The sequence below is a fragment of the Brucella sp. NBRC 14130 genome (assembly GCF_040371715.1).
Classification (GTDB): Bacteria; Pseudomonadota; Alphaproteobacteria; order Rhizobiales; family Rhizobiaceae; genus Brucella; species Brucella intermedia.
The window spans coordinates 392,410-506,516 of sequence record NZ_BAABTE010000001.1; the positions used below are offsets into that span (position 1 = coordinate 392,410).

Genomic DNA, 114,107 nt, shown 5'->3' on the forward strand with positions numbered 1-114,107 from the left:
CCAAGCCCATTGCGCCCTGCGCGGCCTTCGCCGCCTGATGGAACTTAACGAGAGCCGCCGTCGTGGATCCAAGCGTCCGGATCATGCCGCCCAAAGACCGACCAACCAGCACACCGGCCAGAACCGCGGCCAACTGCATGCCTGCGTCTGCCACCTGGTCGAAATTCTGCGAAATCAGAATCAGGGCGCGCGATACGGTGGCCGAGATACCAGTGACATCACCGGCAGTGCCGATGTATTGCAACATGGCGTTGTTGATGGCGGTCATGCCGTCACCAATGGTCGCATTTGTCGCCGCGAACTGCGCTTCGATCGTTTTTTGCGCGTTTATGATCGCTCTAAACACTCGATCTGAAGTCAGCTTGCCTTCTGCGCCTAAATCCTTGAGCTTGGCGACCGTCACGCCGAATTCGTCAGCGATAGCTTTGGCAACAATGGGCGCATTCTCGCGCAGCGATCGCAGTTCATCACCTTGCAAAACGCCACTGCCGAGCGCCTGACCAAGCTGGAGAATACCAGCCGCCTGTTCCTGCGCAGACGCGCCGCCGGCCTTGAACGCCTTGGAAACGAGATTGGTAGCCAGAGCGATTTCGTTCTCGGACTTGGCAACACCTGACGCAGACCGCACCATGCGCGCGTAAAGATCAACGTAATCCTCGACGGACACGCGAGCGTCGTCCGCCCCAGAACGCAACTCCTTTAACGAGCGTGTCTGCATACCGGTGGCAGCGGTCGCTGCCTTCAACATGTTTTCGGCAGTCGTCCATTGGTCTGCGTACTTGCGGACCTCGTTTGTACCCAAGACGGAGCCGACCGCAGCCAGTCCTTTATTTAAGCTGCCGCCGAACGATTTCTGGAATGTCGCGTCGAGCTGGCGGCGAAGCTTGATTGCGCCCTCCTCAATGCGGCGCATATCGGCATTGGCCCGGTCTGCTATTTTATTAAAGGCGCTGTCGGAACTCCTGCCCATAGAGTTCAGCATTTCTTCCATTCGCTTCTGCGCACGTCGCATCGATGCGACATCTGAGGAAATGGATAGAATAATATCAGTGTTTTCTTCGGCCACGCGGCTCTCCTTAAAAAGAAAAAGCCCGCGCTAGGCGGGCTTCTTGGGTTTTCCGTATTTCGTGAGCAGATCATCCATCTGCGCGTCGGTCGGTGGCTCGACTGTCTTTTTGCCGCCTCGTGCTTCAGTGAAGCCATCAAGAGCGGCAAGGAACTCTGTTAGTGACGAGTTCCAGAATGTTTTCGGCGTCCATCGCAGAATTCCGAAAGCTGCCTGCTGCCACGCTAGCCAAGGGAAATCGGCAGCTACGCTTTTCCCTTGGCCTTTCCGTTTCCCGCTTGATCACCTTTGAAATGATGCGCTAGCGCAGCCTGAAATGCAGTGGAGAGCGAAGCGAAATGGCTTAAATTCAATCGCTCGATAGCCGCAGCTGCGTCGCCCTGCACCGTTAGGTGTCGAAGGCCGACAATTGCAGCGTTGATCTCGGCGTCCGACAGTCGTGCGAAGAGATCGTTCATTGACTTGCAGCCGAGCTCTTCAGAAACCGCTGCCAAGCCTTTCATTGTTGCCGCGAGGACGATTTCGACGCCACCGATAGTGACGCCGACTTCGCCGCGAGCTCCGTTAACCGGAAGCTCCATTCTTAGACCTCAGCTTCGAAAGTCAGCGGGCCTGCCGCTTCGAAGGTGGCGCTGAAGTCCATATTGCCTTCCTGCTCGCCGGAGAATTCAAAGTCCGTCACAAACCAAGGACCTTCATATGAGCCAAGGCCAGGAACAATTACGATCGCGTTGAAAATCGCGGCGTCGTTCACCTTGCCGATAAAGTACGCGGAGTTCGCCCCCGCCACGAACTTACCAGAGCCGGTAAAGGTGCGCTGCTTGATACCAGGCACGCCAGTCTTCTGCGGCGTTGCGCCGGGATTCTGACAATCTGGGATCGTGGTGTCGACGGAGTTGGCCGACATATTGAACGAACGCGTCTGCAAGCCGCAGAGGTTCGTGAAAACTTCGGGAGTTGCGCCATCGCCAATTTGAATGAGGAGAAGGCGACCAATCTGCTGACCATCGGCCATTTTGATATCCTTAAATGCAAAAAGCCCGCCGAAGTGGCGGGCTGTGGTTGAACTGTCTTGTTTTGGGAGGTGGGCTAGGGCAGCTGTTCTGTCCTGGCGGTAAACTCGACGACGCCGTGAAGATGGGCGTCATCCAGGTCTTTGAAGACTTGCGTTCGGGTGTGGTCCAAAGAAACGAGCCGATATGACGGCATCGTCAGGCTAGCTTCAGTGAGCGCACCTTCTACGGCCCTTGCGATCCGGCTGGCCTCCACACGGCTGCTACCAGCCGGTGCTTTTGTCCAGACGTGAATGGTCACGTAAATAAGCCGACCGGAAACGCAGGTTTTGTCGTCTCGATGATCGTCAAAGTCACCGATCTCGACGTAAGGCGCAGTAGTGTCTGACGGCACGATGTCGTAAATCTTGGTGCCGACGAGAGCTTGCAGGTCTGGCCATGCTTTCAAACGAGAAACAACAGCACCCTGTAATTCCAAGCTTTCGCTATCGATCATTTTTGCATGGCCTCTCTGATCGCCTTATTCATCGCCGCACGAATGCGACGAACGGCTTTCTTCCGCATGCCGCGCCAGACTGGGAAGATATGCGGCTGCGCAGGAGTGGCGGCATGAGCGCCCTTGGCCTGCGTCATAACGGTGCCGGACTTGTATCGACGATCAACGCGGGCCGCAGTGCCAGCACTGGCTTTGGTGCCGTATTCCAAGAACCGCCATATGTATGCGCCGTAGATGCCGACCGCGTTAGGATCTGTCGATTTACGGGCACCGAAGACCTTCTTGTCTGGATTGTCGCTCTGCTTGGCGGCGTGGATGCTATCTCTGTATTCGCCGCCCCCATTGGCGCGAACTGGAGCGCGCGCCTTGATTGCTTCGGCAACTTCTTCCGCAACCTGCATCTGGGCTTCGGCCATTTTCTCAATGGCCTTCGGCGCGATCTGCTGAATCTTCTTCAGCAAATCTGTGCGTTTGAGTTTTGCACGAACCACCATCAGGCGACCTCATTTTCGATAACCAGCATTTCGAGAAACCGGTTCGTCTCGTCGGGATTAACGATGGTTTTGATGCCGAAGACGCGATTGGGGTTTTCGCCGGTCTTGCCCGCCCGAGCGTCATAGGCACGCCATGAGGCCGTTACCTGTCTCGCCGCTCTGCTGCTGTAGATCGTCAAGTTATAGGGCTGCTTTGAAACCAGCCTTGATGCCACGAAGCTTTCAGCATTGCCGCCAAACTTCGGTTTCAAACGGGCTGGCACTGTGAATTGGTCTTGCCACTCGCCGCGGGTGCCGCCGAAACCATCATCAATCTCGACCCGTTTGGCAAAGGTGATGCGGGCGTTCATCTGGCCGATTGCATCGGCTCGGTACTTCGTCTCGGCCATTATCGACCTCGTCGGTAATTGCAAAGCAGACTGTCAAAAGCCGACCATTCGACTGTCGCTCTGTTAGCCCGAACGAGGTAAGCATCGGCAATCCACAACAGCATGGCGTGACGAATAGATGCCGGAAGTGCGTTGAAGCCTGCATTCAGGGTAACCGCTATACGAGAGCCTGGCTGAACAATCGGCCAATGGCTTCCATATGCCGACGCGATCGATGGCTCGACACCATCGCTGTTCAAAACATATGCATCAACGCTTACGGTGTTCTTCGATCCGTCGAGAGCGATATATTCGATCCTATCGACTTCTGTTACCGGACCAACCGACAGACGAGACATGTCGGAAAACGCATCGCATGACGCTTCGATCTTTTGCCCCGCGACGACGATCCCGCAATACTTCTCAACAAAGTCAGATGCGGCCGTAATGAGCGATCGGATGTAAACGTCATCATCGTCGTGCATCACATTCAAATGGCGCTTTACATCCTCAAGCGCGATGACATCGCCCGTCGGACCTTGCGCGACCTTATACGGATGCCACATTCGATCGGCCTCGCTTCTCGCGCCTCTCCCCATTGGGAACGGATTTCACAGCACGTTCGACGTCGCCATCATTTGTAGCGGGAATAGCAAAACCAGCGTTGATGAGGCGGATCGCTTCGGCCTCGGCAAAGTCGGCGACGGCGCCAGGTTCGAGCGTGTAGGTCGGCCCTGACAGACTGGTCGTAATCGTAATTTTCATGATCGTCCCCAAAAAGGAACGGGGCGGATAAACCGCCCCGAAGATTGATTAGCCGCCAGATGCAGCGTTTACGAGATGCTTGACCGCAGCGGTATCGCCGAGCTCACCGTCAAAGCGGATGATGCCGGCAATGCCCAGATCCGGCCAGAAGCGCTCGCGAAGAACGCCAATCACCGGAGAACCGACCTTTCGGACAAAGTACTTGCCGAAGTCACCGAACACGATTGGCTTGTTGCCCGCGCCGATGCCAGCCATTGCCTGGTTGATGCTGTATCGATAGCCAAGCAGGGTGCCTGGCTCGCCCTTCGTGATGTCGCCCATCGACCAGATGTAACGGCCTTCGTTATCCTTTATCTTACGGACCGAACCCAGGGTAAGGTCGTTGAACATCCAGCGCGTTTTCGGGCTCTGGCGATAAGCTGGGTCGACCGAATGCAGCAGGTCGATCAGTTCATCAGAAGTGATCGCCGCCGAGGCAGCCGTTTCTTTGCCAAGCGAAGACGCGGTGACGAGACCGTTCGGGCTGTCAGTGCCGGTGCCGATGGTCAGCTGCTTGTTTGCAATACGACCAAGGCGCTCGCCCAGAAGCTGGCCAAGCAGGGCTTCAACGCTGAAAATTGAATCCTGTGCAAGTTCCATGGAGAACTTGACGAACTCAGTGTCGTAAACGAACGCGTCAAGGTTCTTCTGACCGAACGTCACGTCCTTGCCGCCATCGTCGGTCAATGGCGTTCCTTCGGTGTGCTTTTCGGCTTCAACTCCGGTGTCATCAACCGTCGGGATGTTGATACGATTACCAGCGGAAGTAACGATCTCGGTCGCGATGTCCTCATCGTACATTGGGCCCCAAGCCTTCATAGACTTGACGATCTCGTTGGCGAGCTCGACTGGTACGGTGTAGCCGCCGGCGGCATTGGTCGCCGTCACCTGGGTACGGGTCTCAGCGGCGGGCTGAACGCCACGCTTTAGAACGGCGCGCTCTTCTCCCGACAACTCGCCGATATCGGCATTGTTGGCGAGGAATTTATAGAACACGGAGCGATATTCGATTTCCTCGCCGACCTCGCTACCGCGACCTTCGGAATCAGAAATCGGGCGCTGTCGTGCTCGCTCATCTGCTGCGCGCGCTTCAATTTCCGCGAGCGTCTTCTCGCGCTTGATAAGGTTTTCGATCTTATCAAATTCCGTCATGATGCGGTCATGGCGTTCGGTCAGTTCATTGGATCGCGCTTCGTCGGTGTTCGACTTGATTTCGTCGAGGGCTTCGCGAGCCTGCGTGACCAGACGGCCGCGCTGCTCGTGCAGTTCGGTAAGAGACATTAAATTTTCCTTGAAGATAACGGTTTTGCTCTGGCCTGCTATGCAGACCCTCCGGCATGCCGGGTAATGGTCACGACATCAGGCGATGCCGCGAATTCGCTGCTCAAAAGAGGCGCGTTTCTCAGCGATACGGCGGGCGGCTGCCGTTCGATTTTCACCTCGGCGCCGCGCTATTATCGCATCAGCCTCGGCTCGCCACGCATCTAACGAGCGTTTCGCCAGATGAGTGTCTTCGTAAGCGGGGGTGGGAGTGGCAGTGACTTCGAAAAGCTCCGCCTCAAGAATGGTGCGATGAGGTATCGCGCCTGTATCGTCCCATTCCTGCTTAGTTACCCGCATTCCGAAGGACATGCCCGTGATGTCGCCACGTTCAACTAGTTCCCATAGATCGTTGCCATCGGTAGTATTGGGCACATCGATTTCTACGTGAAGCCCGCGAGTATCTTCCTTCAGCCTCAGCGTGTTGCTTTTGGTCCGACCCAGCACACGACCTGAATCGTGGTGTAGAAGAGCCAGGATGTCGCCGCCGATCGACCCGGAAAATGCGCTGGGTGCAATCCGCTCGACGAAATAGTCGCCGATGGTCGTATTGCTATTCCAGATAATCGCGTATCCAGTCAGCACACGTTTACTGTCGTCTGCTCGGGTCTCTACGCCGAGAGACCCGCTACGTTTTTCAATTTCGGTCATGCTGCAGCATTTTCCTCAACAGAATTGTCGTTGGCAGGGGGTTGAGCTATCGCCGGTTGCGTCCCCAACGGGACGGTGGCGCCCTGAATATGAAGCTGATCCGCCGCCCCGCCCTTTGCTGGCAAGTTTTCCAGAGAACGCACCTCATCGGGTGTCCGGATACCGTTTTGAATTGCCACCCCATAACCGTCCATGCGGCTCTTGAAGTCACCACGGAGAAGCCCGTCCAGATTGTGGCGGATGTAGCGAGTGCCGCCAGCCACCTCGAAGATTTTCAAATTCATTTCGTCTTCGAGAGCCTTTGCCCACTGCATGATCAGGTGCTTGACGAGATGCAAATCCTGCTGTTCTGCATTCGAAAAGCTCGCATGCGTGAGATCCTGTAGGAATACAGGTGGAAGTTGCCATGTGCGGGCGATTTCTTCGACCTGAAAGCGGCGGGCGTCGATCATCTGACCCTTGGCGGGGTCATAGCCAACCTGGGTCAACTTGTGGCCAGGCGGCATTGGAAAGATCGGCTTTTCGCTCTTTCGGGCTTCGTCAATTGCGCGATGAATATCACCCATCGCCCGTTGCATTGCCGCCCCACCTTGAGGCAGCGGGCCTTCTAGAGCTAAAGGCGGAACGCCACCGCCGGCAAAGAAGTTCGACCCGTAGTCATTCATGGCGATGGCTAGCTGAATCGCCTTGGCTGCTTGAGCGATAGGGCCGAAATGCCGAATGCCATCAGCTCGCAACATGAATGGTACGTCTATGACATCGGCGGCTGGATATTCTTTGTTGTCAAATCGATAGACAACAGCCAGGCCTTTGCGCTTCACGGTGGTTTTGGTCGGGTCCATCGGCCACAAAGCCAAAACTTCTTTTCCCGATCGCTCGATCCAAGCCAGACCACGGCCGCCAGTAAAAACCTGCTGCCAAAAGTACTGCCAGAACTTGAAAGCGCCCATATCCGAGTTGGGGGCTGTGTTCACAATGGTCTCAAGCTTACCACCCAGACGCTTGGAACCGCCTTTGCCATCACGATATGCGTGACGAGGCAACGCGGCCATTGTACGGGATAGAAACGAAACCGCAGCAAGAACCGCAGGAACGGTCAAGGCGCTTTCGATCGTGACAGATGGAAGGTTGACTGGTTGGACGCCAAAGTAAGCCAGAAAATTTTCGGCGCTAACCGGTACACCCGCGTTTTCAGGGCTGGCGCGCTGCTCGATATCGGCTTCTCGTCGCGAACGCGAGAACCGCTGAAGTATCCTCATGAGGCTGCTTTCGTTAGAGTAAATTCCGGGTCGTCCCACGGCGACAGCGAGGGCCTGACCACGACAGGTGTATCGGCTGCAAAACCTGTAACCATGGCCAGAGCCACGGCAGCATCGATGCGCACCGATGCTTTGGTTTTCACGAACCATCGATTGTCGAGCGGATCGCGATCGAAGGTGGCGCCCATCAGGGCAGTCATGAGCACTGGATTACGCCGAAGCCTGACGCGACCATCGATAATGGCGTTCTCAAGCTCCGTGACAGATCCTGGCATCCACATGCCTCTAGGCTCGGGTAAGCCGGCTGCTTTCGCCGCTTCGATCTTCTTTTCGCTGGCTTTCGCGCGAACCTTGCCGCCCTGTGGATGTGGGATATGCTCGACTTCAACGCCGATTGCGTCCAGTTCCTCGCGGAACTTGTCATAAGCGTATCGGTCGTATGCGATGCCCTCGATGTCGAATTCCTGCGACAATTGCGCGACCCGCTGCGCGACGAAGTCGAACCTTATTCGCTTGCCAGGCGAGGCATTCAGAAACCCCTGCTCTACCCAAACATCGTAAGGTGCTTTATCAGCCAGAGCGCGGGCCTTCAGCGTTTCCGCTGGTGTCCATGCTTCAATCCATGCGTCGAAAGTCGGCAGTTCGATGGTCGATCCGTCTTCCCGTTCCATGGTCTTGGTGCCGGTTTTGACGGCACAAGCCAAGGCCGTCATATCGCGCGCGGCAGACAAATCGACGGAAAGGAACAGTTGCTTGCCGCGATGATCTTCGATCGGGTCGAAGTCATCCATAACGGCTTCAACGGTATCGCGTGGCATCCAAGCTTTGTCGGCAGAGGTCCAGACGCAAAAATGCAGCCGAAGAATGCCGTTCAGTTTGCCCGGTATCTGCTTAGCCTGATCAACTACGCCAGCCAGATACTTCTCGGTCAAAATCACGCCAAGAAGCGGATTGGCCTTCTTCCAGCAAGACTGATCCTCGAGCGGGTCGTCGTCCTTATCCAGAGCGCAGACATAGGCGAATGTCGTGTCGTCGATCACCTCACCGACATAACTGAAGTCGTCGTCAGGCGTTTTCGTGCCGGCCGCTACCCGAACCGCGTGCTCATGTTCCTCCCAGCAAACGCTGTTTCGGTCACTGCCCGAATTCGTGATCATGAAAAGCAGCGGCTGCTGTCGAAATTTGAAACCGCGCTCAAGCATCTCCATGACCGATCGATCTGGATGTTCGTGCACCTCATCGCACAAAGCGTAGTGCGGTCTGGGGCCACTGCCGGTTTTGCCTGCATCCTTGGAAATCGGGCGAAAAAATGCCTTTTTCTCAAGGAAGGCGATATTAAACTCGCGTCCAATGCCGCCGCTGAAGGTGATGCGTTTTGACAGTTTCGGAGCCGCCCTTGCCATTTTAACGGCATCCTGAAAGAGGATCTGGGCTTGCTCCTTTTTCGCACCAGCTGCATAAATTTGCGCTCCCGCCTCGCCGTCGGACATCAGCCCATAGAGACCGAGGCCACCTGCAAATGGCGACTTTCCGTTCCCCTTGCCTTCCTCGATATAGACCCGACGAAAACGACGATTACCGTCTGAATCCACCCAGCCGAAGATCGAGCCCAGCTTGAAAGCCTGAGAGGCATGCAGCTTGAACGGCTTACCGTCGAATTGACCGTCGTTTAGCTTCAGCCGCTCTTCGAAGAACCGCATTGCACGATTGGCTTTAGCGTCGTCCCAGAAATAGCCGCGTTCATGCGCTTGCGCCAGATCGTCGAAATGGCGTTGGCAGGCGTTCCGAACATGCGGCCCCGCAACTTCAACACCATCGAGCACGGCTCGCGCGTAAGCATTCACGCGATCAAGCGCCGGCGTCTTAGTCATCTACCAAGTCGTCCTTTTCCTCGCCGCTATCAGGCATGGAGACCTTTGTTGCATCGGATGGCGTTGCGCCCATTTGACCGAGACACTGCCGCAGGAGGTTCAACGCCTGCACGCCGACTTCCTCATTCGCGATAACGCGCGTTCGGATCGTAGTGGCGATTTCGAGCAGCGATCTATGCGAGCCATTCAGCCAAGGCAGTTCCTTCGCAAACAAGTTCCAGACTCTGGTCTGCTCGGCATTCATCCACTTTGGTGCCTTGCCGATATCGGCAGCCGCTTTCGGTTCTTTCCGTCCCTTGAAGCGGGTCGGGTGCGTAACGTTTCTCCCCTCCGCCTCCGCCTTGGCGAGGGGATTTCTCGGTCTAGCCATGAAATCCTCATCTCAACATCTGAATTGGTTTCGCGTGCGCGTTCGCCCATCGCCGGTTCCCGCCGGTCGATGGCCGGAGAGACCGAGATAGCCCCCGGGGTGTGTCTTTTTAGGCCACATCACCCGATGGGCCACCCTTCGGCGTCGAATCTGATGACCCTCTGACCGAGGTCTTCGCGCTGGCCATCACGGTCATGGCAGGGCTTGCAAAGCGACACGAAAGGCCCGGTCCAGAACTTATGTTCATCGCCCTTGTGGCCACCATCGTCGTGGTGAACGACAGTGGCAGGTTCAACGATTTCCGATTGCAGGCAATATTCGCACAGTGGCTGCATTCGAAGTTGTGCTTCACGAATGCGTCGCCACTTGGCTGACTTATAGCGCGCGCGGTATTTCTTCGCCTCAACGCTGCGTGGGTCGGTCATGATAACCAATCAGCCCGAAAGGACCTGCGCTCAAACTCATCGACGATGCATCTGGCAAGCAGTTCGACATTGCGACGTTCTCTTGCAACACTTGCAGCTGCACCCGCTCGTGCGCGCATCAAGAATGCCTGTGCTTCTTCCGATAACCGTCTATTCGTTTCAATCTTGTCCCTTACGCCGATCCTAACTGCCATCGCATCTATACGTCGTTGCAGGTCATCCGAACGCGGATCAGTCATGCATCACCTCATGAAACTGGACAGCCGACTCGGTTCATCAATCCCGTTCGGCTGTCATACGGGCTCACACCCTTGAAGATTGGTTGCAGGGGTCGGACTTGCACCGACGATCTCAAGGGTATGAACCTTGCGAGATGCTGCTTCTCTACCCTGCCGTAACTGTGTGGGCTTGTTTTGCCACGCTATCCCACTGGCGTGCGGTCCAGTGGCGCGACCATGTAAGAAGAAACCAAAACACCGGGGAGCGCCGGGGACAGCGCTCAACCGGCGCCGCTGCTAAGACGGGAGGAGAAACCGTCTTCACAGCATTTCAGTATGGGGAAAGGAGCAAACCCACACTGAAATGAAAAAGCCCGGCTTGCGACCGGGCTTCTGAATTACATTCTCGTCTCCCTGTTACCCCTTGGGAACCGGTTTGACTTATAAGTCACGCGGCTTGGCGCACCTTCTGCCGTTCCAGACGTGCGCGGGCCCGGTCGACATTCATGATGGCCCGTCTTGCCTCTTTCCGCTGGCGGCGTTTTATTTTATCCCATGTCTCGCGCAATCCGTTGATGGCTGCATTAATCAAGGCTTTCCCGGCAGCGGATGCCTGCACACCTTTAAAGCCACGTGCCTCTCCGATTTCCGTCAACGTCTTGCCACCGAGAACAGCATCTTCGAACGGTGCCAATCCTACGCCCAATGCGGTTCGCAACTCTTCTAGCACGGGTCGCATATCGATTTTCGCGATCATGACATTCTCATTGAACTTCACGGCGAATGGGCGTGCCTTGACCTTCGTATTGTCATCGGCAACCGCATACTTTTTCGGCGGGTGTGTCCATCCAAGATCCGAGTTGCTGCGCTTCCGCACTTCCTTGTATTCAATCTCGCCGCCAGGCACCGTGTTATCTTGCCACCCTTTGGAAGCAGCCTCGTCTACTTCATTTTCGCCTTCAAGCTTCAAAGACCGGTATTCCTTCTCCATACTTTTGTCATAGCCGTAGTCAAAACCACGCAATGGCTGGCTGGCAATCAGACTGCAAAGGCCGCGATAGAGTTCAACGGCTTCAACATCGTCATGACGCTTCTCGCGGCGAAGCTGGCGAAGAAGCTCCCAGCCCTGCAAATTGTCATTGGCAGCGGATTCGACAAGTTCAGTATGGCGCTGGTTGATACGCTCGACTGCCGCAATAATCTGACCGTCTGACGCAACCCGTGCATGCTCTGCCATCGCGTGCATCAATGCCCGCTCTGCCGGTGTATTTTCTTGCTTCATTTTCCCCTCCGTCCACGTCTTGGCGACCTTGTAGGTATTGTCCGTCCCTTCGATCCGTTTCATCCAGTCAGCCCGTCGCGAGTCCGTCACTGATGACCGGCGCGTCACCTTGCGCGGCTCAGGCATTGGCAAACCGTGTTCGTCCCTAACCAGGGCGCCAGACTGATCGCGCAGCCAGCGCGTCTTGGTTCTATAGGGATTCTGAACCGGTCCGGCTGGAGCCGCGAAAATGTTGATCGGCGTTGCGGCCCGGTCGAAGATCGCACCCTCTCGGCTTTCAGCAAGTTTTGTTTCCCGGACGTCCGAAGATGTGCGTTCTGTTCCAATTTCTCGCCTCTGGTATTGTCGCTTGGATGATAGATCGTTCCTCACGATAAGACCGTTCTGCATCGCGCTCAGCCAATTGACGTACTGATGAGAATCTACTTCGATCATCATGTCGGTTGTCGGCTGCCGGAGAACAGTGGAGCTCATGCCAAACCACCGGCGCGAAGGCCAGGACGTTCGAAGTCGGAAACTCCCAGAAGGGCAGCCTGAATGTTTTTCTGAATATTGGACATAATGCTCCTCGTGTTGTGGTGGTGGCTGGTGAGGCCAGTAGTGATGGTGTGGTCGTTTAATAAATGCGGTGTTAATGGCTTTGCAGAAACCTGTCGGCCTCTTCGTCCGCATCGACGCAGGGAAGTCCGATAGATTGTGCCAGCGCCTGGGCATCATCTCTCGATAGCCATGCCGGAGGGATATAAGTTCTACGCTCTTTGCAAAGGGCTACCATCCTCCTGATATCTTTTTCATATCCGGGCATGCGCTGCATTTTTACGCCCCATGATGAGGTTGCTACCCACGCCTCATGGACGAGCGCGACGTCGACTGGAGTTTCAGATACCCACCAGTCTTCTGGGTTGTCGCCGTACTCAATCGCATATTCATTCAGGTCACGCCCTTCAGCGGTGCAGTATCCGTAATGATCCGTCCAACGGATGACGCCAATATCTTCAACACGAAAACCTAGCGCCATGCGGCGGAGCGATATCGCAGAAGCCTCGCGATCTGAAAGTACGATATTCGTAACCTCTCCCGTCTCTTGATTTTCGCCACAGAAGGTAATTTTTCGAAGGCAGTGAGGAACATCAATTCTCGACGTAAACCACGCCAGCGGAGGGAATTCCCTACAGGGACGTCGCGCTTCAACGCTCTGTGAAATGTGCTTCCCCATATGAGGGTGAAAAGCCGGCTTACCCTGTCCTTCCAACTCAATCTTTCCGGACATCCAGATAAGGTTCGTTCGTAAAATGCTGGTGTGATGAAACACAATCTGCGGACCAGATTTTTTCGTTTGGCTTCGCCCATAAATGTTCCTCCGTTTGTGCCGCGCTCTGTCAAATTCCTCGCGCGCGCGTGAATACACGCAAAAATGACGTCTATTTTTGCCTTTTTGGGTGACACCCTATGTTTTCTCCACCCCACCCTTATATAACTATATGATATATATATATTTTTTAATATATAGATGTATCTAAAGGTGTGGTGGAAGGGTGGGGGTAAGGGTGCCGGAAGGTGTGGGGAATATTGCACGCCGATCATGGCCCGCTATGGATTTTCCCCACCCCTTACACCAGTCTTTCGCAATGCTATCCACCAGCCAAATCCATACCATTTGGCACCGTTGCATCTTCTGGGAAAAAGTCTCTTGCCCACCATCTGGTCTGCTTCTGACCGCTTTTTGCCGGTGCGATCAAAAGCTTTGCATCGCCGGAAGTTATCAGGTCTCCGATGATTTCATCTAGGCGTTGCGTTCGTATGCCGCTCTTTAGGTTTTTTCTAATGTCACTGTGACGAATGCCTTTTTTTCCGCTCCGAATGATCATATTTCGAACGCGGATATATTCGGCCGACAGATGATTGTCGGCTATGTTCTCGTCCGCACCTTTTAAAAGCAGCTTGAACGAGTGCTCGGCAACGGCATTCGCCCACTGTTGGATTTCCATCGTGATAATCGGCTCGCGCGGATTGGCACCAACCGCCACGATCAGGGCGAGCCGGGCGGCATTCTCACCGACTCGGTTGCATATCGGTGCATATTCGACCTTCACCTTCTTTTTCATCGCACGCATACTGTCGTCGAATTCCTCAAAGAAATCATCGACATCAGATGACGCGTATTCAACCGTCACAATTGGATGAGGTTTAGTTTCACTGTCGGCATTCAATGCAAAAAACGGTCCTTGGTAAAGTGACTGCCCTCGACCGACGCCGCCTAACAACTCCCATACGGCATCAGAGATGTGTTGCGGTACGTTCTCATGGCTATTTTCTGGCCTGCGAACCTTTTTGGGATCTCTATCGCCAGCGTCGATCAGGACAAATCGACCAAGCAGACCTTCATCAATACTGGCACCCGTAAGCGCTCCCCAAAAGGTGGACGGAGTCGACACACCATGGATCGAAAAGCACGGATTCTGGATGCTAGGAACATTGCCGTCAGCCTTTTCCTGTCCTCCCCAAAGCCCGGATGCAGCGCCTGTTAGCTCAAGCAAAGCTGTTGCAACTTCCTCACGGTGAGCCGGGGCTTTTTCACCCATATACTGCCGAATGAACTTCCCGAACTCATCCTGCTGTGCCACGCATGCCGGGTGACGACGTAGTTTATTAGCCAGTCCGGGTAGGCTTGCGATTCTGTCGGAAAAAACAAACTTGGTGACCTTATCGCCAGCCACAGTACTAGACGCGATGCTTTGCACGGCTCGGATGGTAATGTCCTTGCCGAAGCCTGATTCCGCCAAGCCGATAACGTATATGTTTGAGCGCAACCCGGTCGGCCCTTTGTATCGGCGACCGATCAGCGCCGATACAAAAGCCAGGGAAGAAGCCAGCGAGAGGTGCGGCGATGGAAACCGCGAGCATGACACGATAAATTTGGCGATTTCTCCCACAGCGCCCGGTGGATAACAAAGGCTGAGAGGCAGGCCGCCTGGGTCTGGCTGGGGAGTTTCGCGGCCAATGTCACCTTCATCATCATCGTTCGCGGCTTCGACCTGCGCTGCTATGTTTGAGAAAGAGAGTTTAACCGGCTCCGTAACTTCCCACCCCAAGTCAGAAGGCGAACGGCCTAACTGTTCACACAGCCAGAAAGCAGCGTCCTTCGCAGATGCTGCACCGCCATACTCGCGCACAAGATCGATAGGCGTCAGGCCGCGTTCCTCGCCAAAATCCTGAATTCCGTCGGCGTGTATGGAAATATCTTCCTGTAGCCCACGGCCCAGTTCTTTGGACGTGACACGCCAAGCGCCAGTGCCGGACTCCTTGTGCGCCGTTGAGAAAAGCAACCGAACCCAAGCGTCTGTGTTATCAAGCGCGGCCGCATTCACACGGGTCCAGAAAGTCGAACCGCTCGACGCGCGAGCCGATACCGGTGCGGCTTTGCGCTCGGGCTCACCAAGTTCAGCAAGGATGGCTTCGGCGGCCAACAGGTAGGCGTCAACCTGTTCTGGCGTGACCTCCGTCAAATCTTGGAATGGCACAGTTGTCGGATCGCCGCTTGTCCAAGTATAAGGCTGCTGTGTATCCGGATGAATGCCATACGCCACGAACTGCTGACCTTCGCCGAGTACTTCAACCTGGCACTTTTCGCCGTTCACGAGATAAACCTGCGTAGTCGCCTTCTTTCGCGGCTCCGACGCGCGGAACACAAAAAGGCATTTCGGCGCGCGCCCTGTCCTGCACGGCGCCTGCATGGCACCGGGGATTTTCAGCAGTTCGGCAATTAGGCGCTCAGATGCATCGGGATTTGCGGCGTCGATGTCGATAGCAACGACTTCGCCGGTCAAAATGCCGGTGTTCGCATGGTCGGCGTACCCACGTTCCCACGCATCTATCGATGCGGGGGTCGGCGAAAGCTGCTGCCAGCCTTTGAGCTGAGGACGCTTACCGTGAACCGGAATGGGCTTATACCCGTTAGCAAGAACCGCGTGGCGGATTGCAGTGGGAGAAAGGTCAGGCTGCTGTGCGACGGTGTTCTGCATTGCTTACGACTGCTTTCCAATAAGGGAGGACAAGTTCTGCGATTTCATCGGCAAGCGGGATCGGCATAGATATCAGTTGCCCCAAATGATCGCGCGGCCCGTAGATGCGATAGCCGTTTCTGGTTTGGACGAGTTTCAATCGTTGGACCTTCAGCCCATTCGAAAACTCGGCGTCGAACCAAGCGAGGGTGTTCCCCGCGCCGGATCGCGCGGGGGTGAAATTGTGAATACGGATGGTCATGCTCAGGAGGCCGTAAAGATCAAATTGTGTGGAGTGAAGAACAGTTCGCCATCATCCGCCCGACGCAACACTGCCTCCTTGCCGTGCAGCTCCGGAGAATCTTCAATCGTGCGCAAACCGACACTTTCGCATAGGCGGCCGAGCTCTTTCTGCCCACGTTCTTGTCGACGGTAAATTGGGCTTTCCAAAACGATATCTATTTGGAATTCACTTTCGTCGTATCGGCCGTCGCAGAAAAGTGTGAGAACTGTTTCCTGTCCGATCTTATCAACCAATGTGTCGTCAACAATGAACGCAACAGGCGCGCGGTTCTGGACGGCATTCTGAAAGCGTGCCTTGGCGGCCAAGTGCGATCGGGTGGCGGAATTATCAGCAGCTGATTTCATCAGTTTTCCTCGTGTTTTGGCGCGCAACTACCCGTGGCGCGGGCGGGTGCGCATGCGGTTGGCGTGGTGGTAGTGGGTTAGTGGATGGCGGTGCTTAGGCCGGTTGGGGACGCAGCTATATCCTCTGCGAATTCATCTTCGATTTCATACCGGGAAACCTTGGCTAGCCGCGCCAGGGCGCCGCGTATGTCTAGGGTTTCGCCCCGCATCGCAGCTTCTTGCTGGAACAGAGCTACTCCAGCGCGAAGACCTCGATGGAATTCGTCGTTACCCTCGTAATCTGGGAATTCTGCGTTGAACAGGTCGAGCATGGCTTCACGGGTCATGCGGGACGCTTCGTGGGTCAAGAAATAAGAAATGGATGCTGCGCTGGTCATGCTGCCTCCTGCTTTTCAATGAACGCAAGAAGCTTGGATTTCCGAGCGCACACCAAGTCGCCGACTTTAAATGTCGGCAGTACTCCGGTTTTTGCCAAGTGATAAACAGTCCTCTCTCCGAAGCCTGAGAATGACGCAATTGCTTTCGCTCCGACGAGCATGTCATCGGCCAGATTATCGTTTCCCGCCTTCATGCGGAATCTCCTCGTATTACCAGCGCGCGCAGAAAGACGCACGTATGGCTTGTTGTGGTTCGGTGGTGTGGAAGCTTGCCGCGGGGTTCGGTGGCGGCTTTTAATCGTTGGCCCCGCCTCATTTACGGCAGTCGGCCCAGCCCCGTAGGGCAGATGAGTTTCACCCATCGCGAAAATGATGCGTGTCTCACCGCGATATGTCAACCTGCTTTTTTGACCCCGCGCTGTTTTCCATGTTACGCGTATTCCGTTAGTCACAAAACGGAGACATAGATGTCCATCAGGGAAAGAACTTGGACGACAAAAGGCGTAGTAAAAACAGCGTGGGTCTGTGACTACGTCGACCAGAAAGGCAAGCGCCATCTGAAAACGTTCAGGACTAAAAAAGAGGCCGAAGCGTTCGACTCTCAATCGCACATAGAAGTCATGGGGCGCGTTCACGTAGCCGATGCGGACACCGTGACTATTAAGAAGGCCGCCGAGTTCTGGCTGTCCGAATGCGACGGCGCTCTGGAGCGGTCGACAGTCGATCAATACAAGCAGCACGTCGAGCTCCACATCATTCCATTCATCGGCAAAAAGCGCTTGAATGAGATATCCGTGCCGGAAATTCGCAACTTCCTCGATGCGCTCAAGACTGAAGGCAGATCTGCAGCGATGGTACGCGCTGTCCGTGTCAGTCTGGGTTCGCTCCTCTCCGACGCGCAGGAGCGCGGTCTGGTCGTCCGGAATGCCGTGAAGGACATGGGCCGAGCGAAAGGACGAAAAAGAGCAGAAGCGCGTCACCAGCGCCCCGTCGAAGTTGGAACCGATATTCCGACGCCCGCCGAGATAAAGGCGATCCTTGCGGCAGTTACGGGCAAACCGCGTGTATTCATTCTGACTGCGTGCATGACCGGGATGCGGGCTTCCGAATTGCGAGGACTGCGTTGGCAAGATGTCAATCTGGATCGAGCGGAAATCACGATTCGGCAACGCGCCGATGCCTATCAAGAAATAGGCTCCCCGAAGTCGAAAAAAGGAAGACGAACGATCCCTCTCCCGGGCCCGCTGGTTGATGCTTTGAAAGCTTGGAAAGACGAATGCCCAAAAGGAACACTCGGGCTTGTATTCCCGACGGGAACGGGAGCTATTGAATATCATAGCAACATAGTTCACCGATGGTATCAGCCTGCACAGGTAGCGGCCGGCGTCACCGTCAAGACTGGCAAGGTGGATAAGGAAGGGAACGCCGAGCTTGCGGCTAAATACACTGGCCTTCACGCCCTTCGGCATTTCTATGCGTCGTGGTGCATCAACCGGCCAATCGATGGCGGCTTGGGTCTGCCCGCAAAAGTTGTTCAGGAGCGTCTTGGACATTCTTCGATTACCGTAACGTTGGATACGTATTCGCATCTGTTCGAACGGGGCGATGACGGATCACTGATGGATAAAGCGGCGGCTGCGTTTATGTGAACGCGACATGGGTGCAACAAATTCGAAATTAGATAATGTTTTCAATGTCCATTTGAAGACTCTGACTCCGTTAGTCTTGGTTCGAATCCAGGTCCCCCAGCCATTTGCTTTCGAGAAAAAGCTTGGATACTTTTTAGCTTTTTGGCGGCAAGTTCATGTCGCCATTGCCAAAAAAATGCTCCCTCAGTGCTCGGCGTTCGGTGCCTGACCCCAACTATCAGTATCCATTGCACACACTCAGGAATAGGGCCCCTTCGGGCCCGCGATCTCCTTGGCTATTTCGAATTCGAGCAACATTACAAAAAATTCAGTTTCCACTCTTGAACTTGGCCAAACCATACACATTTGAAGAAATGCAGCGCCGGGCCCCTCTGGTCATGGCTACCGCTATGGCGATGTCGGGGCTGCTCCACTTGTTCAAATGGAGATGGTCCGGCGATGGATTCGCTTATTGTAGCCCTATCGGGCGATTTTCTTGGTACACCTGTATATTTTTGGGCGGCATTCATTGTTGTCGTCGTGGGCTTGCTTGTCTTCGACCTCGGCATTCTCCATCGTGACGAACACGAGATCGAAGCCAAGGAAAGCCTCCTGCTTTATGGCTTCTATGTTCTGATCGCATTGGCCTTCGGTGGCTGGGTGTGGTGGCAGCGCGGAGCGGAAGCCGGCCTGGAGTTTTATACCGGTTACTTGATCGAGCAGAGCCTCGCGATGGACAATATGTTTGTCATCGCCACGATCTTCGGCTTTCTCGGCATTCCGCGCCTTTATCAGCACCGCGTGTTGTTCTGGGGTATTCTCGGTGTCATCGCCTTCAGAGCAATCCTGATCGGGCTGGGCGCGGCACTTGTGCACGAGTTCAACTGGATTCTTTTCCTCTTCGGCGCGTTCCTTGTTTTCACCGGCTTCAAGATGTTCGGTCACAAGGACGAGACGCCTGACATCGAACAGAACGCCGTTTTCAAATTTCTGCGCCGTCGGTTCAACATCACCAGCGAGTTGCATGGCCGCAATTTTACGGTCAAGCAACCGCATCCGAAGACCGGCAAGATGGTCACCTGGCTGACACCACTGGCAGTTGCTCTGATCATGGTGGAAACAGTCGACCTCATCTTCGCGGTCGACTCTGTCCCGGCCGTCTTCGCCGTTACCCAGGACACGTTCATTGTCTACACCTCGAACATCTTTGCCGTTCTGGGTTTGCGTGCGCTTTACTTCGCACTCGCCGCTGCGATGAACCGGTTCCGCTATCTGCAGGTCTCGCTTGCAATCATTCTGGTGCTTATCGGCATCAAGATTTTCCTCGTGCCGCTCGGCGTTCACATCAACACGCTGCTGTCGCTTGTCGCGACGCTGGCCATCCTCGCAAGCGGAGTACTGTATTCGCTTTATAAAACCCGCAATGAACCGGACGTGAGCGTTGAGGACCTCGCCAAGCAGCACCATACCGAAAACTGAGCGAAAGCAGTTTTGACCACGGAGAGGCCGGCGCTAATCGCCGGCCTTTCTGTCGATAAAGTCCGGCCCCATACTATCTGAGCATATGAGAATTTATGGGTAGCACCTGCGGGATTGTCCCGATATGAGTGCGCCATGACACGCAAAGGCCAAGGCTATCTATTCACACTTCTCGCGGTTACCATTTTCGCGACGCAGGATGGTATCTCGAAGTACCTTGGTACGCATTATTCGCCCATCCTGATAACGATGATCCGCTATTGGGTTTTTGCAGCTTTCGTTCTTCTGCTTGCCATTCGCTCCGGCGGCATCGCCAAAGCTGCCGCGACGAACCGCCCATTTCTGCAGCTTTTTCGCGGTATTCTGCTTGCCGCCGAAATCGTGACCTTCATCTTCGCGCTCAGCCGTGCAGGCATGGCAACGGCGCAATCGATCTTTCAGGGTGCACCGCTGCTGGTGACCATGCTTTCCGTACCGTTTTTGGGTGAAAAGGTGGGATGGAGGCGCTGGACGGCGATCATCGTTGGACTGATCGGTGTCCTGCTGATCATTAATCCCGTCAATGCCAAGTTCGACGCGTCCCTGCTTCTGCCTGTTGCAGCGATGGTCATGTTCGCCGTCTATGCTGTTGCGACGCGCGCCGTCAGCAAAAGCGACGACGCCATGACCAGCTTCTTCTATACCGGGATGGCTGGTGCTGCGGCCCTTACATTCGTAGGCAGCTTCTATCTGATGCCGATTGCACGGAGCGACTGGTTCTGGATGGCGGCTCTTTGCGCCTGCGGCATCGCGAGTCACTACTTCCTGATCCGTGCCTATGACATTCTGGAGGCTGGAGAAGTGCAGCCCATCACCTATCTTCAACTTGTTATAGGCGCATGTATCGCAGTTACGGTATTCCATGAACAGCTGACATGGAACATTGTCGCCGGTGCGCTTATCGTCGTAGGCGCCGGACTGTTTTCTGTCTTCCGGGAACGTCAGCTCGGTAAAAGCAAGCCGCCCGCTCTCGGCTAGCCCCCCAAAAAACGTGCTGTTTTGAGTTTATAACATTATAGCATTCATTTTCTGCGGCTTCCGGTCGTTGGCTGATAACTTGACAAATAAAACATGATAATTTAATTCATGTTTTGACCTCTTCTGGTCGCGTAGACTTCCAGCCGGCGCTTGACCTACGAGAGCGCCGGTCTTTTTATGTCTTTTGGACCGCACCAGCATGGTTGAGTGGATAAGTCATGACGCAGCCAGTCACATCGCATAGCAACTCCATAAAGACGGACTGCGTGATAGCGGGCGGCGGGCCAGCAGGCTTGATGTTAGGTCTTCTGCTTGCCCGTTCAGGCGTGAGCGTGACGGTTCTCGAGAAGCACCCGGATTTTCTGCGGGATTTCCGTGGCGACACAATTCATCCATCCACTCTTCAGATCATGCATGAGCTTGGCTTGCTGGACGGCCTGCTTGCGTTACCCCATACCAAGGCGTACCGCTTACATGCGGAGATCGGCGGCCAGGACATAACGATAGCGGATTTTTCCAGGATTCCAGCGCGGTGCAGATTCATCGCTTTCATGCCACAATGGGAATTTCTGGATTACATTGCACGCGAAGCTGCGAAGTATCCTAATTTCAAACTCATAATGCCGGCCAACGTAGTGGAACTGATTGAACGGGACGGAAACGTCACCGGTCTAGTTGCGGCAACGCCCGCTGAAACGATCGATATCAGCGCTAAACTCGTAGTGGGTGCCGACGGCAGAAACTCCGTGGTGCGCACAAAAGCCGGTATGGAGATCGAGAGCTTTGGTTCGCCAAGCGAGATACTCTGGATGAAACTGTCTCACCTTCCCGATGACCCGCCCTATACGATGGGTCATGGCGGCCCCAGGCAGGGGTTCGTCATGATCGATCGCGGCGACTCCTGGCAATGCGGTTATGTGCTGCGCAAGCAGACTTTCGCCGAGGTAAAACAGAAAGGGCTCGATGCATTCAGGGAAGCGGTAGCGAAAGTATCCCCATTGCCCCCTGACCGGATGGACGAAATACATACATGGGACGACGTCCATCTGTTGAGTGTGCGCATCGATCGACTGAAGAAGTGGTGGAAACCGGGACTTTTATGCATCGGCGATGCCGCCCATGCCATGTCGCCTATCGGTGGTTTCGGAGTCAATCTTGCCATTCAGGATGCTGTAGCGGCCGCAAATAATCTGGCTGCGCCGCTCAAGAGTAACGACGTCTTGTCCCGCCATCTTGCAGCCGTCGAGGCGCGACGCCGCTTTCCCACAAAGGCGACGCAAAAGCTGCAACTCATGATGCGCAGCGATCGCCGCAAACGCGAGACGAAAAACGGGAGGCCGGATGGACCGCCCGCTTTCATGCGGTATCTCGCCCGCTGGCCAATCCTCGCGCACCTCGCGGGCAGACTGATCGGCGTCGGCTTCCGCCCGGAGCACGTGCGCAGCAACTAAGGGGAGACTTCAGTCTATATCGTCAAGTTCGTCGTGTATCCCGGCAACGATCTCCAGTCGCTGTTGCGCCGATTTCCCTGCAAGCGAAGCATAGGTCAAAGCGAGAAGCCGAATGGCACTGCTGACAGCCGTATAGGATGCCCCCAATGCGAAACTGTCGACATGGCATGGAAGGACGACGCGGGCATATCGCTGCGCCTCTGAAACCGATCCACGGTCCGTAATGGTCACGATATTCAGCCGGCTCGTAGCGGCATATCCCAGAATTTGCTTTAACAGAGCCCGATGCGGTGGCAGCGTGATCAGCAACAGCACGTCTTTCGGGCCGGTCATGGCCAGATCTTCAGCCCATGAACCCTGATTGATGCCAAGGATCATCACGCTGTGCCGCAGCCTGGAAAACAGGAGCCGCGCATAGCGTGCGAACCCTTCCTCATCCCCCATTCCTATCACCCAGACACGCGGCGCGGCCGCGATCAGTTCCGCAGCCTCGCGCATCTTGTCGGAACGCAGCGCCTCGAAGGTTCGCGTGATATTGGCGATCTCCAGATCAAGATGCGCGCTGATGGTACGCACCAGCGGCACTTCTTCATCAATTGTGGCCGAATATTCGTAGGGCTCGGTGCGATTGCGCTCCTCGCGCGCCTGAAGTTTTACTTCGTTGAAATCGGCATAGCCCAGATGTTGAAAGAAACGGGCCGTCGTTGCCTTGGATACACCGGCCATCTCCGCGATTTCAGTGGCGGAGTGAATCAGAATATCGTCCTCGCGCTCAAGTACTAGCTGCGCGATTTTCTGCTCTCCTGCCGTGAGCTTTGCGTAGCGCTCCTGTATGCGCAGTACCAGACGTGAAGCCATGTGCGTTTATTCCGAATCTCTAATGCACCAAAAAAGCTTATCATTGCCTCTTGCAATACTGAAACATTTGTTTCATTGATAGTGAAACGTTGAAATTCATGGAATCTCCATGGCGTATTCCCGCAATACCCGGCAGCGCATCTGGGAGCGACTGAAAGATGTCGCACGTCCTGATGCACGCTTCCACCTCAAGTTTTCGGAATTCATTCCGGACTTTGAGGGTGTCGAGGCAGCTACCGATCGTTTGCTGGCGCTTGAAGGGTTTGCAAAGGCCAATCTGGTTTTTGTCACTCCGGATAATTCCATGATCGAGTTGCGCCGTCGCCTGATCAAGTCGGGTACACCATTCATCATGCCGACTTACGGCATGCAGCGCGGCTTTCTCCTACTGCAACCGGGATCCGTTCCCCCGGGGTTGGAGAAAGCCGCAGCCTGGCTTGACGGGATGGAACATTTCGGTCGAGCGGTCAGCCTCGAAGACCTGACCCATATCGGCCGTTTTGATGTCGTGGCGACTGGCGCATCCGCTGTTTCCATTGATGGAGTCCGCTTTGGCAAAGGCCATGCGTTCTTCGATCTGGAATGGGGCATGTTCACCGACCTGGGGCTTGCAGACGAGCAATCCCTGATTGTCGCAGCAGTCCACGACGTGCAGATCGTGGAAGAGCGCCTCAACGTCTCCGAAAGCGATATTGCTCTCGATTTCATTGCCACACCAAGCCGTCTGATTGAAATAACGCGCAATCGTCGCCGACCGCGCGGCGTCCGCTGGAACGAGGTTTCGGCAGAGGAAATACAATCGATTCCACCATTGCGTGAACTCGCCCGCATACGCGGCATAGCCTGAAAATTCAGCACCAAAAGGAAGTTTCGATGAATATTGCCTTGGATCGTCGCCGTTTTCTCGGACTTATGGGAGCTGCTGCCACCTTTCCTGCGATGAGCCGCTTTGCCGATGCCGATACGCCGTTCAACTTTCAAGCGTCCTGGATCAATGACGCGGAATTCTGCGGCTATTTTGTTGCGGCCGACAAGGGTTTTTATCGAGAAGAAGGCCTTGATCTCAATTACATTTCCGGCGGTCCGGATGTCATCCCCGAAAGCGCGATCATTGCGGGCAAGGCTGACCTGACACTCACCACTCCGGACACGACGATCAAGGCTATCGTCGAACAGGGCGCACCTTTCAAGATCATCGGCGCCCAATATCAGAAGAATCCCATCGGCATTGTTTCGCTCGCCAAGAATCCGATCAGGGAACCAAAGGATCTCATCGGCAAGACCCTTGCGGTACCGCCGGTCAATGTCATCTCGGTCGAGGCAATGCTGAAGATTTCGGGGATCGATCCGTCCCAGGTTAACATCGTCCCTTACGCGTATGACCCAACGCCGCTTATCAAGGGTGAAATCGACGCGTCGCTTGATTTTACGACCAACGTTCCCTTCACCATCAAGCAGGCCGGTGAAGAGGCCATATTCTTCCTGCTTTATGACTTCGGCTTCACCATCTTCAACGATACGGTGGTCGTTACGGAAGAAACGCTCAAGACGAAGCGCAAGGATATTGTTGCTTTCCTTCGCGCAAGCCGCAAGGGCTGGGATGAAAACCTCAAGGACCCGGCAGCCTACCCGCCCAAATTTATCGACAGCTGGTTTAAGGGTACGGGCCGGTCAGTGGAAAATGAAGTCTATTTCAACACTGCCCAGAAGCCGCTGATCGAGTCCCCCCATGGCATATTCTCCATGAGCGAGGAAGCCATCGAAAAAACGATCGCGGCTCTCGGTACGATCGGCATCGCCGCCAAGCGCGATCATTTCGACACCACGCTTCTTGAAGAGATTTGATGCCAGAAATGTCCGGGATCAAACTTGAAAACGTGACACGCTCCTTTTCAGGGCGTGGCACGAATGTAATTGCATTATCCGATGTCTCCCTTGAATGCCCGGCCGGGTCGTTCACAGCACTTATCGGGCCATCGGGCTGCGGCAAGTCGACCATGTTGCGGCTGGCACTCGGTCTTGACCGACCCGACAGCGGCGCGATTTCGGTTATGGATAAAAGCCCCGTCAAGGCGGCAAAAGCCGGGCTGACGGGCGTGGCCTTTCAGGACGCGGCGCTCATGCCCTGGCGCAGCGTCGAAGACAATATCGCTTTGCCGCTTGATGTCCTCGGTCTTTCGCGTTCTGCGAAGTCTCACAGAATTGCCGAGCTTATCGCTCTTGTCGGTCTCAAAGGCTTCGAAAAGGCGCTTCCGGGCGAGCTTTCCGGTGGCATGCGCCAGCGCGTCGCAATTGCCCGCTCACTGGTTACCGATCCGCGCGTTCTGTTTCTCGACGAGCCTTTCGGCGCACTCGACCAGATATTGCGCCGCCAGATGAATATTGAGCTTCAACGCATATGGCTGGAAAGCAAGGCGACCACCCTGCTTGTTACCCACGGCATAGACGAGGCGGTTTTCCTCGCCGACCGGATCGTGGTGATGCACAGTCGCCCCGGACGCATCGCGCAGATCATCGATATTCCATTGGAGCGCCCGCGCAGCCCCGAGATTTTCAGCACATCGCAGTTCCACGCGCTGGAGGATGCCGTCGCGGAGGCCCTGCATGGCTGACGTGAAGCCGTCCACCCATCTCTCGACCTTGCGCAACTGGATTATCCTTCTTGCGATATGGGAGATATGCGGTCGCTTCTCACTGATCGCAGATGGCGCCCTTCCGGCACCGTCGGCTATACTGGCTCGTCTCTGGATAGATCGGGCCGACTATCCCGCCCATATACTGGCAACACTTGAAGGCGCAGGCGCTGGATTTATCATCGGCAATCTCATCGCCGTGGCAGCAGGCATCCTGTTCGCGCTATTTCCTGCTGCTGCAAAGCTCGGACGTGGCGTCAACATCGCGATTTTCGCACTGCCTCCAATCGCCATATCGCCCATTCTGGTGCTGACCTTTTCGGGCATGACGCCGCGTATTACGCTGGCAGCGCTTGGTTGTTATTTCATCACCATGGCCGCCACCGTAACAGGCATCAGCCAGACGGACCGCCGCATGATCGATATCGTTCGTGCATATGGCGGCAACCGCTGGAAAGTGCTGCGCCTGGCGCAATTGCGATCTGCACTTCCGTCGATTCTCGCGGGTCTACGCATTGCTGCTCCGAATGCGGTTCTGGGTTCCATCCTGGCCGAATTCGGCGGAGGAGGTCGCTTCGGTCTTGGTGCCTATCTGATCGGTTCTCTCGGGAGAGCCGAACCGACCCGGTTATGGGGCATCGGCCTGTGCGCTACCCTGCTCGCGGGGCTGGCCTATGCGCTATTCTCTGTTGTTGCGAAGGTACTGACGGGCAGCACCAAGGCAATCACCGTCCCGGCCAGCGCTCCAGATGTTGTCCAACACCGCTCTCGCGGGCTGAACTATGTTCTCACTGTCTGTTCAGTCGCGCTTCCGTTCCTTTTGTGGTGGCTGTTGCTTGTCGTCATGGGAACGCCAGCCATGATAGCGAAAACACCTGCCGGACTGTTCGATTATCTGTTCCTCGCTCCGTCCGCGACCGCCGCCCAGACCAAACTGCTGACAGCGCTTTTGCAGACTTTGCCGCTCACATTTCTCGGCATGGCCGCCGGCATCCTGTTTGCCTTTGCACTCGCCATTGCGTCCGTCGCCAAACCAGCCATCGTGCGCGGCTTCATGCCTGTCGCCCTCGTCACTCAGACGATGCCTCTGGTTGCACTGACGCCTCTGCTCGTTCTGTTGCTGGGGCGCGGGCCGTCCGTCATCCTCTGGATCACCATTTCGGTCACATTCTTTCCCGCCTTCGTCACCATGGCGCAGGGTATGGCATTGGTTCCCCGGGCTGCGCTGGATGTACCCCGCGCATACGGCGCGAATGTCTGGAAACAGATACGCCTGGTGTCGGTGCCAGCGTCCCTGCCCTATCTCTTCGCGGCCATCCGCCTCGCCGTGCCGCGCGCTCTGCTCGGGGTCATGATCGCCGAATGGCTGGCCACCGGAACAGGCCTTGGAAACCTGCTCAACCAATCGCGCGGATATCTCGACTACGGCATGATCTGGGCCGTCGCCGTGGTCTCCGTCATGCTGTCTGTCTTTTTCTACCAGATCGTAGCCCTCTGCGAGCGCCGTGTGCTCGCCCGCCGGGGTATGAGCCCGGCAGACTAAAATGCAAGGAGTCCCCATGGAAATCACCGATCACAAAGCTTCCGTTCGCGAACGTGTGTGGAGCGAGTTGCGCAAGGTCGCTGTTCCGGATAGCCGTTTCCATTTCGACTTTGGCGAATTCATCGCGGATTTTGAAGGCGGCGAGGAGGCGGTCGCCCGCCTGACCAGCCATCGCTATTATCAGAATGCCGATTTCATCTTCATCACGCCCGACAATTGTCTCGACCGCCTTCGCCTTCAGGCCCTCAAGGACGGCAAGACCGTTCTGATAACCACTTACTCCATCAGGCGCGGCTTCTGGGTTCTCGATCCGAAACTGATTTCGCCGGATCACTACCTCTATGCGTCAACGCTTGACGGCATGGAGCGTGTCGGGCAGCCGGTAACGCTGAAAGACATCTCGGCCCTGCCGGTCATCGACTACATGGTCACGGGCACCGGGGCCATCAATCTGGAAGGGGTCCGTTTCGGCAAGGGGCATGGTTTCTTCGATGCCGAATGGGGCATGCTCTACCGTCTGGGTCGCATCACCGCCGCTACGCCGGCAGCCGCTGTCGTGCATGATTGTCAGGTTCTGTCCGAAAAGCTGACGCCCGATATCTACGACACGGTTGCGGACGTGATTTTCACGCCCACCCGCACCATAGAGGTTAAAGACCCGCATAAGCCGACCTGCGGGATCATCTGGGACCGCCTCGATCCTGTCATGTTCGAGACGATCCCTCCGCTTCAGGAACTCAAGGCAATGGGACTATAGACAACGTCCCACTGAAAACTCAAAAAAGCCGGATGCGTTTATCGCTTCCGGCTTTTTCCTTACATGCCGATCACGAGCTTCAGCGCAATTGACCACATCGTAAGTGCAATCACGCCTTCCAGAATACGCCAGGAAGATGGACGGGCGAAAATCGGGCGCAACCAGCGGGCACCGAAACCGAGCGAAAAGAAGAACACGAAAGACGCAGTGATCGCACCTGCGGCAAACGATGTTTCCAAACCGGGAAACTGCGTGGAGATCGTTCCGAGAAGAACGACCGTGTCCAGATAAACATGCGGATTGAGCCATGTCAGCGCCAGACAGGTTGCCAGCGTCCTCGTCAGGCTTACGGACGCCCCGTTCGCCGTCGCCAGTACGGCAGAGGATGTGAAGGCCGAATGGAGGCTTCGGGCACCATACCAGATCAGAAAAGCCGCTCCGCCGTATCGCATGATGGGATCGAGCGCCGGCATGATGGCAGCGATCTTCTGGAAGCTCGTCACGCCAATAAGGATCAATATGGCATCCGATATGGCGCAAACGAGACTGACAGCAAACACATGCTCATCCCGCAATCCCTGCCGCAACACGAAGGCGTTTTGCGCGCCAATAGCAACAATCAGGCTGAGGCCCATGGTGAGGCCGGTGACGTAGACGGAAGGATTCATGAGTGGTCGCCATCTGGGAGTAAGTTGGCCCTTGGATAGCGGACGGAAGCCCATTAGAATAGTTAAATCTGATAAACTCAGTTTAGGAAACCTAATGATCGACTATTCTGCTCTGAGAGCAGTGGCAATGGTAGTGCAGACAGGCAGCTTTGAAAAAGCCGCACGTGCTTTGAGTGTTACGCCGTCTGCGATCTCCCAGCGCGTCAAACATCTGGAAGAGCGGCTGGGCGCGGTCCTGATTGAGCGGGGAACGCCCTGCACGGCAACTGAAAAGGGTGATTGGCTATGCCGTCACATCGAGCAGGTCGGCATGCTCGAACGAGAGCTTCTGGCGGAATTGCCAGGACTGTCCGGCAGCGAGAATAGTGCTCAGCGCGTTACGCTTCATATAGCCACCACCGCCGATAGCCTTGGCACCTGGTTTCTGAATGCGATTTCGCATTTCAGCACCGCATCGGATTATCTCTTCAACATTGCCGTCGATGACCAGGATCACACCGCCGAATGGCTGCAACGGGGACGCGTCGTCGCCGCTGTCACTTCCCTGCCCAAACCCGTGCAAGGCTGCCGTCTCACCCCGCTTGGTACTCTTCGCTATCGCGCCACAGCATCGCCGGATTTCATCACCCGGTATTTTCCCGACGGAGTAACCCGCGATGCGATTGCCAAGGCCCCCGCGCTGACATTTAACCAAAAGGACAGATTGCAGGATCGCTGGGTCCGTTCTGTTCTCGGAACCGATATGACTTGCCCGACGCATTGGCTTCCCTCGACGCAGGCCTTCGTCGATGCAAGCCTGTCAGGCATGGGATGGGGGATGAACCCGGTGCAATTGGTCGGCGAGCATCTGAAAGCCGGGCGGCTGGTTGAGCTAATCCCCGATACGGCTCTGGATATTCCCTTGTTCTGGCAAGTGAACCGCCTGGCGGCCGACCGACTTGCAGGATTGACGCAGACCGTCCTCACGACAGCGCGCCGGGAACTTGCGCCCCTTCCTCAAAAATGACTGCCATCCAACCGGGCGCGCTGTCGCAAGGCGAGAAACCAGACAAGGCTTTTCCTTACCCTTCGGTCAATCACCATCTGTTTTCTTGAACGTGAACAGCGATTGAGCGATGCATGAAGAATGAAGCTCCTGTTCCTCATCGCGGCGCTGATCGCCCTTGTTTTCCTCGGCTGCTATTTGCAGATGTTCTTTGCCGTGCCGTGAAGGCGCGAATATCCGGCGCGCTCTTCCGGCTGGCTTTCCGAAGAGCTGTCTATCGCCCAAGCGAACAACAAGAAAAAGGCAGGATCAATGATCCTGCCCCGTTTGCGCGACACCTGCTGCCTCTTCACAGACCCTGACGTGCTCTGCCAGTGCCTCGAGCTGCAAGAAAGCGCTTATGCTACAGATATCCCGCTTCTGAAACTTTGGAAGCTCCTGAAGCTCCTTCAATCTGGTGAGAAGTGCACCGCGGTTCATGGTTTTCCCTCCATCTTTCTGGCTATCCGCAAGTTCGGTGTTCGTCAGGCTGCCCGCACCTTCGCTTTCGTCTTCAGTGGAAGCTCGATATCGACTTCCAGCGTCGACATCTGGTCGCCCCGATCCATTTTCACGCTGACCTTGTCACGATCGATCTGGATATGCTTGGCGATGACGGCAAGGATTTCCTCCCGCAATACCGCGACAAGATCGGAATGTTCGTGCGATGCCCTTTCATGGGCGAGCAGAACCTGCAACCGTTCGCGCGCTTGTGGCGCGGAAGCAGGTTTGCTGAAGAAACGAAACAGGCTCATGCCGCTCTCCTTCCGAAAAGTTTACCCAGAAGGCCGCGCTTTTCGGATGGAACAGTCATCGGCACTTCTTCACCGGCAAGGCGGCGGGCTGCGTCGAGGTAAGCCAATGCAGGCGCACTGCGCTGATCGGCAAGCGTCACGGGGGAACCAATATTGGAGGCCCGCAGAACGTCCTGGCTTTCGGGAATGATGCCCAGAAGCGGGATGGACAGGATTTCCAGAACGTCTTCAACCTTCAGCATATCGCCGCGTTCAGCGCGAACCGGGTCGTAACGGGTCAGGAGAAGATGTTTTTCCACACGTTCGCCACGCTCGGCCTTGAGCGTCTTGGCGTCCAGCAGGCCGATAATGCGATCGGAATCACGCACCGACGATACTTCGGGATTTGTGACGACCACCGCCATGTCTGCATGGCGCATTGCCAGCGTGGCACCGCGTTCAATTCCGGCAGGGCTGTCGCAAATGATCCAGTCGAACTCCTTCTTGAGGTCTTCCATGACGCGGTCGACGCCCTCGATGGTCAGATTATCCTTGTCGCGTGTCTGCGAAGCCGGCAGCAGATAGAGCGTCTCAAGACGCTTGTCGCGGATCAAGGCCTGCGGAAGCTTTGCATCGCCCTGAATGACATTGACCAGATCGAACACGACGCGGCGTTCCGCTCCCATGACGAGGTCGAGGTTGCGCAGGCCGACATCGAAATCGATAACGACGGTCTTCTCGCCGCGTTGCGCCAGCGCGGCGCCGATTGCGGCGGTAGATGTCGTTTTGCCAACGCCACCTTTACCGGAAGTTACAACAATCACTTTTGCCATATTTGTCTCCTGTATCTCCCGCGCGCCTCCAGAGCATCCGTTACCCGGGATATGAGATGCTCTGCTTTTCTTTTGCGGCACTCAAACGTGCCTGAAATCAGTTCGGGACCTGCGCTCCCAAAAGGCGTTTCGCCTGTTGGAAACGTGCTAGCCCAGCGTTTCGGCCATCATATAGTCGCCGTCGAGCCACAGCTGGACAGCCTGTCCGCGCAATCTGCTTTCCATGTCTTCCGCCGTCTTGTAGAGGCCGTCGATAGCGACAAGCTCGGCTTCCATCTTGCGGCAGAAAATGCGCGCATCGGCGTTTCCGGCTGTTCCCGCCATCGCGCGGCCGCGCAATGCGCCATAGACGTGGATCGATCCGCCAGCCACCACTTCCGCTCCGGATGCAACAGAACCGACAATCGTCACATCGCCATCTGGAAAATAGATCGACTGCCCCGACCGGACCGGCTCGGTGACGACCATGGATGGTACAGCCTTGACCAGTTGCACCGATGCTGGCGCAGCCGGCGCGCGTTCTTTCGGTTTCGATTCCGCGATCTCCGGATCGAAATCGGCTGCAGGCTGTCCGCCCCGCATCGCCGGCGGCATGCCGGGACCGAGGAGCGAAGGCCGTGCATTTTCGAAACCAGTGATCCAGACGCCGCGGCTAACCAGATCCTCAAGCAATTGCACCAGTTGCGGGCGCTCGATCGTTACATTTTCAAGATCGAGAACGATCGGACGATTGAGAAAGAACCCAACCGAACGCGCTGCAAGATCGTCCAGCTTGTCGAGCCAGCCATCGAGCGGCAATTCAGGCGAAAGGACCAGCGCCAGAAAGGACCTTCCTTTCAGGCGGATTGGACGAGACTGTGTTAGCACTTGATTCATCTTGGTTAAAAAACGGTTTATCCGGTCTATATGCGCAATGGTTAACAGATGGTTAATTTCCGGGGCTTGAACGGTTCCTTGAGTTGGAGAATCCGTTCCTTTCCGACGATCAGAGAATAACTATCCGCAGGGAATCCGCATCAGGCACAGAACGCAACATCATGCCCGCTCGAACAGCCAGAGGCGCCTCAAGAACGAAAGCGACTCAGCCTTCTCCTGATTGTAAACGGATAATTGGGGCGATAATTGACGTTTCTTCGACCGTCCACAGAAGACAATGCAGAAAAATATAAACTTAAATTTCAATCAAAAGTGACGCTACGTAATGTATTATAAATTTATAATATATTTTATTTAGCCAAATGAACAGAAAAACTTGCACACCGACTGAATTGTTGAAACTTCATCCGTCAGTTTTCGAAGTGTATTTTAGTTATTTCACACCACACAAAAGTAAAGAGGTGTTCCTCTCTCAGCAGACCAACTTCAGAATTTCGGAAGCAATACGCAACATAAAGCACGTGCCTCCGTTTTTCCGAGCGATGGAATGCGTGCAGAAATGGGCATGAGCCGCCGGAAAAACGCAGACTTTCGGACGCGGTTTGTCTCAGCCTACTTCAGCTGGAAATAACTTCTTCCAGATGCGCTGGAATATAAAGCTATGAGAAGGTTCCCGCTCAAAGGAACCGCCTCGCGTTTGGGCGGGGGGCTTAGGGGCGCGAGGCGGGCGAGCTCTCAGGAGTGCACGCACCATGAAAATGGAACGTTAGCTGCGATTCTGGAACTAACAATACATTCCAGCCTGAAAAATTACGTGACTAAGATACAGAAAAGCCCGCAAGGCTCGGGAGGAGGTGAGCGTTGCGGGCTTGATCAGTAAGCGCGATTGGGAAGAGGAGTATCGCGCTCGGCCCCGGCTTTTGGGAGGAGGAGCAAGCCAGGACGGATATTCAATAATCCCTTCGCCCCGCCCACTCAATCAACAAGCTTGCATTGCTGATATGCACTTTCCACCCCCCAAACAAAAACCGCCCCGCGGCGACTGAACGCGCTGAGGCGGCGTATCTCCCTCGAAAGCCCCCAATCGAAGAAGATGGTGGAACTTAATCACAGCTTTGAAAAAAATAAATAGGCAATTTGCACCATTGTTAGAAAACCCGTGAACAATATCGCCCGGAGGTTGAGGCCACTTGTCTTTCCGAACAATTCCCTGCGATCGGCCATCCAAGCACATCAACAAGATTCGCATAAAACGCACTGCAATGTCGTTGTGACTGCTTTCCCACCGCTCATTTTGAGTCCCGACCGATTTACTAACCGTACATAATTTTCAGTATTTTCTGAAAATCGTGTAGTTATATTAAGGGGTTGCTTTCTCCATAAGCGGAGTTATTGTTCCTCTCACTTGGAGGAGGGAGTACCGCCCCAGCGCGCTAGACCGCTGCGGGGCGGTTTCTTTTTAGCTACCCAAAAATGCATATCTGCATTGCAAGCTTGCCCCTTGTAACCGGCACGCCGTATTCCTATTTTGGGCTTGTTCGGTTTTACTCCTCCTCCCAAAAACCGGACCCAAAGCGCGATACTCCTCCTCCCAATCGCGCTTTATAGATTCGCCCACTGCACACTCCTCCTCCCAGTGCAGTGGGCGTTCTCATTTCTGGAAGTCTTCTCCCTTTTGAAATCGAGTTGAATCCAACGGCCTCCGGCTGTTTCTGTAGTTTTAAGGGTTTGCGGCTAGTTTTTGCGCATGACGCATGGGGGTGGGGTTTCATGTTCTTCGGCAAGAGCTTCAAAATTGCACGAGCGCCATTGCTGAGCGCGCCGATGTTCTGGCTGGCTTTCACGCTCATACTGCTGGTCGTTCTCTTGTCATTCCGGCTCAATGTCCCTATCGGCCCGATGTACTGGGACAGCTACATCTATTTCGATGCGGCCCAGCGCATAAGGACGGGCCAGGTTCCCAATGTGGACTTCTCCACACCGGTCGGACCGCTTGGCTATTATCTTTTTGCATGGGGACAATCCCTGTTTCCGAAAGCGCAACCGCTGTTGCTCGTTCAGTGGTCCATATTGATCGTCGCAGCGCCGCTAATGTTCGGAGTGCTGGCTGAGCTTCACCCTCGGAATCGAACAACCGGATTTCTTATCCTTGTCCCATTTCTGGTATTCGCCATCTTTCCCGCCAATACACAGAGCTTTTATCCATATCCCGGCCTGGATGGTTTCGGTATTTATAACCGCCACACGTCGCTTCTGCTTTACGTGCTCATGTGCGGGCTGATGTTCATGCGGGATAGTGCGAAGCTTGCGCTCTTTTGCGCAGCGACGATGTCCGCCCTGCTCCTGATGAAAATAACCGGTTTTCTAGCAGGCGGGCTGTTCGGACTCACAGCACTTCTGGCTGGCAGAATTTCGATTCGCCATGTCCTTCTCGCAGCGGCCGTTGCTTCTGCGGCGCTGTCTGTTCTTGAGTTGCATAACGGAATCATCGGCGCATATGTTCGCGATATCGCTACATTGGTGGCGCTGAATGAAGGGGCTCTGCTTTCGCGGTTCCTGACCGTCATATCGTTGAAGCTCGACGTCATTCTACCAGCTTCAATCCTTGTTCTGTTGCTTTTCTGGAACGAGCAGCGCCAGTCCGGTGCTCAGGCCTCCAGCGAACAACCCCACTTCTTCGACCGGAGCTCCGTGTGGCTCGCTGTCGGGCTGATCGGCAGCGTCTTCCTTGAAACCCAGAACACCGGGAGCCAGGAGTTTATTTTTCTTTGGCCTGTTCTGATCATGATCTTTCGGCGAGTGCAGCTTCGCAGTCAGAACTTCAAGATCGCTTTCCTGACACTGGCCGCTTTCTGTTCCATTCCGACTTTCGCCAAGGTTGCGCACACGACCTTGCGGGCCGTCGCTGTAGCGCCAACTTATGTCCAGCCCTCTTTGCCGGAGTTGAAGAATCTGGGTCAGGTGCTGACACGGCCCGATTTCCTGCAGCGGGCAGAGCTTTTCCAATCCCATTATCCGCAGAACAACGCGGCGTATGAAGCACTGGCCAAACAGGGACAACTACCCAGTTGGCAGCTTTACTCGGAAATCGATTTCCAGGTTTTCTGGCTCCTGTCTGCAAACCAGATGGTGACGGACCTGAAATCCTTCGAAACCCGCACCAACATTCGCCTGCAAAGCATCATGACGCTTGATTTCGTCAACCCGTTCGCCTGGATTTTGGACCGTGATGCTACGCGACATATCCAGATCGGCGCCGATCCGTTCCGCACGGTCCCGGTTCTGTCCGAAGAAACGAAAGCCGCCGTGGAAGCAACGGACGGCGTATTGCGCCCGAAATGCCCGACAACGACCAATCGCCTTGCCTTGCAGAAGATATACCTCGAGGCGCTACAGGATCGCACAGTTATCGCTTTGAACCCCTGTTGGGATTTGCTGCTTCGCCCCGGTCTTCTTCCGTAATCGGCCCTTACTTGATCTGAGCCTTGATGAAATCCCGCACAATCCGGATGATCCCGCGTGAAAGCACCTCATCCAGCGCCTGGATGAACGCATCCACATGCTCGCGCCCGCAAATCAGTGGCGGCTCAAGACGAATGACATTTCGATTGTATTCGGTAAAGGCAACCAGAACCCCATGATCGCGCAGCAGATGGCTGCCGATGAAGCCGGGGAGCGAGCCTTTGAGCTTCTCATCCAGCATCCCCAGAACCGGCCGCAACACAGCCGGCATGGTCTGGGAAAAATCATGGAACTCCAGTCCCACCATCATCCCCTGCCCGCGCACATCTTTCAGAAGAGCTGGATAACGGCTCTGCAACTCACGCAGCCTTTCCAGAAGATAATCCCCGACATCGGCAGCGTTATCGATCAGATGTTCATCGTAGAGAACATTCAAGGCTTCGATTGACGTGATGCAGGCTTCGCCAATCCCGCCGAAGGTCGCCATTGCATGGATCATCGCAGTCTTCGGCGTGCCATAGGCTTTCATATAGATGCCACGGCGGGCGATCATCGCGGCCATAGCCGTCTTTCCCCCGCCCAGCGATTTCGCCAGCGCAGTGACGTCCGGTATGACGCCATAATGCTCGAAAGCATAGAATTTCCCGGTCCTGCCCAATCCGCACTGCACTTCATCGGCAACCCAGATCACACCATGCTGGTCACAAAGGCGACGCAGCTTCTGCCAGAACTCTGCGTCCGCCTGAATGATACCGCCGCCGCCCTGCACCGTCTCCAGCACGATCACCCCGATTTCCGGGTCCGAACGAAACGCGTTTTCAACGGCAGCAATGTCACCGAAGGGAACCCGTACAGTGTTGTCGACAAGCTTGAATTCGCCGCGATAAAGCCCGCCATCCGTGACGGACAGAACGCCCTTGGTCTTCCCGTGAAATGAGTTTTCCGCATAGACGATTTTCGGCTTTTCCGGACCGGCGGCGCGCTCGGCAACCTTGATCGCCGCTTCCATCGCCTCGGAACCGGAGGACCCCAGAAACACCATGTCCAGATCGCCTGGCGAGCAGGCCGCAATGTCATAAGCAAGAGCAGTCGCATATTGCGACATGAAGGCGATCGCGATCTCGTGGCGCATCTCTTCCTCAAATTGGCGACGTGCTTCGAGAATACGCGGATGGTTGTGACCAAAAGCAAGCGACCCGAAGCCGCCGAAGAAATCGAGAATCGGGCGCCCGTCCTGATCGTAATAATACATGCCTTCTGCTCGTTCGATCTTCACCTTGTGAAAGCCGAGCAGCTTCATGAAATGAAGCTGGCCCGGATTAAGGTGGGTCGTGAACAGCTCGGTCATGCGTGGCAGATCGAGCGCTTTCGCCTCGCTTACGGTCAGCAGATTCGGCTTTGGCGTTGCGTTGGTCCTGGTCATTTTTGCCCCTATGCCGTTTCAGAAGCCTGTACACCCGAGGATGCCGCGCCGATTTTCCTGCGATATTCGCTATAGGCTGCGATCAACATGTTCTCGTCCCGATATTGCGGCACCCAGCCAAGCTCGCGCTCGCCCTTTGAAACATCCAGAACACACATTTCATCGGCGATGAGATATTGCTCCGGGTCCATGATCGGCATGTTCATCCAGTCGAGCAGATCCAGTGTCCGCTTTACTGCCCAGGCGGGCGTCGGCAACAGAATGGATTTCGATCCTGCATGACGGATGAGATCACCGAGTAGTTTGCGGACGGGAGGCGGGTTGAGTGATCCGAGATTGTAGGCCTCGTTGGGGATACCCGCTTTGAAAGCGGCGCGTGCCGCCTCCGCACAATCGAACACCGAAACGAACTGGTACGGGTTTCTGCCCGAGCCGATCATCGGCACCGGCAGATTTTTATCTATCAGCTTGAACAGCTTTTCCAGAATGCCGAGACGGCCGGGACCGATGATAAGGCGAGGACGGAACAGGGATATATGCATTCCACGTTCGCGCCATTCAGCGGCGAGTTCTTCGGTTCTCAACTTGGAAAGCCCATACTCGCCGAGCGGCTTGCATGGATGGTCTTCCTTCTGCGGCCAGACATAAGTGTGGCCATACACCATGTCGGTGGTGAAGTGGATCAGCTTGCTCGCACCGGCAACATCCATTGCCTTGATGATGTTCTCCGTCCCGTAATAATTGACGGGAAAGAAGAAATCATGCCGCTTCGCGCGGACCTGTATCGGCGAGAGCATCTTGGCAGAGAGATTGTAGACCACGTCGTCAGCGCGGATACCCAGTCTGCGGATTGCTGCCGGGTCGGTTACATCGGTCGCGAAAAAAACGGCGTCAGCATAATGCGGCAGATCGCTTTTCACGATATCTGCGACAATGACCTCTTGACCGTCGGCGAGCAGTTTGGGCGCGAGATACCGACCGACAAATCCATCTCCACCGAAAATTACGTGTCTCATCATACCGCCCCGTTCAACCTTGCGTCTGCCGGCTCACACCCGTATCCGCCTGCGGTTCGGGCGATTTGCCGCTTTGCGCGATCAACACCGTCCCGATGCAGATGAATGCAATGCCCGCGATCTTGTATGCGCCCAGTTCCTCCTTGAACAAAAGCCAGGCGAACAACGCGACCGCCACATATGCAAGACTGAGGAATGGATAGGCGAAGGAAAGGTCCACCTTCGACAGCACGTAAAGATGCGATGCCATCGAGATCACAAAGGTCAGCAGACCCGCAAAAACCCAGGGGTTGAACACGATCTGGAATATGCGTTGGATCATTGTTTCAGCGGAAAAACTGATCGGGCCGAGCGACAGCATGCCATATTTCAGCATCAACTGCGCGGCAGCGTTGGTCATGACTGTGAACAGGATGAAGGGAATATATTTCATCACGTTTCCTAAACTGCCGCACCGGACGTCAATGCCGTGCGGCGCCAGAAATTGGAATTGAATGCCTTGTCGCGAAAAACCTCGAAGTCGCGCCAGCCTGGAAAGCTTGCAGCGAAAACCTCCGCGCTCATCCGCTGGTCCTTGTACGGATTGACCCGGCCCCCGACGCCCACGACCATCTGGTCCAGACTATCCAACAATTCCAGCGTCTTGCCGCCCCGATTGGGAAAATCCATTGTCAGCGTATATCCAGGCATCGGAAAGGACATGAGACCGGGAGACTTCACCGACCCGAAACGCTTGAGTACCGTCAGGAACGAGACCTGCCCGGCCGCGCGGCTTGCTTCCAGCATTGCGGGAATGACCTTTCGCGCCGCATCGAACGGAACGACGCTTTGATGCTGATAAAGCCCCCTTGGGCCATAAAGCCGGTTCCAGTTTCTGATGCTGTCGAGCGGATAGAAAAAATTTCGATATGGCACCCTGTGTGCCGTTCTGAGCCGTCCCTTGCGCCGAAAATAGGCCGCGTTGAACAATGACAGGCTTGTCCTGTTCAGTACGGAGAACGGCAGTTCAAAAGGCACGCCAAACCGCCCCATTCTCGATGGCTGCGGGCCGCTGGCCTTCCTCACATGATTGCCGACCATCAGCAGGCCCCGCCCATCGGAAAGCTGATCGACCCAGGCAACGGCATATTCATTCTCCCGGTCCGCAACCTCTGCCATATCGAAATATGCATCGAGGCTACCGAATGGCAGGATCTTTTCCTCAATATCGAGGCCGCCCACCCGCATGAGCCGGATCGTTGCACGCAGAATCAATCCGGTCAGCCCCATTCCACCGATCGTGGCCCGGAACAGGTCGATGTTTTCGGCGTCGGAACATTTGTAACGAACACCGTCCGAGCGAAGCAGATCCAGCCCGTCGACGTGACACCCGAACGTTCCCCGCAGATGGTGGTTCTTGCCATGCACGTCATTGGCGATGGCCCCGCCCAATGTGACGAACTGGGTGCCGGGCGTGACGGGCAGGAAATAACCATGCGGCGCGACATGCGCGATGATATCGCTCAGAAGCGTACCGCTTTCAGCCGACAGCAATCCCGTATCGGGATCGAATTGGAGTATCCTCCTTCGGGCCTGCATGGGCGCGAGGAAGCCTGCATCGTTGTGACAGCTGTCACCATAGGAACGACCATTTCCAAACGGCAGCAGGCTCGCACCTTCGTGCAAGGCACCGGCGAAATCGGCCTCCAGCAGATCCAGCGGTAGAAAGCGCCGCTGCCGCCGGTCAACACGCCCGAAACTGTCGAAAGACTGTTCCATCAGCGCAGTCCAGCCACAAGTAGCAGTGCAGCGCCAAACGCGATCACGACCTGACTGCGCCAGTCCTTGGCCATGAAGAGAACCGGATCGTCATCCATGTCCCCCCGGTGCGCCAATATCCATATGCGGACGTTCATGTAGAGGACCATCGGGCCGAGCGGCCATATCAGCCAGGGATAGGTGTAGAGGGTCTTGACCGCATCGCTGTTGATATAAAGGGCCAGAACCAGTGCCGCGGTAAATGCGGCGGCAACCCCGCACTGACCGACGATATCGCGGTCTTCAGGGCGGTAGCCTCGCCCGGCAATCTTGTCCTTTTCCGTCGCCATCGCGCCTTGCAATTCCACATAGCGCTTCGCCAATGCCAGCGAAAGGAAGAAAAACATGGCAAAGGCCATCAGCCAAAAAGACGGCGGAACATGGGAGGCAGCCGACCCACCCAAAAGACGCAAGCTGTAAAGCCCCGCGAGACAAATCACGTCGCCCAGCAACATGCGCTTCAGGGCAAATGTATAGGCGGTAGTGAAAACCAGATAAGTGACGATCGCAAGTGTGAAAGCGGGCGGCAGGAAGAAACAGACGGCGGCCGTCAACAGCAGCAGCAGAGCCGCGACACCGAGGCCGAAAGGAATGGATATCTGGCCGCTCGCGAAGGGCCGCTGATTTTTTCGCACGTGTCTCCGGTCGACCGGAAGGTCGATAATATCGTTGACGATATAGATTGCAGACGCCGTCGCAGAGAAAGCGACGAATGCCAGACAAACCGCAATGAACACGTCGGGCTTCACTATATCATGAGCCAGAGCAGCAGGAACAAAGACCAGCAGGTTCTTCAGCCATTGATGGACACGCAGCATCCGGGCGTAGGTTCGGATGGTCGGCTTTTCAGCAAGGAAAACCTGGCAGTCCGTTCGTTTCTGGAACTGCGCCGCCGCACGATCAGGCGCGACCAGGATCACCTGTCGGGCCGCATCGAAAACCGGTAGATCGTCGCGATCACTTCCGGCATAATCGAACCTGTGTCGCCCATAGCGCTCCACCAGCAGATCGGCCTTGCTTGCTGCTGAGAGATTCTTCGCTGCAGTTGTCGAATAGACAGCGCTGAAAATACCCAGCTCCGTCGCCACAGCCCGGGCTATCGGTTCAATGGCTGTGGTGATCAGGACCAATATTCGGCCCGATGCATGTTCTCGACGCAGAAAATCCAGAAATTCGGTTCGATAAGGAAGCCGCGAGACATCGAGGGCTACGCGGTCCGCCACCTGTTGCTTGAGATATGCCTTTCCCGAGAACAGCCAGACCGGCAACATGAAGACGAACAGAATGTTCTTCTTCAGAAGAAGAAAAATCCCCTCCCACAGCAGATCGGTCGAAACCAGAGTTCCGTCCAGATCGACTGCAAGCGGCACATCCTTGTTGTTCTGCCCCCGCGTGTCCATTTTTAGCCCTTTACCGCCCGAGCCTCTCTTGTAACGGGACCGCGACAGAAGCCAAATAAAAAATGAACTTTTTCGATGTAGATTGCGCTAAACTCGCCTTTTGAGCGTGGAGCGCCGCGCACCCGCAAGGGCGCACCGCGCTCCCGCTGCAAAACTCGCCCAAGGCCTCGTCAGAAACTCCAGTCCTCATCCTCGGTCGCCACCGCCTTGCCAATGACATAGGACGAGCCGGAACCGGAGAAAAAGTCGTGGTTCTCGTCCGCATTGGGCGAAAGCGCGGACAGGATCGCCGGATTGACCTTGCACGCATCAGCCGGGAACAGTGCCTCATAGCCGAGGTTCATCAGGGCCTTGTTGGCGTTGTAATGCAGGAATTTCTTGACATCTTCCGTCAGTCCCACGCCGTCATAGAGCGCTTCCGTGTAGCGAACTTCGTTGTCGTAGAGCTCCAGAAGAAGTTCGAAGGCAAAATCCTTGATTTCCTGCTTCTGTTCTCCGTTCAAACGTTCCAGCCCGCGTTGGAACTTATAACCGATATAATAGCCATGCACTGCCTCATCGCGGATGATAAGCCGGATGAGATCGGCCGTGTTGGTGAGCTTTGCGCGGCTCGACCAGTACATCGGCAGATAGAAGCCCGAATAGAACAAAAAACTTTCCAGAAAGACGCTGGCAATCTTCTTTTTCAGTGGATCGCCAGCATGATATTGATCGAGAATGAGAACGGACTTGCGCTGTAGAAACTCGTTTTCCTCAGACCAGCGATAGGCATCATCGACATCCGGTGTCAGGCATAGTGTGGAGAAAATCGACGAATAGGACCGCGCATGAACCGCTTCCATGAAGGAGATGTTGGATAGCACCGCTTCTTCATGCGGTGTCACAGCGTCATCCATCAGCTTCACTGCACCAACTGCATTCTGGATCGTGTCGAGAAGCGTCAGCCCGGTGAAGACGCGGATCGTCAGCTGCTTTTCCTCCCGTTTCAGCGTTTCCCATGACTGAATGTCATTGGAAAGCGGCACTTTTTCCGGCAGCCAGAAATTTCCGGTCAGACGGTTCCAGACCTCAAGGTCTTTTTCATCCTCAATCCGGTTCCAGTTGATCGCGCGCACTGCGGCGGGCTTCGGGGTCTTGGTTTTCACTTGGATATTCATTCGTCGTCACCAGGGTCAAAGGGCGCAGGAAACACAGCCCTGCACTTCCGTGCCGGAAAGCGCCATCTGGCGCAGGCGGATGTAGTAGATGGTCTTGATGCCCTTCTTCCATGCGTAGATCTGCGCACGGTTGATGTCGCGGGTGGTTGCGGTATCACGGAAGAACAATGTCAAAGACAGGCCCTGATCGACGTGCTGCGTCGCCGCCGCATAGGTATCGATGATCTTTTCCGGCCCGATCTCATAGGCATCCTGATAATAATCGAGATTGTCATTGGTCATGAAGGCTGCCGGATAATAGACGCGACCGATCTTGCCTTCTTTTCGGATTTCAATCTTCGACACGATCGGATGGATCGATGAGGTCGAATGGTTGATATAGGAGATCGAGCCTGTCGGCGGCACGGCCTGAAGATTCTGGTTATAAAGTCCGCCCTCCATCACCGCTTTCTTCAGGTCACGCCAGTCATCCTGTGTAGGAATGGCAATGCCCGCCTTGTCGAAGATTTCGCGCACCCTTTCGGTCGCCGGTTCCCAAAGCTGCTCGGTATATTTGTCGAAATATTCGCCCGATGCATATTTGGACTTCTCGAACCCTTTGAACGACTTGCCCGCCTCAACCGCAATCAGGTTCGATGCGCGGATCGCGTGATATGTCACGGTATAGAAATAGATATTGGTGAAATCGACGCCCTCCTCCGAGCCATAGTAAATCCGCTCGCGGGCGAGATAACCGTGCAGGTTCATCTGACCGAGGCCGATGGCATGGCTTTCATCATTGCCGCGGGCGACCGACGGCACGGAGCCGATATGGCTCATATCGGAAACGGCAGTCAGGGACCGGATGGAGGTCTCGATGGTCTTGCCGAAATCGGACGAGTCCATTGCTGCTGCAATGTTGAGCGAACCGAGATTGCACGAAATATCCTTGCCGAGATAATCATAGGACAGGTCTTCGCGGAAAACGCTCGCCTCGCTCACCTGAAGGATTTCCGAGCATAGATTGCTCATGGTGATGCGCCCGTCGATCGGGTTGGCGCGGTTCACCGTGTCCTCGAACATGATATAGGGATAACCGGATTCAAACTGGATTTCCGCCAGCACCTGAAAGAACTCGCGGGCATTGATCTTCTTCTTGGCAATGCGTGCATCATCGACCATTTCACGGTATTTTTCGCTGACCGAAATCTCGGTCAGCGGCATGCCGTAAACCCGCTCCACATCATAGGGCGAGAAGAGGTACATATCCTCGTTATTCTTCGCCAGTTCGAAGGTGATGTCCGGAATGACGACGCCGAGCGACAGTGTTTTGATGCGGATTTTCTCGTCGGCATTTTCGCGCTTCGTATCGAGAAACCGCATGATGTCCGGGTGATGCGCATGCAGATAAACCGCGCCCGCGCCCTGCCGTGCGCCAAGCTGGTTGGCGTAGGAAAAGGAATCTTCAAGAAGCTTCATCACCGGAATGATGCCGGATGACTGGTTCTGGATCTGCTTGATGGGTGCCCCCGCCTCGCGAATATTGGTAAGGCTCAGGGCCACTCCCCCGCCCCGCTTCGACAATTGCAAAGCCGAATTGATGGAGCGCCCGATGGACTCCATATTGTCCTCGACCCGCAGCAGAAAACAGGAAACGAGCTCACCGCGCTGCTTCTTGCCTGCATTGAGGAAAGTCGGCGTCGCAGGCTGGTAGCGTCCCGAGATAATCTCCTCCATCAGATCGCGTGCGAGTTGCTCATTGCCACGCGCCAGCGCCAGCGCCACCATGCAGACGCGGTCTTCATAGCGCTCCAGATATCGCTTCCCGTCGAATGTTTTCAGCGTGTAGCTGGTGTAATATTTGAACGCGCCGAGAAATGTCGGGAAGCGAAATTTCTTCGCATAGGCTTCGTCGAAAAGATCGCGCACGAAGTTGAAGGAATACTGATCCAGCACTTCCTGCTCATAATAGCCTTCGCTCACCAGATAATCTAGCTTTTCCCGAAGGTTATGGAAAAAGACCGTGTTCTGGTTCACGTGCTGGAGGAAATATTGGCGCGCCGCCTGCCGGTCGCGGTCAAGCTGGATTTTTCCCTCGTCGTCATAAAGATTCAGCATTGCGTTGAGCGCATGATAATCCAGCCCGTCGGTGGATTTTGACGGTTTGCTGCTGGAGCCCGCCGTTTGCAGTCCATCCTGCACCAAGGGCCGAGCTTCTCGCTCCCGTATCAGGGTTGTGTCTGCCGTGTCCAAAATCGTTCCATCCCGTTTTTGACATTGCCAATGTCCTCGTCGGTTCCCAGAAGCTCGAAGCGGTAGAGGTAGGGAACCCGACATTTGGCGGAGATAATGTTGCCGGCGATACAGAAAGCCTCGCCGAAATTGCTGTTTCCCGCGGCGATCACGCCGCGGATGAAAGAGCGATTGCTCTCGTCGTTGAGAAAGCGGATCACAGGCTTGGGGACAGCGCCCTTGGAACCGCCGCCGCCATATGTGGGCGTGACGAGCACAAAGGGCTCGCGCACCTGCAATCCGCCTGAACCGTCCATCGGGATACGGTTTGACCGCATTCCAAGCCGTTCAACGAACCGGTGCGTATTTTCCGACCGGCTGGAGAAATAGACGATCAGGCTCATGTGACCACAGGCCTCAGGCTAGAGAGCTGATCATATCGGGCCGGAAGCCCGCCCAATGGGATTCGCCTGCCACAACCACCGGCACCTGGCGGTAGCCCATGCCCTTCACGAGATCGAAGGCGTCCGCATCGGCAGAAATATCGATGACTTCATATTCGATGCCCTGACGATCGAGGGCGCGCGTGGTGGCGGTGCACTGGACGCAGGCGGGCTTGCTGTAAACGGTGACGTTCATTTTTTTCTCGCTGGTTAGAGCGCATCCCGAAAAGTGGGAACCCGTTTCGGATGAGATGCGCGACAAGACAAACAGACAGAGCATTTCCAACGGTTCATGAAAAAACAGGGAATGCCCTGGAAGGACGCAAAAAGCCGTTCGCGCATCGCGAAATGCGCGTTGAAAGGCACATGACAGGGGAAAGGCCAGCCGCACCAACAAGCAGCCTGACCGCACAAACTATCCCTGGAAGGGAGGACCGGAACTGAAACTGAATAGACTGAACATGGACTTCACCCCGAAGCTAAATCCCAGCAAAAGTGCAAAGCGGTTTTGCCGGGGAATGCGTAAAAACAAAGCGGGAAGTTCGAGGCAGCAACCGGCAAGGCAAAGCTTGCCATACAAGATTGCGCGCCAACCGGACACCCCGCCCGTGGACGTACTCGTTCAAGGCAGGTCTCCTGGCTCACGGATCAACATTCTGCCCGCCTTCCCAGCCTGAGCCAGTGACGTGATGGACAGAACTCTCCGCTTACAGTTGCGGGGGCAGCTCCGGCATTGTCGCATCCATCATGGATGAAACGCACCGGATTCCCGTCTTAGCTTTCGATCCGACGAATCGAAAGAACCTAGAACACTATATATAGTAGTCGAAGTTAAAAACTCGTCAACGGATAGTTGGTGACAAGGCATGAAAATTAGCGGGGTCGTTCGAGCGCGCCCCTCAATAGCGGGCATTGTCGCTGCCTATTTAGCGGGCGTGATCGGTTTCGGCCTGAATTCCGGCTTGATAGCCTTGAGCGCCATGCGGTCCACCAGAGCGGGAGCTATAAGCTTCAACCACCGCCCCAGCCGCATCTGCCTGGTCATCAACACTTCGCGTTTGCGCGCCTGGACACCCGCCAGCATCAGCCGCACGGCTTCCTCGACCGGCATCATGTCATCCTCGCGCACGCCGCTCGTTCCAAGAGCGGCACCGCTTGCGCCATAGCCTACTTTGCGAATGTCGGTTTTGACGACACCCGGATAGACGATTGTCACGGAAATGCCGCTGGGGGTCAGTTCGGCGCGAAGCGCCTCGCAGAAGCCTGAGAGGGCGAACTTCGTTCCGCTATAGGCCGTACGCCCCGGCACGCCGATCAATCCGGCCACGGATGAGACAGCGACGATCCGCCCCCTGCTGGCAGCGAGATATGGAAGTGCGGCATGGATAGGCCAGACGCTGCCCCAATAGTTCAACTCCATCAGGTCATGCATCCAATCGAGATCATCCGGCTTGATTTCGGCGAAATTGGCATGGGCCGACATGCCCGCATTCACGATCAGCGTATCGATGCGGCCATAGGCGGAAACCGCCTTGTCGATCAGGGCGATGCAGGCAGCGCGATCCTTAACGTCGGTGGGTATCACAAGGGCCGAGCTGCCCAGTTGCCGCAATTCGGCGGCAAGCCTCTCCAGCTTGTCCACATTGCGCGCAGCGAGCACCAGAGCAGCACTGGCACGGTCGCGCTGGGCGATCTGCCGCGCGGTTTCAGCGCCGATACCATCCGATGCTCCCGTTATGATCGTCACGTCCATGCCAGGCCCTCCCCTGCCTATCGATCCGACGACAGGCAAGGTACAGGCAGGGCAATCAGTGCGTCCAGTGGTTTAGACCTTGCGCGATAGAATTGCAGCGAGAGCGAGACCGCCGATCAGCGATATGTGCTCCAGCGCCACCGTCTTATCCCGGAAAGCTTCTTCTCCTTCCTTCGCCCAGAACGGGTGGGCAACGGGAATGGTCAGGATCGTAAAGACGGCAAGCGCGCCACAAGCCAGCCAGGTTCCGCGATTGAAGATGATCATCAGCGATCCGCCAATCTGCAAAAGCAGAGTTGCGCTGTTGAACAGCCAGCCCGGATGAAGACCAAAGCTTTCCATTTCCGCAGCATTGGCGCCGAAGTCGAAGAGCTTGGCCAGCCCACTCGACCAGAAAACGAAGGTAAGGACCACCCGCGCCAGCAAAAGGCTGGCACGGGAATCGAGGATGTTGGCGATGAAACGCGGCATCGGTCAGCCCTTTCCGCCCGTGATACGGATAACCTTGAATGCGACTGCCACGGCAATTGCTGGCGCGAGCGCGAATATCACCGACAGCCAGAGCGAGGCATTTGCCGCGCCCTCCACACCTCCCGGCACGGCAATACCGGCAAAATTGGCAACCATCCCCGCGCACGCCGTTCCGAAGGCTATGGCGAAGAGCTGTACGGTCGTCATTCCACCCGCTGCGAGATCCTGCTCGGTCAGGGGAGCGCTCTGATAGACGCGGGTAACGAGGCTGGGCCAGGCAAGGCCAATCCCGAAACCGATCAGGATGAGCCCAAGGCAGACGGGCGCGAGCAGCGACCAGTTGCCGTTGCCATGGATCGGGAGAAATATGGCGAGCAGGACAAGACCGGCAAGCGCGAGAACGGGTCCGGCAACGACAAGCCTGTCGCCCCCCTTCTCCTGCCATCTGGAACTGAGGAAGGATGCCACCGTCCAGCCGATTGCCATAAGTGCCGCCAGATATCCTGCCCAGAGCGGAGACTGGCCATGCAGGTGCTGCAGCAGATAAGGCACGTATATTTCGGGCTGCATGCTGAGCATCAGAAGCGCGATCGTAAGGTAAAGAGCGCCGAGCGGTGTCGACAGGCTGAACGAGCGGCGCGGCAGGAGACGTGCCTTGGCGTCGCGGTCCACGACTGCGATGATGGCGATCATGAATATCGCAGCACCCAGACCGACGATCTTCCATAGCGTTTCCTCTGACAGGCTCCCCGCTGAAACCGCAAGGACAGCGCCGGTGAGGAGGATGAGTTGAAGAACCGGAATGGAAACGCGCTCGTTTCTATCCCAGCTCGAGCGTGGCAAAGTCGCGAATGCCACCACAGCGAAAAGACCCGATACCGGCAGCAAGGACCAGAAAGCAGCGCGCCATGCGCCATATTCGGCAAAGATGCCGCCAATCGCCGGACCGATGAGCGTCGCCACGCCGAACATAGCGGAAATAAGACCGATGGCCCGGCCCCACAGGCGCTCCGGCAACACGACACGGGTGAGACCATAGGCGAGCGCGTAAAGAAATCCGCCGCCGAGGCCTTGCACGCTCCGCCCCGCCAGCATGACCGGCATGTTGATGGCCAGAGATGAGATCAGTGTGCCGGCTGCGAACAGCAGGGTCGCCACGACATAGGCGCCTCTTGGACCGGCACTTTTCAGCAGCCGCGCGGTGAGTGCAGCCCCCAGAATGGAGGCAACGACGAACAAGGTCGTCGCCCAGGCATAGAAATCCATGCCGCCAATGTCCTGCACCACGCTCGGCATGACTGTAGTCGCGATATACATATTGACCGCATGGAGAGTGACACCTCCGGCCAAAGCCAGGGCATAGAGGCCATTTTTACCGCTTAGAAGCTCCCCCCAGCCAGCAGGCGCATGTCCCGCAATTCCCGCTGGTGTTGTTTCTTCGATCGAACTTTGCACTGTCGGCCTCCGTGAACTGAATTGTTGCCGACAGGTTTATAGGACCTCAACTTTGGTTGAGGTCAATAGGCTATTTCCACTGGAAACGAAGGCTTTTGACTGTTGCAAAATGTGGCATGGAACGCCGCAAGATCGCCGCCGCGAATGAGCCGCAGCAGCGTCGGAAAGGTTCGTCCCAGATGCAGGGAAGTCAGATGAGATTGCCGGGCTTGACCATCAATCTTCGGGGACCGGCGCCTTGCTGACCGAGGATGTCGTCGGGATTTCGCAACGGGCATTCGGACAGCGAGAGACAACCGCAGCCGATGCAACTCGTTATCTGGTCACGAAGCTGCATCAGACTGTCGATGCGTTCCTGAAGCATGTCTTTCCAGGCTTCCGAAAAACGTCTCCAGTCCTCCGCCGTCGGCACGTGGTCGTGGGGAAGGTCTTCCAGCGCTTCATGAATGATCGCAAGCGGAATGCCCGCGCGTTGCGCGATCTTGATAATGGCAATGCGGCGCAGCACGGCGCGGTGATAGCGGCGCTGGTTGCCCTCTGTGCGCCAGCCCTCGATGAGCCCCTTGGTTTCATAGAAATGGACCGTAGAGACCGCCACACCGGCGCGCCGGGAAACGTCACCAACCGTCAGGCTTTTCTTGAGACCTGAATGTTCCATATCGTCAAACTCGATCATGCCGAATGTGTAGGCCGCAGCCCCGCATAATTGCAAGACGCGTCATAAATCCGCGTCATGTCTCAACGCGCGATAATTGCGGCGTGCCCATAGCAACGGGCGCGAATGCAGCGGCAGATCGGTATTTGTTACCAGCCCGGCAAAAAGCGTGTGATCCGCCATTGGAACGCTGCCCGCCAGTTCGCAGTCAATGGCGGCCGAAGCCCCGAAAAGACGCGGCCTGCCAGACGGCCATTCGCTCCACACACCAATGAGAAATCTCTGCGCGTGGGGAACCTTTCCCGCGAAGGCATCGCCGATCATCTCCTGCCCTTCCGCGAGCATGGCGAGCGAGAAGCCGCCATCAGAGAGGATCGCCGTTGCCAGCGCGCTGTCGCTTTTCACCGAAACCAAAACCATGGGCGGCTCGGCGGAAAGCGACAACACCGCTGTCACCGTGCGACCGTGGGCTTCACCGGCATCGCATGCGGTCACCACGGACACTGTTGCGGCCATCCGCGACATCGCATCCGCGAACTCTCGCTTCGAAACGGCGCCGATTGCGTCGCGGTCTATATGCAGCACGTTTCTGTTCATCATGTCAGGCAACCTTCGGCTTCTGTCCCTGATAGCGCCGGTCGGAAAACGCCCCGCAGCGCTTCCGACCGGCCATGGCCTCACGTCGGGATGTCCGTTCGGCCATATCGGTTCCAAACAGCTATTCGGAATGCTGTTTCAGATAGGCGATCATGTTTTCGAGGTCTTTTTCCCTGGTCAGTCCGGCAAAAGCCATCCAGGTGCCCTTCACCACGGCCTGCGGCTTCCTGAGAAAAGCCTTCAACTCCTCGTCGTTCCAGACCAACCCCTCGGCAGCCGCCTTGCGCATCGCATCCGAATAGGGATAGCCCGGATAGGAGGCGGCCTTGCGGCCCACCACGCTTTTCAGTGATGGGCCGCGTTTGCTTTCGTCGGCATCCGCCGTGTGGCAGACGGAGCATCGCTTGAAGAGTTTTTCCCCGGCCGCAGCATCTGCCCCTTCACCAGAGGCGGCTGTCGAAACAAGAAGGACAGTGGAAAAAGCAAGGGGAACAAGAAGAAGCGACAAGCGCATGGACGATACTCCAGATGATCGGCCATGCTTCTCTAGTTCCTCAACCTTGGTTGAGGTCAAGAGCAAATCTCGTCTGCTTCCTCATTTTTTAGACATCGCTCGTGGAAAAATTCGCGGCAGCGCTCAACACAGCCCGTATCGACGCGGTTGCGATATCGTCGTCGATCCCGACGCCGAAAACTTTCCGTCCATCATGCGTACGGCATTCGATATAAGCCGCAGCCTTCGCGTAAGTGCCCTTTTTCAATGAATGTTCGTGATAGTCGACGATTTCCAGATCGATATCGCAACCGGCCTGCAATGCCGAGACCGCACTTGATATCAAACCATTGCCGCGCCCGGTTATGGCGATTTCCTGCCCGCGATGCCGAATGCGCCCGGCGAAGACACGCGCCTCTCCGCTCCGTGCGGGCCTGCTTTCCCTGTAGTTCAGCAGCTCGAAATCAGCATTCTCTTCCAGATGATAGACATCGCGGAACAGCGACCAGATCATTTCGGCGGTCGTTTCCTTGCCGGTATCGTCGGCGAATGCCTGCACGCGACGGCTGAAATCGATTTGCAGCGGGCGCGGCAGTTTCAGCCCCCGGTCCTGCTCCAGCACCCATGCCACGCCGCCCTTGCCTGACTGGCTGTTGACGCGGATGACGGCTTCATAGCTTTCACCGATATCTTTCGGATCAATGGGCAGATAGGGCATTTCCCATATGCCGTCATTGCGGCTTTGATGCGCGGCAAAACCCTTGCGGATCGCATCCTGATGCGAGCCGGAAAAAGCAGTATGGACCAGTTCGCCCGCATAGGGGTGGCGCGGATGAACCGGCAAGTCATTGCAATGTTCGACCGTTCGCACCACGGAGCGCATCTCCGGGAAATAAAGCTTCGGGTCGATGCCCTGCGTATAGAAATTGAGCGCCAGCGTAACGAGATCGACATTGCCGGTGCGCTCGCCATTGCCGAACAGGCAACCCTCGACGCGATCAGCGCCTGCCAGCAAGGCCTGTTCCGTGGCGGCCACCGCCGTCCCCCGGTCATTGTGCGGATGCACGCTTATAATGACGCTGTCGCGGCGCGACAGGTTGCGGCAGAACCATTCGATCTGGTCCGCATAGACATTCGGCATTGCCACCTCGACCGTAGCCGGCAGGTTGAGGATCGCCTTGTTTTCGGGCGTTGGCTGCCAGACATCCAGAACACGTTCGCAGATTTCCAGCGCGAAATCAGGCTCGGTAAAACAGAAGGTTTCCGGCGAATATTCGAAAGTCCAGCGTGTCTCTGGTTGTTTCCGGCTTTCTTCCAGCATGGCGGTTATCCCACTGACCGCCAGATCGACGATCTCGTCCTTTTCCATGTTGAACACCACACGACGAAACAGCGGCGCGGTTGCATTATAAAGATGAACGATGGCCTGACGTGCACCGCGCAGGGATTCGAAAGTGCGTGCGATGAGGTCAGCGCGCGACTGGGTGAGCACCTGAATGGTCACATCGTCAGGTATCAGTTCCTCTTCGATCAGCCGACGAACAAAGTTGAACTCCGTTTGCGAAGCGGAAGGAAACGCAACCTCGATTTCCTTGAAACCGATTTCCAGAAGCATGCGATAGAAACGCATCTTCTTTTCGCCGTCCATCGGGTCGGCGAGCGCCTGATTGCCATCGCGCAGGTCCGTCGAGACCCAGCGCGGCGGCTGCGCCAGCCGCCGGTTCGGCCACTCGCGATCCGGCAATTCGATCGGAGATATGAAAGGACGATATTTGCTATCCGGGTTTGGCATCATGACAATAGTTCCTTCGGCTGCGAGAGCAGCGGCTTCGACAATTGGGAAATGGGATTGACGGCAGGTTACGACCGCCGGGATGCCATCAGGCCCAACGGTCGCCGGTAAGTCGAAGGAGAAGAAGCGAAAAAGCGAAGCGTGCGCAGCCAGCCGGAGCGTTCAACTCCGTTGAAACAAGTGTCTTGTGGCTGGCGCAAGCGGACACTGCGGGGCTTTCTTAAAAATGGCTTCTCCACTCCATCATATGTCAATGGATATTGGCATTCCTGCGCTTTAAGGCCATTATTGAGCGCAAAAGGGTCAATCCATGTCACTGAATTATCCAGCGCCCCTTGCACTCGCCATATCCACCATCGCGCAGGACGATGCATCCTTTGCAGGGCCGCCGCACCGTCACCGCGATGCGCAATTGATCTATGCGCGGTCCGGCGTGGTAACCGTTGCAACCGAAAACGGTAGCTGGGTCGTTCCTCCCAATCGCGCCGTGTGGGTGCCGCCGATGGTGGAGCACGCAACCCGCAGCCACGGACCTGTTCAGTTTCGTACGATCTTTATCCATCCGGATGCCGCGCGATCCCTCCCCTCATCCTGCGGCGTGGTGGAAGTTTCTTCCTTGCTGCGCGAACTGATCCTGCGTCTTGTGGAATTGCAGGACCGGCCAGCTACACCCTTCGCTCACCGCGTCTGCGAATTGCTGTTGGAGGAACTCACTTTTCTGCCCGCCGAACCCCTCAGTCTGTCCATGCCATCGGATCACCGGCTACGCACCCTTTGCCAGACGCTGCAAGCGGAGCCCGATACGGAGTTATCGCTCGATGCTGCCGCCTCGCGGACTGGCATGAGCAGGCGCAGTTTCATGCGTCATTTCGAGCGTGAAACCGGCATGACCTACGGTCGCTGGCGGCAGCAGGCCCGCTTGCTTGCTGCCTTGCCTGCGCTTGCCGCAGGCGTGCCTGTCGTGACCGTGGCGCTTGATTGCGGATACCAAAGCGCAAGCGCTTTCGCCGCAACGTTCAAGCGCAGCCTCGGACGAAGCCCCGCAAGTTATTTCGAGTGAAATATTCACCGAACGGCCTGATGGCACTCGCCAAGAACGAGAACATTTTCAATCGTTTATTGCTCTGGGGGCATGCACCGATGAACTTTCCAGCAGGGATTTCAGCGTCTTGGGCGAAGGGAGAAATTGACAGTCCGGCTTCTTATCCTGTATCGATCATTCAGTTTTGAACATTGTTCAATATATTGAACAAGCGAAGAGTTTCTCCCAAGGCTTTTCTTTCAGAACTGCCGGTGCATCGGCTGCATCGGAGAATTACCGGACGCCTCCTTCCCAAGACAGGAGCGTTTCCGGGATAGCCCAGCGTTGTGCGCCGGTGAGGAAATGAGAGACCTCGGCGCTGGTGAAAGTGAAAAGGGTGGAATGATGACAACAGAGATCAAGCCATTTTCGTTCGACACCGTCGGCTCGATGCTCGTCGAATGGAGCGCTGCGAAGCGCCTCGGCGAAATCCTCGGCGAACGGTTTTCGGAACGCAGGATTCTGATCGTGACGGACAAGGGCCTGCACAAGGCCGGCGTCCTCAACCATGCGCTGGCCTCGCTCGAAAAGGCGGGATTCGGTATCAGCGTGTTCGACGACGTGGTAGCCGATCCGCCGGAATCCGTATTGTTTGCCTGCGTCGAGCAGGCAAAGGCTGCCGGTTGCGATATCGTGCTTGGTCTGGGCGGCGGCTCCTCCATGGATATCGCCAAGCTCGCCGCCGTGCTGATTGTTTCCGAACAGGAGCTTTCCGAGCTCTACGGTATCGGCAAGGTACAGGGCGGACGTCTGCCGCTGATCCAGATTCCGACCACCGCCGGAACGGGTTCGGAAGTCACGAACATCACCATTCTGACGACGGGCGAAACCACGAAGATGGGCGTCGTCGCTCGCCAGCTTTACGCTGATTTCGTAATCCTCGATGCAGAACTGACCTGCGGTCTTCCCGCGCTTCATACGGCTGCGACCGGCATTGATGCCATGGTTCATGCGATCGAAGCCTATACGAGCCGGATCAAGAAGAACCCGCTCTCCGATGCGTTCGCCCGCGAGGCGCTGAAGCTTCTTTCAGCGAACCTGATTGCGGCCTGCGAAAATGGCAATGATCGTCATGCCCGCGAGGCCATGCTGCTCGGCGCCAATTATGCCGGTCAGGCCTTTTCCAACTCGCCTGTCGGCGCTGTTCACGCGCTGGCTTACCCGCTTGGCGGCCACTACCATGTGCCGCACGGCCTTTCCAATGCGCTGATGCTGGGGCCGGTGCTTCGCTACAATATGGCAGGCGCAGCCGCGCTTTACGCCGAACTTGCCGATCTGCTGCTGGAGAAATCCGAAGGCACGACGGAAGAGCGTTCAGCGGCTTTCGTAACCTATATGGAAGAGCTGATGAACAAGTCGGGCGCGCCGCGCCGCCTGCGTGATGTCGGCGTGACGGAAGACAGCCTCGAAACGCTGGCACGCGATGCGATGCTGCAGACACGGCTTCTGGGCAACAACCCGGTCGACGTGACCGAGGCCGACGCCCTGGCGCTTTACCGCGAAGCTTTTTGAGCGCGAGCATCTCCAGCAAAAATGCGACGCGCTTTTTTCTGGAAATGCGACACAGCAAATCTTTAGTGCGGTTCCGACAGCTCTGCGTTAACCGGAACCGCTCTGCCACAACGACCTGAAGGTTGAGGACCGCAGAAGCGTGCTGATAGCCGCTTCCGCGCAACCTTTCCTATGTCCCGGAGAATAAATTGAGCACTGAACGTATCGACGGTCAGGAGCAGCCCTATTGGCCTGCCGGACCGTTCAAAATTCGCTTGCCTTTTGTCCATTACAAATTCGAGTGGCCTGACTATTGCCAGGGGCTTCTCATGTGCGCCGTCGACCTGTCGGCGATCCCGCTCATGGCGGAGCTTCTTGGAATGCCCTTCGAAGTGGCGCTTGCCGTGGTGGTGCTGAACGGGCTTTTCTATCTAACCCACCATCTGCTCGGCGACCCGGTCGTTCCCGGCTGGATCACGCCTGCCGTCCCCCTCATCATGGCCTATTGCTCGACCTTCCCTGAAGGCCCGGAACGCATACACGCGCTTGTGTCCTTCCAGATGATGCTGGGGCTCTTGTCCATCTTCATCGGCGCGACCGGCATCGCAAACAGAGTGATCGCCGCGATCCCGCAAGCGATTAAATCCGGCATCATCATCGGCGCCGGTTTTTCGGCTGTCATTTCGGTATTCAAGATCGGCGGAAATTTCGACACGTTTCCGTTCACGATCTCGATTGCCATCGGCCTTTGCTTTTACCTGATGTTCTCGCCGCAGTTTAACCGCCTGTCGCGCAATGGCGGCTTTTTCGGCCTTATCGGAAAGCTCGGCGTACTGCCATGCATCCTGCTTGCCGTGGTGATTGCCCCGCTATTCGGGGAGGCCAAATGGCCGGAATTCCAGTGGACGATCTCGTCTCCGGATTTCGCGACACTGTGGCGCGAATATACGATCTTCGGCCTCGGCATGCCGCCGCTTTCCATGTTCCTCACGGCTCTGCCAACGGTGCTTGCAACTTATATTGTCCTGTTCGGCGATGTTCTGAAAACCAAGTCGATTATCGGGGAAGCCCAGCAGCACCGCCCCGACGAGAAGATCGACTACAATCCCAACCGCGCGCACCTCGTTTTCGGCATGCGCAATACGGGAATGTCGATCCTAGGTCCCGATGTGACGATGTGCGGCCCGGTATGGGCGGCAATGCAGGTGGTTATCTGCGAGCGCTTTTCCAAGGGCAAGAAGTCGATGCACTCGATCTTCGGCGGCGCGGGTTCGTTCCGCTGGGGCACCAATACCGGCCTGTTCCTGATGCCGATCGTGACACTTGTCCAGCCGATCCTCGGCGTGGCGCTGACGCTCACTCTGCTGATCCAGGGCTATGTCTCGGTGCGTATCGGTGTCATGGAAGCCCGCTCGCAGCGCGACCTCGGCATCGCAGGCATTACAGGCGCGGTACTGGCAACGCGCGGTGCCGGATGGGCTTTCGCCACCGGCGTCATCCTCTGCCTGCTGATCTATGGCCGCGAATTCTTCCGCGGCGAAGTGGACCAAACCTTCGTGAAGGACCAGCAGTCCTGATGCATAAACCCTCCCGCATCTTGCGGGAGGGTTTCATTTCCTGGAGATGTTAACCGGCAACAACCTCCGGCAACGGCCTGTCCACGATCATCGCATGATCGAGCACACGTTGCAGATTGGCCGCATGGCGGAAACCCGGTTCCAGTTGCGCCCCGTCGGCCACCGCGCGGGCAAACCGCTGGTAATTCGTCTCCACCGTTCCCGCATCAATGTCCCGCCATACCGGGGTTTCGATATCCTCGCCGATGGAACCACGCAGGCTCGAGCCGGTCGGTGTGTGAAGAATTTCCAGCGCGCCCTTGTCGCCGTGGATACGCAGCCGCAGCTCGTTGAGATGACCTGTCGCCCAGCGGCTGGCGTGAATGACACCCAGCGCGCCATTGGCATATTCGGCCATCATGACAAAGCTGTCATTGGCATCCAACACATATTCGCCGATATGGTTGTTGTCCGCCTTCTCGAAAGTCTTGAGACGCGCCGAAGCCCGCTCCACATCGCTGCCGATCGCATAGGTCGCGAAGTCGAGAATATGAATGCCGACATCGCCCAGAACGCCGTTGGAACCGTGCCGGGTTGAAAGCCGCCAGAGCCACTTGCTCTCGGTTTTCCAGTCGCCCCACGCCTTGGAGACCAGCCAGCTTTGCAGGTAGGACGCCTCGAAGTGGCGCACCTGTCCGATCTCGCCCGCCAGCACCATTTCGCGCGCCTTCTGCAGCGGCGCTACATTGCGATAGGTGAGGTTGACCATGTTGACGACGCCCGCCTGCTCGGCGGCGTCGGCCATTTCGGCGGCTTTCTCGTAGCTTTCAGCCAGCGGCTTTTCGCAGAAGACATGCTTGCCTGCCCCGACCAGCGCAAGCGTGGTCGGGTGGTGAATGGCGTCCGGCGTCACATTGGCAACCGCGTCGAAGCGGTTCCATTCCAGCGCATCCTCAAGCCGCGTGAAGCGGTTGTGAATGCCATGGTTTTCCGAAAACGCATCGACACGCACCGCCGAAACATCGCAAGCCGCGACAACCTCCACACCGTTGATGGCCTTGAAGGCTTCGACATGGTTCTTCGCCATGCCGCCTGTTCCAAGAATAAGAAGACGCATGATGCACCTCAGCGATAGCCGGCTTCGCCCGGCTTGTGCAATTTCGGACCACGCTCCACGATCGGCTCCGGCGCCTGGTCCACCGGGACATTCGGCGCGGTATGGATGCCCGCCCATGCCGGTTGCGGATTATAGGCCCATTTCACCGAATTGCGCAGGACTGTCCGCACATTCGCATCGTGATAGGTAGGATAGGTCTCGTGACCGGGACGGAAATAGAACACATTGCCTGCACCGCGCCGCCAGGTCATCCCCGACCGGAAGACTTCACCGCCGGCGAACCACGAGATTAAAACCGTTTCGAGCGGTTCCGGCACGGAGAACTGCTCCCCGTACATTTCCTCGTTCTCCAGCACGAAATTCTCATCCAGCCCCTGTGTGATCGGATGGCCGCGATTGACTACCCAGAGCCGCTCGCGCTCACCCGCCTCGCGCCATTTCAGCGCGCAGGGCGTTCCCATCAGCCGCTTGAATATCTTGGAGAAATGCCCTGAATGGAGCACGATCAGGCCCATGCCTTCAAAGACGCGCCTTGCCACGCGCTCCACAACCTCGTCGCTGACGCCGCCATGGTCCTTGTGCCCCCACCAGACCAGCACGTCCGTTTCGGCAAGACGCTCTTCGGTCAGGCCGTGCTCAGGCTCCTGCAAGGTGGCGGTCGTCGCTTCGATGGCACTGTCCTCATTCAGCGCGCCTGCGATGGTGTTGTGCATACCGTCCGGATAAACCGAACGCACGGTTTCATTGATCTGCTCGTGAATGTTTTCACCCCAGACGATTGTACGAATAGGCACGAATATTCTCCTTGCTGCGGGCGTCACCGCCCATTTGTCTCATGTGTCGTTGAGCTTGGGAGGTCGGCGTCAGACGGCGCGGCCCTTTTCATCGAAGCGATGAATGTCGTCCCCCAAGGGGGAAACCGAGAGCGTCTCGCCTGATTTACGCGCTGCCACGCCGCTTTCGCGGACCACCAGCGGCTCCTCCAGGCCGAGATCGATATAGACATAGGTATCGGAACCGAGGATTTCGCTATGAATCACCCGACCGGTCCAGTGGCCTCCCTCGGCAACGATGGCGAGGTGTTCGGGGCGCAGACCCACCGTATGCGCCCCGAAAGGCTCACTATAGCTGCCGGTCAGGAAGTTCATTTTCGGCGACCCGATGAACCCGGCGACGAAAAGCGAATTCGGCTTTTCGTAAAGCTCAAGCGGCGTTCCGATCTGCTCCACGCGTCCATCGCGCAGCACGCAGATGCGGTCAGCCAGGGTCATCGCCTCCACCTGATCGTGCGTCACATAGATCATGGTGGTGTCTTCCATGCTCTCGTGGAGCTTGGCGATCTCAAGCCTTGTAGCCACACGTAGTGCCGCATCGAGGTTGGACAAGGGTTCGTCGAAGAGGAAAACCTTCGGATCGCGCACAATGGCGCGGCCAATCGCGACACGCTGGCGCTGGCCGCCCGAAAGCTGACGCGGCAGGCGCTCCAGATAAGGTGTGAGTTGCAGCATCTCCGCGGCGGCCTGAATCCGGGCCTTGCATTCCTGCTTGTCCTTGCCCGCAAGCTGCATGCCGAAGGCCATGTTTTCATAGACCGTCATATGCGGATAAAGCGCATAGGACTGGAACACCATGGCGATACCGCGCTTCGACGGCGCAAAGCTGTTGACCACCGTTCCGTCAATGGAAAGACTGCCCGAGGAGATTTCCTCCAGCCCGGCAATGAGGCGCAGCAGCGTGGACTTGCCGCAGCCGGAAGGGCCGACGAAAACCATGAACTCGCCGGGCCGGATATCCATGTCCACGCCCCGGATGACCTCGAAATTGCCGAAAGATTTGCGCACATCGCGCAATTGAAGCTCTGCCATGGTTGTACCTAACCCTTTACGCCGCCTGCCGTCAGACCGGACACGATCCGCCGCTGGAAGATGAGCACGAGGATGACGAGGGGAACCGTCACGATGACGGAAGCCGCCATGATGTTGCCCCATGGGATTTCAAATTGACTGCCGCCGGACAGAAGCGCGATGGCCACCGGCACGGTGCGCTGGCTGCCCGAGGAGGTGAAGGTGAGCGCAAACAGGAACTCGTTCCACGCCGAGATGAAGGCGAGCAGCCCGGTCGTCACCAGCGCGGGCCACATGAGCGGCATGAAAACCCGCGTGATGATGACCCATGGTGATGCGCCGTCCACGATGGCGGCTTCTTCGATCTCGACCGGCAGGTCGCGCATGAAGGTGGTGAGAACCCAGACCGTGAACGGCAGTGTGAAGATCATATAGGAGAAGATCAGCGCCAGCGGCGTGTTGAAGATGCCGAGGAAGCGGATCAACTCGAACAGCCCTGCCAGAACGGCGATCTGCGGGAACATGGACACCGAAAGGATGGTAAGAAGCAGCAGCCCTCGCCCGCGAAAACTTACACGGGCCAGTGCATAGGCCGCTGTCACCGCCAGCAACAGCGAGATTGCCACCACCACGGTCGCCACCATGAGCGAGTTGCCGAGGCTGCGCAGGAAGCTGCCCTGGGTCAGCACGCTGGCATAGTTTTCAATCGAGAAACTGGTCGGCCAGTAATCGACCTGAAACAGCGCCGTTCCGGATTTCACACTGGTGATGATCGCATAGTAGAACGGGAACACTGCGATCAGGATGATGAGTGCCACCAGCAGATAAAAGCCCAGGGTTTTTACATAATGCATCATGCTAGTCCCCCCTGCCGACGTTGACGCGCCCGAAGAACATGTAGAGCACGGTGATGGCCGCGATGATGAGGAACAACATCGTCGATGCCGCCGCACCATAGGCGAACTTGTCGAAATCGAAGAGATTTTCGCGCGCGAAGACCGACATGGTTTTCGTCTGCGCATTGTTGGGCGTCAGCACATAGATGAGATCGAATATGCGCAGGGCATCCAGCATCCGGAAGATGATGGCCACCATCAGCGCCGGACGGATCAGCGGCAGCGTCACCCGCCAGAACACCTTCAGCGGGTGCACGCCATCTATCCTGGCTGCCTCGTAAATATCCGTTGGCACCATCTGTAAACCGGCCAGAATGAGCAGCGCCATGAAGGGCGTCGTCTTCCAGACATCGACGATCAGAACCGCAATCATTGCGGTGTCCGGATTGGCGGTCCATGCGATCTTCTGGCTTATGAGCCCCAGATTGAGCAGAATATGATTGAGAATGCCGAACTGATCGTTGAGCATCCAGTGCCAGATCTTGGCCGAAACGATGGTCGGGATGGCCCAGGGGATCAGGATTGCGGCGCGCACAAGCCCGCGCCCCCGGAAGTTCGCGTTGAGCACCAGTGCGACGATCAATCCGAAGACAGTTTCCAGACTGACCGACAGAACGGTGAACCGGATCGTATTCCAGACCGCGCCCCACCAGGCGGGGTCAGCCAGCAGACCACGATAGACGGTGCGCCCGCTTTTCAGCGTCACCCATGACAGATAATTGTTGAAGCCGACGAATTCCGCCGTGCCAAGGCTCGTCAGGGATGCATTGGTGAAACTGAAATAGACAGTCCGAAGCAGCGGCCAGCCTGCCACCAGCGCCAGTACCGCCAGCGTGGGCGCAAGAAACAGCCAGGCTGACCTGATACGCTGCGCGCGCAGATCGGAATGAACCCGGCTGTTCGTGGCCGAATTCCCCGAAATATCGAGAGAAGTCTCCGTCATGATCCCACTCTTGGTCGTGCTCAGGGAGATTGGAGCGTTCGGACTGCCCTAAAGGGGCTTGGGAGGCCGCCCGAACGCGGCTTGACGGGGCTACCAGCCGGAGCCTTCCAGCTCGGTCAGCTCGACCTCAAGCATTTCGAGATTCTCCGCAGCCGTGCCGTTGCCCGAAAGCGTCTTGTGCACCGCCGTCCAGAATTTCGATGAGACTTCATTGTATTTTACTTTTGTCGCAGCAGACGGGCGCGGCACGGCATTCTGGAAAATCGGCTTCCAGTTGGCCATGAAAGGCTGGGCTGCAATGACATCCTTGTCATCATAAAGCGCTTCGATGGTCGGCAGGCGCGAAATCTCTATCGCCTGCACCTTCTGCACTTCCGGCGAGGCCAGATATTTGACCAGCGCGATGGCTGCATCCTGCTTGGTGGAATATTTTGAAACGGCAAGGTTCCAGCCGCCCAGCGTCGAGGAAGGTGCATCGCCCTCCGCCCCGGCAGGCAATGGCGCCACGTCGAACTTGCCTTTCACGCCGCTATCGGCACTGTTGCCGAGCGCATAGGCATAAGGCCAGTTGCGCATGAACACGGCATTGCCGGTCTGCCAGACACCGCGCGATTCCTCTTCCTGATAGGCAAGCGCGCCCTGCGGCGAAATTGAGCCGATCCAGCCCTTGGCGCGGTCGATGGCCGCCGCCGCCTTTTCATTGTTGATGGAAATGGTGCCATCGGCTTCGACAATCTGGCCGCCGCCCGACGACTTGACCCACTCGAGCGCGTTGCAGGTCAGGCCTTCATAGGCATTACCCTGAAATACAAAGCCCCAGAGGTCGGACTTTCCTTCCGCTCGCTCCTTGTCCATGATTTCCTTGGCGGTTGCCGTCATTTCGTCCCAGGTCTTTGGAACCTGCTTATTGTATTTTTCGAGCAGATCCTTGCGATAGAAAAGCGCTGGCGCGTCGGTATAGAATGGCAGCGCAACCAGCTTGCCGTTCACCGTCTGCGAGGCGATGATGGAAGGAAAGTGAGCGCCGGTCACGTCCTTGGTCGCCTCTGTCAGATCGACAAACTGGTCCGACAGTTGCGGCGCCCAGACCACGTCGGTCTGGTAAACGTCGATATCAGCGTTACCGGCTGCCAGCCAAAGGCGATACTGGCTGAACTGCTCGCTGCTCGACGGCGGCATCGAGACGATATTGACCTTGTTGCCGGTATCTTTCTCGAACTTGACGATCTGCTCCTGCAGAAACTTGATGTTGTTGCCCGTCGAATTGGCGGCGATGGAAATCTCCACCGCATGGGCGCTCACCGTCGCCAGACCAAGCGCCACGCCCGCTGCGAGCACACCTTGAAAAACCTTCATAGTTCCCTCCTCCCATCCATTCTGTAAGCGGTTTGATAAAATCGAAAACGGTTTGGATGACGAAAAGGTTGCAGAGGACCGCATTTCTGTCAAGCAGCAGAATCCGGAGCGGACCCTATTTACGCATTTCCGAACGTCTGAGCACGATAATTCAAAGGGTTATGGATTCATTTCGTTGTTGATCAGCATTTCGGGCTCGGTTTCGTTGCAGCATGCAGGAGTAAGAATTCAAACAAACTTGAAATCGGTTTGGTTTTCGTGCACCCTATATCTTGCAGCGTATCAAAGAACTCAGCCGACCAATTGTTAATCGCAGGGAAGCGGCTATAATCCGCCGCCTTGCCTGCCTGTATAATTCGAAAGCCAAATGAAGCTCCGTGAATTCGCCAAACATCTGGGCCTTTCGGCCACGACCGTCAGCCGGGCGTTGAGCGGCTATCCCGAAGTGGCGGAAAGCACGCGCAAGCGGGTGATGGACGAGGCTGTGCGCCTTGGTTACCGCCCCAACGTCAACGCGGTCAGGCTGGTGACCGGTCGCGCCGGTGCAATCGGTGTCGTGATGGGACGCAACAGCGAGTTTCATTTCGCCGAGTTCATGCGGGGCATGGCGGAACGGCTTTGCCAGGATGAAGTCGATATTCTTGTCAGCCCGATTGCCAACAACGGAACCGATGACGAAGTGCAACTGTGCAGACGGCTCGCCACCAGCCATCGCGTCGATGCTATCATCGTGACCTCTCCCAAGCCAAACGACGAGCGCATCCGCATGCTGCATGAACTGGGCATGCCTTTTCTCGTGCACGGACGTTCCGAAACCGGCATTCCGCACGCCTGGCTCGACATCGACAATGAAGGGGCGGTCTATCGCTCGACTGCCCATCTGCTCGATCTCGGCCATCGGCGCATCGCCATGATCAATGGCCGCTACGGCTTCACCTTCTCGCTTCACCGTGACGAAGGCTACCGCAAAGCCCTCGAAAGCAGAGGCATCGCCTTCGACCCAGATCTCGTCCAGCACGGCGATTTCACCGATGAAATCGGCTATCGTCTCGCCCGCAAGCTGTTGGAGCGCGACCCCCGCCCGACTGCATTCGTTGCCGGTTCCATGATGACCGCGCTTGGCATATACCGGGCGGCGCGCTCCTTCGGCCTGACCATCGGCAAGGATATTTCCGTCATCGCCCACGATGACGTCATCTCGTTTCTGAGCGCCGACAATATGGTCCCCTCGCTGACCGCGACACGCTCGTCCATGCGCGCAGCCGGCAAACGTTGCGCCGACCTCCTGATGGACATACTCGACGGACGCGCCGCATCCGATATCCATGAATTATGGCCGGTCGAGCTCATCCTGCGGGAATCGGCCACCCGCGTACCGGAATGGGCCTGAAAATATCGAATAGCTGACACGATTTGCCAGTTTCACGCTGCCGGTGTAGATTTGCCGTGCAACGCGGAATTGGCTCGGCGCTTGAAGAAGCGCACTCCGAAGCCAAACCGCGTTGCATGTGGTTTAAATCGGAGTACAAATTGCGCAGTGAACAATCTATTCTTCAACTATCAATAGCGGTTACTATTCTGGTTGCTGGTTTCGGCGTCGTCTTCGGCCTGTTATCCGGCTCATTTTCTATAGTATTCGACGGCGTTTACATGCTTGCCGACGCAGCCATGAGCGGACTTGCCCTTCTCGTCTCGCGTCTCATCGCACTCTCGGCCCTGCCGGAACAACCCCGCGGAAAACTGCGTGATCGCTTCACGATGGGTTTCTGGCATCTGGAACCAATGGTGCTTGGCCTCAACGGCATGATGCTGACCGGCGTCGCAATCTACGCCCTCATAAACGCTGTCGGCAGCCTGATGGATGGCGGACGCGACCTCGAATTCAGCTATGCGATCTTCTATGCCGTCGTGGCCCTGATCGCGTGCCTCGGCATGGCCTTGCTAGAAACACGCGCAAACCGGACCCTGAAATCGGATTTCGTCGCGCTCGACGCCAAAGCCTGGATCATGTCGGGCGGCATTACGGCAGCGCTTTTGATCGCTTTTTCGGTCGGCTATGTCATCGACGGAACAGAACTCGGCTGGCTGACGCCTTATATCGATCCCGCGGTTCTGGCGGTCGTCTGTCTTGTCATCATTCCGATGCCGATCGGGACGATCAGACAGGCATTGGCTGACATATTCCTCGTGACGCCTCTGGACCTCAAAAAGCACGTCGATGCCATTGCGGAACAGTTCGTCAGGCAGCACGGCTTTCTCTCATACCGCGCTTATGTCGCCAAGGTCGGCCGCGGCAAGCAGATCGAACTCTATTTCATCGTTCCGCCCAATCTTCCGCCCCGAAAGCTTGAGGAATGGGATGCATTGCGTGATGAAATCGGCGATGCGCTCGGGGGCGAAGGGCCGGACCGGTGGCTGACCATCGCTTTCACCACCGATGTGGAATGGGCAGACTGATCGGGAACCTTATTCGTTCGTCAGCGACAATTGTCGGCGCAGGCGCATCGTGCGGCTGTCGCCCGGCTGGCGAGGCAACCGGCTGAAGGCATTCAGGTAATTGGTCTTGGTGCGCATGATATGCGCTTCCAGAATTTCCCTCAGTTCCCCGGGCTTATCGGCCTCGGCGAGTTCGATGATGACGGCGTGGTCAGCAAAGGAGCGGGCGGGTTCGCCTTCGGCACCGATTGCCAGATGTGTCCGCAAGGCTGCGACACGTCCCAGAATGCTGTCATAGGCGCGCGCGAGATAACGATTGCCGCAGACCCGGAAGAACGCCAGATGGAACTCGGTGTCACAGCGCCCATAGGCGCGCAGATCGTCGTCGTCTATGGCCGCACGCATGAGATCGTACTGCTTCTTCAATTGTGAAACGAGTTTCTTGCGATTGCAGACCAGCGCCAGGCGCATGGCCTGATCTTCGAGGCCGACGCGAAAATCACACAGTTCGGCTATGTCTTCCTGCGTGGGCGTGAAAACATAGGTGCCGGACTTGGGAACGATGTGGACCAGTTCCTGCATCTGCAAAATGTTGAGCGCCTCGCGCACCGGCGTACGGCTGACATCGAAAGCCGCAGCGAGCATGTCTTCGGAGAGGTTTTCACCGAATAGAAACTCCGCATCGACGATCGCACCGCGAATCCGTTCCGCGATGCTGCTTGCCAGCGACTTCTTGCTCTTGCCTCGAATCTCTCTCATGTCCGAATCTTACAGACGCCTTCTTGCGACGTATAGAGCGGTTGAAACCGCACTCGAATTACACTCGTGACGATAACGGGCCTGATCGAAGAACAGGCCCGTCACCCGGATCAGTCCCGTTTGGCTTTCAGGCTCATGCAGAGGAAGAAGCCGATTATCGGGAATATGGACAGGGCCAGCAGCGACAGCGAAAAGCTGTCGGTCGTGGATTTGACCCAGCCGACGAGATAAGGCCCAGTGAAGCCGCCAAGCTGCGCGAAGCCGTTGATGGCGGCAAGTCCGCCTGCGGCAGCCGCGCCCGACAGGAACTGGGTCGGCAGCGTCCAGAACACGCCCAGATAGGACCAGAGGAAGAAGGCGCAGACCGACAGGAGCACGAGGCTCAGGACCGGTGATGGAGACAGCGCACTGGCGGCAAGGAACACGCCGCCGAACAGACCCGCAATCGCCGTATGTATCTTGCGTTCACCGGTACGGTCCGAACTGCGCGAGATCACCACAAGCCCGATGGCTGCGAACACGAACGGAATGGCGGAAATAAGCCCCGTCTGGGCCGCGCTGTAATCGCCAAGGCTCTTGACGATCTGCGGCAGCCACATGATGACGCCATAAACAGCAATGCCGTTGAACATATAGACGAGCGTCAGAAGCCAGACGCGGTAGTCGCTGAAAACTTCCTTCAGCGAATGCCTTGTATCGGGTTGCTTGCCCTGATTTTCCCTGGCAAGTTCAGCCATCAGCCAGGCGCGTTCATCCGGGTTCAGCCAGTGCTTGTCCTTTTCCGGACTATCGACCAGATAGAAGAACGTCACGACGCCGAGGATCACGGCGGGAAGCCCTTCAAGAATGAACATTGCCTGCCAGCCATGCAGGCCGAAAAGCCCCTCGCCGGCATCCATCAGCCAGCCGGAGAATGGCGCGCCGACGACGATGGAAAGTACGGTTGCCGTCATGAACAGCGCCGTTGCGCGGCCGCGTTCCTTGGCCGGGAACCAATAGGTGAGATAAAGCAGAACGCCCGGCGCGAAACCGGCCTCCGCAACGCCCAGCAGGAAGCGCAGGATGTAGAACGAAACCGGCCCCTGCACGAAAGCCATGGCGCAGGACACGAGCCCCCACGTGACCATGATGCGCGCTATCCAGACGCGCGAGCCGAGCTTGTGCAGCATCATGTTGCTCGGCACTTCGAACAGCATGTAGCCGATGAAGAAGATGCCCGCGCCGACGCCGAACATATAGGGTGTCAGGCCGATATCGTTGTTCATGTGAAGCGCGGCATAGCCGATATTCACCCGATCGAGATAGTTGACGATGAAGCAGATGAAGCAGAACAGAACGATCCGCAGATTGAGCTTGCGAATGGTGCTGTCGCGCAGGTCGGGCGTTGCGCCGACCGCGCTCACAGTGGAATTGACCACGATATCCTCCCAGATCTCCGCCCATGTCCCAGCATGAGCGGCATGCAATAATCGTTGCGGAAGCTGTCACGCGGTAGTGCGCGCCTCCCGTTTGGAGCTTCGGCGGAAAGTTGACCGGACCAGTCGGACAGGGTTTCCCGAACGGACAACCCCGCACGGATGCCCATCGGCGCAATTCCGGTCATTGTCGCCTCGCTCCATTGCAATGATTAGCCCGGCAACAATCACTTTACAAGTAGCATACAAAATCTTGTACCTCAGATTGACAGATTGCCGCTCACATGGCTTTTAAAGTCACCGTCGCCATATGGTCGAGTCCCAGGGATTCTCATCGGCGATCCATGAGCGCGCTGCGGCGTTCGTTTTCGAGGAGGAGATAATTCATGACCGCATACAACGCCCCGCCAGCGTTCCCGACCGATTTCTTCGTGGACCGCGTGGTGCTCGTCACCGGCGGCGCATCCGGCATCGGCAAGGCGATTGCCGAAAAGCTCATCCCGCTCAAGGCGCGGGTCGTGCTTTGGGACGTGAACGGCGCGCGCCTTGAGGAAATGGCGGAAAGGCACGGCGAGCAGGTTCTGACGGCCCTTGTGGATGTTTCGGACAAGGCCGCGGTTGACCGCGCAGCGCAAGACATCGGCACCAGATGGGGCGGCATCGACCATCTGGTCAATAATGCAGGCATCATCGGCCAGCGCATGACCGTGAAGGATTTCGATGCGGACGAGCTGGACAGGGTTCTGGCCGTCAACCTGAAAAGCGTGTTCTACGTTTCCAGTGCTTTCCTCAACAATCCGGGAGCCAGGCCGAACAAATCCGTGGTGGGCCTTTCTTCCATCGCAGGGCGCACCGGCGGCATGGTCGGCAATATCGCCTACGCCACGACCAAGGGCGCTATCGCGTCCTATACCTATGCGCTCGCCAAGGAACTCGCGCCGGAAATCCGCGTCAACGCTCTCGCCCCCGGCGTCATCAACACGGAAATCCAGAAAGACGTATTCGCAGATCCGGCCAGCATCGCAAAGATGGCGGACCTCATTCCGCTGAAACGGCTTGGAACCGCCGATGAAGTTGCCGACGCGGCCATCTGGCTGCTGTCGCCGGGCGCGGCCTATATCACCGGCGTCGTGCTTGATGTTTCAGGCGGACGATAGAGCGGTTGCTGTTTTAACAGGATCGCCGGAGCCACTCTCACTATTTGTTTTGTCGCATTATCCAGCGCAGAACCGTTTCTCATTTTTTGCTGGAAATGTTCTAGGAGACGACGATGACACAGGCCAAAGCCCTGAAAAACCTCATCGAAACCGGCCACATCGTTCAGGCGCCGGGAGCGCCTGATCCGCTGACCGCCCGCCTCGTGCAGCAGGCGGGATTTCCGGCCATCTACATGACCGGGTTCGGCGCGACGGCAAGCCGTCTCGGCACGCCCGATCTTGGCCTTCTCACCCAGACCGAGATGACGACCCATGCACGGGATATGACCCGCGTGGTGGATATTCCCGTCATCGCCGATGCGGATACGGGCTATGGAGGCCCGGCCAATATCGTTCGCACGGTGGAGGAATATATCCAGTCCGGTGTGGCAGCCATTCATCTTGAAGACCAGATGGCGCCGAAACGCTGCGGCCAGCTTGCCGGTATCCGACTGATCCCGGCGGAAGAAAATGTACGTCGTCTCAAATGTGCCATCGCGGCGCGGGCCGACAAGGACCTTCTCCTCATCGCCCGCACCGACGCCATGCCTGCGGCCGGTGCGGAAGAAGCCATTCGCCGCGCGAAAATGTATCAGGATACGGGTGTCGATCTCGTTTTTGTCGATGGCATCAAGACCATCGCGGAAATCGAAACCGTTGCCCGGCATGTCGAAGGACCGAAGGTCGTCAGCATTGTCGATGGCAACGAAACCGTGGCCCTGACAGCCGCCAATCTCGAACAGATGGGTTTCAACGTCGTGTTCTATGCGCTGTCCACGCTGTTTTCGGCAGTGAAAGCGGTGAGCGACACGCTGTCGGTGCTGAAACGTGACGGGACGCCGAAGGCCCGCGCGGGCGACATGATCACCTATCAGCAATATTGCGATATCGTTGACCTGAAAAAATTTCAGGATCTCGATGAGGAATATGGCTGGTCATAGCGGATGAACGAGGCAGGCGACACCTGCCTCCTCAGGCGCTCAGTTTTTTCGCCAGAATGCGGTTGGATGCCCTTTCGACCGTGATTTCATAGTGATCGCTCTGCGTAACATCCGCGATCCTGCTCGGGCGAAAGGCAACAGCATTGATGCCGCCTTGGTGGCGCAGGCTGTCGAACAAAATCCCGAACTCGCCGCCCTTGCGCATTTCCTCGCCGAACTTCTGCGACGCGGCATAATCTGCCGGGTCGTAGACGGCAGGCAGCGCTGCCTGCTCACCGCATATATCGACGAACTCCTCTTCCAGTTTGGCAGTATAGACCCGGAAGGTGCGGGCGAGACCGTCCTGCTGTGTCGCAACCGCTTCGCGACGCATGTGATGCGCAACCTCGATGACGGATGTGGTAAGCCGCGCTGCCGCATACCATGCGCCTAGCTCCGGCCCGTTGAAGCGCATGCCGCCCGGCGCGACATGGAGGAAAGTCGCCATGACGATGCTTGAATTGGGCCTGCCGAACACCCACTCCTCGCGGGGAAGGCGCTGCAATCGCTCGGCCAGAAGGCGATCATTCGTCCATCCCGCCAGCTCCATCACCGCTTCCAGATCGGCAGCCGTGGCAACCGTGTCGAAGAGGCCGACGGGCGGAAAGCGCGACGGGATCAGGCGATAGCTCGGCTGCGGTGCAGGACTGCGCTTCACGAAAACACCACATCTTCATCGCGATAGGGTTTGAACGCGCGATCCAGTTCATTCGGCTCCATATAAAGCCCGCCGCGCGCCGCATCCAGAAAGCGGCGGACCGTCAGCAACCCGTCCTGAAGCCCGCTCGTCACCAGTTGCAACGGTGGATGCCCGCCAAAGACGCCAGCCTGGTTGGGCGTGTGCAGCCAGCGAATACCGGCCCTTTCGTCGGGATAAAGCACCCCAAGCGCCTGATGGATGCCGAGCACCGCAGACAGGCGCATCAGCACATCAACATCGAGCGTGATATCGCGGCGCTCGCGTACCGCCTTCACCCAATTGTAATAGGTCGACCGGGAAGGCAGGCCCAGAACCATCAGCCGCTGCTGTTCGTCCAGCCCCCACCAATCGGCGATGGTCAGGAAGGTGCGGAGACCCGGCCCGCTCAACCGCTTGCGCGAGTGAGGAGCGAAGCGGGCGGCATCGAGAATATCCGGTCCCTTGCCTATGTTGGTTTCCAGCACTGCCTTGTTTCGCGCCATGATTGCCTCCGATCGTCCAGATCAGAATATAGTCCAAATTTGGACTAATGCAACCTTACGCTGTTATGCCCGGAGCGAAAGGCTCTATTCGGCGGCGATGAGGGCGGTTTCGGCAGCGATATCCGGCAGCGTATCGAAATGAACGGGACGCAGCGAGACATAGCCGTTGCGGATATCCAGTACGTGTGAATAGACATTCTGGCCGTTTTCCAGCAGCGGCAGCTTGTCCTCATGCATGATGCTGATGACGATGGCCTGCGGGCAGCGCGTCTTCAGCGCCTCATGGAACCGCGTCTTCGCAGCCGGATCGAGCGCCCCGGTCGCTTCATCGAGGAAGATGATCGACGGCTTGTGCAGGAGAATGCGCGCCAGCACGATTTTCTGCTTCTGGCCGCCAGAGAGGATCATGTCCCACGGCGCGCCATCGGCATCCGCATCGTTCATGCGTTCGATGAATTCGCCCAGTCCCGCCTCGTGCAGGACGGCCGCGACAGCAAGGTCGCTGAACCGGTCTTCATCGGCAGGCAGGGCGACAAGCTGTTTCAGCGTTACGGAAGGAAACTTGGCCTCCTGCGTCGCATAAAGCGAGGTCGCGTTCTGCGGATAGATGATATCGCCGGTTCCATAGGGCCAAAGGCCGTTGAGCGCCTTCATGAATGAAGTTTTGCCGGAACCGGATTCGCCGCGCATGTAAACCCAGTCGCCCGCGCGAATATTGATCACGCCGGAGCGCAGGAACGGTGCTTCACTGTCCGGTCCTTGCATAAGTGTGAGATTGCGCACGGACAGGCCGAAGCGCGGATGCTGCTGCGCGAAGGCGAAACGATTGATGCCCGACCGGCTGTAGAACTCCGCAGGTTCCTGAACATTCTCGATGGCCTGCGCCAGACCGGTCACACGGCCCGCATTGGCGCGCAGATTGGCAATGGCAGGCATGACCTGAATGAACCATGAGCAGTCATTGATCATCGCCGCGACAAGTTCAGCGCCCGTTACATAATTACGGAAACTGACGGAGCCGCTCATATAGGGCAAAAGGCCCGGAATATAGGCAACGATGCGGTTCGAGAGAAAGCCATAGGCCTGCGAGAAGGCGAGATAGGCGGCATCGAAGCGGTTGAGCCGGTTCCAGGTGCCGTCGACATCCTTGTAGAGACGGTCGTTGACAGAGCGCTGCACTGCCTCACCGCCGGATGCAGAAATCTGGAAACTGCGGCGCAGCAGCGTCGTCCACTCACCACGATAGGAGCCTTCGGCTTTCTGGATGCCGAGATTGAGACGCTCCAGTCGCTTGCCGATCCTGATCGCGACCAGCGTGCCGAGCGGGACATAGACGACGATTGCCGCAAAGGCCAGAACGGCGCTGCCGTAGCTGCCGAGGAAATCCAGCCCATCCACATGGGTGGACATCTCGATCAGCTTCTGCCCGATGAAGAAAGCCGACAGGAACACGCCGACAATCCCCATTACGAGGCCAATGGCGCCGCCGGTCATGCCCTTGATCGATTCCTGCAGGCGCTGATCGATATTATCGGGCTGGTCCTTGCCCCTGACCTGCTGCAAATGGAAATGCGTGTGCCTGCCGTTCAACAGCGCGGTGGAGAACTGGTCGTTCAGCCATTTGCGCCATTTGCGATGCAGCGTGGTGGACAGGAAATGGCGCGAGCCGACCAGCATCACGTCCTTTGCCAGCATCAGCAGAACAAGAATGCCCGCATTGGCGGCTATCGTCATGAGAGGGTGCTGCACAGGCGCAGTGTTGACATTGACGATGGAATTCATGAGCAGGCCCGAAGCCTCCGCCACCCACACGGTAGTCTTGCTCACGAAAGCCGTCATCAGAAAGATCGCGAGAGTAAGAGCCCAAGCTTCCTTCCAGCGATCGGAGATCCAGTAGGCGCGCATCAGCCCCCAGAACGACGTCATGTCAGCTACGGCAGACCTCTCCCTTGCCTGCAAGGTTAGCTGTCTGGTCTGCCGCTTTTTGTCCAATCCACACCTCGTTCTGACAACAGGATGATAACGCTTTGTAACATATTGCAACAAACTGTGGTTAACGGAATGTTAATAGTCAACACAAAAGCGGAGCACCTCATCGTGAACACGCGGGCGCGCCCCAGCAACAAGCTGAAATCGTTAAGCTATCGGAAACCAAAATAATTTCGGAAAAGCGCCCCTCTCACCCCGGAAATCCGGCGTTTCCCGAGGAGCATCGCTGGTGATTCGACAGACGCGCCTATTGCGCCGCGAGATAGGCCTGCAGGCGCGGCACGACATAATCAAGGAAAACGCGGACCCGTTGCGGCAGCCGGGCGCCGCCCAGAAACACCGCGTGAACTTCCTCCGTGTCGTTCTCCACAGCCTCCGAGAGAACTTCCACCAATGCGCCGGAAGCAAGGTCGTTCCGGGCGTGATAGTCGCCGATCCGGGCGAGCCCCAAACCTGCGACCGCCATGCGCCGGACCGTTTCCCCGTTATTGGCCAGCAGAGAACCATAGACCGCACGATCCACGATGCGTCCGCTTTCCTTCAGCGGCCACACGGGCGCAGCGCGGCGAAAATTGAAACCGATGCAATTGTGCTCGGCAAGGTCATCGACGGTCATGGGCGTGCCGCGGCGCTCCAGATAGGCGGGAGCCGCCACGATCTTGCGCCGGGCCGTACCGAGCTTGCGCGCCATCATGCTGGAATTGGGCAGCGTGCCGATGCGGAAAGCCACATCGGTACGGTCGAGATAAAGGTCGACCAGTTCGTCCGACAGGGAGAGGTCGATGACGATATTCGGATAAGCCGAGAGAAATTCCGGCAATAGCGGCTCCAGCGCCAGCGTTCCCAGCGCCACCGAAGCATTGACGCGCACCGTTCCGCCGGTGCTTGCCGAACCCTGCGAAAGCTCGCGTTCGACCTCCTCGAAATCGCGCAGCAATCCCTGGCTGCGTTCGTAGTAAATCTGACCCTCGCTCGTCAGCGACAGGCGTCGGGACGAACGTTCCAGAAGCCGCACGCTGAGCCGCGCCTCGATACGGGATATGAGCTTGCTGATGGTCGAAGGGTTCATGCGCAGGAGCCGGGCAGCCTCGGAGAAACTGCCTGCTTCCACGACCCGCATAAAAACCTGCATTTCGCCGATGCGATTGTCCATCGCCCGCTCCATCTGTGAAATCGTTTCACAGATAATGTGGATTCCGAGCGGATTTTCAAGCCCGCGAGATTGTCCTATCTGTGCAGCCGAGATCAGACCTGACCGAAAGCTGACCGGTAGAAGGCTCTGAAAATTCATGGCCCGAAGCATGAGCCTCCCAAGCTCGCGCAACCGGCGCGATATGCCGAAGGCCAATCGACAGGAGATGACATGAAAATCGTGAACGCACATGGCGCGGCCATACCCGCGCTCGGCTTCGGAGTTTTCCGCATGACGGACGCCGAAGTGGAAAGCGTTGTCCCGGCGGCGCTGGAAGCCGGCTTCCGCCATTTCGATACGGCGCAGATCTACCAGAACGAAGCTGCCCTCGGTCGTGCACTGGAAAAAGCGGGCGCACGGCGCGAAGACCTGTTCCTAACCACGAAAGTCTGGGTAGACAATTACAGCCCGGAAAAATTCGGCGCGTCCGTCGATGAGAGCCTCGACAAGCTGAAGGTCGACCAGGTTGACCTCCTGCTTCTGCACTGGCCCGCCGACAAGGTTGCTATCGCCGATCAGATCGACATGCTGAACGCGGTGCAGGCGGAAGGCAGGACACGCTTCATCGGCGTAAGCAACCAGAATGTCGCCCAGATGCGCCAATCCATCGAACGCAGTGCCGCACCCATCGTCACCAACCAGATCGAGGCACACCCCTATCTCGACCAGAATGCCGTGGCCGATGCCGCAAAAGCCGCTGGCGTTGCCATCACCGCCTATTACGGCATGGCGGACGGCGCGGTGCCGCGCGATCCCGCCCTGCAGGCCATCGGCGCCCGATACGGTAAGACTGCCGCTCAGGTAGGCCTGCGCTGGCTGATCGAGCGCGGCTTCATCGCGCTTTCCAAGACGGCCAGACCTGAACGTGTCGCTGAAAATTTCGACATATTCGACTTTGAACTCAGCGCTGAAGACATGACGGCGATTTCCAGACTCGCCCGCCCCGATGGACGACTGGTCAGCCCTGCCGGACTGGCGCCCGTCTGGGACAATTGAAGAAATAACGGAGAATTTCAGATGAGTGCTGCAAATGCACAGGAAAGCGCAACGAGCAGGGCCGGTTTCAACTGGCCGCTTCTGGCGCTTGCAATCGGTGCCTTCGGTATTGGCACCACGGAATTTGCGCCGATGGGCCTGCTGCCGGTCATTGCCGATGGCGTCGACGTTTCCATTCCCACGGCGGGCCTTCTGGTCAGCGCCTATGCCATCGGCGTTATGGTCGGCGCGCCGATCATGACGCTTGCCTTCGGGCGCTTTGGAAAGCGCACGGCGCTGATGCTGCTGATGGGCATCTTCACGGTTGGCAATATCCTTTCCGCCCTTGCGCCGGATTACTGGACGCTGCTTGCAGCGCGTCTGGTAACAAGCCTCAATCACGGCGCATTCTTCGGCCTCGGCTCCATTGTTGCAGCCAGCGTCGTGCCGCCTGAAAAGCGGGCGAGCGCCGTTGCCACCATGTTCATGGGCCTGACGATAGCCAATATCGGCGGCGTCCCAGCTGCAACCTGGATCGGCCAGCAGATCGGCTGGCGCATGTCGTTCGCCGGCACTGCCGTTCTGGGCCTGCTGGCCATCTCGGCACTCTGGCTTTCGCTGCCGCGTGGTGAAGCAGGCAAGATGCCCGACATTCGCCGCGAGCTTGGCGTGCTGATGCGCCCGACCGTGCTGATGTCGCTCGCGACCACCGTCACGGGTGCTGGCGCCATGTTCACGCTCTACACCTATGTAGCGCCTGTACTGGCCGACCGCACCGGCGCTTCGGAAGGTTTCGTGACGCTGGCGCTCATCCTCATCGGCGTGGGCTTCACGATCGGCAACGCGCTCGGCGGACGCCTTGCCGACTGGTCGCTCAATGGTGCGACGCGGATATTCCTCGCAGCACTTGCCATCATAAGCCTGGCATTGCCGCTGCTGCTGGGCAGCCATATCGGCGCTGCAATCGGCCTGCTTGCCTGGGGTGCTGCGGCCTTCGCCATCGTTCCCCCGGTTCAGACCCGTGTGATGCAGGCCGCATCGGAAGCGCCGGGGCTGGCATCGTCGATCAACATCGGCGCGTTCAACCTCGGCAATGCGGTGGGAGCGGCCCTTGGCGGCGGCGTCATCAGCGCAGGCTATGGCTATGCGGCCATTCCGGTCGCAGGTGGCCTGCTGGCGGCAGCCGGATTGCTGTTCACACTCTCGCGCCGTCCGAAAGCGGCGCTGGCTCCATCGGCCTGCTAATCCAGCGTCCGCCGGAACCGTAACAGCGCCAGCGACGCAAACAGCACCACGAAGAACAAGAGGGCGTTCACCTCTCCGGCAATGTCGGAAAGGTGGGCGCCCTTCAGCATGACCGCGCGGACGATACGCAGGAAGTGCGTGAGGGGAAAAATCTCCCCCAACGCCTGCGCCCAATCGGGCATCCCCCGAAACGGGAACATGAAGCCGGACAGCATCAGCGACGGCAGGAAGAAGAAGAAGGTAAGCTGCATGGCCTGCATCTGCGTGCGCGATGCAGTGGAAATCGTATAGCCGAGCAGGACGAGCGACAGGACGAAGATCAGGACACAGGTCAGCAGAAGCGCCAGCGATCCCACGAAGGGCACACCGAACAAAAGCTTGGCGGCGGCCAGCACCACCACGACCTGAACCCCGCCAACGGCCAGAAACGGCAGCACCTTGCCCAGCATGATTTCGGCGGGCGTGGCGGGCATTGCGAGCAGGTTTTCCATCGTGCCGCGCTCGGTTTCGCGGGTCAGCGCCATGGCGGTCATCATCACCATGGTCATTTGCAGGATCACGCCCAGCAGGCCGGGAACGATATTGTATTGCGAAACGCCTTCCGGGTTATAGCGGCGGTGCACGACGACCTGTAGCTGCCCCCGCGCTGCATCGGCGGCTTCGGCTTGCTTGCCCTGTTCACGCAGAAGCGCCTGACCCGCGACGGTTCCAAGCGTTGAAATCGCGCCGCTTGCCACTGACGGATCGGTCGCGTCCGCCTCGATCAGGATTTGCGGCTGCTCGCCCGCATCGACCCGCCTTGCGAAATCCGACGGGATCGTCACCACGAAGGAAACCGCGCCGCTGGCTATCAGCGCTTCCGCTTCGGCCGCACTCTGCACAACATGGTCGAAGCGATAATAGCCCGTTGTTTCCAGAGCGGAAATCATGGCCCGCGTGTAATGGTCCTGGCTTGTCACCACCAGAGCGCTCGGCAGGCTCTTCGGATCGTTGTTGATGGCAAAGCCGAAAAGCAGCAGTTGCATCAGCGGAACGACCAGCATCATGGCGAAGGTGATGCGGTCGCGCCGCATCTGGATGAATTCCTTCACCAGCATCGCGCCCAGCCGCTCGAAGGAGAACCAGCCGTTCATTGCTCGCCGCTCCCGGACGCCCTGTCTTTCGACATATTGTCCTGTGCATTGGCCATGAACTGGATGAACACATCTTCAAGGCTGGTTTCGCCCGCCTCGACGCTAATGCCCTCACGATGCCTGATCTTTTCCAGAGCCGCCTCGAGCTTCGCCCTGTCGGACCCAACGACATGCAGCGTCGCACCAAAAGGCGCAACCTGCTCGACACCCGGTTCGCCAGCCAGTTCGCGCGCCACGTCTCCAAGCCGCGGGCCGTTGACGATGAAGGTCGTCAGCCCCGCCTTATCGATAACATCGCGGACCGTTCCCGTCGCCAACAGCTTGCCATAAGAAATATAGCTGATGCGGTGGCAGCGCTCGGCTTCGTCCATATAGTGGGTTGAAACAAGCACGGTCAGCCCGCCATCGGCCAGACGATGTATCTCATCCCAGAAATCGCGTCGCGCCTTCGGATCGACACCGGCGGTCGGTTCATCCAGCAGCAGAAGCTTCGGCTTGTGCATGATGCAGGCGGCCAGCGCCAGCCGTTGTTTCCAGCCGCCGGAAAGCGTGCCCGCAAGCTGGTTTCCGCGTGATGTCAGGCCCAGTTCCTCAAGTGTCCGCGCCACATGGTCCTTCACCGGCTTCAACCGGTAGAGACGCGCGACAAATTCGAGATTTTCGGCGATGGTCAGGTCTTCGTAGAAGGAAAAGCGCTGCGTCATGTAGCCGACTTCACGCTTGATCTTCAGCCCTTCCGTCCGAAGATCGAAGCCAAGCACCTGACCCTCCCCCTCGTCGGGCGTCAGCAACCCACACATCATGCGGATGGTGGTGGTCTTTCCAGAACCGTTTGGCCCGAGAAAGCCGACAATCTCACCCTCAGCCACCGACATGCTCACATGATCAACGACGGTAGCGTCGCCGAAACGCTTGACGAGACCTTTGACATCGATGGCGTTCGACATTGCCGCCTCCGCTTACCGGGGGGCCAGATCGACGTCCACGATCTGGCCGGGCTGGAGAGGCGACGCGGGATCGACGGGATGCGCCTCGACCAGATAAACAAGCTTCTGGCGCGTTTCGAGCGAGTAGATCACCGGCGGCGTGAATTCCGGGTCGGGCGAAACATAGCTGACGCGGGCCTGCAAACCCGGAGCGCAGCCATCGCAGCGCACCGACAGCATATCGCCAACCCGTATCGCGGAAAACCTGTCCTCCGGTATGTATACCTTCAGCTTGACCGCACCGTCGGGCAGCATGGTCAAAACCGGCGCGGACGGACCGGCAATATCGCCTGGATTGCGAATGACGTCGGTGATCCGCCCAGCCGCCGGGGCCTCGATCGTCCGCTTGGCCAGATGCCAGCGGGCGGAATCAAGCTGCGCTTCGGCACTTTTGACGGCATTTTCCGCCGCCTTGATCGTTTCCGGACGGGCGGGCAAGCGACCCACTGCAAGATTGGCCGTCGCCTGATTGATCGACGCTTCGGCCACCTCGACCTTGGTGGCGGCATCATCGAGCTGCGCCTGCGTCATCACCCCGCGCTTCGTCAGGTCCTGCGTGCGCAACAGCGTCCGCCGGGCATCGTCGGCCTGCGCGTTGGCGGTCCTGACCGCCGCTTCGAGAACGGCGATTTCGTCGGGGCGCTTGCCGACCTGCAAATCCGCCAGTTGGGCGCGTGCCTGAGCCAGTGCCGCCTCGGCCTGAGCGACAGCGATCTTTGCGTCCGCGTCCTCCGTCTGTGCAATCGGCTTGCCCGGTTCGACACGATCACCACGCCTGACGGCCACGGACTGAACCTGCGCCACTTCCAGTGGGGCAAGCTGCACGAACTCGCCCTCGACATAGCCGACAGCCAGAGGCTGCGCGCTGCATGCGGTGAAAAGATAGGAGGCAAAAGGGAGAACACAAAGAAGGCTCATGACGACACCTCGCCGTTTTTCGCAGCGTCCTTCGCCGCAAGGATGGCCAACAGGTTCTGCCGCACAACTGCCGCCACCGCCCTGGCCTCTTCCGCACCCATCGCGGACCAGCCCATGCGCCGTTTCACCGCCTCGCGGCCAATACGGAAATAGATGACCTGACCGAGCAAGGTGAAGATGAGAAGCCGCGTGCCTTCGCTTTCGGCGGGCTCGCCCGTTGCGACTTCCCAGATGGCACAGAGCCTTTTATGGGTCGGCTCGAATACGCCGGAATAGATGCGATCAAGCGCCGCCGTCGGATGCGCAAGCTCGCGAAGAAGAAACTGGACGATCTCGCCGGATTCAGGCTGCGCCACGATGAACTGCGCCATGCGCTCCACCGCTAGGGCAAGCATTTGCCGCGCTTCTTCCCTGGTCCCGGCGGAGGCGCCAATCACCCCGTAATGTCCGAGAGCCTGACCGGCCACACCCTGTATCGTCTCCACGATATAGTCCGCCGCCGCCAGACGAAGCCCTTCCTTGCCGCCGAAATGATAGGCGATGGAACCGATATTCGCCTTGGCAAGCGCAGCAATCTCACGCGTCGATGTGGCATCGAAGCCCTTCGACCCGAAAAGCTGCAATGCCGCATGGATAAGCGCGGCGCGCGTCTGTTCGACCGACGGCTGCGGTTGCTCCTGCCCGATATTCTTCGATCTGCTCATACAGCGATTTAATCAATCGATTGATTAAATGTCAAGCAGTGCGAACAACGGAAGCCTGTTCGGGGGCTGGGCTTCCGTTGTTCGCTGCGGCCAGCGGCGGAATAAAATTCGCTGCCGCCAGCCGGTGGTGGGACTAGGAGCAGTTCCGTTTCACAAGGAATCGTGGCACCGCTACGCACTTTTGCTGGAAATGCTGTAGTTCAAACGACGCCGCGTCAGCCGCGTATCCCGACATGCCGACCGACGGCAATCGGTGTCGGCATCTCCTGATGGGAATGGAACAACCGCTCAAGGGCTTCCCGAATGCCGGGCTTTGCCGCCACTGCTTTGCCCGCCTTGCTGTCGACGTGCAGCAGCATCTGTTCCGCACTGGCAATTTCCGCATCGCCACGCCGGAGGCTGTGAAAGACATGGGCGCGCTTCTCGTCGAAGGAAAGCAATTGCGTTTCGACATGCAGCTCGTCGCCTGCCTTCGCCTCGCCGCGATGCATGATATGGGTTTCGACCGTATAGTAGCTGTGACCGGATTTCAGATAGGCGTCATCTACGCCGATATGTGCCAGAAATCTGTCCGTCGCCTGCCCGAACACGTCCAGATAACGATGCTCGGTCATGTGTCCGTTATAATCGATCCATTCGGGGATCACACGTGCATCGAGAAGCCGAAGCGGGCCGGAACCCGCATCGGGGCGGTCCGCCGCCGTTTCCAGCCGCGCGGTATAGTTGTTGAGAAGCGCGCCCGCCCCCCAGCCCTTGCCCTGCTGCTGTTGCGACAGAGCCCGGATGATCGCAACAAGATTTTCGTCGCGAATCCGCTCCAGATCGCGGATGGAAAGCCCTTCATTCTGCGCGTCCGACTGATCGGCGATGCGGTCGATCAGGCTGTCATCGAGGTCGGGCACATCGGTCAGTTTCGTCCATGGCCATTGCAGCGCAGGACCGAATTGCGCGAGGAAGTGCCGCATGCCTGCCGGGCCGCCGGCAATACGATAGGTCTGGAAAAGCCCCATCTGCGCCCAGCGAAGCCCGAAGGAATAGCGGATGATGTCGTCAATCTGCTCCACCGTGGCGATACCGTCGCGCACGAGCCACAGGGCCTCGCGCCATAGCGCTTCCAGAAGCCGGTCTCCGACGAAAGCGTCGATTTCCTTTTCGAGCACGACCGGCTCCATGCCGGTCTGGCGATAGAGTGCGGAAGCGCTTTCAATCGTTGCGACTGCGGTCTTTTCGCCGGGAACGAGTTCCACCAGCGGCAGCAGGTAAACAGGGTTGTAGGGGTGGGCAATCAACAGGCGTCCGGGATGCCGCAACCCGGCCTGCAACTTGCTCGGCAGGAAGCCCGAAGTGGAGGATGCGATCAACGCATCGTCTGAACAGGAAGCCTCGATCTCGGCCATTACGGCAAGCTTCAGGTCGAGGCGCTCGGGCACACTTTCCTGAATGAGCACGGCCCCTTCAACCGCCTCCGCCAGCGAAGCGGAAAAGGACAGCCGCCCCTCCTGCGGAAGGCGCACGGTTGTCAGCGCCGCCAGCGCCTTGCGCGCATTGTCGAGAATATGTTCGGTCGTCGCCTTGGCGTCCGGCGACGGATCGTACACGGCAACATCGAAACCGTTGAGCAGGAAGCGTGCGGCCCAGCCGCTGCCGATGACACCGCTGCCGATACAGGCGATCTTGGGAGGATGGCTGTTCATGGATATCACCAGCGCTTCGTAAGCTTGAGTTTTTCGCGGACTTCGGCAGGCGTCAGGACCCTGGTTCCCATATTGACGGCGATGGCCTTGGCCCGTTCGACCAGATCGCCATTGGACGCCAGAACGCCCTTGTCGAGCCAGATATTGTCTTCCAGTCCGACCCGGATATTGCCGCCTGCCAGCACGGCGAGCGCCGCATAGGGCAACTGATTGCGGCCAATGGAGAATGCCGAGAAAATCCAGTTGTCCGGCAGGTTGTGGAGGATCGAAACCAGCGTCGCCAGATCGTCGGGCGCCCCCCACGGGATGCCCATGCACAATTGCACCAGAACCGGATCGTCAAGCAGTCCCTGCTGCTGCAGCCATTGGGCAAGCGGCAGATGGCCGGTATCGAAGATCTCGATCTCCGGGCGCACGCCGAGCCGCTGTATCTGCGCGGCCATTTCCTTGAGCATGGCGGGCGTGTTGGTCATCACATAATCGCCCTCGCCGAAATTCATCGTGCCGCAGTCGAGCGTGCAGATTTCCGGCAGGAGTTCAGCAACATGGGCGAGCCGCTCCGTCGCGCCCGCCATGTCGGTCTTGGCGGCATCCGGCGGCAATGGCGCTTCGGCGGAGCCCAGAACCAGATCGCCGCCAACGCCTGCGGTCAGGTTCAGCACGATATCGACACCGGATGCCCGGATGTGATCCACCACCTCGCGGAACAGTTCCGGCTTCCGCGACGGTTCGCCCGTCTCGGGGTCGCGAACATGGATATGCGCGACGGCGGCGCCCGCCTCGGCACTTTCGATGGCCGCGTCCGCGATCTGGCGCGGCGTGGCCGGCACCTTGTTCGAGCGATGCGTGGTGGCTCCGGCGCCGGTGACGGCAGCGGTGATGAATATTTCCCGGGCAGGCTTTAAAGGCATGTTCGTTTCCCTCAATTTTCACCGAGCTTGACAGGTCCCGAAATGCCGGGATTATCATTTTACGAAATCTATTTGGCGAAGAGCGAAGAGCATGATCTTTGAACCGTCGGACGAAGAACTGACCGTTACGCTGCTTGTCCTGCCGGATTGTTCGCTGATGTCGCTGGCCGCGACGCTGGACCCGATGCGCGGGGCCAACCGCGTGACGGGCCGCTCGCTCTATCGCTGGCGCGTGGTCTCGCCGGACGGCAGCGATCCGGTCACGTCGAGCGGCCTCAAGGTTTCGGCGGACGGGAAATTCGAGGCCGGTGCACAGGACATTCTCATCATCGTCAGCGCCTTTCACGCATTGGAACATGCGACGCAGAAGCTTCTCGCCATGCTGCGGCAGGCTGCCAAGCAATCGAAGCTCATCGTGGGTGTGGAAGCCGGATCATGGGTCCTGGCAAAGGCCGGATTGCTCAACGGCCGCAAGGCAACCACGCATTGGGAAGACCTGGAAGCATTTTCGCAGCGCTTTCCCGAAGTCGAAATGCAATCGGATCGCTGGGTGCGGGATGGGGCACTTCTGACGACCGGGGGTGCGGCCCCGGCGCTCGACATGATGCTGGCGCTCATTCGCGCCCGCCACGGTTACTCCATCGCGCTCGATGTCGCGAGCCTCTACGTCTATGATGAGGTGAAACAGGCTTCGGATGCGCAGCCGCTGGTCTCCCTCGGGAGATTGCTCAATCGCGAGCCGCGACTGGCCGATGCCATAAAGATCATGGAAACCCACATAGATCGCCCGATCCCTGTGTCGAGCGTGGCGCGCAGGCTCGGCCTTTCGACGCGCAGTCTCGAATTGCTGTTTGCCAATGTGATCGGCCAGTCACCGGGCAACTACTATCTGTCGCTCCGGCTGAAAGCTGCCCGGCGGCTGATCCTCGACACCCGTCTTTCCATGGCCGACACAGCAGAACAGACCGGCTTTTCGTCGATCAGTTCGCTGTCCCGCGCCTTCAAGCGGCATTTCGGTCAGTCGCCGAGCAGACTGAGGCAGTAAAGGACTTACAGACCGAGACCCGACTTCACCGCAGCAAGCGCCGGCTTGCCGTCGGTAGTGGTCACGCCGTCGAGCCATGCGTCGAGCTGCGCCGGGTTGTCCTTGATCCATTTCGTGACGGCATCCTTGGCTTCCATGCCGTCGTTCAGGATCATGTTCATCATCGTGCTTTCCATCTCCGTGCTGAATTTCAGGTTCGACAGGAAGCGCGAGACATTGGGGCAGTCGGTTGCATACCCCTTGCGGGTCAGGGTCTCGACGGTGGCCGCGCCATCTTCCGGCCCAAACAGGTTTTCGCCATTTTGCAGATAGGTCAGCTTGTAGCGAATGTTCATCGGATGCGGCGTCCAGGCGAAGAAAACGACAGGTTCATCCTTGCGCACCGCATTTTGAACCTGCGAAAGCATGGCCTGCTCGCTCGATTCCGCCAGCTGGAAATCCTTCAGGCCGAACTTGTCCTTCTCGATCATCGACTGGATCGTGGCATTGGCGCTGCTGCCAGCCTCGATGCCATAGATCTTGCCGCCAAGCTGATCCTTGAATTTGGCTATGTCGGCGTAGTTCTTGATGCCGAGATCCTTGCCCGTGGCGGCAAGACCGATCTTCGCGCCCTGAAGGTTCACACCGGCCTGCTCGACCTTTTTGCCCTCGATATAGGGTTTGCGCGCTTCCTCCTGAAGCGGCATCCAGTTGCCGAGGAAAATATCGATCTGACCGTTTTCCAGCGACTGGAAGGTGACAGGCACGGAAAGAATAGTCGTCTGCGGCTGATACCCGGCTTTTTCCAGCAGCAGGGAGGCAAGCGCCGTCGTTGCGGTAATGTCGGTCCAGCCGACATCGGAGAATTTGGGTGACTTGCAGGCTTCGCTTTCGGCAGCCTGCGCCTGCACGCTGGCAAGGCTGGCGACGCTGGCCGCAAGCAAAAGAAGTATGCGTTTCATTATCTTCTCCCCTTTGTTTTTATTGAGAACAACATGATAGGGGAAACAGGAAATACCTCTTCGCAATATACGCAATCATCTTTGCGTTTTGCGCAGCCTTTGGCCCTCAACTGTCCGGCCCGGTTTGGGACAGCTGCGCAAAACCGGGACGAAATTTACCTGCCCGCACCATATTGCGCGTCGCTGACATGCTCCATCCAGTCCACGACCTTGCCGTCGAGCTGTTCCTGAATGGCGATATGGGTCATGGCGTTGCTGGCCGATGCGCCATGCCAGTGTTTCTCGCCGGGCTCGAACCAGACGACGTCGCCGGGCCGGATTTCCTCGATCGGCCCGCCTTCACGCTGCACGAGGCCAAGCCCGGCGGTGACGATCAGGGTCTGGCCAAGCGGATGCGTATGCCATGCCGTGCGAGCGCCGGGCTCGAAAGTCACGGTCGCCGCCGCCGCGCGCCGGGCATTGTTTGGAGAGAATAGCGGATCGATACGGACATTGCCCGTAAACCAGTCGGCTGGGCCTTTGCCGGAAGGATCGGTTCCGTTTCGCTTGATATCCATGGCGCGTTTCCTTTCGAATAAGAGAGACGCACCATAAATCAAGTATGCGGAGAGATCAGCGCCTTTTGGCGGGGTGCGCCTGCAAAATCACGTTATGCCGTTTTTCAAGCTCGATGTTGACCGCCTCGATTTCCCGCGCCTTGCGCGCATCGTCCCAGCCGAGTTCCCGCGCTACAATGCTGGCGATCGCAGCGAGATTGCCGGTCGTCAGCGCCCCGTCGATGGCAAGGGTCGTGCGCCGCAGTACGACATCCGCCAGATGCACGACGAGTTCGTTGCGCGCGATCCATGCGATTTCCGTCGCGCTGATCGTTTCGGTTTCCGGCAACATCGTTACCGAGGCCCCGGCTTCCTCGCGGAGGATGGGCAGGGCCGTCGTGCCATAGCGCTTCAACAGGGTCTCGACCCGTGCGGCGGGCAACCGTGTTTCGGTGGCATATTTCGTCACCCAGGCCTTGCGGGCGCGATCATCGGCAGGATAGTCCCTGCCGCCACCAATGGCGAGATTGCGCGTGGACACCTGCCGGGTCTTGCCGAACCGGGTCAGAACCTTGTCGGCCACTTCCTCGGCAAAGCCCCGGAACGTGGTCCATTTGCCGCCGACCAGCGCAATGATCGGGAACGGACGTTCGCTGTCCGGCTCGATCACCGGCGCGGAATGATCGCGGCTGATCAGGCCCGGTTCGGAAGCGTTGGACGCCGGAAGCGGGCGGATGCCGCTATAGGTATAGACGATCTGGCTGCGGTCGAATTTGAGCTTCGGCAGCAGCGAACGCAGGCTGTCGATGAAATAATCGGTCTCGTGATCGTCGCAACGTACATTGTCGGGATCATCGGATGGAATGTCGGTGGAACCCACCAGCGCCAGACCATGATAGTCGTAGACAAGGCAGATGCGCCCGTCATCCGCCTCGAAATAGATCATCCGCCCGTTAAGGCTCTTCACCAGTTCCGGGTGGTCGACAAGAATATGCGAGCCCTTGGTGCCGCCGATCATCTTGGTCGGTTTGCCGAGCGCGGCATTGACCCGGTCGATCCATGGCCCGGCCGCATTGATCACCAGCTTTGGCCTGACGCCAAATTTCGCACCGTCCGGTCCCTCGAAGCCCACCACGCCGTTTTCAGCAGAAATGAGCGTCGTGAAATTGGCGGCAGCGCTTTTCGGACTGGCGCGCAGGCCGTCGCTCACAAGTTCATAGACCAGACGTTCCGGCTGGCTGACCTTCGCGTCGTGATAGATGCCGCCTGCCACGATTGCCGGCGTGATATAGGGCATTTCCTTCGTCGCCGTTTCCTTCAGCAGAAAACGGTGACGCGGCATGACGCGTTCGCGCGCGCCGAAATAGTCGTAGAGCGCGAGACCGATCTTGATCAGCACGGCGCCACGGCTGCGCGGCGCGGTCGTCGAGCCGAACAGGGTGCGCAGCGCCGCCGCGATGCCCTTGGTCCATGAAAAGACGGGAATGAAGGTCGGCAGCGGCTCCACATTGTGCGGCGCGTTCTTCAGCAGCAGATTGCGCTCCAGCGTGGACTGCGCCACGAGACCGAACTCCCCGGTTTCCAGATATTTCAATCCGCCATGGATGAGCCGCGAGGGGGCGGCACTGGTGCCGGAACCGAAATCCGCCTTGTCGACGATCAGGCAGTTCACACCCTGCTCGCAAAGATCGCGAAAGAGCCCTGCCCCGTTGACGCCCGCACCGAGAATGAGCACATCCACGCCTTCGGCCTCAAGCTGTCCGATGCGGTTCTTCATCTGGGCCAGACTTACGAAATCATTCATGTCACTGTCTCTCTGGGCGAAGGACGCCCTTCATTTCAATCCGTGAGGGCTTCGATCTTCGGCCAGATCGGCCCGAGTGCCGACGCGATTTCCTTGAACAGCTGATGGCGCGTCTCATAGAGCGCGCTCCGCTCCGCATCCGGCTGATAGGTGCGACCGATGGCATCGAGATCGCGCGGGTCGCTGTAGACATCGGCAAAGACACCGGCGCCCTTGCCAGCGCACAGCGCCGCACCCCATGCTGCCGCTTCATCCGTATCCGTCACCGTAACGGGCATGCCGAGCACATTGGCGAACATCTGCGCGAAAGCCGGACTGCGCGACACGCCACCGGTAAGCCGCGCGGCGGAGATCGCAAACCCGTCCTTCAGATGATCGACATGGATGCGGTGGTTGAAAGCAATGCCTTCCCACACGGCGCGCAGCATGTCGCCCCGATCCTGCCAGCCGCGCAGACCGAAAAACGCGCCGCTCGCCATCGCCCCATAGGGCGAGCCGAAAAGATAAGGGTGGAACATCGCCGTCGAAGGCTTCGCCAGTGCCGCATCGATTTCCGGGCGCAGCATGTCGTGGATTGATTGCCCTGTTTCCTCCGCCTCGCGCCGTTCCGCCGGGCAGAGCTTGTCGAGGAACCAGTCGTAATTGGCCGTCGATGCGGGCGAGATCGACATGTTGTTCCATTCGCCCGGTGCAATGCCGTTGCGGCAGAACCAGCTCTTGTCGACGCGCGGTTCGGACGACAGCGTTTCGTTGATGGAATAGGTTCCGGCAACCACGGCGACGGTTCCGATGCCAAGCCCGCCCACGCCGAGCGCGGAGGCCGTCACGTCATGAAGCCCGCCGACAACCGGCGTACCGGCAACGAGACCGGTGCGCTTCGCGCAATCAGCCGAGACGTTGCCGACAATCTCATCGGAACGCGACATGGGCGGCAGCGCGTCCCAAAGCGCATCGAGCCCGAACAGAGCGAGCGCTTCCTTCGAGTATTCCTGCGTGTTCACATCGGTAAAGGAGGTGGAGGCTTCGGTGCGATCCGTGCCCACGTCACCGGTGAGACAGAAGCGCAGCCATTCCTTGCAGGCGATCACATGGGCGATGCGGTGATAGCGTTCCGGCTCGTTTTCCTTCACCCATGCCAGAATGGCCGATGGCGCCGACGCATGGGGCAACTGGCCGGTAACGGCGATGGCGCGGTCCGCGACCGGGCTGTTCACCCAGCGCTCTGCCACATCCACGGCGCGGCTGTCGAGCGAGAGGATACCCGCGCCGAGCGGCCGGCGATCCTTGTCGAGCATGTAGATGCCGTCGCCATGCGCAGTGGTGGCGATTGCCAGAACGTCGGAAGCTGGACGTCCGCTTTTGGCGATGGCTTCGGCAATCGCATCGGCGGTCGCATTCCAGAATTCATCCATGTCGCGTTCGACATGGCGCGGGCGCGGAAACGATTGCGCAACGCGGCGGCGCGCAACGGCAAGGGTGGTTCCGTCAACGTCGAACAATACGGCTTTGGTGACGGTGAGGCCGCTATCGATTCCGAGCAGAGAAGGCATGTATCGTATTCCTGATAAATATGCTGAGGCTAGTCCGGCCTGCCGCCTGTCCGGGCGCGCGCAACGACGACATTGATGCCTTGCGCCTCCATGCGCTCGATATGCGCAAAGGGCGTGTTCTCATCGACGATGACGACATCGAAATCGGTCAGCGCCCCGAAATTGTGCAGGGCGCGGCGCTCGAACTTTGTATGATCGGCCAGCAGGATGCGTTTGGCGGCGCAATCCAGCATGGCGCGTTTGGTCTCCACCATTTCCGGTGACTGATGGAACAGAAGATCATCCGTGATCGCGGCAATCGATATGAAGGCCACATCGGCGCGAAGACGGCGAATTTCGTGGATGGTCATGCCGCCGACGAAGGCGTTGCACCAATTATAGAGCTGGCCACCGAGACCGAGCAGCGTCACGTCCTTCATGTCGCGCAGTTCGTTCATCAGGATGAGCGAATTGGTGATGGCGGTCAGCGGCCCCTTTTCGGCCAGATGCGGCACCATTTGCAGGACGGTGGTGGAATCGTCGAAGAAAATCGCCTGGCCGGGTTCAACAAACTGCATTGCAGCTTCGGCAATCAGTTTCTTTTCTTCCGACTGGCGGGTGACGCGATAAAGATCGCTTGCCTCGATCAGGCTTGTCGGCGCCGCCGACACGATGCCGCGCGACTTGCGAAACAGGCCGCGGCTCACCAGTTCATCGACGTCGCGATGCGCCGTCATCAGGCTGATGCCGAACCTTTCGGTCAGATCCTCGATCCGCATCGAGCCTTCAGCCATTACAGTTTCCGCAATCTGCTGGCGCCGGACGAGCTGACGCGCATGCCGGCTGTCATTCGGCACCTGCTCCGCCATCAGCTTGTCAATGCTTGCTTTGTTGCTCACTGCCATGCCCGTCACTTGTCCCCTTGCTTGCGCGTTCCGAAAGCTTCGGAATCGCCTGATAGGCTTCATACTGCGCGGTCTTCAGCCCCAAAATCCAGCGAGTGATTGCATGGGACTTTCTTGAGGAGAGGGACTTCGGAAACACGCATCCCGGAAGCGGCTGGGCTGCCGGGATGCGCCTTGTTCAAACCTTACTGTTCGAGAACGAACGGCGAGGTGTACTTGTCGACATTGTCCTTGGTGATCAGGATGCAGTCGAAGAGCTGCTTTTCCTGATCGACGCCGGTCTTGCCGGTCTTGATGAAGTTGTCGGCCTGCTTGACGGCAGCTTCCGAGAACACGGCAACCGGCTGCAGAACGGTGTACTGCAATTCACCGGCCTTGATGGCTGCGACCGCATCCGGCGAACCGTCGAAACCGCCAACCTTGACCTGATCCAGCTTGCCGGCCTTCTTCAGAGCGGCAATCGCGCCCAGAGCCATTTCGTCGTTACCGGAGATGACGCCGATAATGTCCGGGTTGGCCTGAAGCAGGGCCTGCATCTTGTCGTGGCCCTGGGTACGGTCCCAGTTGGCGACGTCCTTGCCGGCCTTCACCAGATCGGGATACTGCGACAGAACGGTTTCATAGCCGTTCGAGCGCGTTGCGGCGTTGTTATCCGATGGCGAACCGAACAGTTCGACATACTTGCCCTTGTCGCCAACGCTTTCGACCCACTGGGTCGCGCCGAGGGCTGCGCCCTGTGCGTTGTTGGAAACGAGCTGCGCCTTGGCGAGGCCTTCCTGGTTGATTTCCGCATTGACGAGGAAAACCGGGATATTGGCGGCGATTGCGCGCTTGACCGCACCGACCGAACCGTCCGCATTGGCCGGATCGAGAATGATGGCCACCGACTTGTTGGTGATGGCGGTGTCGATCAGGTTGCTCTCGGTGTTGGTGTCGCCCTTGTGGCCACCGACAACAGCCTTGTAGCCGAGACCTTCGGCGGTCTTCTTGGCGATTTCACCTTCGGTGAACCAGTACGGGTTGGACGGATCGTTGACGATGATCGTCATCAGTCCTTCGGCCCAGGCCGTGCTGGCAATGAGAGGCAACGCTGCCGCAGCGGCGAACAGAACGCGCATTCCCTTCTTGAACATGGTCTCACTCCCTTAACATTTTTCGTTTGCGTTATGCCGGTTCCCCGGCGGTACTTATTTCCATCAGGCCGTTTTCGAGATCATGCGCCTTTCCGGAAACCTTTCGATACGCCCGAATTTCAGCGGCCCCACCCGGAACGGTGGGCAGAGCCGCTTTCGATTATCGCCGGGAGTATTGAATGCTGTTGAGCAGAACCGCGAGCACGATCACCGCGCCGGTAAAGACGGTCTGCCAGTAGGAGGACACGCCGATGATCACGAGGCCGTCGGAAAGGAAACCGATCACGAAGGCGCCGAGAAGCGTACCCTGTATAGTACCGCGCCCCCCAGTGAGCGCAGCGCCACCGATAACCACGGCGGCGATTGCCGTGAGTTCGTAGGTGGTGCCGGCCGTCGGGCCTGCCGACGTCAGCTGCGAAGCAAGGATCAGACCGGCGATCGCAGCGCAGATGCCGGAAATGACATAGACCGACACCTTGACGCGCTTGACCGGCACGCCGGACAGTTCAGCCGCACGTTCATTGCCGCCCGATGCATAGAGCCAGCGGCCGAATGCGGTGCGGTTGAGAACGATGGCGCAGATGATGGCGAGAACCACCAGAACCAGAACACCGATCTGCACGCCGAACAGCTTGTTGAAGCCGAGCCAGTCGAAGCCGGTATTGCCAAGCTCCGGCCGTCCGCCGAGATTGTTGTACGTCAGGCCATTGGTCATCAGAAGCGCCACGCCGCGCGCGCAATAGAGAACGCCAAGCGTCGCAACGAAGGCCGGAACCCGCAGATAGGCAATCAGCACGCCATTGATCGCGCCGACGAACGCGCCAAGCGCACAGGTGATGATGACGACCGCCCACACCGGGAAATAAAGAATGACGCCGAAATGCTGCAAGGTGACGCCCTGCATCAGGAAACCGGCAACCACGCCCGCCAGCCCCAAAGTCGAGCCGACCGAAAGATCGATGCCGCCATTGAGGATGACGAGCAGCATGCCGATGGCAAGCAGGCCGAATATCGCCACATGCGACGACATGGTGAGGAAATTGTTGACCGTGAAATAATTCGGCGAAAGGAACGAGAAAACTGCAATGATCGCAATCAGCGAAAAGAACGCGCGGCCTTCGAGCAGCAGGTGCACGAGGCTGGTCTTTCGCTTCGCGCCGTTCGGAGCGGCTGTTTCCTTGTTGGTGCTTGTGACTGACATTCTATCAGTGCTCCATAACTATTCTTGAGCGTTTCCAGTAACAGGGGGACTCTGAACCGCTCTATCTATTTGTTTTTACGCATTATCCTACGCAAAACCGCTTCGCACTTTTGCTGGAAATGCTCTAATGACCGACCATGGCTTCGCCCGAGGCGGCCATGATCTTCTCCTTGGACACGTCCGATCCGAATTCGGCGGAGATGCGTCCACGGTGCATGACGATGATACGATGAGCGATGCTGAGGCATTCGCCGACTTCCGAGGTCGTATAGACGACAGCCAGGCCCTGCTTCGCCTTTTCGGCCAGAAGCTTGAACACTTCCGCCTTCGCGCCGATGTCGATGCCGCGGCTCGGCTCATCGAGCAGGATGACTTCCGGCTCGGTCGCCAGCATCTTGCCGATCACGACCTTCTGCTGGTTGCCGCCGGAAAGCGAACCGATTGCCGCTTCGCCGCCATCGGTCTTGATGTGCACATTCCGGATCGACTGATCGACAATCTGCTTCTCGCGCCTGCGCGATGTGAAAAGGCCCTTGGTCATCTCGGCGATGCTGGCGAGCGACAGGTTCTTGCCGACCGTCATCGTCTGCACGAGACCGTCGCGCTGGCGATCTTCCGGCACCAGCACAAGGCCCCGCTCGATGCGCTGCGCGATGGTGAGGCCGGAAACGTCCTGCCCTTTCAGGAGCACACGTCCGCCGCTTGCCTTGAGACGACCGGCAACGGTTTCCAGCAATTCCGTGCGACCGGCACCCATGAGGCCATAGATGCAGACGATTTCACCGGCGCGCACATTGAGCGACATGCGGTCGACCAGCGAAAAGCCTGCGCCGCCCGGATCGGGAACGGTCAGGTTTTCGACCGAAAGCGCCACATCGCCCCATTCATATCCGGTGGGCGGCGAGCCGAGATCGAAGTTCTCGCCGACCATGTTGCGCACGATCCATTCCAGATCGATTTCCTCACGCGGCGCATAGGCAGTCATCGTTCCGTCGCGCAGCACAACCGCATGATTGGTGATCTGCAGCGCTTCTTCCAGATGATGCGAAATATAGACGATGGCGACGCCACGCGCCGTCAGGTCGCGGATGACCTTGAACAGGACTTCCACTTCCGAGGCGCTCAACGCCGAAGTCGGCTCATCCATGATGAGAATGCGCGAATTGACCGAAAGCGCGCGGGCGATTTCCACCACCTGCTGCTGACCGAGACGCAGTTCCTCGACCGGCGTCAGCGGGTCGATGTCTTCTTCCAGTTCGGCCAGAAGCTCGCGCGTCAGCCGTTCTTCCTCGGCGAAATCGACGCCGGTGGCGGTGCGGATCTCGCGTCCCATGAAGATGTTGTCGCGCACATTCATGTTGGGCGCGAGGCTCAGTTCCTGATGGATGATCGAGATGCCGTGGTCGCGCGCTTCGGTGGACGAGTTGAACGTCACCGGTTCGCCGTCGAGAATGATCGTGCCGGAAGTCGGCTGGATGACGCCGGACAGCACTTTCATCAAGGTGGATTTCCCGGCGCCGTTTTCGCCGAAAAGCGTCGTGACCTGGCCACGGCGGATTTCAAAATTCACGCCTTTCAGGGCATGAATGCGACCATAGGATTTGGCGACGTTATGCGCGGCAAGAACGACATCGCCGTTTTTGCCTTCGATTTTGGGAGCGGTGCTCATTTCACTTCGAGCCCCACAGGCGTGACGAGCCAGTTCTTGGGATTGACCAGCTTGAACACACCGACAACCGAAACGGTCTTACCCGTCAGGTTTTCTACATCGACGCCCGAAAGCACCTGCTTCTTCATCTCGTTGTTCAGCGCCGAACCGGCGTTCTGATATTCGATCTGGTTCTTGAACTGGCCGAACTGGATTTCGCCGGTCGCATCGCGCAGGTCCGTGCCGTTGACGGCGGGGCCGGTCTGGATGCGGATCGCCATGCCTTCCGGCAGGCCTTCAACCTTCACGACATTGTAGTTGGACTTGCGCTCTTCCACGACGCCGGTGAACTTGACCGGGATGACCGGATTGACGTCGCCCACGCCATATTTCTTTCCGGCTGCAGCCTTGTCGGCAGCAAGAGCCGTTCCCACTTCCACGGCATCGACGGCGCGCTGCTCGACGCTGGCCTTGACCTTGGGAAATTCGGTAGCGCCATAGGCATCGGGAGAGAAAGCCTGCTGGCGCACATCGGAATCAGACCCGATCTTCACGACCTTCGTGTCGAAAGCAATCGCGCCGACAACCACAACCGCAGCGATCACGCTCCAGACGATGGCGCGGCTCAGCTTGGCGGGTTTTTGTGAAACTTGACTGGTTTGTGCACTCATTATCAAACGCCTTCAGCAATTCTGCCGGATTGTCGTTATAGAAACAGAAGATGCGGCTGAATTCAGACCGCCCGGAGATCATCCTCGACCATTACGCCTGCCGGGTAGGCGAAAGCCTCCGCGAGAGCGGTGCAAGATGCGGCAGACGAGATCATGATATCCTCCACGTGAATTCCAGGGCCCCGCTCCTCCGTGCATCCTGGAACAGATGCGCCGCCCATCGGAACTTATGATAGCGGCGTGTTATTAACTCCAATAATGATGTTATAAAGCTCCAAAGCTGTCAATCGGATGTTTTCCAAACGCCGGTGAATTAGCATAATTTCGCGCCGAATCCCCATCACGATCCAGCGAAATCCACTACATAATCCGTTACCGGGCGCGTTATTCGCAGCTTTGACATTCATTGCCAGCCCGGATGGATCAGCAATCCGCGTCACTTAAATTATCATTTATATTCAAGTATTTAAGTTGAAGCCAACATAGAAGAAAGCTCAACATATTGCGGAAGAACCGGGGCAAAACCGCAAGCCGCCGCATAGCGATTTTCTCCACATTCACTCTTTGGTGAAAAAAAATGCGCACTCTCGAAAATTTTACAGACAAGGTGATAGCGTTATGTTATCTCCAGCTTACGCCATTGCCCGATTTCATTATAAACGGGGCCGCGAGCGATGTATTTTCAGTCGCGGGAGGAATCCAAATGTCAATGAAGGCAGATATCCGCCATGCGTAAGACAGGTGACATCATCATCGGGATCGACGCGGGCACGTCCGTGCTCAAGGCAGTCGCTTTCGACCTCAGCGGACGCCAGATCGAATCCGCGGCGGTTCGCAACAAATACGATACCGGCGACCATGGCGCGGTTACCCAGTCGCTTTCCCAGACATGGCAGGATTGCGCGCGCGCCTTGCGCGATCTCGGCGCCAAGCTGCCCGGCCTTGCCGAACGCACGGCGGCGATTGCCGTCACCGGACAGGGCGACGGAACCTGGCTTGTCGGCCATGGCAACCAGCCGATTGGCGATGCCTGGCTGTGGCTCGATGCCCGCGCCGCCTCCACCGTCACGCGGCTTGCCGCCGGGTCCATGAACCGCGCGCGCTTTGAAGCGACCGGCACGGGTCTCAATACCTGCCAGCAAGGCTCGCAGATGGCGCATATGGACGCCACCGCGCCGGAGCTGCTGGACAATGCGGAAGCGGCCCTTCACTGCAAGGACTGGCTCTATCTCAATCTCACCGGCGTTCGCGCCACCGATCCGTCGGAAGCAAGCTTCACCTTCGGCAATTTCCGCAATCGTCAGTATGATGACGTGGTGATCGAGGCCCTCGGCCTTACGAAGCGCCGCGGATTGCTGCCGGAGATCATCGACGGCACCGAAGTCCAGCATCCGCTATCCCCCGAAGCGGCGGCTGCAACGGGTCTGCGGGCGGGGACGCCGGTGAGCCTTGCCTATGTGGATATGGCGATGACTGCGCTTGGTGCGGGCGTGCGCGGCGGTACGGCTGACGCGGGATGCTCGACCATCGGCTCCACCGGCGTGCATATGCGCGCAAAGCCGGTGGCCGATATTCATCTGAACAAGGAAGGCACCGGCTACGTCATCGCGCTGCCGATCCCCGGCATCGTCACGCAGGTGCAGACCAACATGGGCGCGACCATCAATATCGACTGGATATTGCAGGTCGCAGCCGATCTCATGTCGACGCCGGACAAGCCGGTTTCGCTTGGCGATCTCATTCCCCGCCTCGATGACTGGTTCAATGCCAGCCGTCCCGGCGCCATCCTCTATCACCCGTATATTTCGGAAGCTGGCGAGCGCGGCCCCTTTGTCAATGCCGATGCGCGGGCCGGTTTCATCGGCCTTTCCAGCCGCGACCGTTTTCCGGAACTGGTGCGCTCGGTCGTTGAAGGTCTCGGCATGGCGACGCGCGATTGCTACGCGGCAATGGGCGAAATGCCTGCCGAACTGCGCATCACCGGCGGCGCTGCCCGCTCGAAGGCGCTGCGCGGCACGCTGTCGGCTGCCGTCAACGCGCCTGTGCGCGTTTCGGCCCGCGAGGAAGCGGGCGCGGCGGGTGCTGCCATGATGGCCGCCGTGGCCATCGGCGCCTATCCGACCATGGACGACTGCATCGCCGAATGGGTGGAACCGCTGCTGGGCGCGGGCGAAGCCCCGGATGCGGCGCGCGCGCGGCATTATGAAGAACTTTTCGTTGCCTACCGGGAAGCGCGACTGGCTCTGACGCCGGTCTGGGACAAGCTCGCTTCCGGCAAATAAGGAAACATTGAAATGGCTGAACCGGAAACCTGCGACCTGTTTGTAATCGGCGGCGGCATCAACGGCGCTGGCGTGGCCCGCGACGCTGCCGGGCGCGGTCTCAAGGTCGTGCTGGCGGAAAAGGACGATCTGGCGCAGGGAACGTCGTCGCGCTCCGGCAAGCTGGTGCATGGGGGCTTGCGCTATCTTGAATATTATGAATTCCGCCTCGTACGTGAGGCGCTGATCGAGCGCGAAGTGCTTTTGAACGCCGCTCCCCACATCATCTGGCCGATGCGTTTTGTGCTGCCGCACAGCCCGCAGGACCGTCCAGCCTGGCTGGTGCGGCTCGGCCTGTTCCTCTACGACCATCTCGGCGGTCGCAAGAAGCTGCCCGGCACGCGCACGCTCGATCTGCGCCGCGACCCGGAAGGCACGCCGATCCTCGACCAGTACACCAAGGGTTTTGAATATTCCGACTGCTGGGTGGACGATGCCCGCCTCGTGACCCTCAATGCAGTGGGCGCTGCCGAAAAGGGCGCGACCATCCTCACCCGCACGCCTGTCGTCTCCGCACGTCGCGAAAAAGGCGGCTGGATCGTGGAAACGAAGAACCGCGACACGGGCGAGACCCGCACATTCCGCGCGCGCTGCATCGTCAACTGCGCCGGACCATGGGTCACGGAGGTCATCCACAATGTCGCCGGTTCCAACTCGTCGCGCAACGTGCGCCTCGTCAAGGGGAGCCACATCATCGTTCCGAAATTCTGGTCGGGCGCCAATGCCTATCTCGTCCAGAACCACGACAAGCGCGTGATCTTCATCAACCCTTATGAGGGCGACAAGGCGCTGATCGGCACCACCGACATCGCCTATGAAGGGCGCGCCGAAGATGTTGCGGCTGATGAGAAGGAAATCGAATATCTGCTGACCGCCGTGAACCGCTATTTCAAGGAAAAACTGCGGCGTGAAGACGTGCTGCATTCCTTCTCCGGCGTGCGCCCGCTGTTTGACGATGGCAAGGGCAATCCTTCCGCCGTCACCCGCGATTACGTCTTTGACCTCGATGAAACCAACGATGCGCCGCTGCTCAACGTCTTCGGCGGCAAGATCACCACATTCCGCGAGCTGGCGGAGCGCGGCATGCATCGCCTCAAGCATATCTTCCCCAGGATGGGCGGCGACTGGACGCACGGCGCACCGCTGCCCGGCGGCGAAATCGCCAATGCCGATTATGAAACCTTCGCCAATTCCCTGCGCGACACCTATCCGTGGATGCCGCGCACGCTCGTCCATCATTACGGGCGTCTCTATGGCGCACGCACGAAGGACGTGGTTGCAGGCGCGCAGAACCTCGAAGGGCTTGGCCGTCACTTCGGCGGCAACTTCCATGAGGCGGAAGTGCGCTATCTGGTGGCAAAAGAATGGGCGAAGACGGCGGAAGACATTCTCTATCGCCGCACCAAGCATTACCTGCACCTGACAGAAGCCGAACGCGCCGCCTTCGTGGAATGGTTCGACAACGCTAAAATCGCCGCTTGAGGACACATCATGGCGCTGACGCTTTCGCTGAATACCAATCCGCTTGTGAACCGCTTTGCCGAGCCAGGCGACCTGATTGAAACGGTTGCCCGGGACCTGCGCCTGCGTGACCTCCAGCTGACCCATGAATTCATCAATCCGAGCTGGCAGGCTTCGACCATCCGTCGCCTGACGCGCGACATGGACAAGGCCTTGCAGCGCACCGGCGTCCGGGTCACTTCGGGCATGACCGGCCCCTATGGCCGCCTCAATCATTTCGGCCATCCCGATGCGGAAGTGCGCCGCTACTATGTCGACTGGTTCAAGACCTTTGCCGATATTATCGGCGACCTTGGCGGCAAGTCGGTCGGCACGCAGTTCGCTATCTTCACCTATAAGGATTTCGATGATCCGGTGCGCCGCGAAGACCTGATCAAGATCGCCATCGACTGCTGGGCGGAAGTGGCCGAACATGCGGCTGGCGCCGGTCTCGACTATGTGTTCTGGGAGCCGATGAGCATCGGGCGCGAGTTCGGCGAGACGATTGCCGAATGCATGAAGCTTCAGGATCGGCTCACCGCCGCCGACATGGCCATCCCCATGTGGATGATGGCCGACATCGACCATGGCGACGTCACCTCGTCCATCCCGGACGATTATGACCCTTACGCCTGGGCGCGGGCCGTGCCGAAGGTCTCGCCGATCATCCATATCAAGCAAAGCCTGATGGACAAGGGCGGGCATCGCCCGTTCACCGCCGCGTTCAACGCCAAGGGCCGCATCCAGCCGGAACCGCTCCTCAAAGCCTTTGCCGAAGGCGGCGCGGTTGATAATGAAATCTGCCTTGAGCTTTCCTTCAAGGAGCGCGAGCCGAACGACCGCGAAGTCATCCCGCAGATTGCGGAAAGTGTGGCTTTCTGGGCTCCCCACATTGACACCGGCGCCAAGGATTTGAAAATATAGGTACTTTCGGGAACCGGACCGTTTTCAATGGCAGATGCTGACGATTCACTGGCGCTGCGCGCCGCCTGGCTTCACTTTGTGGGCGGCATGACCCAGTCAGCTGTCGCCAAGCGCCTCGGCCTGCCTTCGGTGAAGGCGCATCGGCTGATTGCCAAGGCTGTCGCCGATGGTGCGGTGAAGGTAAGTATCGACGGCGACATTACCGAATGCATCGACCTCGAAAACCGCCTCGCCGACATGTACGGGCTCGATTATTGCGAGGTTGCGCCCGACATTGGCGAGGAAGGCCTGCCGCTGATGGTCCTCGGCCATGCCGGGGCGGATTTTCTGCGCCGCGAGATCGAGCACGGCGATCACGAAGTCATCGGCATCGGCCATGGGCGCACGCTTTCTGCCGCCGTCAGCTATATGCCGCGTGTCGCGGCCAGCAATGTGCGTTTCGTTTCCCTGCTGGGTGGCCTGACGCGCAATTTCGCCGCCAACCCACATGATGTGATGCACCGCATCGCGGAAAAGACGGGGATGCCCGCTTATGTGATGCCGGTCCCCTTTTTCGCCAACACGGCGGAAGACCGTGAAGTGCTGCTCGCCCAGCGCGGCGTCACCACGGTTTTCGACATGGGTTGCCGCGCCGAACTGAAGATCGTCGGCATCGGCACGGTGGATGCGCAAGCGCAGCTCGTCACATCCGGCATGATAGAATTGAGCGAAGTCGAGGAGATTGCGAACCTCGGCGGCGTCGGCGAAATGCTCGGCCATTTCTTCGATGCAAACGGCCAGCGCCTCGAAACCGCGCTCACCGCCCGCACCATCGCCGCCTCGGTGGAAAACGCCGATATGAGCCGAATCATCGGGCTGGCCGGCGGAATTTCCAAGGCTGACGCCATTCGCGCCGTGCTGAAAAGCGGCCGGCTTTACGGCCTCATCACCGATGAGCGCACTGCAAGGGCCCTTATCCGACAGCCCGATGGAAAATAACAAAATCACATTTTTCTCATGGATTTTTTTGTGATTTTGTGATCTAACTTCATGCGATAAATGTTCCGCCAATGAGATCGGAAACAGCGTGAAGCGCGACGACAGACGACAGGCGATCATAAACCTTCTCATCGAAAATCAGGCCGTCGACCTCGACGATCTGGCGGACCGGTTTGCCGTTTCCAAGATGACGATCCACCGCGATCTGGATTCGCTGGAACATTCCGGCGTGCTGCGCAAGGTGCGCGGCGGCGCGACCATCGATACCGGCACCCAGTTCGAGAGCGATTTCCGCTTCCGCGAGCGGCAGGACGGCGAAGCCAAGCAGAAGATGGCCCGCGCCGCGCTGGAACTGGTGGAACCGGGCATGACCGTGATGGTCAATGACGGCTCCATGGCGGCGGTGCTCGGCGGCATGTTGCTGGAAAAGCGCCCGTTGACCGTCATCACCAACAATGCCGTCATCGTTGATGAGCTGAAAGGCGAGAACGGGATCAATCTGATTGCGCTCGGCGGAACCTATTCAGCCAAGTTCAACGCTTTTTTCGGCATACTGACGGAAGAAGCGCTGTCGCATTTGAGTGCCGACATCGCCTTCGTTTCGTCCCCCGCCGTCAACGGGCAGCTTGTCTATCACATGGATGAAAACGTGGTGCGCACCAAGCGCGCCATGACGGCGTCCGCGGCCCGCACCTGCCTTCTGGTCAATCACCAGCGGTTCGGGCGCCCTGCCCTCCACGTCATGGCAAATCTCTCCGATTTTGACGCGATCATCACCGATTCATCACCCGGCGCCGCCATACTGGATGAGCTAGAGCAGGCCGGGATCAGACTGACAATAGCAGCAGACTAGGAACAGTTACGCATGAGCAGATTCTGGGTTGGAACGAGTTGGAAAATGAACAAGACGCTGGCCGAGGCCCGCGCCTTTGCCGAAGCGCTGAAGGCTGCCGATGGCGGTCGTTCCGCCGATATCCAGCGCTTTGTCATTCCACCGTTCACCGCCGTTCGCGAAGTGAAGGAAATCCTGTCGGGAACCTCCGTCAAGGTCGGCGCGCAGAACATGCACTGGGCCGATCAGGGCGCATGGACCGGCGAGATTTCACCGCTGATGCTGAAAGATTGCAATCTCGATATCGTTGAGCTTGGCCATTCGGAACGCCGCGAGCATTTCGGCGAAACCAACGAAACGGTTGGCCTCAAGGTCGAAGCCGCCGTGCGCCACGGCCTGATCCCGCTCATCTGCATCGGCGAAACGCTGGAAGACCGCGAAAGCGGACGTGCGGCTGAAGTGCTGGAAGAAGAAGTGCGCGGCGCTCTTTCCAGGCTTTCCGACGACCAGAAAAAGGCTGAAATCCTGTTCGCCTATGAGCCCGTTTGGGCCATCGGCGAGAACGGCATCCCCGCTTCCGCCGATTATGCCGACGCGCGGCAGGCGGAAATCATCGCGGTTGCCGAAAGCGTGCTCGGACGCCGCGTGCCTTGCCTCTATGGCGGCTCGGTCAATCCCGGCAATTGCGAAGAACTCATCGCCTGCCCGCATATCGACGGCCTGTTCATCGGCCGCTCGGCGTGGAACGTGGAAGGCTATCTCGACATTCTGGACAAGTGCGCCAGAAAGATTCAATCCAATTAAAGGAGCAATCCCATGAAAGTAGCAGTAGCAGGCGACAGCGCCGGCGAAGGTCTGGCCAAGGTTCTCGCCGACTATCTGAAGGACCGTTTCGAGGTTTCGGAAATCTCGCGCACGGATGCTGGCGCAGATGCATTCTACGCCAACCTTTCCGACCGCGTGGCTTCCGCAGTTCTCGACGGCACCTATGACCGCGCCATCCTCGTTTGCGGCACCGGCATCGGCGTGTGCATCGCAGCCAACAAGGTTCCGGGCATCCGCGCCGCGCTCACGCACGACACCTATTCGGCAGAACGCGCAGCGCTTTCCAACAACGCTCAGATCATCACCATGGGCGCCCGCGTCATCGGCTCGGAAGTGGCCAAGACGATTGCCGACGCCTTCCTCGCACAGACCTTCGACGAAAATGGCCGTTCGGCTGGCAACGTCAACGCGATCAACGAAGTCGACGCGAAATACAACAAGGGCTGATTATTCAGTCTCTTGAAAACAGAAAAGCGGAGGGTTTCCCCTCCGCTTCTCATTTGCCGTAACGGCAGAACTTAGCTGAACTTCGGGTCCAGCGAACCATCGCGATAACGCTTTGCCATGTCGGAAAGCGGAATCGGACGGATCGAGGCGGCGTGACCGGCAGTACCGAACTGCTCGAAACGCTCCTTGCACAGCTTGGTCATCGCGGCCATTGCCGGCTTCAGGTACTTGCGCGGATCGAACTCGCTCGGGTCTTCCTGCAGGACGCGGCGGATCTGGCCGGTCAGCGCCATGCGGTTGTCCGTGTCGATGTTGATCTTGCGCACGCCATGCTTGATGCCGCGCTGGATTTCCTCGACCGGAACACCCCAGGTCGGCTTCATCTGGCCGCCATATTTGTTGATGATTTCCTGCAATTCTTCCGGCACCGAAGACGAGCCGTGCATGACGAGGTGCGTGTTCGGCAGCTTGCGGTGGATTTCCTCGATCACATGCATGGCCAGCACGGAACCGTCCGGCTTGCGGCTGAACTTGTAGGCGCCATGCGAGGTGCCCATGGCGATCGCCAGTGCATCGACCTTGGTCTCGCGCACGAACTTCACGGCTTCGTCCGGATCGGTCAGAAGCTGGTCGTGCGACAGCACGCCTTCCGCGCCGTGGCCGTCTTCGGCATCGCCCATGCCGGTTTCGAGCGAACCGAGAACGCCGAGTTCACCTTCCACCGAGATGCCGCCCAGATGCGACATCTCGCTGACCTGACGCGTGACCGAGACGTTATAGTCCCAGTCGGCCGGGGTCTTGCCGTCAGCTTTCAGCGAACCGTCCATCATGACGGAGGTGAAGCCTGCCTGAATGGCGGTCATGCAGGTTGCGGCTTCATTGCCATGGTCGAGGTGAACGCAGACCGGGATATGCGGATAGATTTCGGTCACCGCGTCCATCATGTGGCGAAGCATGATGTCGTTGGCATAGGCACGCGCGCCGCGCGAAGCCTGCAGGATCACCGGCGCATCGACGGCATCCGCCGCTTCCATGATGGCCAGAGCCTGTTCCATGTTGTTGATGTTGAATGCCGGGACGCCGTAACCCTTTTCAGCGGCGTGATCGAGCAATTGCCGCAGCGTAATGCGCGCCATTTCTAGCCTCCTAGAGCGCATCCCGAAAAGTGTGAAACGGTTTTCGGAACAGGATGCGCGTTGCAAAACAATTGGATGGAGCATTTGCAATGCTCCAGGCGATGTCAGGTCAGGTTATTTCGCGAAGTACTCGCCGAGGATGTCCACCTCTTCGGCAACGCCGAACACCAGCGCACTGCGCTCGTGATAGGTTTGCGGGACGATATCGAGAATGGGTCTCGAACCGTCGGTCGCCTTGCCTCCCGCCTCACGGGCGAGGAAAGCAATCGGATTGGCTTCGTAGACGAGCCGCAGGCGGCCCTTCTCGTAGCCCGGGCGGCTGTCGTTCACGTAGAAGAACAGCCCGCCGCGCTGCAGGATGCGGTGCATGTCGCCCACCGCCGCACCAAGCCAGCGCATGTTGAAGTTACGCCCGCGCGGACCGTCCTTGCCGTTATAGGCATCGTCCACATAGGCTTTCATGCCAGCCGAGAGGTGGCGATAAACGGATGCGTTGAACGCCAGGTCGGAGGTGCGTTCGGGCAGCGTCACATTGCGGCGCGTGATATGGAAAATCCCGCTCACCGGATCGAAGGTCGCGAAGATCACGCCTTCGCCGACCGAAAAGCCGAGATCGACCGAATTGCCGTAGGACACATAACCGGCGGCGAGCTGGCGGTTGCCGGGCTGCAGGAACGGTTCTTCCACATCGGCGGGAAAGATCGAGAAGATCGTGCCAAGCGGTGCGCCGAGGCCCACGTTGCCGGAACCGTCGAGCGGGTCGATGGCGACGGCGATCAGCCCATCGGCCTTGCCAGCCACCGGCAGGTCCGCTTCTTCGGAAAGAATGGAGGCCGCGCCCGCAGCAATCAGCAGCTCGACAAACAGGTTGTGCGAGCCGACATCGATGCACTTCTGCTGGTCCTGATCGCTGTTGACGCCGACCAGCTTGCCCGGATCGCCGGGAAGCGAACCGCGTGCAATGCGACCGGCAAGCCGTGTCGCGCCGGCCAGAATGGCCTTGATCGCATCGGCGGTCGCAAGACGCAACCCATCCTTGCCAGCCCAGTTGTCCAGATAGGCGCCGACCGCTTCGGCTTCCACGCGCTCGCTGTCGCCCACCAGAACCAGCGGAGAAAAATTGCCAGCCATCGTCATTCGCCCTGCTCCAGCAAGAACTTGGCGCGGGCGACAATCGCCTCCGCCGTGATGCCGAATTTCACATAAAGCACCTCGGCAGGGGCCGAAGCGCCGAAGCCGTCCATGCCGATCACATCGTCTTCGCTGTCGACATAACGGGTCCAGCCAAACTTGCCCGCAGCCTCGACGGCAATGCGCGGCGCATCGCCCAGAACACCCTTGCGGTATTCCTTGCTCTGCTTTTCAAACAGATCCCAGCTCGGCATGGAGACGACCGCAGTTGCGATGCCTTCTTCGGCAAGCTTTTCGGCAGCCTTCACGGCGAGCGAGACTTCGGTGCCGGTGGCAAGCAATGTGATCTGGCGCTCGCCCTTCGCCTCACACAGCACATAGGCGCCGCGTGCGGAAAGGTTCTCGCCATTGTCGGTGCGCAACTGCGGCACGTTCTGACGCGACAGGGCCAGAACCGAAGGCGTGTGCGGATCGGAAACCGCAACAGCCCAGCATTCCAGCGTTTCAATCGTATCCGCCGGGCGGAAGACATGCAGGTTCGGCATGGCGCGCAGGCTGGCCAGATGTTCGACCGGCTGGTGGGTCGGGCCGTCTTCGCCAAGACCGATGGAGTCATGCGTCAGCACATGGATGACGCGCACGCCCATCAGAGCCGAGAGGCGGATGGCGTTGCGGGCATAATCGGAGAACACCATGAAGGTGCCGCCGTAAGGAATGAAGCCGCCATGGACCGCGATGCCGTTCATGGCCGCGCCCATTGCGAACTCGCGCACGCCGTAGCTCACATAGCGGCCGCTCTTTTCCGGCGTGAAGTCGCTGTCGACAGCCGGAACGCGGGTGAGGTTCGAATGGGTAAGGTCAGCCGAGCCGCCGATCATTTCCGGGAGCGCCGCCGTCAGGCTTTCAAGCGCAATCTGGCTTGCCTTGCGGGTCGCGACATTCTGCGGCTTGTCGAGAAGGCGCTGCTTTGCGTCCGCGACAACCGAAGCGAAGCCTTCCGGCAGGATACCGGCGACCCGGCGGTCGAATTCGGCGCGTTCGGCTGCGGGCAGCGCATCGACGCGCTTCTGCCATGCATCGCGTTCCGACGCGCCACGGGCACCGGCTTCGCGCCAGGCATTGAGCAGAGGAGCAGGAATTTCAAAGGCTTCCGCCGTCCAGCCGAGTGCTGCCTTGGTGGCGGCATTTTCGGCGGCACCAAGCGGAGCGCCGTGAACGCCGCTCGTACCGGCGCGGTTCGGCGAACCATAGCCGATGACGGTCTTTAGCGCGATCAGCGTCGGGCGGTCGGCCTGAGCCTTGGCGCGCGTCAGCGCCGCATCGATGGCGTCGTGATCGTGACCGTCGACCTTTTCGACATTCCAGCCGCACGCCTTGAACTTGGCCGGAATATCGTCGGTGAAGGCGATTTCCGTGCTGCCGTCGATGGTGATGCCGTTATCGTCATAAAGCAGGATCAGCTTGCCGAGGCGAAGATGACCGGCGAGCGAGATCGCCTCCTGGCCCACGCCTTCCATGAGACAGCCGTCGCCGCAGAAAACATAGGTACGGTGATCGACGATATCCTTGCCGAACTGGTCGGCGAGCGCGCGTTCGGCGATTGCCATGCCGACCGAGCTTGCAAGGCCCTGACCGAGCGGGCCGGTGGTCAGTTCGACGCCTTCGGTATGGCCATATTCGGGATGACCGGCGGTCTTGGAACCCCACTGGCGGAAGTTCTTCAGCTCATCGAGCGACACGTCCTTGTAGCCCGCCAGATAGAGCGCGCTGTAAAGCAGCATCGAGCCGTGGCCGTTGGAAAGCACGAAACGGTCGCGGTCAGCCCAGTTGGGTGCCGATGCGTCGAATTTCAGGTGCTTCGAGAACAGAACGGCTGCGGCGTCGGCCATGCCGAGCGGCATTCCCGGATGGCCGGAATTGGCGGCATCGACGGCATCGATCGAGAGAGCGCGAATGCAGTTGGCGAGTTGCAGCATATCTGATACGGGCGGGGCGAAATTCATCGGCGGCAACCTCCTTGCCAAATGCAAAGTCTCAGGCATTTCCGGCAAGGCGAAACCCGGGTTCCGGCACCGGCATGCGTATAAACAACAAAGCCACGGCGCATTGTGTAACGCGGGCGTAACGCCGACTGGATGCAATGCGCTCGTGCTGCCCGGGTTTGCGCGGTCCCTTCAGGACCAGCCTCCCGGGCACCAATTCCGGTAACACCGTTTCAAAAGCATAACAATATGGTCATAACATTATAACGATTTAAATGTGATCTTGAGTGTGATTTTTCTTTCCACACCCCCGTTTCAGGCCCTTTGGACGGGCAGAATCGCAGGATCGGCGCCGCGACTCACCCCCGCAAAACAAAAAGACAGCCCGCGAGCGACCTCGGACTGTCGTTTGAATGATCCTTGCGATGGGGCAGATTACGCGCCCGCCATGCGCTGGCGTCTCTCGCGTAACAGCATCGGACCATATTCCAGAACGTAAAGTCCGAAAGCGCCCATCCAGAGCAAGGCCGAGGCAGCGAGGATGGTGTGGAAGAAATTCGGCATGACTTCCGCCAGCGGCCGGATCAGCGCCGCCGCGACAAGGCAGAGATAAGCGGCCTGCGTGACGGGCGATGCCGTCAGTTCGCGACCGGTATGGCCGCGCGTCGCCCGCGTCATGACCGCGAGCATCATGCAGCCCATCGCGCCCACGGTCACCACATGCAGGGCCGAATAAGGATTGAGGCGATCGATGGCCGAGAGACCGATGGCTATGAAACCGAGCGGGATGAAGGCATAGGCGACATGAAGCACGAGCAGCAGCTTTTCCCGCGCCACCGACCATCCCCGCCAGCGGTAAAGCCGCACGATATGAAACAGCGCCGCAATCCACGCCAGAACCGCCGTTACAGACTGATCGGGTGCGGCGATCCAGCCGATGCAGGCCACCGCGCCGACGAGAATGCTGAAACCGTCATAACGGTTGAACGGCACCGGAAAGCGTGTCTTTCCCATCTTGTTGAGCCAGTTGCGGGTGAAGCTCGGCACGATGCGCCCGCCGATCACCATCACCAGCAGGACATAGGCGCTGACCCCGATGCGATTGGCCAGGGCCACATCGCCATCGGTCAGGATCAGATAATGGAAGACGAGATTGGCGACCATCACCGTCGCCACGCCGATCAGCACCTTCAGGTTTTTCCATTGGCGACCGGCGACGATTTCCCGCCCGCAGATGAAAAGCAGCATGGGCAGGAACAGGCTTTCGACCGCGACGGCGAACCGCACAGCGATCAGGTCCGGCTCCAGAAAGATAAGCCGCCCGGCGAGCCATACGCCAAAAAGGATCGCCAGCGGTGTTCCCGACACCGGAAGCCCCCCCGTCCAGTTCGGGATGGCGGTCAGCAGAAAGCCTGCGAGAACGGCGGATGAAAAACCGAACACCATTTCATGGGCGTGCCAGTTCAGCCCGCCATAGGAACCGCCGAGCGGCATTCCAAGCGTGAGCGACAATATCCAGAAGAGCATGGCCAGAACGGCCCATATGGCTCCGCCCAGAAAGAACGGGCGGAAGCCATAGCTGAGGAGGACGGGACCGGTCATCTTCAGTCCGCGCGGCATACCTTTTTGATCGGATGGCATCGCAGCAGGTACTGCCTGCAGGCCTGGCTGTCTGGTCATGATGTCCTCGCCATGAAGCCGATCAAGTCCGGCTCATCGAGTTTCGGTATTACTGGCCCCTATTACTGGCCCGTATTATTTGGCGCTGGCGATGACCTTTTCCAGCCGCTCCTGAACGACCTTCGGCTTCTTGGCCGAAACGATCTGTTCGAGATTGGCCGGGCTGTCGCCCACGGCGATCAGCGCGATCATGCCCATTGCATAATGCGGAGTGCACTTTACCAGATATGCGCCGGGCTCCGTAACCGTCAGCACATAATTCTCGTTGATCTTGCTTTTGAACTTCTCCGCGCCTTCCGGGATCATGTCCTTGATGGATTCGACATTGTGCCCCTTGTCCACCGGCACGAAGGTGATCGTGTCGCCGGGATTGGCCTTGATATAGGCGGGCTCGAAAACCATGGCGCCCTCTGCACCCTTGTTGAGCATGTGAACTTCGATATTTTCGGCAAGGGCTGGGGCCGCCAGCACCGCAAGAATGCCTGCTGCAGCAAATTTGATTGCGAGTTTACGCATTTTCGTCCTGATCTCCATCGGATGGGCGCAGCTGCCGTCTCGGCTTTACACGCCACACGACGGGATTTAGACCTGCCGCAGGCCATTCTCTTTGATCTGGATCAAACAGACTGCGTTATTCATGATAATGACGCTCAGAATAAAAAGGATTGATTTTCCGCGTCGGGCCACCGCACCATTTCCGGTGAAGCCCTTTTGCCGCAGGCCCCGGCCCGTCTCCCCGGCATGACAACCCTGCATGCATCTTGTATGCATTTTAGCGAACTTTATTCGCCCCTATCCGCACTGCCTCAAGAACCGGCAAGGAATGACAGAATGAGCGACACCATTTCGATTTCGACAGAAGAACTCGCCGGGCTTGTGCGGGAAATCCTCAGCAAGGCGGGTTTCAGCGCCGACCATGCCGCAGCCATCGCCAAGACGATTGTGGCGGGCGAGCGCGACGGCTGCAAATCCCATGGTGTCTACCGCATCGAAGGCTGCCTGCGCACGCTGAAAAGCGGCAAGGTGGTCGCCGATGCCGATCCTGTCGTCACGACCGATGACAGCGCCGTTGTTCGCGTCGACGCCAAGGGCGGCTTTGCCAATCTGGCCTTTGAACGCGGCGCCCCTGCCCTGGTCGAAAAGGCACGCAAGCTCGGCGTTGCGGCGCTGGCGATCAACGACTGCACCCATTTCGCCGCCCTGTGGCCGGAAGTCGAGGCGCTTGCCGAACAGGGGCTTGCCGCAATCGCCATGTGCCCGAGCTATGCAACCGTTGCGCCCGCAGGCGGAACGAAGCCGCTTCTGGGCACCAATCCCTTCGCCTTCGGCTGGCCCCGCCCCGGCGACTATCCTTATGTGTTCGACTTTGCCACCAGCGTTGCCGCGCGCGGCGAACTGGAGCTTTATCGCCGCGCCGGAAAGCAGCTGCCCGAAGGCTGGGCCGTGGACGCGGAGGGCAAGCCCACGACCGACCCGGAAGCCGCCCTTGCAGGCGCGATGCTGCCATTCGGCGAGCACAAGGGCTCGGCCATTTCCACGATGATCGAACTTCTGGCTGGTGTGATGATCGGTGATTTCACCAGCCCCGAGGCGCTCGACTTCCTTGGCACGACGACGCTTGCGCCGCGCCATGGCGAACTCATCATCGCCTTCGACCCTGCCCGCATGGCGGGCGGTCGCGGGAATCCGCAGGAGCGCGGCGAAATCCTGATCGAAGCGATTGCCGGACAGGGCGCGCGCCTGCCGTCGCAGCGCCGCTTTGCCGCTCGCCGCGATTCACTCAGCAAGGGCATCACGCTCACCGCCGCCGAAATGGCGCTGCTGGAAAAGCTCAAAGAAAAGGGTCTCGACGCAGTGTCGTGATCCCAAACAAAAAGGCGCCGGAAACCGGCGCCTTTTTCTTTTTCTGACCTGATTTCAGGCAGCGTATTTCGTTGCTGCGCTGCCCTGCTTGTTCCAGTCGGCATACCAGGTCTGGAACAGCTTCAACTGGGTTTCGCAATAGCCGCGCTGGCTGTCGGACAGCTTGTCCGTCTCGTTGAAATGCAGTTCATATTCCGGATTGCCGGTCAGAACCATCATGTGCTTGTAGAAGAGAACGAGGTCCGGGCCTTCATCGAAGGACGACAGCACGTCGAGTGCGGCTTCCAGTTCCAGCGCCAGCTTGCGCGCTTCGACGTCGCCGGTGGCTGCGGCCTTCGACAGGGCAACCAGATGCTGCACTTCCTTCGGCAGCACATTGCCGATGCCCGTGATTGCGCCGGTTGCACCGCAATTGACAAAACCATGGAAAACGCCGGTATCGACGCCGACCATCAGGGTCACATTGTCATCGGCGCTGGTGATGTTTTCAGCGGCGTAGCGCATGGCTTCCGCGCGGCCGAATTCCTTGAAGCCGATCAGGTTCGGATGTTCCGCACGCAGCGCGAAGAACAGGTCGGCGCGGGTGGCGAAACCGTAATAAGGGCTGTTGTAGATCACGGCAGGCAGATCGGGAGCAGCCGACAGGATCGCCTTGAAATGCGCCTTCTGCGCCGAGATGGACGAGCCGCGCGACAGGACACGCGGAATAACCATCAGGCCCTTCGCGCCGACCTTCTGCGCATGGGCAGCATGGGCGGCGGCAATCTTGGTGTTGACCGCGCCGGTGCCGACGACGACCGGCACGCCAGCCTTGGCAAGCGCTTCAACGCCAGCCATGCGTTCCTCGTCCGAAAGAAGCGGCCAGTCACCCATGGAGCCGCAATAGACAACCGCAGACATGCCCTTCGCGATCAGTTCCTTGCCTTTGCGGACCAGCGCATCGAAATCCGGCGTGCGGTCAGGCTTGCAGGGGGTCATGAGGGCCGGAATGCAGCCGGAGAAAATGTTAGAAGTCATAGCGTCTTTCCTTGGCGTTTTCCTTGGGCGCTTTCGCGCGAGCTGAACCTACAATCGCTCTGTCGAACCTTGTATTGAAATCAAATATACACTTTGTATTTTTCTTGTCGACCAAAATTTTAAATGAGGTTAGGATTGCTTGACCGTTGGAATTTAAACTGCTGTTAGAATGCGGTTGTGCCGCGCCAAATACACCGTAAGAAGGCAGAAAGATCATGGACAAAGACGACGCCAACCAGACAGCCGACCGGAAGAAGGGTTCAGGTGTCAAGCTGGTTTACGACGTGCTGCGCGACGAGATCATCGATCTTTCGCTCGCGCCGGGCAGTCCCATCGATGAAAACCAACTGGCAGAACGCTTTTCCATGTCGCGCACGCCGATCCGCGAGGCTTTGGTGCGGCTTGCAAGCGACGGCTTCGTGACCACGCTCCCCAATCGTTCGACTGTCGTGTCCAATATCGACTTCCTGAGCCTGCCCGCCTTTTTCGACGCGGTGACGCTGATGTACCGCGTCACGACGCGACTTGCAGCGCGCAACCGGACCGACAAGGATCTTGAGAATATCCGCGCGCATCAGGAAGCCTTTGCCCGCGCCGTCCGCTCGCAGAACGCACTGGAAATGATCGCGACCAACCGCGATTTTCATGCGGCCATTGCCGAAGCCGGACGCAATCCCTTCTACACCACGTTCTTTTCGCGGCTTCTCGACGAAGGGCGCAGGCTCTTGCGCCTTTATTACCAGTCCTTTGCGGACCGCCTGCCGGAGCGTTACGTCACCGAGCATGAGGACATGATCCGCGCCATCGAAGAGCGCGATGTCGACACCGCCGATCTGCTCGGCAAGGCGCATGGCGACCAGATCGTCTATCAGATCCGCAAGCTGATTGCGGAAGATCGCCGCGACCAGCTGGATCTATAGAGCATCCATCGTCATACGGCTTCGGGCAATCGCCGCGCTTCCATCACGCGGTCGCACCATCCGAGCACGGCCTTGCTGTCGGGTGCCAGAAGAACGCCGCAATCCCCGGCAAAGTCGTTCCAGCCCTCGACATAGGTTTCGCGCACCACGGTCAGCACCGGAATCTGGCGCGCATAGGCCGTTTCGATGATGGAGCGGAAACCATGCCCTTCCGTCTCGCCCTTGCCGAAACGGTTGAGGATCAGCATATCCGCGCCGTCATCGAGTTCCGTCTGAAGCGCGCCTGCCACATCGGCAAGGGCCGCCGGATCGAGGCGGCAACCCTTCGACCCGGAACCGAGCGCCTGCGAAATGATCTGCGTGACGCCGGTGCCGATATGCTCGATCTCGATATCGCGGCAGCATTCCTCGCCGCCGGTTTCACGGTGCTGCAGAAAGCCGGCCACGCGCAGGCCCGCCTGTCTTGCCCGATGCGCCGCACCTGCCAGAAGCTGGTCCACCGGCACATCCTTGGCGGCGAGGATGGCCGCAAGCGTCGGTTCGTTCCTCATGCCTCGGCTCCCTCGTTCGACAACAGATCGATGCCGGTAATCTCAGCGTCGGCTGCGAGGATCGCGATATATTGCGACACCGCCTTCGACCAGGTGGAGGCTTCCAGCCAGCCCGCAATCCGGTCGGCCACATAATCGAACGGCAGTTCCTCGCCTTCGATGCGGCGGTCAAGCCGCACAATATGAAAACCGAAGCGGCTTTCAATGGGATTGGCCGTGATTTCCCCTGCCGCCATGCGCTCCAGCGCCCTTTCAAATTCAGGCACCGTGCTGCCGCGCGTGAGCTGGCCCAGATTGCCGCCTTGCGCGCCCGAAGGGCAGGACGAATATTCATGCGCGACCGAGGCGAAAGTGGCAGGCTCGGCAATCACCGCCGAAGCCAGGCGGGCAGCGGTCGCGCGGGCCTTTTCGCGGGCCTGGCTGTCGGCGGGATCGGCGGCGATCAGGATATGGCTCGCCTCCAGAATGGGCGCACTGGTGAAGCGGTGGCGGTTGTTTTCGTAGAAGCGCAAGGCTTCCTCCCGCGTGGCGGAAGGCACTTCCACCTCCCGTTCGATCACCATGCGCACCAGCGCATCCTCGTCGGTTTCGCTGCGTCCCTCGGCGTCCTTCTCGCGTTCCGGCACGATGCCCGCCTCCCTCGCCCGCTGCAAAAGCAGTTCGCGGACCGCGAGCGCCCGGGCCGCGGCAAGCAGCGCCGCGCCGGGATTGTCCGACGGATGGTTCTGCGCCTCCGTCAGGATGTCGGTTTCGTTGATCGCCACGCCATTGACGGACACCGCATCGAAAACCGGGCGCGGCTTGGGCGGCACCCGCGTATCCGGCTCCTGATAGGTGGTATAGCCGGTCGGGTGATTGTGCTGCCCGGCAGCGGGTTGTTTCCGGTCGAAAAGCGTTACCATGAGCCTTACTCCGCAGGAACGCGCATATGCGAGGGCTGAGCCGTATGGTTGCGCTCACGCACGACCTGATAGCCCGGACGCCAGATATAGCGCACCGGTGCGCTCAGCATATGCACAAGGCGCGTGAACGGGAACAGCAGGAAGATCGTCAGCCCCAGGAAGATATGCATCTTGAAGACAAACGACGCATCGGTGATGTAGCTCGATGCAGCCGGGTTGAAGGTGAAGATGCCCTGCGCCCAGTTCATGAATGTCACCATTTCGCCGCCGTCGATATGTTGCAGCGAAACCGGAATGGTGCCGAGGCCCAGCAGAAGCTGCACCCACAACAGCATGATGATCAGCGTGTCGGTCGGCCTTGAAGATGCGCGCACGCGCGGATCGAACAGGCGGCGATGCACCAGCATGCTGGCGCCGATGATTGCCATAACCCCGGCAATGCCGCCCGCCACGACGGCGAGAATCTGCTTTGCCTCATGGCTGACGCCAAGCATGTCGAACACCCAGATGGGTGTCAGCAGGCCGACGAAATGACCGGCGAAGATGAACAGCACGCCGACGTGAAACAGGACCGAACCCCACATGAGCTGCCTGCGCCGCAAAAGCTGGCTCGAGCCCGAACGCCAGGTATAGGGCTCGCGGTCGTAACGGAAGATCGAGCCGAGCACGAGCACGCTCAGCGCGATATAGGGATAGATGCCGAAAAGAAACGTATGGAGGTAAGCCATTTTCCGTCTCCTATAGATGTGAAGGGTTGGACGGGGAGCCGGGCTTGCGCTGTGCCGCACGCATCTGCATGCGCAACCGGTCCGGGCCGCAGGCGTTTTCACCCGCATTGCCGCCGAACGTCACCGCTTCTTCTTCCCAGATGCGGTCGAGCGCGGCGAGGTCGTTCGGGTCGTCTTCTTCCTGCCGAAGCAATTCTCCGACGAGGCTCTGGTCCGGCTTGGCGTTGGCGACATGCAGGAGCGCCGCAAAGGCGTTGGCATAGGGCGACTGGCGCTTGCGCAGCCGCTCGCCGATGGCCGCCGTGATATGGCCGGTCTGGGTGAGAAGATCATGGATTTCCTCCGGCGAGCGCGTCGACAGGAACTCGAGAAACAGCGGCAGATAGTCCGGCAGTTCCCTGGCATCCACCACAAAGCCGTTGTCGTCATACATCTTCATCAGGTCGACCATGGCCTGGCCGCGATCGCGGCTTTCACCATGCACATGCTCGAAAAGATGCAGCGACAGCGACCGCGTGCGGTCGAAAAGATGCACATAGCGTTCCTGCGCCTCGTAGAGGTCGCAGTCGCAGACATAATCGACAAGACTGTCGAGAAGCCTGCGGATGCCGGGCGAAAGCCTTTCCCCGGCAAGCGCCTCTTTCAGCTCCTCTCCGCCCAGTTGCAGCT

At 58.2% G+C, this 114,107-nt stretch carries 110 protein-coding genes, 1 tRNA gene, 2 pseudogenes and 1 riboswitch (2 of these 114 only partly in view); of the genes and pseudogenes, 31 read left to right on the forward strand and 82 right to left on the reverse strand.

Going from position 1 to position 114,107, the window contains the following annotated elements; genetic code table 11:
• The 24 genes and pseudogenes from ABWW28_RS01935 to ABWW28_RS02050 all read right to left on the reverse strand — a co-directional run.
• Positions 1-1,066 carry the start of a tape measure protein gene (locus ABWW28_RS01935; RefSeq protein WP_353390145.1) on the reverse strand. The gene continues 2,192 nt to the left of window position 1, outside the view, so 1,066 of the gene's 3,258 nt are visible here — the first part of the coding sequence; the start codon lies at positions 1,064-1,066; its stop codon lies off the left edge, out of view.
• A 30-nt stretch (positions 1,067-1,096) separates the two neighbouring features.
• Positions 1,097-1,291 (reverse strand): annotated as a pseudogene (locus ABWW28_RS01940) (phage tail assembly chaperone); the annotation flags it as partial.
• Between the two features lie 20 nt (positions 1,292-1,311).
• Entirely contained in the window at positions 1,312-1,647 is a 336-nt protein-coding gene (locus ABWW28_RS01945; protein WP_353390148.1) for a hypothetical protein, read from the reverse strand.
• A 2-nt stretch (positions 1,648-1,649) separates the two neighbouring features.
• Complete coding sequence (locus ABWW28_RS01950; protein ID WP_122066996.1) at positions 1,650-2,081, reverse strand: phage major tail protein, TP901-1 family; 432 nt, start codon at positions 2,079-2,081, stop codon at positions 1,650-1,652.
• A 74-nt stretch (positions 2,082-2,155) separates the two neighbouring features.
• Positions 2,156-2,575 carry a DUF3168 domain-containing protein gene (locus tag ABWW28_RS01955; RefSeq protein ID WP_176588723.1) on the reverse strand — a complete coding sequence of 140 codons (420 nt, stop codon included), beginning with the start codon at positions 2,573-2,575 and terminating at the stop codon, positions 2,156-2,158.
• Complete coding sequence (locus ABWW28_RS01960) at positions 2,572-3,069, reverse strand: HK97-gp10 family putative phage morphogenesis protein (protein ID WP_176588722.1); 498 nt, start codon at positions 3,067-3,069, stop codon at positions 2,572-2,574. The genes ABWW28_RS01955 and ABWW28_RS01960 overlap by 4 nt, the downstream gene beginning before the upstream one ends.
• The gene (locus ABWW28_RS01965) at positions 3,069-3,458 is read right to left on the reverse strand and encodes a head-tail adaptor protein (protein ID WP_176588721.1); all 390 of its coding nucleotides are present in this window, start codon (positions 3,456-3,458) and stop codon (positions 3,069-3,071) included. The genes ABWW28_RS01960 and ABWW28_RS01965 overlap by 1 nt, the downstream gene beginning before the upstream one ends.
• Positions 3,458-4,003 (reverse strand): head-tail connector protein, encoded by a 546-nt coding sequence (locus tag ABWW28_RS01970; protein WP_176588720.1) that lies wholly within the window; start codon positions 4,001-4,003, stop codon positions 3,458-3,460. The genes ABWW28_RS01965 and ABWW28_RS01970 overlap by 1 nt, the downstream gene beginning before the upstream one ends.
• Positions 3,987-4,202: a hypothetical protein gene (locus tag ABWW28_RS01975; protein WP_122066861.1), complete on the reverse strand. Its 216-nt coding sequence runs from the start codon at positions 4,200-4,202 to the stop codon at positions 3,987-3,989. Before ABWW28_RS01975 ends, ABWW28_RS01970 begins: the two co-directional genes overlap by 17 nt.
• A gap of 48 nt (positions 4,203-4,250) precedes the next feature.
• Positions 4,251-5,522, reverse strand: a complete 1,272-nt coding sequence (locus ABWW28_RS01980) for a phage major capsid protein (protein ID WP_176588719.1) — start codon at positions 5,520-5,522, stop codon at positions 4,251-4,253.
• 78 nt (positions 5,523-5,600) lie between these two features.
• Positions 5,601-6,212, reverse strand: a complete 612-nt coding sequence (locus tag ABWW28_RS01985; protein ID WP_176588718.1) for an HK97 family phage prohead protease — start codon at positions 6,210-6,212, stop codon at positions 5,601-5,603.
• The gene (locus ABWW28_RS01990; protein WP_176588717.1) at positions 6,209-7,471 is read right to left on the reverse strand and encodes a phage portal protein; all 1,263 of its coding nucleotides are present in this window, start codon (positions 7,469-7,471) and stop codon (positions 6,209-6,211) included. The genes ABWW28_RS01985 and ABWW28_RS01990 overlap by 4 nt, the downstream gene beginning before the upstream one ends.
• On the reverse strand, positions 7,468-9,342 hold the full coding sequence (locus ABWW28_RS01995; RefSeq protein WP_176588716.1) for a terminase large subunit: 1,875 nt from the start codon (positions 9,340-9,342) through the stop codon (positions 7,468-7,470). The genes ABWW28_RS01990 and ABWW28_RS01995 overlap by 4 nt, the downstream gene beginning before the upstream one ends.
• Positions 9,335-9,712 (reverse strand): hypothetical protein, encoded by a 378-nt coding sequence (locus ABWW28_RS02000; protein ID WP_353390155.1) that lies wholly within the window; start codon positions 9,710-9,712, stop codon positions 9,335-9,337. Before ABWW28_RS02000 ends, ABWW28_RS01995 begins: the two co-directional genes overlap by 8 nt.
• 119 nt (positions 9,713-9,831) lie before the next feature.
• Positions 9,832-10,137 carry an HNH endonuclease gene (locus tag ABWW28_RS02005; RefSeq protein WP_353390157.1) on the reverse strand — a complete coding sequence of 102 codons (306 nt, stop codon included), beginning with the start codon at positions 10,135-10,137 and terminating at the stop codon, positions 9,832-9,834.
• A complete protein-coding gene (locus ABWW28_RS02010) occupies positions 10,134-10,376 on the reverse strand; it encodes a hypothetical protein (protein WP_176588713.1) in 243 nt (80 codons plus the stop codon). Before ABWW28_RS02010 ends, ABWW28_RS02005 begins: the two co-directional genes overlap by 4 nt.
• Before the next feature lie 80 nt (positions 10,377-10,456).
• Positions 10,457-10,531 (reverse strand) — tRNA-Met (locus tag ABWW28_RS02015).
• A 272-nt stretch (positions 10,532-10,803) separates the two neighbouring features.
• Positions 10,804-12,111: a hypothetical protein gene (locus ABWW28_RS02020; protein WP_353390159.1), complete on the reverse strand. Its 1,308-nt coding sequence runs from the start codon at positions 12,109-12,111 to the stop codon at positions 10,804-10,806.
• 157 nt (positions 12,112-12,268) lie between these two features.
• Positions 12,269-12,907 carry a hypothetical protein gene (locus ABWW28_RS02025; RefSeq protein WP_353390161.1) on the reverse strand — a complete coding sequence of 213 codons (639 nt, stop codon included), beginning with the start codon at positions 12,905-12,907 and terminating at the stop codon, positions 12,269-12,271.
• Between the two features lie 361 nt (positions 12,908-13,268).
• Positions 13,269-15,659 carry a bifunctional DNA primase/polymerase gene (locus tag ABWW28_RS02030; RefSeq protein ID WP_353390163.1) on the reverse strand — a complete coding sequence of 797 codons (2,391 nt, stop codon included), beginning with the start codon at positions 15,657-15,659 and terminating at the stop codon, positions 13,269-13,271.
• Positions 15,631-15,900 carry a hypothetical protein gene (locus ABWW28_RS02035; RefSeq protein ID WP_176588709.1) on the reverse strand — a complete coding sequence of 90 codons (270 nt, stop codon included), beginning with the start codon at positions 15,898-15,900 and terminating at the stop codon, positions 15,631-15,633. Before ABWW28_RS02035 ends, ABWW28_RS02030 begins: the two co-directional genes overlap by 29 nt.
• Positions 15,901-15,902: 2 nt before the next feature.
• Complete coding sequence (locus ABWW28_RS02040; protein ID WP_353390165.1) at positions 15,903-16,286, reverse strand: hypothetical protein; 384 nt, start codon at positions 16,284-16,286, stop codon at positions 15,903-15,905.
• A gap of 77 nt (positions 16,287-16,363) precedes the next feature.
• Positions 16,364-16,663 (reverse strand): hypothetical protein, encoded by a 300-nt coding sequence (locus ABWW28_RS02045; RefSeq protein WP_124915917.1) that lies wholly within the window; start codon positions 16,661-16,663, stop codon positions 16,364-16,366.
• A complete protein-coding gene (locus tag ABWW28_RS02050) occupies positions 16,660-16,857 on the reverse strand; it encodes a helix-turn-helix domain-containing protein (protein WP_124915916.1) in 198 nt (65 codons plus the stop codon). The genes ABWW28_RS02045 and ABWW28_RS02050 overlap by 4 nt, the downstream gene beginning before the upstream one ends.
• A gap of 273 nt (positions 16,858-17,130) precedes the next feature.
• Between ABWW28_RS02050 and ABWW28_RS02055 the strand changes: the two genes are divergently transcribed.
• The 4 genes from ABWW28_RS02055 (at position 17,131) to ABWW28_RS02070 (ending at position 22,238) form a co-directional block, all read left to right on the forward strand.
• On the forward strand, positions 17,131-18,312 hold the full coding sequence (locus ABWW28_RS02055; protein WP_353390167.1) for a tyrosine-type recombinase/integrase: 1,182 nt from the start codon (positions 17,131-17,133) through the stop codon (positions 18,310-18,312).
• A gap of 438 nt (positions 18,313-18,750) precedes the next feature.
• The gene (locus ABWW28_RS02060) at positions 18,751-19,770 is read left to right on the forward strand and encodes a TerC family protein (protein WP_006472487.1); all 1,020 of its coding nucleotides are present in this window, start codon (positions 18,751-18,753) and stop codon (positions 19,768-19,770) included.
• A gap of 135 nt (positions 19,771-19,905) precedes the next feature.
• Positions 19,906-20,787 (forward strand): DMT family transporter, encoded by an 882-nt coding sequence (locus ABWW28_RS02065; RefSeq protein WP_006472486.1) that lies wholly within the window; start codon positions 19,906-19,908, stop codon positions 20,785-20,787.
• A gap of 218 nt (positions 20,788-21,005) precedes the next feature.
• Positions 21,006-22,238: an FAD-dependent oxidoreductase gene (locus tag ABWW28_RS02070; RefSeq protein ID WP_006468459.1), complete on the forward strand. Its 1,233-nt coding sequence runs from the start codon at positions 21,006-21,008 to the stop codon at positions 22,236-22,238.
• 9 nt (positions 22,239-22,247) lie between these two features.
• Here the strand turns inward: ABWW28_RS02070 and ABWW28_RS02075 are convergent, their stop codons facing one another.
• A complete protein-coding gene (locus ABWW28_RS02075) occupies positions 22,248-23,096 on the reverse strand; it encodes a MurR/RpiR family transcriptional regulator (RefSeq protein ID WP_006468458.1) in 849 nt (282 codons plus the stop codon).
• A gap of 109 nt (positions 23,097-23,205) precedes the next feature.
• Between ABWW28_RS02075 and ABWW28_RS02080 the strand changes: the two genes are divergently transcribed.
• From ABWW28_RS02080 to ABWW28_RS02100, 5 genes are read left to right on the forward strand one after another with little or no spacing between them, the layout of a single operon-like run.
• Complete coding sequence (locus tag ABWW28_RS02080; RefSeq protein ID WP_025092082.1) at positions 23,206-23,943, forward strand: 5-formyltetrahydrofolate cyclo-ligase; 738 nt, start codon at positions 23,206-23,208, stop codon at positions 23,941-23,943.
• A 26-nt stretch (positions 23,944-23,969) separates the two neighbouring features.
• Positions 23,970-24,941 carry an ABC transporter substrate-binding protein gene (locus ABWW28_RS02085; RefSeq protein WP_006468456.1) on the forward strand — a complete coding sequence of 324 codons (972 nt, stop codon included), beginning with the start codon at positions 23,970-23,972 and terminating at the stop codon, positions 24,939-24,941.
• Positions 24,941-25,708 carry an ABC transporter ATP-binding protein gene (locus ABWW28_RS02090; RefSeq protein ID WP_025092083.1) on the forward strand — a complete coding sequence of 256 codons (768 nt, stop codon included), beginning with the start codon at positions 24,941-24,943 and terminating at the stop codon, positions 25,706-25,708. The genes ABWW28_RS02085 and ABWW28_RS02090 overlap by 1 nt, the downstream gene beginning before the upstream one ends.
• Entirely contained in the window at positions 25,701-27,272 is a 1,572-nt protein-coding gene (locus ABWW28_RS02095) for an ABC transporter permease (RefSeq protein WP_006472484.1), read from the forward strand. The genes ABWW28_RS02090 and ABWW28_RS02095 overlap by 8 nt, the downstream gene beginning before the upstream one ends.
• A 16-nt stretch (positions 27,273-27,288) precedes the next feature.
• Positions 27,289-28,029 (forward strand): 5-formyltetrahydrofolate cyclo-ligase, encoded by a 741-nt coding sequence (locus ABWW28_RS02100; RefSeq protein ID WP_006472483.1) that lies wholly within the window; start codon positions 27,289-27,291, stop codon positions 28,027-28,029.
• Positions 28,030-28,088: 59 nt separating this feature from the next.
• On the opposite strand, the gene ABWW28_RS02105 is transcribed toward ABWW28_RS02100, so the two are convergent.
• On the reverse strand, positions 28,089-28,697 hold the full coding sequence (locus ABWW28_RS02105) for a LysE/ArgO family amino acid transporter (protein WP_006472482.1): 609 nt from the start codon (positions 28,695-28,697) through the stop codon (positions 28,089-28,091).
• A gap of 94 nt (positions 28,698-28,791) precedes the next feature.
• Here ABWW28_RS02105 and ABWW28_RS02110 point away from each other — a divergent pair, with 94 nt between their 5' ends.
• Complete coding sequence (locus tag ABWW28_RS02110; protein ID WP_353390173.1) at positions 28,792-29,703, forward strand: LysR family transcriptional regulator ArgP; 912 nt, start codon at positions 28,792-28,794, stop codon at positions 29,701-29,703.
• 503 nt (positions 29,704-30,206) lie between these two features.
• Here ABWW28_RS02110 and minE read toward each other — a convergent pair.
• From minE to minC, 3 genes are all read right to left on the reverse strand, one after another.
• Complete coding sequence (gene minE / locus ABWW28_RS02115; protein WP_006468449.1) at positions 30,207-30,476, reverse strand: cell division topological specificity factor MinE; 270 nt, start codon at positions 30,474-30,476, stop codon at positions 30,207-30,209.
• The gene (gene minD / locus ABWW28_RS02120) at positions 30,473-31,288 is read right to left on the reverse strand and encodes a septum site-determining protein MinD (RefSeq protein WP_006472480.1); all 816 of its coding nucleotides are present in this window, start codon (positions 31,286-31,288) and stop codon (positions 30,473-30,475) included. Before minD ends, minE begins: the two co-directional genes overlap by 4 nt.
• A gap of 147 nt (positions 31,289-31,435) precedes the next feature.
• On the reverse strand, positions 31,436-32,164 hold the full coding sequence (gene minC, locus ABWW28_RS02125; RefSeq protein ID WP_006468447.1) for a septum site-determining protein MinC: 729 nt from the start codon (positions 32,162-32,164) through the stop codon (positions 31,436-31,438).
• Positions 32,165-33,934: 1,770 nt separating this feature from the next.
• Here minC and ABWW28_RS02130 point away from each other — a divergent pair.
• Positions 33,935-35,626: a hypothetical protein gene (locus ABWW28_RS02130; RefSeq protein ID WP_353390177.1), complete on the forward strand. Its 1,692-nt coding sequence runs from the start codon at positions 33,935-33,937 to the stop codon at positions 35,624-35,626.
• A 7-nt stretch (positions 35,627-35,633) separates the two neighbouring features.
• On the opposite strand, the gene ABWW28_RS02135 is transcribed toward ABWW28_RS02130, so the two are convergent.
• The 16 genes from ABWW28_RS02135 to leuA all read right to left on the reverse strand — a co-directional run bounded on the left by ABWW28_RS02135 (position 35,634) and on the right by leuA (position 52,292).
• Positions 35,634-37,049, reverse strand: a complete 1,416-nt coding sequence (locus ABWW28_RS02135) for an aspartate aminotransferase family protein (RefSeq protein WP_006468444.1) — start codon at positions 37,047-37,049, stop codon at positions 35,634-35,636.
• Positions 37,050-37,057: 8 nt separating this feature from the next.
• Positions 37,058-38,065 (reverse strand): NAD-dependent epimerase/dehydratase family protein, encoded by a 1,008-nt coding sequence (locus ABWW28_RS02140; protein WP_176588034.1) that lies wholly within the window; start codon positions 38,063-38,065, stop codon positions 37,058-37,060.
• Positions 38,066-38,078: 13 nt separating this feature from the next.
• Complete coding sequence (locus ABWW28_RS02145; RefSeq protein ID WP_006472475.1) at positions 38,079-38,498, reverse strand: EamA family transporter; 420 nt, start codon at positions 38,496-38,498, stop codon at positions 38,079-38,081.
• Between the two features lie 8 nt (positions 38,499-38,506).
• Positions 38,507-39,823 carry an FAD-binding oxidoreductase gene (locus ABWW28_RS02150; protein ID WP_006472474.1) on the reverse strand — a complete coding sequence of 439 codons (1,317 nt, stop codon included), beginning with the start codon at positions 39,821-39,823 and terminating at the stop codon, positions 38,507-38,509.
• Complete coding sequence (locus ABWW28_RS02155; RefSeq protein ID WP_112669370.1) at positions 39,823-41,262, reverse strand: UbiA family prenyltransferase; 1,440 nt, start codon at positions 41,260-41,262, stop codon at positions 39,823-39,825. Before ABWW28_RS02155 ends, ABWW28_RS02150 begins: the two co-directional genes overlap by 1 nt.
• A gap of 170 nt (positions 41,263-41,432) precedes the next feature.
• Positions 41,433-42,419 carry a class 1b ribonucleoside-diphosphate reductase subunit beta gene (gene nrdF / locus ABWW28_RS02160; protein ID WP_006468439.1) on the reverse strand — a complete coding sequence of 329 codons (987 nt, stop codon included), beginning with the start codon at positions 42,417-42,419 and terminating at the stop codon, positions 41,433-41,435.
• A gap of 15 nt (positions 42,420-42,434) precedes the next feature.
• Positions 42,435-44,651: a class 1b ribonucleoside-diphosphate reductase subunit alpha gene (gene nrdE / locus ABWW28_RS02165; protein ID WP_036565605.1), complete on the reverse strand. Its 2,217-nt coding sequence runs from the start codon at positions 44,649-44,651 to the stop codon at positions 42,435-42,437.
• A complete protein-coding gene (gene nrdI / locus ABWW28_RS02170; protein WP_063620518.1) occupies positions 44,627-45,034 on the reverse strand; it encodes a class Ib ribonucleoside-diphosphate reductase assembly flavoprotein NrdI in 408 nt (135 codons plus the stop codon). The genes nrdE and nrdI overlap by 25 nt, the downstream gene beginning before the upstream one ends.
• A gap of 13 nt (positions 45,035-45,047) precedes the next feature.
• Complete coding sequence (gene nrdH / locus ABWW28_RS02175) at positions 45,048-45,269, reverse strand: glutaredoxin-like protein NrdH (RefSeq protein ID WP_006472472.1); 222 nt, start codon at positions 45,267-45,269, stop codon at positions 45,048-45,050.
• 413 nt (positions 45,270-45,682) lie between these two features.
• Positions 45,683-45,896: riboswitch (cobalamin riboswitch) on the reverse strand.
• Positions 45,897-45,995: 99 nt separating this feature from the next.
• On the reverse strand, positions 45,996-46,826 hold the full coding sequence (locus ABWW28_RS02180) for an SDR family oxidoreductase (RefSeq protein ID WP_063882517.1): 831 nt from the start codon (positions 46,824-46,826) through the stop codon (positions 45,996-45,998).
• Between the two features lie 72 nt (positions 46,827-46,898).
• Positions 46,899-47,297, reverse strand: coding sequence for a DoxX family protein (locus ABWW28_RS02185; protein WP_176587967.1), 399 nt, complete (start codon positions 47,295-47,297; stop codon positions 46,899-46,901).
• A 3-nt stretch (positions 47,298-47,300) separates the two neighbouring features.
• Positions 47,301-48,752, reverse strand: coding sequence for an MFS transporter (locus tag ABWW28_RS02190; protein WP_006468432.1), 1,452 nt, complete (start codon positions 48,750-48,752; stop codon positions 47,301-47,303).
• Between the two features lie 190 nt (positions 48,753-48,942).
• Complete coding sequence (gene soxR, locus ABWW28_RS02195) at positions 48,943-49,410, reverse strand: redox-sensitive transcriptional activator SoxR (RefSeq protein ID WP_025092092.1); 468 nt, start codon at positions 49,408-49,410, stop codon at positions 48,943-48,945.
• A gap of 60 nt (positions 49,411-49,470) precedes the next feature.
• Entirely contained in the window at positions 49,471-50,007 is a 537-nt protein-coding gene (locus ABWW28_RS02200; protein WP_006472468.1) for a flavin reductase family protein, read from the reverse strand.
• A 118-nt stretch (positions 50,008-50,125) separates the two neighbouring features.
• Positions 50,126-50,518 (reverse strand): c-type cytochrome, encoded by a 393-nt coding sequence (locus ABWW28_RS02205; protein WP_006472467.1) that lies wholly within the window; start codon positions 50,516-50,518, stop codon positions 50,126-50,128.
• Positions 50,519-50,606: 88 nt separating this feature from the next.
• On the reverse strand, positions 50,607-52,292 hold the full coding sequence (leuA, locus tag ABWW28_RS02210; protein WP_006468428.1) for a 2-isopropylmalate synthase: 1,686 nt from the start codon (positions 52,290-52,292) through the stop codon (positions 50,607-50,609).
• A gap of 307 nt (positions 52,293-52,599) precedes the next feature.
• On the opposite strand from leuA, the gene ABWW28_RS02215 reads away from it, so the two are divergent.
• The 3 genes from ABWW28_RS02215 (at position 52,600) to ABWW28_RS02225 (ending at position 56,438) form a co-directional block, all read left to right on the forward strand.
• On the forward strand, positions 52,600-53,349 hold the full coding sequence (locus tag ABWW28_RS02215; RefSeq protein ID WP_006468426.1) for an AraC family transcriptional regulator: 750 nt from the start codon (positions 52,600-52,602) through the stop codon (positions 53,347-53,349).
• Positions 53,350-53,712: 363 nt separating this feature from the next.
• Positions 53,713-54,882, forward strand: coding sequence for an iron-containing alcohol dehydrogenase (locus ABWW28_RS02220; protein WP_006472466.1), 1,170 nt, complete (start codon positions 53,713-53,715; stop codon positions 54,880-54,882).
• Positions 54,883-55,070: 188 nt separating this feature from the next.
• Positions 55,071-56,438: a hypothetical protein gene (locus ABWW28_RS02225; RefSeq protein WP_006468422.1), complete on the forward strand. Its 1,368-nt coding sequence runs from the start codon at positions 55,071-55,073 to the stop codon at positions 56,436-56,438.
• A 49-nt stretch (positions 56,439-56,487) separates the two neighbouring features.
• Here ABWW28_RS02225 and ABWW28_RS02230 read toward each other — a convergent pair whose 3' ends face one another.
• The 6 genes from ABWW28_RS02230 to ABWW28_RS02255 form a co-directional block, all read right to left on the reverse strand.
• On the reverse strand, positions 56,488-57,534 hold the full coding sequence (locus tag ABWW28_RS02230; RefSeq protein ID WP_006468421.1) for a Gfo/Idh/MocA family protein: 1,047 nt from the start codon (positions 57,532-57,534) through the stop codon (positions 56,488-56,490).
• 8 nt (positions 57,535-57,542) lie between these two features.
• A complete protein-coding gene (locus tag ABWW28_RS02235) occupies positions 57,543-58,328 on the reverse strand; it encodes a ThuA domain-containing protein (protein ID WP_006472465.1) in 786 nt (261 codons plus the stop codon).
• Positions 58,329-58,397: 69 nt separating this feature from the next.
• Positions 58,398-59,399, reverse strand: a complete 1,002-nt coding sequence (locus tag ABWW28_RS02240; protein WP_006468419.1) for an ABC transporter ATP-binding protein — start codon at positions 59,397-59,399, stop codon at positions 58,398-58,400.
• A gap of 8 nt (positions 59,400-59,407) precedes the next feature.
• The gene (locus tag ABWW28_RS02245; RefSeq protein ID WP_006472464.1) at positions 59,408-60,235 is read right to left on the reverse strand and encodes a carbohydrate ABC transporter permease; all 828 of its coding nucleotides are present in this window, start codon (positions 60,233-60,235) and stop codon (positions 59,408-59,410) included.
• A 1-nt stretch (position 60,236) separates the two neighbouring features.
• Positions 60,237-61,217: a carbohydrate ABC transporter permease gene (locus tag ABWW28_RS02250; protein ID WP_006468417.1), complete on the reverse strand. Its 981-nt coding sequence runs from the start codon at positions 61,215-61,217 to the stop codon at positions 60,237-60,239.
• 90 nt (positions 61,218-61,307) lie between these two features.
• Positions 61,308-62,573 carry an ABC transporter substrate-binding protein gene (locus ABWW28_RS02255; RefSeq protein WP_006472462.1) on the reverse strand — a complete coding sequence of 422 codons (1,266 nt, stop codon included), beginning with the start codon at positions 62,571-62,573 and terminating at the stop codon, positions 61,308-61,310.
• 367 nt (positions 62,574-62,940) lie between these two features.
• On the opposite strand from ABWW28_RS02255, the gene ABWW28_RS02260 reads away from it, so the two are divergent.
• Positions 62,941-63,963 carry a substrate-binding domain-containing protein gene (locus tag ABWW28_RS02260; protein WP_006468415.1) on the forward strand — a complete coding sequence of 341 codons (1,023 nt, stop codon included), beginning with the start codon at positions 62,941-62,943 and terminating at the stop codon, positions 63,961-63,963.
• A gap of 140 nt (positions 63,964-64,103) precedes the next feature.
• On the forward strand, positions 64,104-65,030 hold the full coding sequence (locus ABWW28_RS02265; RefSeq protein ID WP_025092094.1) for a cation diffusion facilitator family transporter: 927 nt from the start codon (positions 64,104-64,106) through the stop codon (positions 65,028-65,030).
• Between the two features lie 9 nt (positions 65,031-65,039).
• On the opposite strand, the gene ABWW28_RS02270 is transcribed toward ABWW28_RS02265, so the two are convergent.
• Positions 65,040-65,768 carry a GntR family transcriptional regulator gene (locus ABWW28_RS02270; protein WP_006468413.1) on the reverse strand — a complete coding sequence of 243 codons (729 nt, stop codon included), beginning with the start codon at positions 65,766-65,768 and terminating at the stop codon, positions 65,040-65,042.
• Positions 65,769-65,878: 110 nt separating this feature from the next.
• A complete protein-coding gene (locus tag ABWW28_RS02275) occupies positions 65,879-67,186 on the reverse strand; it encodes an MFS transporter (protein ID WP_006472460.1) in 1,308 nt (435 codons plus the stop codon).
• Between the two features lie 383 nt (positions 67,187-67,569).
• Here ABWW28_RS02275 and ABWW28_RS02280 point away from each other — a divergent pair, with 383 nt between their 5' ends.
• On the forward strand, positions 67,570-68,340 hold the full coding sequence (locus tag ABWW28_RS02280; RefSeq protein WP_025092095.1) for an SDR family NAD(P)-dependent oxidoreductase: 771 nt from the start codon (positions 67,570-67,572) through the stop codon (positions 68,338-68,340).
• Between the two features lie 113 nt (positions 68,341-68,453).
• The gene (locus tag ABWW28_RS02285) at positions 68,454-69,320 is read left to right on the forward strand and encodes an isocitrate lyase/PEP mutase family protein (protein WP_025092096.1); all 867 of its coding nucleotides are present in this window, start codon (positions 68,454-68,456) and stop codon (positions 69,318-69,320) included.
• A 31-nt stretch (positions 69,321-69,351) separates the two neighbouring features.
• Here the strand turns inward: ABWW28_RS02285 and ABWW28_RS02290 are convergent, their stop codons facing one another.
• The 4 genes from ABWW28_RS02290 to ABWW28_RS02305 form a co-directional block, all read right to left on the reverse strand.
• Positions 69,352-70,017 carry an RES family NAD+ phosphorylase gene (locus ABWW28_RS02290; protein WP_025092097.1) on the reverse strand — a complete coding sequence of 222 codons (666 nt, stop codon included), beginning with the start codon at positions 70,015-70,017 and terminating at the stop codon, positions 69,352-69,354.
• Positions 70,014-70,541 (reverse strand): MbcA/ParS/Xre antitoxin family protein, encoded by a 528-nt coding sequence (locus tag ABWW28_RS02295; protein ID WP_025092098.1) that lies wholly within the window; start codon positions 70,539-70,541, stop codon positions 70,014-70,016. Before ABWW28_RS02295 ends, ABWW28_RS02290 begins: the two co-directional genes overlap by 4 nt.
• A gap of 84 nt (positions 70,542-70,625) precedes the next feature.
• On the reverse strand, positions 70,626-72,533 hold the full coding sequence (locus ABWW28_RS02300) for an ABC transporter ATP-binding protein/permease (RefSeq protein ID WP_025092099.1): 1,908 nt from the start codon (positions 72,531-72,533) through the stop codon (positions 70,626-70,628).
• Between the two features lie 244 nt (positions 72,534-72,777).
• Positions 72,778-73,683, reverse strand: a complete 906-nt coding sequence (locus ABWW28_RS02305; RefSeq protein WP_021588225.1) for a LysR family transcriptional regulator — start codon at positions 73,681-73,683, stop codon at positions 72,778-72,780.
• A gap of 210 nt (positions 73,684-73,893) precedes the next feature.
• Here ABWW28_RS02305 and ABWW28_RS02310 point away from each other — a divergent pair, with 210 nt between their 5' ends.
• The gene (locus tag ABWW28_RS02310) at positions 73,894-74,718 is read left to right on the forward strand and encodes an aldo/keto reductase (protein WP_025092100.1); all 825 of its coding nucleotides are present in this window, start codon (positions 73,894-73,896) and stop codon (positions 74,716-74,718) included.
• 21 nt (positions 74,719-74,739) lie between these two features.
• Complete coding sequence (locus tag ABWW28_RS02315) at positions 74,740-75,942, forward strand: MFS transporter (protein ID WP_176587969.1); 1,203 nt, start codon at positions 74,740-74,742, stop codon at positions 75,940-75,942.
• Here ABWW28_RS02315 and ABWW28_RS02320 read toward each other — a convergent pair.
• The 6 genes from ABWW28_RS02320 to ABWW28_RS02345 all read right to left on the reverse strand — a co-directional run bounded on the left by ABWW28_RS02320 (position 75,939) and on the right by ABWW28_RS02345 (position 82,288).
• Entirely contained in the window at positions 75,939-77,075 is a 1,137-nt protein-coding gene (locus ABWW28_RS02320; protein WP_006468403.1) for an ABC transporter permease, read from the reverse strand. The two genes, ABWW28_RS02315 and ABWW28_RS02320, sit on opposite strands and share 4 nt — an antisense overlap.
• Positions 77,072-78,022 carry an ABC transporter ATP-binding protein gene (locus tag ABWW28_RS02325; RefSeq protein WP_025092102.1) on the reverse strand — a complete coding sequence of 317 codons (951 nt, stop codon included), beginning with the start codon at positions 78,020-78,022 and terminating at the stop codon, positions 77,072-77,074. Before ABWW28_RS02325 ends, ABWW28_RS02320 begins: the two co-directional genes overlap by 4 nt.
• A 12-nt stretch (positions 78,023-78,034) precedes the next feature.
• Positions 78,035-78,979, reverse strand: a complete 945-nt coding sequence (locus tag ABWW28_RS02330) for an HlyD family secretion protein (protein ID WP_025092103.1) — start codon at positions 78,977-78,979, stop codon at positions 78,035-78,037.
• The gene (locus tag ABWW28_RS02335; protein ID WP_025092104.1) at positions 78,976-79,683 is read right to left on the reverse strand and encodes a DUF1956 domain-containing protein; all 708 of its coding nucleotides are present in this window, start codon (positions 79,681-79,683) and stop codon (positions 78,976-78,978) included. Before ABWW28_RS02335 ends, ABWW28_RS02330 begins: the two co-directional genes overlap by 4 nt.
• A 215-nt stretch (positions 79,684-79,898) precedes the next feature.
• On the reverse strand, positions 79,899-81,377 hold the full coding sequence (locus ABWW28_RS02340; RefSeq protein ID WP_025092105.1) for a carnitine 3-dehydrogenase: 1,479 nt from the start codon (positions 81,375-81,377) through the stop codon (positions 79,899-79,901).
• 5 nt (positions 81,378-81,382) lie between these two features.
• Positions 81,383-82,288 (reverse strand): beta-keto acid cleavage family enzyme, encoded by a 906-nt coding sequence (locus tag ABWW28_RS02345; RefSeq protein WP_176587970.1) that lies wholly within the window; start codon positions 82,286-82,288, stop codon positions 81,383-81,385.
• Positions 82,289-82,379: 91 nt separating this feature from the next.
• Between ABWW28_RS02345 and ABWW28_RS02350 the strand changes: the two genes are divergently transcribed.
• Positions 82,380-83,333, forward strand: coding sequence for a GlxA family transcriptional regulator (locus tag ABWW28_RS02350; protein ID WP_025092107.1), 954 nt, complete (start codon positions 82,380-82,382; stop codon positions 83,331-83,333).
• Between the two features lie 5 nt (positions 83,334-83,338).
• Here the strand turns inward: ABWW28_RS02350 and choX are convergent, their stop codons facing one another.
• The 9 genes from choX to ABWW28_RS02395 form a co-directional block, all read right to left on the reverse strand.
• Positions 83,339-84,274 (reverse strand): choline ABC transporter substrate-binding protein, encoded by a 936-nt coding sequence (gene choX / locus ABWW28_RS02355; RefSeq protein WP_021588234.1) that lies wholly within the window; start codon positions 84,272-84,274, stop codon positions 83,339-83,341.
• A 155-nt stretch (positions 84,275-84,429) separates the two neighbouring features.
• Positions 84,430-84,831 carry a (R)-mandelonitrile lyase gene (locus ABWW28_RS02360; protein WP_021588235.1) on the reverse strand — a complete coding sequence of 134 codons (402 nt, stop codon included), beginning with the start codon at positions 84,829-84,831 and terminating at the stop codon, positions 84,430-84,432.
• A gap of 55 nt (positions 84,832-84,886) precedes the next feature.
• Positions 84,887-86,614, reverse strand: coding sequence for a glycerol-3-phosphate dehydrogenase/oxidase (locus tag ABWW28_RS02365; protein ID WP_151598985.1), 1,728 nt, complete (start codon positions 86,612-86,614; stop codon positions 84,887-84,889).
• Positions 86,615-86,649: 35 nt separating this feature from the next.
• A complete protein-coding gene (locus ABWW28_RS02370; protein WP_353390199.1) occupies positions 86,650-88,164 on the reverse strand; it encodes an FGGY-family carbohydrate kinase in 1,515 nt (504 codons plus the stop codon).
• Positions 88,165-88,193: 29 nt separating this feature from the next.
• Entirely contained in the window at positions 88,194-89,048 is an 855-nt protein-coding gene (locus ABWW28_RS02375; RefSeq protein ID WP_006468390.1) for a DeoR/GlpR family DNA-binding transcription regulator, read from the reverse strand.
• Positions 89,049-89,233: 185 nt separating this feature from the next.
• Entirely contained in the window at positions 89,234-90,181 is a 948-nt protein-coding gene (locus ABWW28_RS02380; protein ID WP_112701316.1) for a D-ribose ABC transporter substrate-binding protein, read from the reverse strand.
• 160 nt (positions 90,182-90,341) lie between these two features.
• Complete coding sequence (locus tag ABWW28_RS02385) at positions 90,342-91,382, reverse strand: ABC transporter permease (RefSeq protein ID WP_006468387.1); 1,041 nt, start codon at positions 91,380-91,382, stop codon at positions 90,342-90,344.
• 124 nt (positions 91,383-91,506) lie between these two features.
• Positions 91,507-93,051 (reverse strand): sugar ABC transporter ATP-binding protein, encoded by a 1,545-nt coding sequence (locus tag ABWW28_RS02390; protein ID WP_112701317.1) that lies wholly within the window; start codon positions 93,049-93,051, stop codon positions 91,507-91,509.
• Positions 93,048-93,701, reverse strand: coding sequence for a DUF2291 family protein (locus tag ABWW28_RS02395; RefSeq protein ID WP_006472454.1), 654 nt, complete (start codon positions 93,699-93,701; stop codon positions 93,048-93,050). The genes ABWW28_RS02390 and ABWW28_RS02395 overlap by 4 nt, the downstream gene beginning before the upstream one ends.
• On the opposite strand from ABWW28_RS02395, the pseudogene ABWW28_RS02400 reads away from it, so the two are divergent.
• The 8 genes and pseudogenes from ABWW28_RS02400 to derI all read left to right on the forward strand — a co-directional run.
• Positions 93,681-93,798 (forward strand): annotated as a pseudogene (locus ABWW28_RS02400) (ATP-binding protein); the annotation flags it as partial. The gene ABWW28_RS02395 and the pseudogene ABWW28_RS02400 sit on opposite strands and share 21 nt — an antisense overlap.
• Before the next feature lie 631 nt (positions 93,799-94,429).
• Complete coding sequence (locus ABWW28_RS02405) at positions 94,430-95,983, forward strand: FGGY-family carbohydrate kinase (protein WP_151658804.1); 1,554 nt, start codon at positions 94,430-94,432, stop codon at positions 95,981-95,983.
• 12 nt (positions 95,984-95,995) lie between these two features.
• The gene (locus ABWW28_RS02410; RefSeq protein ID WP_151658805.1) at positions 95,996-97,504 is read left to right on the forward strand and encodes a glycerol-3-phosphate dehydrogenase; all 1,509 of its coding nucleotides are present in this window, start codon (positions 95,996-95,998) and stop codon (positions 97,502-97,504) included.
• 9 nt (positions 97,505-97,513) lie between these two features.
• Positions 97,514-98,446 carry a sugar phosphate isomerase/epimerase family protein gene (locus ABWW28_RS02415; RefSeq protein WP_151658806.1) on the forward strand — a complete coding sequence of 311 codons (933 nt, stop codon included), beginning with the start codon at positions 97,514-97,516 and terminating at the stop codon, positions 98,444-98,446.
• Between the two features lie 27 nt (positions 98,447-98,473).
• Positions 98,474-99,424, forward strand: a complete 951-nt coding sequence (locus ABWW28_RS02420; protein WP_006468377.1) for a sugar-binding transcriptional regulator — start codon at positions 98,474-98,476, stop codon at positions 99,422-99,424.
• A gap of 88 nt (positions 99,425-99,512) precedes the next feature.
• Positions 99,513-100,277: a DeoR/GlpR family DNA-binding transcription regulator gene (locus ABWW28_RS02425; RefSeq protein ID WP_006468376.1), complete on the forward strand. Its 765-nt coding sequence runs from the start codon at positions 99,513-99,515 to the stop codon at positions 100,275-100,277.
• Between the two features lie 12 nt (positions 100,278-100,289).
• Positions 100,290-101,060: a triose-phosphate isomerase gene (locus ABWW28_RS02430; protein ID WP_113342493.1), complete on the forward strand. Its 771-nt coding sequence runs from the start codon at positions 100,290-100,292 to the stop codon at positions 101,058-101,060.
• 12 nt (positions 101,061-101,072) lie between these two features.
• Complete coding sequence (gene derI, locus ABWW28_RS02435; protein WP_006468374.1) at positions 101,073-101,528, forward strand: D-erythrulose-4-phosphate isomerase; 456 nt, start codon at positions 101,073-101,075, stop codon at positions 101,526-101,528.
• A gap of 71 nt (positions 101,529-101,599) precedes the next feature.
• Here the strand turns inward: derI and fba are convergent, their stop codons facing one another.
• The 5 genes from fba to ABWW28_RS02460 form a co-directional block, all read right to left on the reverse strand.
• On the reverse strand, positions 101,600-102,664 hold the full coding sequence (gene fba / locus ABWW28_RS02440; RefSeq protein ID WP_006472452.1) for a class II fructose-bisphosphate aldolase: 1,065 nt from the start codon (positions 102,662-102,664) through the stop codon (positions 101,600-101,602).
• 114 nt (positions 102,665-102,778) lie between these two features.
• A complete protein-coding gene (locus tag ABWW28_RS02445; protein ID WP_176587971.1) occupies positions 102,779-103,801 on the reverse strand; it encodes a class 1 fructose-bisphosphatase in 1,023 nt (340 codons plus the stop codon).
• Positions 103,798-105,798 carry a transketolase gene (tkt, locus tag ABWW28_RS02450; RefSeq protein WP_176587972.1) on the reverse strand — a complete coding sequence of 667 codons (2,001 nt, stop codon included), beginning with the start codon at positions 105,796-105,798 and terminating at the stop codon, positions 103,798-103,800. The genes ABWW28_RS02445 and tkt overlap by 4 nt, the downstream gene beginning before the upstream one ends.
• Before the next feature lie 414 nt (positions 105,799-106,212).
• Entirely contained in the window at positions 106,213-107,457 is a 1,245-nt protein-coding gene (locus ABWW28_RS02455; RefSeq protein WP_176587973.1) for an NnrS family protein, read from the reverse strand.
• A gap of 75 nt (positions 107,458-107,532) precedes the next feature.
• Positions 107,533-107,973, reverse strand: coding sequence for a pseudoazurin (locus ABWW28_RS02460; RefSeq protein WP_006473392.1), 441 nt, complete (start codon positions 107,971-107,973; stop codon positions 107,533-107,535).
• A 315-nt stretch (positions 107,974-108,288) separates the two neighbouring features.
• On the opposite strand from ABWW28_RS02460, the gene ABWW28_RS02465 reads away from it, so the two are divergent.
• The gene (locus tag ABWW28_RS02465) at positions 108,289-109,320 is read left to right on the forward strand and encodes an Ldh family oxidoreductase (protein WP_176587974.1); all 1,032 of its coding nucleotides are present in this window, start codon (positions 108,289-108,291) and stop codon (positions 109,318-109,320) included.
• Positions 109,321-109,374: 54 nt separating this feature from the next.
• On the opposite strand, the gene ABWW28_RS02470 is transcribed toward ABWW28_RS02465, so the two are convergent.
• The gene (locus tag ABWW28_RS02470) at positions 109,375-110,337 is read right to left on the reverse strand and encodes a dihydrodipicolinate synthase family protein (RefSeq protein ID WP_353390210.1); all 963 of its coding nucleotides are present in this window, start codon (positions 110,335-110,337) and stop codon (positions 109,375-109,377) included.
• A 215-nt stretch (positions 110,338-110,552) separates the two neighbouring features.
• On the opposite strand from ABWW28_RS02470, the gene ABWW28_RS02475 reads away from it, so the two are divergent.
• Positions 110,553-111,257, forward strand: coding sequence for a GntR family transcriptional regulator (locus ABWW28_RS02475; RefSeq protein WP_006468363.1), 705 nt, complete (start codon positions 110,553-110,555; stop codon positions 111,255-111,257).
• A gap of 11 nt (positions 111,258-111,268) precedes the next feature.
• On the opposite strand, the gene ABWW28_RS02480 is transcribed toward ABWW28_RS02475, so the two are convergent.
• The 4 genes in view from ABWW28_RS02480 to narJ are tightly spaced (at most 10 nt apart) and all read right to left on the reverse strand, a layout consistent with a single transcriptional unit that may run on beyond the window.
• Complete coding sequence (locus tag ABWW28_RS02480) at positions 111,269-111,808, reverse strand: DUF2478 domain-containing protein (protein WP_006468362.1); 540 nt, start codon at positions 111,806-111,808, stop codon at positions 111,269-111,271.
• Positions 111,805-112,710, reverse strand: a complete 906-nt coding sequence (locus ABWW28_RS02485; RefSeq protein ID WP_006468361.1) for a peptidylprolyl isomerase — start codon at positions 112,708-112,710, stop codon at positions 111,805-111,807. The genes ABWW28_RS02480 and ABWW28_RS02485 overlap by 4 nt, the downstream gene beginning before the upstream one ends.
• A 5-nt stretch (positions 112,711-112,715) precedes the next feature.
• Positions 112,716-113,438: a respiratory nitrate reductase subunit gamma gene (narI, locus tag ABWW28_RS02490; RefSeq protein WP_006472081.1), complete on the reverse strand. Its 723-nt coding sequence runs from the start codon at positions 113,436-113,438 to the stop codon at positions 112,716-112,718.
• Positions 113,439-113,448: 10 nt separating this feature from the next.
• Positions 113,449-114,107, reverse strand: the 3' portion of a protein-coding gene (gene narJ / locus ABWW28_RS02495; protein WP_006468359.1) for a nitrate reductase molybdenum cofactor assembly chaperone. Its footprint extends 52 nt past the window's final position; the window shows 659 of its 711 coding nt (coding positions 53-711); its start codon lies beyond the right edge, outside the window; it ends in the stop codon at positions 113,449-113,451.

Coding starts and splice junctions, on each gene's coding strand:
- ABWW28_RS02280 (WP_025092095.1), top strand. CDS start 67,570: ATGACCGCATACAACGCCCCGCCAGCGTTCCCGACCGATTTCTTCGTG.
- ABWW28_RS02050 (WP_124915916.1), bottom strand. CDS start 16,857: ATGAAGGCGGGAAACGATAATCTGGCCGATGACATGCTCGTCGGAGCG.
- ABWW28_RS02455 (WP_176587973.1), bottom strand. CDS start 107,457: ATGACCAGACAGCCAGGCCTGCAGGCAGTACCTGCTGCGATGCCATCC.
- ABWW28_RS02465 (WP_176587974.1), top strand. CDS start 108,289: ATGAGCGACACCATTTCGATTTCGACAGAAGAACTCGCCGGGCTTGTG.
- ABWW28_RS02305 (WP_021588225.1), bottom strand. CDS start 73,683: ATGGACAATCGCATCGGCGAAATGCAGGTTTTTATGCGGGTCGTGGAA.
- ABWW28_RS02230 (WP_006468421.1), bottom strand. CDS start 57,534: ATGCGTCTTCTTATTCTTGGAACAGGCGGCATGGCGAAGAACCATGTC.
- soxR (WP_025092092.1), bottom strand. CDS start 49,410: ATGGAACATTCAGGTCTCAAGAAAAGCCTGACGGTTGGTGACGTTTCC.
- ABWW28_RS01965 (WP_176588721.1), bottom strand. CDS start 3,458: ATGGCCGAGACGAAGTACCGAGCCGATGCAATCGGCCAGATGAACGCC.
- ABWW28_RS02270 (WP_006468413.1), bottom strand. CDS start 65,768: ATGAGAGAGATTCGAGGCAAGAGCAAGAAGTCGCTGGCAAGCAGCATC.
- ABWW28_RS02320 (WP_006468403.1), bottom strand. CDS start 77,075: ATGAACGGCTGGTTCTCCTTCGAGCGGCTGGGCGCGATGCTGGTGAAG.
- ABWW28_RS02245 (WP_006472464.1), bottom strand. CDS start 60,235: ATGATGCATTATGTAAAAACCCTGGGCTTTTATCTGCTGGTGGCACTC.
- ABWW28_RS02415 (WP_151658806.1), top strand. CDS start 97,514: ATGGCGCTGACGCTTTCGCTGAATACCAATCCGCTTGTGAACCGCTTT.
- ABWW28_RS02395 (WP_006472454.1), bottom strand. CDS start 93,701: ATGAGTGCACAAACCAGTCAAGTTTCACAAAAACCCGCCAAGCTGAGC.
- ABWW28_RS02370 (WP_353390199.1), bottom strand. CDS start 88,164: ATGCCTTCTCTGCTCGGAATCGATAGCGGCCTCACCGTCACCAAAGCC.
- ABWW28_RS02345 (WP_176587970.1), bottom strand. CDS start 82,288: ATGCCTTTAAAGCCTGCCCGGGAAATATTCATCACCGCTGCCGTCACC.
- ABWW28_RS02000 (WP_353390155.1), bottom strand. CDS start 9,712: ATGGCTAGACCGAGAAATCCCCTCGCCAAGGCGGAGGCGGAGGGGAGA.
- ABWW28_RS02255 (WP_006472462.1), bottom strand. CDS start 62,573: ATGAAGGTTTTTCAAGGTGTGCTCGCAGCGGGCGTGGCGCTTGGTCTG.
- ABWW28_RS02060 (WP_006472487.1), top strand. CDS start 18,751: ATGGATTCGCTTATTGTAGCCCTATCGGGCGATTTTCTTGGTACACCT.
- ABWW28_RS02350 (WP_025092107.1), top strand. CDS start 82,380: ATGATCTTTGAACCGTCGGACGAAGAACTGACCGTTACGCTGCTTGTC.
- ABWW28_RS02410 (WP_151658805.1), top strand. CDS start 95,996: ATGGCTGAACCGGAAACCTGCGACCTGTTTGTAATCGGCGGCGGCATC.
- fba (WP_006472452.1), bottom strand. CDS start 102,664: ATGGCGCGCATTACGCTGCGGCAATTGCTCGATCACGCCGCTGAAAAG.
- ABWW28_RS02065 (WP_006472486.1), top strand. CDS start 19,906: ATGACACGCAAAGGCCAAGGCTATCTATTCACACTTCTCGCGGTTACC.
- ABWW28_RS01995 (WP_176588716.1), bottom strand. CDS start 9,342: ATGACTAAGACGCCGGCGCTTGATCGCGTGAATGCTTACGCGCGAGCC.
- ABWW28_RS02140 (WP_176588034.1), bottom strand. CDS start 38,065: ATGAGACACGTAATTTTCGGTGGAGATGGATTTGTCGGTCGGTATCTC.
- ABWW28_RS01970 (WP_176588720.1), bottom strand. CDS start 4,003: ATGTGGCATCCGTATAAGGTCGCGCAAGGTCCGACGGGCGATGTCATC.
- ABWW28_RS01945 (WP_353390148.1), bottom strand. CDS start 1,647: ATGGAGCTTCCGGTTAACGGAGCTCGCGGCGAAGTCGGCGTCACTATC.
- ABWW28_RS02080 (WP_025092082.1), top strand. CDS start 23,206: ATGGCGTATTCCCGCAATACCCGGCAGCGCATCTGGGAGCGACTGAAA.
- ABWW28_RS02485 (WP_006468361.1), bottom strand. CDS start 112,710: ATGGTAACGCTTTTCGACCGGAAACAACCCGCTGCCGGGCAGCACAAT.
- derI (WP_006468374.1), top strand. CDS start 101,073: ATGAAAGTAGCAGTAGCAGGCGACAGCGCCGGCGAAGGTCTGGCCAAG.
- ABWW28_RS02105 (WP_006472482.1), bottom strand. CDS start 28,697: ATGAATCCTTCCGTCTACGTCACCGGCCTCACCATGGGCCTCAGCCTG.
- ABWW28_RS02340 (WP_025092105.1), bottom strand. CDS start 81,377: ATGAACAGCCATCCTCCCAAGATCGCCTGTATCGGCAGCGGTGTCATC.
- ABWW28_RS02445 (WP_176587971.1), bottom strand. CDS start 103,801: ATGACGATGGCTGGCAATTTTTCTCCGCTGGTTCTGGTGGGCGACAGC.
- ABWW28_RS02200 (WP_006472468.1), bottom strand. CDS start 50,007: ATGATGAACAGAAACGTGCTGCATATAGACCGCGACGCAATCGGCGCC.
- ABWW28_RS01985 (WP_176588718.1), bottom strand. CDS start 6,212: ATGACCGAAATTGAAAAACGTAGCGGGTCTCTCGGCGTAGAGACCCGA.
- minC (WP_006468447.1), bottom strand. CDS start 32,164: ATGAATCAAGTGCTAACACAGTCTCGTCCAATCCGCCTGAAAGGAAGG.
- ABWW28_RS02385 (WP_006468387.1), bottom strand. CDS start 91,382: ATGTCAGTCACAAGCACCAACAAGGAAACAGCCGCTCCGAACGGCGCG.
- ABWW28_RS01980 (WP_176588719.1), bottom strand. CDS start 5,522: ATGTCTCTTACCGAACTGCACGAGCAGCGCGGCCGTCTGGTCACGCAG.
- ABWW28_RS02005 (WP_353390157.1), bottom strand. CDS start 10,137: ATGACCGACCCACGCAGCGTTGAGGCGAAGAAATACCGCGCGCGCTAT.
- ABWW28_RS02025 (WP_353390161.1), bottom strand. CDS start 12,907: ATGTCCGGAAAGATTGAGTTGGAAGGACAGGGTAAGCCGGCTTTTCAC.
- ABWW28_RS02240 (WP_006468419.1), bottom strand. CDS start 59,399: ATGGCAGAGCTTCAATTGCGCGATGTGCGCAAATCTTTCGGCAATTTC.
- ABWW28_RS02220 (WP_006472466.1), top strand. CDS start 53,713: ATGATGACAACAGAGATCAAGCCATTTTCGTTCGACACCGTCGGCTCG.
- ABWW28_RS02095 (WP_006472484.1), top strand. CDS start 25,701: ATGGCTGACGTGAAGCCGTCCACCCATCTCTCGACCTTGCGCAACTGG.
- ABWW28_RS02310 (WP_025092100.1), top strand. CDS start 73,894: ATGAAAATCGTGAACGCACATGGCGCGGCCATACCCGCGCTCGGCTTC.
- ABWW28_RS02130 (WP_353390177.1), top strand. CDS start 33,935: ATGTTCTTCGGCAAGAGCTTCAAAATTGCACGAGCGCCATTGCTGAGC.
- tkt (WP_176587972.1), bottom strand. CDS start 105,798: ATGAATTTCGCCCCGCCCGTATCAGATATGCTGCAACTCGCCAACTGC.
- ABWW28_RS02295 (WP_025092098.1), bottom strand. CDS start 70,541: ATGGCGCGAAACAAGGCAGTGCTGGAAACCAACATAGGCAAGGGACCG.
- ABWW28_RS02430 (WP_113342493.1), top strand. CDS start 100,290: ATGAGCAGATTCTGGGTTGGAACGAGTTGGAAAATGAACAAGACGCTG.
- ABWW28_RS02325 (WP_025092102.1), bottom strand. CDS start 78,022: ATGTCGAACGCCATCGATGTCAAAGGTCTCGTCAAGCGTTTCGGCGAC.
- ABWW28_RS02180 (WP_063882517.1), bottom strand. CDS start 46,826: ATGGACGTGACGATCATAACGGGAGCATCGGATGGTATCGGCGCTGAA.
- ABWW28_RS02145 (WP_006472475.1), bottom strand. CDS start 38,498: ATGAAATATATTCCCTTCATCCTGTTCACAGTCATGACCAACGCTGCC.
- ABWW28_RS02470 (WP_353390210.1), bottom strand. CDS start 110,337: ATGACTTCTAACATTTTCTCCGGCTGCATTCCGGCCCTCATGACCCCC.
- ABWW28_RS02035 (WP_176588709.1), bottom strand. CDS start 15,900: ATGACCATCCGTATTCACAATTTCACCCCCGCGCGATCCGGCGCGGGG.
- choX (WP_021588234.1), bottom strand. CDS start 84,274: ATGAAACGCATACTTCTTTTGCTTGCGGCCAGCGTCGCCAGCCTTGCC.
- ABWW28_RS02110 (WP_353390173.1), top strand. CDS start 28,792: ATGATCGACTATTCTGCTCTGAGAGCAGTGGCAATGGTAGTGCAGACA.
- ABWW28_RS02150 (WP_006472474.1), bottom strand. CDS start 39,823: ATGGAACAGTCTTTCGACAGTTTCGGGCGTGTTGACCGGCGGCAGCGG.
- ABWW28_RS02475 (WP_006468363.1), top strand. CDS start 110,553: ATGGACAAAGACGACGCCAACCAGACAGCCGACCGGAAGAAGGGTTCA.
- ABWW28_RS02285 (WP_025092096.1), top strand. CDS start 68,454: ATGACACAGGCCAAAGCCCTGAAAAACCTCATCGAAACCGGCCACATC.
- ABWW28_RS02260 (WP_006468415.1), top strand. CDS start 62,941: ATGAAGCTCCGTGAATTCGCCAAACATCTGGGCCTTTCGGCCACGACC.
- ABWW28_RS02380 (WP_112701316.1), bottom strand. CDS start 90,181: ATGTTCAAGAAGGGAATGCGCGTTCTGTTCGCCGCTGCGGCAGCGTTG.
- ABWW28_RS02420 (WP_006468377.1), top strand. CDS start 98,474: ATGGCAGATGCTGACGATTCACTGGCGCTGCGCGCCGCCTGGCTTCAC.
- ABWW28_RS01960 (WP_176588722.1), bottom strand. CDS start 3,069: ATGGTGGTTCGTGCAAAACTCAAACGCACAGATTTGCTGAAGAAGATT.
- ABWW28_RS02460 (WP_006473392.1), bottom strand. CDS start 107,973: ATGCGTAAACTCGCAATCAAATTTGCTGCAGCAGGCATTCTTGCGGTG.
- ABWW28_RS02480 (WP_006468362.1), bottom strand. CDS start 111,808: ATGAGGAACGAACCGACGCTTGCGGCCATCCTCGCCGCCAAGGATGTG.
- ABWW28_RS02250 (WP_006468417.1), bottom strand. CDS start 61,217: ATGACGGAGACTTCTCTCGATATTTCGGGGAATTCGGCCACGAACAGC.
- ABWW28_RS02365 (WP_151598985.1), bottom strand. CDS start 86,614: ATGAATGATTTCGTAAGTCTGGCCCAGATGAAGAACCGCATCGGACAG.
- ABWW28_RS02040 (WP_353390165.1), bottom strand. CDS start 16,286: ATGAAATCAGCTGCTGATAATTCCGCCACCCGATCGCACTTGGCCGCC.
- ABWW28_RS02405 (WP_151658804.1), top strand. CDS start 94,430: ATGCGTAAGACAGGTGACATCATCATCGGGATCGACGCGGGCACGTCC.
- ABWW28_RS02135 (WP_006468444.1), bottom strand. CDS start 37,049: ATGACCAGGACCAACGCAACGCCAAAGCCGAATCTGCTGACCGTAAGC.
- ABWW28_RS02155 (WP_112669370.1), bottom strand. CDS start 41,262: ATGGACACGCGGGGGCAGAACAACAAGGATGTGCCGCTTGCAGTCGAT.
- ABWW28_RS02055 (WP_353390167.1), top strand. CDS start 17,131: ATGTCCATCAGGGAAAGAACTTGGACGACAAAAGGCGTAGTAAAAACA.
- ABWW28_RS01990 (WP_176588717.1), bottom strand. CDS start 7,471: ATGAGGATACTTCAGCGGTTCTCGCGTTCGCGACGAGAAGCCGATATC.
- nrdI (WP_063620518.1), bottom strand. CDS start 45,034: ATGAGCCTGATCGTCTATTTCTCCAGCCGGTCGGAAAATACGCACCGG.
- ABWW28_RS02185 (WP_176587967.1), bottom strand. CDS start 47,297: ATGCCGCGTTTCATCGCCAACATCCTCGATTCCCGTGCCAGCCTTTTG.
- ABWW28_RS02085 (WP_006468456.1), top strand. CDS start 23,970: ATGAATATTGCCTTGGATCGTCGCCGTTTTCTCGGACTTATGGGAGCT.
- ABWW28_RS02375 (WP_006468390.1), bottom strand. CDS start 89,048: ATGGCAGTGAGCAACAAAGCAAGCATTGACAAGCTGATGGCGGAGCAG.
- ABWW28_RS02315 (WP_176587969.1), top strand. CDS start 74,740: ATGAGTGCTGCAAATGCACAGGAAAGCGCAACGAGCAGGGCCGGTTTC.
- leuA (WP_006468428.1), bottom strand. CDS start 52,292: ATGATGCCAAACCCGGATAGCAAATATCGTCCTTTCATATCTCCGATC.
- ABWW28_RS02010 (WP_176588713.1), bottom strand. CDS start 10,376: ATGACTGATCCGCGTTCGGATGACCTGCAACGACGTATAGATGCGATG.
- ABWW28_RS02215 (WP_006468426.1), top strand. CDS start 52,600: ATGTCACTGAATTATCCAGCGCCCCTTGCACTCGCCATATCCACCATC.
- ABWW28_RS01955 (WP_176588723.1), bottom strand. CDS start 2,575: ATGATCGATAGCGAAAGCTTGGAATTACAGGGTGCTGTTGTTTCTCGT.
- narI (WP_006472081.1), bottom strand. CDS start 113,438: ATGGCTTACCTCCATACGTTTCTTTTCGGCATCTATCCCTATATCGCG.
- ABWW28_RS01975 (WP_122066861.1), bottom strand. CDS start 4,202: ATGAAAATTACGATTACGACCAGTCTGTCAGGGCCGACCTACACGCTC.
- ABWW28_RS02330 (WP_025092103.1), bottom strand. CDS start 78,979: ATGAGCCTTCTTTGTGTTCTCCCTTTTGCCTCCTATCTTTTCACCGCA.
- ABWW28_RS02070 (WP_006468459.1), top strand. CDS start 21,006: ATGACGCAGCCAGTCACATCGCATAGCAACTCCATAAAGACGGACTGC.
- ABWW28_RS02100 (WP_006472483.1), top strand. CDS start 27,289: ATGGAAATCACCGATCACAAAGCTTCCGTTCGCGAACGTGTGTGGAGC.
- ABWW28_RS02075 (WP_006468458.1), bottom strand. CDS start 23,096: ATGGCTTCACGTCTGGTACTGCGCATACAGGAGCGCTACGCAAAGCTC.
- minD (WP_006472480.1), bottom strand. CDS start 31,288: ATGGCAAAAGTGATTGTTGTAACTTCCGGTAAAGGTGGCGTTGGCAAA.
- nrdF (WP_006468439.1), bottom strand. CDS start 42,419: ATGAATATCCAAGTGAAAACCAAGACCCCGAAGCCCGCCGCAGTGCGC.
- ABWW28_RS02360 (WP_021588235.1), bottom strand. CDS start 84,831: ATGGATATCAAGCGAAACGGAACCGATCCTTCCGGCAAAGGCCCAGCC.
- ABWW28_RS02090 (WP_025092083.1), top strand. CDS start 24,941: ATGCCAGAAATGTCCGGGATCAAACTTGAAAACGTGACACGCTCCTTT.
- ABWW28_RS02205 (WP_006472467.1), bottom strand. CDS start 50,518: ATGCGCTTGTCGCTTCTTCTTGTTCCCCTTGCTTTTTCCACTGTCCTT.
- ABWW28_RS01950 (WP_122066996.1), bottom strand. CDS start 2,081: ATGGCCGATGGTCAGCAGATTGGTCGCCTTCTCCTCATTCAAATTGGC.
- ABWW28_RS02030 (WP_353390163.1), bottom strand. CDS start 15,659: ATGCAGAACACCGTCGCACAGCAGCCTGACCTTTCTCCCACTGCAATC.
- nrdH (WP_006472472.1), bottom strand. CDS start 45,269: ATGAACGTCACCGTTTACAGCAAGCCCGCCTGCGTCCAGTGCACCGCC.
- ABWW28_RS02335 (WP_025092104.1), bottom strand. CDS start 79,683: ATGAGCAGATCGAAGAATATCGGGCAGGAGCAACCGCAGCCGTCGGTC.
- minE (WP_006468449.1), bottom strand. CDS start 30,476: ATGAGCCTGTTTCGTTTCTTCAGCAAACCTGCTTCCGCGCCACAAGCG.
- ABWW28_RS02390 (WP_112701317.1), bottom strand. CDS start 93,051: ATGAGCACCGCTCCCAAAATCGAAGGCAAAAACGGCGATGTCGTTCTT.
- ABWW28_RS02020 (WP_353390159.1), bottom strand. CDS start 12,111: ATGAGCTCCACTGTTCTCCGGCAGCCGACAACCGACATGATGATCGAA.
- ABWW28_RS02045 (WP_124915917.1), bottom strand. CDS start 16,663: ATGACCAGCGCAGCATCCATTTCTTATTTCTTGACCCACGAAGCGTCC.